Below are 114,964 nucleotides of genomic sequence, written 5' to 3'. Positions count from 1 at the left end.
ACCCGATGTGCAGGCCGAAGGCGTTCGGCCGGTGCTGGGGCCCGTCGCCGTCCTCGTAGGTGGTGCGGTCGAGCGGGCACTCGTCGCCCCACCGGAACAGCGTGCCCGCTCCGGCTCCGCAGGCGTGCTCCCACTCGTCGGGGGTCGGCATCCGCAGGCCGCGCTCCGCGAGCACGGCGGGCATGTCGGCGGGCGGTTCGGTCAGGTTCTCGTCCTCCACCGCCATCAGCACAGCGGCCAGGGTGACCGTCCGGCGCGGCGAGAGCACTTGGGCGAGATGGGCCCGCAGGTCCGGGCCGTGGCCGAAGCCCTGCTCCAGGCTCTCCTGGTAGTCCGCCAGCTGCCCCGGTGTCGGCTGCCAGGCGTCCAGGTCGAACCCCAGGGTGACCGTACCGCCGGGCACCAGGGCGAACTCCTGCCCGTCCCGCTCGATCCGGACCTGGTGCAGCGGGGCACCGAGGTGCTCGACGGTCTCCACCGCGCTCACCCGGCCGCCCACGCGGTCCGCCGCCAGCCGGGCGACGCCGCGGGCGGTGACGAGGTCGGTGGACCGCCATCGGTCGAGGCTCAGATCGGCGAGGTTCATGGGCGGAAGTCTCGCATCGGGGTCCGACACACCCCCGCACGGGCGGCCCCGCCGCCGGCCGGTCGCGGGAGCCCCGGACTAGCCGCTCACATTGGCGATCATGCGGCGGAGCACCTTGAGCGCGAGGACGTACTCCTCGTCCGGGATGCCCTCGTGGATCCGGTCGCGGACGCCGGGGGCGATCGCCAGCAGCCGGGCCCGGCCGGCGTGGCCGGCCTCGGTGAGGGTCAACCGGCCGTCGGGGCCGGGGGTGATCCAGCCACGGTCCACCAGGTCGTCCAGGACCACGCCGTACGTGGACACCTCGCCGATCTGCGGCGTCATGTACGGCCCCAGCGCCTCGGCCAGGCCCTCCCGGGTGAGGCCGCCGTCGACGATCGCCAGCCGGTTCAGGGTCATCCAGTGCCGCTGGGTGACGCCGAGCTTGCCCTGCTCGGCGTTGATGAAGGCGATCACGGCGGCGTGCGCCTCGCCCGTCCAGTACCCGACGGGCTGGCCGGCGAGCTGTTCGTCGGTGAGGTCCATCTGTTCCATGGTGCTGCCCTTCCCCTGCGTTGCCCGGCGGGCTCGTACGGGGATCACGCTAGGAGTTCAAGTCGACTTGAGGTCAAGCCACTTGGCCGACCGCCGGCCCGGCTACGCCACCGCGCGCAGCGTGTGCAGCTCGAACCAGACCCCCTTGCTCGGCAGCCCGGACCGCGAGTCGGTGATCCCCCAGTCGTCGGCCACCGCGTCGACCAGCCCGAGCCCCCGGCCGCCGACCTGGTCGTCCGTGGCGAGGCGGAGCCTCGGACGCTCCGGACTGCTGTCGTAGACCGAGACCCGGACCCGCGTCCGGTCCGCCGTGAACTGGAGATGCACCAGCCCGCCCGCGTACCGGTGGGCGTTGGTCACCAGCTCCGAGGTGCACAGCGCGGCCCGCTCGGCGAGGTACCCGAACCCGATGAGGTCCAGCACGGTGGTGACGAAGTCCCGGCAGATCTTGGGCGCGATGGCGGCGGCCGGCAGCAGGATCGTGCAGGAGTGGGGGAACCAGAAGGGTTCGGGGCGGTCCGAGGCAGCGTCAATCGTCATAAGGGGACCTCCGTACGGGGATGCGGGCATGAGTCGGGCGGTGGCGTTGGCGCCCGGGCGAGCCGGGGCGCTGCACTTCCGACCGACATTGGTTACGCCGGGCGATCGATGCGACACTTACGGTAGGGCACGAGATTTTTACGGCACAACCTTGTGCTCATGATTCACCCGGACGTGTCTGGCCCCGACTACGGCCAGTGCGTCAGACTTCTGACGGGTCGAAGGAAGAGATGCATGCCACCGAGGATCAACCCGTCCGCACGCCATGAGCGCCTGGGCTCAGAGCTGAGAAAGCTCCGCGAGAAGGCAGGACTGACGGCGCGTGCGGCCGCTAACCTGATCGGCTCGGACCAGGCCCAGATGTCCAACCTGGAAGCAGGGCGCGTCGGCGCCAGCGCGGACCGCATCCGGCGCCTGGCCTTCCACTACGCCTGTGACGACACCGCGCTGATCGACGCCCTGGTGGCGATGGCGACAGATCGGACGCGCGGTTGGTGGGAGGAATACCGAGACATCCTGTCCCGCGGGTTCCTCGATCTGGCCGAGGCCGAGTTTCATGCCGTATCGGTGCGTTCGGTCCGCATCGCCGAGATTCCCGGCTTCATGCAGACCGAGGCCCACGCACGTGCCGTGTTCAACTACTACGTACCCGGGATGCTCTCCGCCGACCTGGAAGCCAAGGTGGCCTTCCGCGTTCAGCGACGGGTGCTCCTGCAGCGCACTCCTGCCACCGACGTGCAAGCCGTCATCCACGAAGCGGCGCTCCGGATGAACGTGGGTGGCACCACGGCCGCCCGAGAACAACTGGCTCTGCTGCTGGAACTGTCGGAACGGCCGAACGTGGAGATCCGTGTCATCCCGTTCTCCGCCACCGAATTCGCCGGCGCCAGCGGCTCCATGTACTACCTGGCCGGACCTGTACCTCAGTTGGACACCTTGCACTTCGACTCGCCGGTGCGGGGCACCTTCGTGGACGCGGAAGCCCTGCTCTCCCAGCACCGACGCCTGTTTGCCAAGGTGCAGGACTCGGCTCACAGCCCGCAGGAGTCACGCGACTTCATCGTCCGCATCCTCAAGGAGCGCTGAGCGGTTCCGCCGTCCGACAGAAGTCCACCCCTCGTCCAAGGGGGCACCTTTGTCGAACTGGCCTCCACCGACGGACAGGTTCCGTTCCGCCTGAGGCCGGACGGCGCAGGCCCGCGCCGGCCGTCACATCGCCGCGCGGGCCAGGCGGAGCAGGCCGGCCCGCATCCGCTGTTCGCCGAGTTCCGGCAGGAGCGCCGCGACGTGGTCGGCGGCCAGGGCGGCGAGCAGGGCGTGGGCGGTGTGCTCCGGGTCGGGGGCAGCGGTGAGCATGATCGCCACGTGGCGGTGCCAGAAGCGGTAGGCGCCGATGCGGTACCGGGCTCCGGGGGTGGCGGTCTCCGACATCCGGACCAGGGCCAGATGCTCCAGCAGGTAGTCGAAATAGGCGTCCAGGAAGGCGGCCAGGCGCTCGCCGGCCGGGGCGCCGGGGCCCAGCGGCGGCGGGCCGCTCAGGATCGCCTCCTGGAGCACCCGCTCGCGGGCGTCGAGGAGTGCGGCCGCCAGCCCCGACTTGTCGCCGAAGCGGCGGAACAGCGTCCCCTTGCCGACGCCGGCGGCGGCGGCCACCTGGTCCATCGAGACCGCCTCGACGCCGTGTTCGGCGAACAGCCTGGCCGCCGCCTCCAGCACCGCGACCCGGTTGCGGGCCGCGTCCGCGCGCTCCTTGGGCGGTGGCGTGCGGAGCAGTTCCAGGGGGATTGCCGAAGCGGACTGTGGTCCGTTACTGTCGTGAGCCATAAGAGGACTGTAGTCCGATTCCTTTGGAGGCAGTGGCATGACCGCACTCATCACCCGTGACGAACTGGCGGCGGCGATCGAGGCCGGCACCGTGACCGTGCTCGACACCCTCGGCGGCGCCTACTACGACCAGCAGCACCTGCCGGGCGCCCTCCCGCTGGTCCTGGCCGAGGTCGACACCCACGCGCCCGCCCTGCTCCCCGACCGGGACGCGGCGATCGTCACCTACTGCTCGAACCCGGCGTGCCCCAACAGCGGACAGGTGGCCGACCGGCTCACCGCCCTGGGCTGGAGCAACGTCCGCAAGTACCGCGAGGGCATCCAGGACTGGGCCGAGGCCGGCCTCCCCACCGAATCCGCCTGATCCCCCGACCGGCCCGCCCGCCCGCGCGCCCGAGTCCACGGGCGGCAGCCGCCGGCCGCCGGCCCCCGCATCCAGGGGGGCCGGCGGAGGCGGAGGGCGGCCGTCAGCGCTTGCCGCCCGCCAGGTCGTCGAACATCGTGGACAGGAACTCGCTGCACCAGGTGAGGAGTTCGCGGCCGACCAGCGGCTTGCCGCCGATCCGGCCGGTGGACGGACGGGGCACCAGGATCTGCTGGGCGGTGGCCTTCACCTGGCTGCGCGGGTAGAGGCGGCCCAGGCGCAACTCCTGGGACTCGCGCAGGTCGACCGGGCCGAAGCGGACGTTGGCGCCCTGCAGGGTGATGTCGCTGATGCCGCAGCGCCGTGCGTACAGCCGCAGCGCCGCGACCAGCAGCAGGTTCTCCACCGCCTCGGGCAACTTCCCGTAGCGGTCGGTGAGTTCCTCACGGACGTGGACGATGTCGTCCTCGGAGTTGACCGCCGCGATCGAGCGGTAGGCCTGCAGGCGCAGCCGCTCGCCGGGGGCGTAGTCGTGCGGGACGTGGGCGTCGACGGGCAGCTCGATCTTGACGTCGAGCGGCTCCTCCTCCGGCGCCGCGCCACCGTTGGCCAGCGAGTCGCGGAACTCGGCGACGGCCTCGCCGACCATCCGCATGTAGAGGTCGAAGCCGACTCCGGCGATGTGCCCGGACTGCTCGCCGCCGAGCAGGTTGCCGGCGCCGCGGATCTCCAGGTCCTTCATGGCGACGTACATTCCGGCGCCCATCTCGGTGTGCTGGGCGATGGTGGCGAGCCGCTCGTGCGCGGTCTCGGTGAGCGGCTTCTCCGGCGGGTACAGCATGTAGGCGTAGCCGCGCTCGCGGCCACGGCCGACCCGGCCGCGCAGCTGGTGCAGCTGGGAGAGGCCGAAGGTGTCGCCGCGCTCGACGATCAGGGTGTTGGCGTTGGAGATGTCGATGCCGGACTCGACGATGGTGGTGGCCACCAGGACGTCGAACTCCTTCTCCCAGAAGTCGACGACGACCTTCTCCAGCAGGTTCTCGCCCATCTGGCCGTGGGCGGTGGCGATCCGCGCCTCGGGCACGAGCTCCTTCAGCCGGGCGGCCGCCTTGTCGATCGACTCGACCCGGTTGTGGATGTAGAACACCTGTCCCTCGCGCAGGAGTTCACGCCGGACGGCGGCCGAGATCTGCTTCTCGTCGTACGGGCCGACGAAGGTCAGCACCGGGTGGCGCTCCTCCGGCGGGGTGGTGATGGTGGACATCTCCCGGATGCCGGTGACGGCCATCTCCAGGGTGCGCGGGATCGGCGTGGCCGACATGGTCAGCACGTCCACGTTGGCGCGCAGCTTCTTCAGCTGCTCCTTGTGCTCGACGCCGAAGCGTTGCTCCTCGTCGACGATCACCAGGCCGAGGTCCTTGAACCTGGTCTCGGAGGAGAACAGCCGGTGGGTGCCGATGACCACGTCCACCGAGCCCGCGAACAGGCCTTCCAGGACGGCCTTCGCCTCGGAGTCGCTCTGGAACCGCGACAGCGCCTTCACCGTGACGGGGAAGTTCGCGTAGCGCTCGGCGAAGGTCGAGAAGTGCTGCTGGACCAGCAGGGTGGTGGGCACCAGCACCGCCACCTGCTTGCCGTCCTGGACGGCCTTGAAGGCGGCCCGGACCGCGATCTCGGTCTTGCCGTAGCCGACGTCGCCGCAGATCAGCCGGTCCATCGGGACGGACTTCTCCATGTCCGACTTGACCTCGGCGATGGTGGTCAGCTGGTCGGGCGTCTCCGCGTACGGGAAGGCGTCCTCCAGCTCGCGCTGCCAGGGGGTGTCCGGGCCGAAGGTGTGGCCGGGGGCCGCCATCCGGGCCGAGTAGAGCTTGATCAGGTCGCCGGCGATCTCGCGGACGGCCTTCTTGGCCTTCTGCTTGGTCTTCGCCCAGTCCGCGCCGCCGAGCCGGTGCAGGGTGGGAGCCTCGCCGCCGACGTACTTGGTGACCTGGTCGAGCTGGTCGGTGGGCACGAACAGCCGGTCGCCGGGGTGGCCGCGCTTGGCGGGGGCGTACTCCAGCACCAGGTACTCGCGGGTCGCGCCCTGGACGGTGCGCTGCACCATCTCGACGTACTTGCCGACCCCGTGCGCCTCGTGGACGACGTAGTCGCCGGCGGCCAGGGCCAGCGGGTCGATCGCGTTGCGGCGCCGCGAGGGCATCCGGCGCATGTCCTTGGTGGAGGACTTCTGGCCGGACAGGTCGGTCTCGGTGATGACGGTGAGCTTCAGCGCCTCGTCGACGAAGCCGTGCTCGATCGAGCCGCAGGAGACGTAGACGACGTCCCGGGTGGGCGCCTCCGCGAGGTCGGCGACCAGGCGGGCCGGGATGCCCTCGTTGCCGAGCACCTCGGCGAGCCGGGAGGCCGGGCCGTGACCCTCGGTCACCATGACGACCCGCCAGTCGGCGGCCAGCCGCTCCTTGGCGTCGGCGATCGCGCGGGCGGTGTCGCCCCGGTAGGCCTCCACCGCGTGCATGCCGAGGGTCAGGGTGTTGGTGTCGAACTCGAGGACCGAACTGACCGAGGAGTCGCTGGTGGCGAACGGGCTGACCGACCACCAGGGCAGGCCGATGCCGGCCGCGTGCTCGCGGACGTCGGCCAGCGACCAGAGCGAGGCGGCCGAGACGTCGATCGCCTCGACGTCGATCGGGCGGTCCCCGCCGGAGGCGGCGGCCACCCAGGAGGCGTGCAGGAACTCCTGGCTGGTGGCGACCAGGTCGGCGGCCCGGGTGCGGACCCGCTCGGGGTCGCAGACCACCGTGACGCTGCCGGCCGGCAGGACGTCCAGCAGCAGCTCCATGTCGTCCACCAGGACGGGCGCCAGGGACTCCATGCCCTCGACGGCGATGCCCTGGGCGATCTTGTCGAGGATCTCGCGCAGCTCCGGGTGGGCCTCGGCCAGTTCGGCGGCCCGGGCCCGGACGGCGTCGGTCAGCAGCAGCTCACGGCAGGGCGGCGCCCACAGGCCGTGCTCGGCGATCTCCAGCGAGCGCTGGTCGGCGACCTTGAAGTAGCGGATCTCCTCGATCTCGTCGCCCCAGAACTCCACCCGCAGCGGGTGCTCCTCGGTCGGCGGGAAGACGTCCAGGATGCCGCCGCGGACGGCGAACTCACCGCGCTTCTCGACCAGTTCGACCCGGGAGTAGGCGGCGGCCGCGAGCCCCCGGGCGACCGTCTCCAGATCGTGCGACCGGCCCCGCAGCAGCGCCACCGGCTCCAGCTCGGCCAGGCCCTTCACCTGCGGCTGCAGCACCGAGCGGACGGGTGCCACGATCACCTGGACCGGCCCGGCCGCGAGATCCCCGTCGGCCCGCGGGTGGACGATCCGGCGCAGCACCGCGAGGCGCCGGCCGACGGTGTCCGAACGCGGCGAGAGGCGCTCGTGCGGCAGCGTCTCCCAGGCGGGGAACTCGGCGACGGCGTCGGCGGGCAGCAGCGAGCGCAGCGAGGCGGCGAGGTCCTCGGCCTCCCGGCCGGTCGCGGTGACCGCGAGCACCGGGCGGCCGCGCTCCCCGTCGGCGCGGGCGGCCAGGGCGCGGGCCAGGGCGGCGACGGCGAACGGCCGGGCGGCGGGCGGGCCGACCAGGTCAAGGTGCTGGCGGGCGCCCGCCGAGGCGCCGGTGGCGGTGGCGGCCTCGATCGCCTCCGCGAGGGCGGCGTCCCGCGCGACGACATCGAGCAGTCCGGTCAGGCTCATGTGGAGTCTCTTCTTCGTCCCGTAGCTGGAGTGCCCGGGCGCCGGAGATCCGGCGGGGCAACGCGAACGGCCCGGCGCGCCGAGCGGCCGGGGGTGTCCAGCCTACGCCGAGGCGCGGACGCTGACGCGGCGCACCGGTCGTGCCGCGTCCGGTGCGACCCGGAATGCCGTGAATGAACATCCCGTACGCCGGCGGGCGGACCGCGCGAATGAATGCCACGAAGTGGACATACTCCTGTCACTGGCCGTCCATGGAGATCGCGCAGCATGGTGAATGTGCCCGCCGCACCCAACCGTGGGGGATGGCTGCGGCGGACACGGACGCAGCCCGATGGGGGTCGGGATGCGTGGCCGGGCGACCCTGGGTGGGGGCGCCCGCCCAAGCGCCGGGAACCGTGGCGCCCTTTCCTGGAGGGCGCCACGGGTCTCGGCCTCCTCGCGTTCCGGGCCGGTGCCGCCGTCGGACGAAGCACCGCCGCGCGGCCGGTGGCCCGCCCCGCGCGAACAGCGGAAAGCCCCCGCGGGCCCGGGCCCGCTCCCTACCCTGGTGTCGAGGACGCGACAGCGCCGCGACAGGCAGGGCGCAGCGGCGGGCCGTGACGGAGGGGGTGGTCGTCGTGCGCGTGGTCGTCACGGGCCAGGGCCGGACGGGGCTGCCGCTGGCCGTCCGCGCGGCGGAGGTGGGGCACCGGGTCGTCGGGTACGACGTGGACGAGCACCGGATCAAGCGGCTGACCGCGGGCGAGTCCTACGTCGCGGACGTCCCGGCCGCCCGGCTGCGCCCGCTGCTGCGCGGCGGCGCCTACCGGCCGTCGGCCGACCCGGCCGACGTCGAGGGCTTCGACGTCGCGGTGATCACCGTGCCGGCCCCGCTGCGCGACGGCGCCCCGGACCTCTCCCGCGTCGAGTCCTCCGCGATGCTGCTGGCCCGGCACCTGCGGCCGGGCGCGACGGTGGTGCTGGAGTCGACCGGCTACCCCGGGACGACCGAGGAGCTGCTCGCCCCGCTGCTGGAGGAGGGCTCCGGGCTGATCGCCGGGCCGGACTTCCACCTCGGCTGCAGCCCCGAACGGATCGACCGGGGAGACCCGGCCTGGCGGCTGGAGAACACCCCGAAGGTGGTGTCGGGCCTCGGCCCGGCGGCACTGGCGGCGGTCGACGGCTTCTACCGGCAGCTGGTGGAGCGGACCGTCCCGGTCTCCTCCTGCCGCCAGGCGGAGCTCACCCAGCTGCTGGAGTGCGGGTTCCGGCAGGTGAACACCGCCCTGGTCAACGAGCTGGCGATGTTCGCCCACGACCTCGGGCTGGACCTGCGGGAGGCGATCGACGCGGCCGCCGCCAAACCCTTCGGCCACCCGCGCTTCACCCCGGGGCCCGGGGCGGACGGGCCCTGCCTGCCGATCGACCCCGCCTTTCTGCCCTGGCGGGCACAGCGGGCACTCGGGCAGTCCTTCCGCCTGGTGGAGCTGGCCAACGAGGTCAACGGCCGGATGCCCGAGTACGTGGTGCGCCGGCTCACCGCGGCGCTGGCGGAGCGGCGACGGCCGGTCCGGGGCTCACGCGTCCTGCTGCTCGCCCCGGCGGACGAGGGAGGAGCCGCCGGGGGCTCCGGGAGGACGCCGGCGGCCCGGATCGCCGAGTTGCTCACCCGGGCCGGCGCCGAGGTCAGGGTCGCCTGCCCGCACCCGGTGTCCGGCCCGCACCCGCCGGCCGGCCCGCACCCGCCGGCCGGGCCGTCCCCGGACGGCGGCCCGTCCGCGTCCGCCGCCCGGGCGGGGGCGACGCCCGGGGAGCTGGCCGCGGCGGACGCGGTCGTCCTGCTCACCGACCACGAGGACGTCGACGACCGGGCCGTGACCAGGCACGCCCGGTACCTCCTGGACTGCCGACGGCGCCCGGCCGGGGCCGCGGTGGAGGTGCTGTAGCCGGCCGGCCGCGCGGCCGGCCGTGCTCAGATCCGGCGGGGGTGGACCGTGTGCGGCGTCGCGTAGTCGGATCCGTCGTCGACGATCACGATCTTCGGGATGATCCGGGTCGCGACCTCCTCCCCGCCGGGAGCGCCGGTCGAGGGCGCGCCGGTCGAGGGCGCGGTGGCCGGCTTCGGCGGGACGGCCGGACCGGCCGCCGCGTCGGCGGGGGCGTCGGTGGGGGCGTCGGCGGGGGTCTCGACCGCGGCGGCCGGGGCCACCCGGCCGGGGACGAAGACGGGCGCGGCGGGCGTCACCGGGAGCACCTCGGTGGCGGCGTCGCCCGGAACGGCGGGCGTGGCGCCGGGCTCGGCACCCGCCGCACGGGCGGGGGCTCCGGCCCGGGCGGCCACCGGGAAGCCCGCGGCGGCCCGGGGGTCCTCGGCGGCCGGGGGCGCGTCGACGGTCAGCACGATCTCGCCGGTGTCCGCCTCCGGGTCCACCGGACGGCCCGCCGGGCGGGCCACCGCCCGCAGCTGGACCGTGCCGCCCACCGCGACGGGCCCGGCCACGACCGCGTCCTCGGCGTCGGCGTCGGCCGGCGCCTGCTCGGCCGCGGGCAGCGCCGCGCCCTGCGGGCCGGGCTCCGGCTCGGGCTCGATCGCACCCACCGCCGCGCCGGTCAGCGAGGCCAGGGTGCCCTTGATGTGGTCGAGGTGCTGCTGGACCACCTCGTAGCGGGTCGCGAACTCGCTCTGCTCCTGCTCGCTGATCGCGTTGACCCGCTCCGCCTCCCGGCGGGCCCGGTCGATCAGCTGGTCCGCCTTGGCCTGGGCCTCCGCGTCCGACTGCTTGATCTGGCCGAGCACCGTCTCGCGGTACTGCTCGGCCTCCTTGAGCCGGCGCTCCGCGGTCATGGTGATCTTGGAGTCCTCGGCGTCGGCCTTCACCACGGCGGCGGCGAACATCTCGTCCGCGCTGCGGCGCAGGTCGGCCAGGGCGGCCTCGGCCTGCTCGGAGGCCTCGGCGGCGGCCACCCGGACCTTGGCGGCGTGCGCGGTGGCGGCGTCCCGGACGCCGCGGGCGTCCCGGTCGGCCTCGCCGCGCAGCTGCTCGGCCTCGGCCCGGGTCCGCTCCTCCATGCGCCGGGCGGCCTGGTCGGCCTCGGCACGGACGGCGGTCGCGTACTCCTCGGCGGCCCGGGCCAGTGCCTGGCCGGCCTCGTAGACCTCGTCGCGGGTGTCCTCGGCGAAGCGCTCGGCGGCCTCGCGGACGGCCAGCGCCTCCGCCTCGGCGGTGCGGGCCAGCCCGGCGGCCTGCTCGCTGAGCACGCCGTAGTCGGGCTCCGGGGCGTCCTCGGCGGTCTGCTGGATGTCGGCGAGCCGCTTCTCCATCTCCCGCAGGCCGGCGCCGAGCACGCTCAGTCGCTCCCAGGCGGCGTCCCGCTGGGCGGTCAACGCGACCAGGGACCGGTCGACCTGTTCGGGCGCGTAGCCACGCCGGCCAACGGTGAAGCCGTACTGGGAGACGGCGTCGCTCATGGGCTCTTCCCCTCGTGATCACGGGCTGCGGAGCCCAGGGCCGGATCGAATCGATGCGTGGCGAGGAGCGGGCGGGTACGACCGTCCTCTTGACCTATTTTGCGCAGATCGTGGCGAAACCCCAACGAGGCGCCGCCGTACCGACCCGGACGGGGGGCGTACCCGAGGCCGGTACGCCCCCGTCACCTGCGGCGATCCGCTAGAGCAGACCGTCCCAGAACTGTTCGAGAAGAACGGCCCACCAGGTGTCCGCGGACTGCAGCGCCGCCGGGTCGATCGCGGCCAGCTGGGTCTGGAAGTCCGTGGTCCAACGACCCGCCTGGTCCGGGGTGAGCGAGTACCGCAGCCGCCACATCCGGCCCAGCAGGGCGAGCGAGCGGACGAACTCCGGCACGCCGGTGTTCACGAAGCGCGGCGGCTCGCCGCCGCCCTCCAGGTCCACCGCCACCACGGCCGCGGTGCCGTACTGCACGCACAGCTGGCGCCCGTAGTCGTTGCCGAGGACGAGGTACCCGCCGAAGTCCGGCCCGCCCTGGACGCCGCGCTCGGCGGCCAGCTCGGCCAGCGTCGGGATCGGGCGGCCCTCCTGCGCCTGGGCCCAGAAGAACGGCCCGAAGTCCCGCGGCAGACCGGCCCACATCAGGGTCTGCGCGACCGGCTCCGGCACCCCCTGCCGGGCGACCGCGCGCTGCTCGAAGCGGAACACGGCCGGCCCGAAGGCCTGGCCCAGCTCCGCCGCCAGCTGCTGCGGCGGGAGCGGCGGCAGCGGCGGCACGCTGCCCGGGGCGGGCAGCGGCGCCCGGACGGGGCGCGGGCGCTGCGGGGCGGAGGCCAGCTGGTGCAGCTCGTCCAGATGGTCCAGCAGGTGGGACATCCCCGCCTGCCGGGCCTGCTGGTCCCGCCCGTAGCCGGCGGTGTGGGTCAGCCGCACGTTCGGCCAGGACGCCCGGATCATCCGCGCGCAGTAGCCGCCCGGCAGGTCGCAGGACTCCAGCTCGGTGTAGAGCTCCAGCACCTGCTCCGGCGGGACGTTCAGCCGGCGCAGCTCCTGGAGGATCTTCCACTCCGGGTGCGGTGTGCCCGGCTCGCTGCGCTGCAGCAGCTTCTGCTCCGAGCCGTCGGGGGCCCGGTAGCTGAGCGCGGCGAAGTAGCCGGGACCGACCACCGGGACGCCGGGGGGCACCGGCGGGCCCTGCGGGCCGGGGGCGGGCGGCGGCACCACGGCGGGCGCGACGGCCGGGCCCGGGGCCCCGGGGGCGCCGGCGCCCGGGTAGCCGTAACCGGCCGGCGGCATGGCGGGGTGCGGGGTGCCGGGGCCGCCGGGCAGCTCGACCGCGTGCGCCAGCTGGGTCCGCTCGTACGCGACACCGGCGGCGGCGCCTCCCGCGGCGGCCGGCGCAGCGGCGGGGGCCGGGGCGGGCGGCGCGGCCTGGCCGTCGGCGCCGCGCAGCCCGGGCGGCGGGGGCGGCGGCGGGGCGCTCGAACCGGACCGGCCGAGGCCGCCGGCCGCCGGGGCGGCGCCGGGGGTCTGGCGCAGCCCGCCCGGGGGAGGCGGCGGCGGAGCGCTCGCGCCGCGGCCGCCGGCACCCTGCGCGGGGCCGGCGCCGCCGCGCAGGTCGGCGGGCGGCGGGGGCGGCGGGGCGCTCGAACCGGACCGGCCGAGGCCGGCCGGGCCCGGGGCCGCGGGGGCACCGGGCAGGCCCATCAGGCCGGGCACGCCGTCGGGCGGGGCCAACATGGTCGGCGCGTGGTCGACGGCGGGTCCGCCCGCGGGCGGACCGGGCACGCCGGGGGCGCCGGGCAGGCCGTCCGGGGGCGCCAGCACGGTCGCGGCGTGGTCGACCGGCGGCGGGGTGCCGGGGGCGCCGGGCAGGCCGGCCAGGCCCGGCAGCGCGCCGGGCGGGGCGAGCACGGTCGGCGCGTACCCGTCGGCGGCCGGCTGCTGGGCCGGGAACGGCGGTGTGGCGCCGGGCGGCGGCGGGGGCCCGCCGGGCAGGCCCTCGGGCAGCAGCACGGTGGCGGCGGCGTCGCCGGCCGGTGCCACCGGCGCGTCCGGGCCGGACGGCGGGGCGAGCATGGTCGGCGCGTCCCCGGCCGGGCGGTCGGAGGCGGGCGGCGTGCTGAGGACGGCCGGCCCGGCGCCCTGGCCGTACCCGCCGGCGAACTCCGGCTCGGGAGCGGGCGCGGGCATGGGCGCAGGAGCCGGCGCGGCGGGTGGCTGGGCGGCGGGCGCGGGCTCGCCGAGCCGCGCGGCCTCCGCCGCGATCGCCGCCGCGCCGGCCTCCTGCAGCCACTGCGGCGGGCTGAGCAGGAAGGACGTCGCCTCGACCGGCCCCGGGGCCGGTCGGGCCGCACCCGCCGGATTGGCCCCCACCGGCCGCCCGTAGACCTCCTCGTACTGCCGGACCACCTCGTTCACCGGCAGGGCCGGCCACAGGGTGCTCGCCCCGGTGTCCCGGGCGATCACCAGCCGGACCTCGCCGCCGTCGGCCGCCGGGCCCTCGGCCGGGTCCACCGACCAGCAGACGAAGCCCAGGTCGAACTCCCGGACCCGCACCTCGCGCTGCTGCGAGCGCGGCACCCCGCCATTGATCCAGTCGTCCGCGACCGCCTGCGCCTGCGCGTACGTCACCACGCCCGGTTCACCCCTGTCCGCTCACCATCTGTTGCCTGACCCGCCCGCCGCCCGCCGCGCATCTCAGCGCACCGGGACGGCCCGGGCGAACCCGCCGTCCACCATCAGCTCCGCGACCGTCTCCAGCTCCGGCGGACTGCCGGCCAGCCGGAGCAGGAAGGCGTCGAAGTCGTCCCCGCAGGGCAGCAGCAGCCGCGCCACCCGGTCCTCGGGCGCCTCCGGGCCGCCGGTGTCCCGGGCGTCGTCGTAGAGGCAGGCCCAGACCGAGCCGGTGCCCTCGCCGCGGACCTTGATCGCCAGCAGGCCGCCCTGGACGTACGCGATCCCGAGGTAGTCCTTGGTCAGGTGGTCGCGCAGGCACTTGTTGGCGTAGACGAGGTCGTCGACCCCGTACTCCTCACTGAGCGTCAGGAACGGCTGGTCGAGCAGCAGTCCGTACTCGGTGTCGAGCGCGACGCCGGCCGGCGTGCGGCCACCGGCGACCTTGAGGAAGTTGCGGTAGGCGCCGGGCAGCCGGTACCCCAGCCGCTCCTCGGCCCGCTGGACGAGGTCCTCCGGGACGCTCAGCGGGTCGCCGCCGTCCTTGGCCAGCGAGAAGTGCACCGGGCGGTGCTCCTGGAGCGGGCGGGTGCCGCGCCGGCCGTGGTCGGCCGAGGAACGGGCCAGGCCGCCGTGGTGCCGCAGCAGCGCCTTCACCTCGACCGGGACGAGCTCCATCCGGCGCCAGCCCGGGGCGGCCCGCCCGACGGCGTGGTGCCAGGTCCAGCCGGGCGGGGTGGCGACGGCGGTGTCCTGGTCCGCCCAGAGCTCGTGGCCCTGGGTGAACAGCGCGGCGTTCGCCGAGACGAAGTCGGTCAGTCTCAGCTCGTCGACCCCGAAGCCTTCCGGCGGGTCGGCGACCTCGGCGGCGGCCGCGGCGTACGCGCTGAAGTCCGGGTACCCGTACTCGTCCACCCGGACCCCGGCGGGATGCCTCTGCGCCCGTACCGGGTCCGGGAACTGCACCACCTGGCCCGCGTACGCCCCGTTGGGCGCGGCGGCGGTGCCGGGCCGACCTGTCGTCATCTGGGAGCCCCCACCTACTGAAGCCGATTGCTGGACACCAGGGTAGGGGGTCGGCCCGGAGCGCGGTCGCCCCGCCTGGAGGTTCGTCCGAGCAGGCCGGGGCGGCCGGCGGCGAACGCCGCCCGGCCCGGCAGCGGCACCGCCCCGCGGTCCGGGCGCGCACCGACCGGGCCTCCGGTCCGGCGGCGCGCCAACGCGCGGCGGACCGCCCCAACAGCACCTTCGCGCGCAGGAGTTGCCGACCCCCGGCGACAGGGACGGCACCGGCGGCCGCCCGCCCGGCCAGGGCCGACCAAGGCCCTCCCGGGAGGCGCCGGCGGCCGCCCGCCCCCGGCATCGGCGGACGATTCGTGAGGAACACGTGCAGATCCGGCCCCCGCCACGTGCGCACCGGCCCCGCCTCCCACGATCCGGGCCGCCGATGCCCCATCCTTCTCTCCCCGGCCCAACACCCCGGGTGACCGACTGACAGTGGCGTTTGACAGGCTTGGGCCCCGGGCCGGAGCCGGCCCGAACCGCCACCGGCCCGCGCCCGCGGAACTACCCGCCGGTAGCCCGGGCGGACCGGCCGGCCGACGCCCGGGCCCGGACCCGGGCGGTGACCGGCCCGGGCAGGAACCCCGTCCCACCAGGGGCGACCCGCCCGGACACCACGCAGAAGGAGGAGGCCGTATGACCGTCGAGGAGACCACCCCGGCCGGCGCCCCCCAGCTGCGCCACCTCCGCGACAGCCTGCTGCCCGCCGTCGCGGCCGCCCTCTCGCTGCGCGGCGGCGAGGTGCTCACCCTGGCCGGCGACAAGGCCGAGCACCGCCCCGGCCTGCACCCGCTGATCGGCGACTTCCTGGACGCCCTGCCGATCGAGCACCGCGAGCGGTTCACCGGGCACTGCCCGGAGGCCGTCCTGCTCTCCCAGCACCTCAGCACGGTGGACGCCGGCCGCTCCAAGCGCGCCGCCCGCAAACCGCTGAGCCTGGGCGAGGCCCGCAAGTCCCTCAAGGGCGCCCGGCTGACCACCGTCCGGATCCGGGAGGAGCACGATCCCGCACACGGCACCCACGCACCGCCGTGCCGCTCCTGCGAGCCGCTGCTGGAGCACCTGAACGTCCAGAGCGTCGCCGTCGGGCCCCCCGGCGCCTGAGCCGCCGCCCCGCCGCACGACCCCTGTCCCCGATCGATGGAGCACGCCCTGAACCCGCTCAGTCAGACCCCCTCCCGGCTGCGGCCGCGCTTCCCCGCCGACGTCGCCGCCGAGCTCAAGCAGGCCGGCTGGCACCCCGGCCGCTGGCAGATCCAGCAGGCCGAGGAGTGGGCCGACGCCCTCGCCGGGTACGGCACCCCCGGCGACGCGCACGGCGTACGGCACTCGGTGTTCCCGGCGGCGGTGGAGGCCTGGGCCGAGTTCGGCGGCCTGCACTTCGAACCGTCCGGCGCCGGCCGCGAACTGGCCCGCACCCCGTTCCTGCTCGACCCGCTCTGCGGCCTGCACCAGCCGCGCACCCTGGCCGACCTCGGCCGCGCCCTGGACACCAAACTGGCCCCGCTCGGCGAGGAGATGTACGGCCGGGCACTGCTCGCCATCGACGAGGCCGGCCGGGTCTACAGCCTGGACCACATCGGCGAGTGGTTCCTCGGCGAGGGCGTCGACGAAGCGGTCACCACCCTGCTGCTCGGCACCGTCCCGGAGCGGCTGCGCACCGGCCCGCCGCCGGCCTGACCCGGGACCCGGGCGGCCCGGCACCCGCCCGGCCGGGACACCGCCCGGCCGCCCGCTCAGCCCAGCCGCTCGCTCTGCAGCGCCAGCCGCGAGGGCAGCACCGCCTCCACCCGGAACCCGCCGTCGCACTCCGGCCCGGCCCGGAACGTGCCGCCCAGCGCCACCACCCGCTCGCGCATCCCGACCAGCCCGTTGCCCCCGCTCGGCAGACCCACCCGCTCGACCGCCGCCGGACACCCGTTCACCACCGCCACCCGGACACCGTTCGGCACGTACGCCAGCAGCACCGCCACCAGCGCCCCGCCCGCGTGCTTGTGCGCGTTGGTCAGCCCCTCCTGGACCACCCGGAACGCCGTCCGCTCCGCCTCGGCGCTGAACGGCCGCCGCGCCCCGCTCACCGTGAAGGTGACGGCCATCCCCGCCGCCTTCGACTGGTCCACCAGGCCCGGCAGCCCCGACAGCCCGTCCGGCTGCTCGCCCCCCGCGCCCGGCTCCTCGGCCATCCGCAGCACCCCGAGGATCTCCCGCAGCTCGTCCAGCGCCTGCCGGCCGACCTCCGCCACCAGCTTGGCGCTCTGCGCCGCCTTCTGCGGATCCTTCGCCACGATCCGCTCCAGCGCACCGGCGTGCACCACCATCAGGGACACCCGGTGCGCCACCACGTCGTGCATCTCCCGGGCGATCCGGGTCCGCTCCTCCAGCCGCGCCCGGCGGGCCCGCTCCTGCGCCTGCTCGGCCAGCAGGTCCAGCTCCGTCTCCAGACCGTGCGCGCGGTCCTTCAGCGACTCCACCAGTCGCCGCTTCGCCCCCACGTACAGGCCGGTGACCACCGGAGGAACCGTCAACGCCACCCCCACCAGCACCGCCAGCAGCACCAGCCCCCACAGGGGCGGCCCGCCCACCTCCGGAGAGGGCGCCGAGGTACCGGGCGCGAGCATCGCCGTCAGCACCATCCCCACCGACTCGACGAAGGCCAGCCCCGACAGGGCCACCACCCGCCGGCGCCGCGAGGGCCACTCCCAGGTCGCCGCCAGCGTGTACAGCGACACCATCAGCAGGATCACGCCGAACAGCCCCGGCAGGAACAGCAGCGCCATCAGCGCCGGCACCGCCGGCCAGCGCCGGCGCACCACCAGCGACGCCCCCGCCAGCACCCCGACCACCAGCGCCGGGACCGCCAGCGGCAGACCCATCCCCAGCCGGTTGCCGACGAACTGGTACGCCCCGAAACCGCACTCCAGGCCGGCCAGCGCGGCCAGGCCGATGTCCAGGAACGCACTACGGCGCCGCTTCCACCACCACAGCGGCCGGACCGGCGGCGCTGCCTCCCCAGGCGGGTTACTCATACCCGACAGCCTAGGCGCTGGCGCGATCCGGCCCCATCGGATTCCCCGCCGCCGCGCCCCGGCGCACCCCCGCCGACCCCCGCCAAGTGGTCCAGACCTCTTCGGGTGACCCGGACGGCCGTCACCACGACCGGCCGGACGTGTCCGCGATCCGGCCACCTCTCGGACGCGAGCCACCCACCCACCTATGCTGGTCGCGTCGGACAGCGCGGTCCGCACGCGTCACCGTCATCCAGGTGACAAGAGCCGTTGCCGAACCCCACCACCACAGGGAGCCAGCCGTGACCGCTCCGGTCCCCACCCCGGCGGACAGCCCCAACCCCGCCGCAGGTCCGATCGCAGACAACGCAGCCCTGCGCGCGGACATCCGCCGCCTCGGCGACCTGCTCGGCGAGACGCTCGTCCGTCAGGAGGGCCCGCAGCTGCTGGGCCTGGTCGAGCAGGTCCGCCTGCTCAGCCGCACCGACGGCGAGGCGACCGCCGAGCTCCTCTCCGACATCGACCTGGAGACCGCGGGCAAGCTCGTCCGCGCCTTCTCCACCTACTTCCACCTCGCCAACGTCACCGAGCAGGTGCACCGCGGCCGCGAGTTCGCGACCCGCCGCGCCCGCGAGGGCTCGCTGCTCGCCCAGACCGCCGACCAGCTCGCCGAGGCCGACCCCAAGCACCTTGAGGACACCCTCGCCCACCTGGCCGTACGCCCGGTCTTCACCGCACACCCCACCGAGGCCGCCCGCCGCAGCGTCCTCAACAAGCTCCGCCGGATCGGCGAACTGCTGGAGCGCATCCACCGCGAGCACGTCGCCTCCGGCCTCTCCACCACCGACCCCGCCCGGCACAGCTCCGCCAAGCGCCAGGCCGACCGCCGCCTCGCCGAGGTCATCGACCTGCTCTGGCAGACCGACGAACTGCGCATCGCCCGCCCCGAGCCCACCGACGAGGCCCGCAACGCCGTCTACTACCTGGACGAGCTCTACCGCGACGCCGTCCCCGAGGTCCTGGAGGAGCTGCACGAGGAGCTCGCCCGGGTCGGCCTCACCCTCCCCGAGGGCGTCCGGCCGCTCACCTTCGGCACCTGGATCGGCGGCGACCGCGACGGCAACCCCAACGTCACCCCCCAGGTCACCTGGGACGTCCTCAACCTCCAGCACGAGTACGGCATCAAGGACGCCCTCGCCGCCGTCGACGACCTGCGCAACTCCCTCTCCACCTCCGAGCGGCTCGCCGGTGCCTCCGTCGAACTCCTCGCCTCCCTCAACACCGACCTCCACCTGCTCCCCGAGCTCAGCCCCCGCTACAAGCGGATGAACGCCGAGGAGCCCTACCGGCTCAAGGCCACCTGCGTGCGCCTCAAGCTGGAGAACACCCGCGAGCGCCTCGCCCACGGCACCCCGCACGTCGAAGGCCGCGACTACCGCGGCACCCGCGACCTCGTCGCCGACCTGCGACTCATCCAGGACTCGCTGCGCAGCCACCGCGGCGAACTCATCGCCGACGGCCGCCTCGCCCGCGCCATCCGCACCATCGAGGCCTTCGGCCTCCAGCTCGCCACCATGGACGTCCGCGAACACGCCGAGGCCCACCACCACGCCCTCGGCCAGCTCTTCGACCGGCTCGGCGAGGAAGCCTGGCGCTACGCCGACATGCCCCGCGAGTACCGCCAGAAGCTCCTCGCCAAGGAACTCCGCTCCCGCCGCCCGCTCGCCCCCACCCCCGCCCCCCTCGACGCCGCCGGCACCAAGACCCTCGGCGTCTTCAACACCATCCGGGAGGGCTTCGAGCGCTTCGGCGACGAGATCGTCGAGAGCTACATCATCTCCATGTGCCAGGGCGCCGACGACGTCTTCGCCGCCACCGTCCTCGCCCGCGAAGCCGGCCTCATCGACCTGCACGCCGGCATCGCCAAGATCGGCATCGTCCCGCTGCTGGAGACCACCGACGAACTCCAGGAAGCCGACCGCATCCTGGACGAGATGCTCTCCGACCCCTCCTACCGGCTGCTCGTCTCCCTGCGCGGCGACATCCAGGAGGTCATGCTCGGCTACTCCGACTCCTCCAAGTTCGGCGGCATCACCACCTCCCAGTGGGAGATCCACCGCGCCCAGCGCCGGCTGCGCGACGTCGCCCACCGCTACGGCATCCGGCTGCGCCTCTTCCACGGCCGCGGCGGCACCGTCGGCCGCGGCGGCGGCCCCTCCCACGAGGCCATCCTCGCCCAGCCCTGGGGCACCCTCGAAGGCGAGATCAAGGTCACCGAGCAGGGCGAGGTGATCTCCGACAAGTACCTGCTGCCCTCACTGGCCCGCGAGAACCTCGAACTGACCATCTCCGCCACCCTCGCCGCCTCCGCCCTGCACACCGCACCGCGCCAGGCCCCCGAGGAACTGGCCCGCTGGGACGCCGCCATGGACCAGGTCTCGCAGGCCGCCCACGACGCCTACCGCGCCCTCGTCGAGCAGGAGGACCTCCCGAAGTACTTCTTCGCGGCCACCCCCGTCGACCAGCTCGCCTCCCTCCACCTCGGCTCCCGCCCCTCCCGCCGCCCCGACTCCGGCGCCGGCCTCGACGGCCTGCGCGCCATCCCGTGGGTCTTCGGCTGGACCCAGTCCCGCCAGATCGTCCCCGGCTGGTACGGCGTCGGCTCCGGCCTCGCCGCCGCCCGCGCCGCCGGCCTCGGCGACGTCCTGGACGAGATGCACGGCCAGTGGCACTTCTTCCAGAACTTCCTCTCCAACGTCGCCATGACGCTGGCCAAGACCGACCTGCGGATCGCCCGCCACTACGTCGAACAGCTCGTCCCCGCCGAACTGCACCACATCTTCGACCAGATCGTCGCCGAGCACGAGCTCACCCTCAAGGAGGTCCTGCGCCTCACCGGCGAGAGCGAACTCCTGGAGCACAACGAGGTGCTGAAGCAGACCTTCGCCGTCCGCGACGCCTACCTCGACCCGATCTCCTACCTCCAGGTCGCCCTGCTCCGCCGCCAGCGCGAGCTCGTCGCCCAGGGCCGCCCCGAGGACCCGCTGCGCGCCCGCGCGCTGCTGCTCACCGTCAACGGCATCGCGGCCGGCCTGCGCAACACCGGCTGACCGGCACCCGACCGCACCACCGACGACACACCACCGCGCCCGCCGGAACACCACCGGCGGGCGCGGTGCTGCCCGGGCCCTCCCGGCAGGCCCCGAGCCCCCGCCGGCCCCGGAAAACACTCAGGGCCGGCCCCCGTCATCCGGAAACCGGCCCACGGCCGAACCTCGTCCTCGTCCTCGTCCCACCGCACCCGGCGGCCGCTCCGCACACCGCAGCCGCACACCGGTCGCCTGGACCGGTCACCGGTCACCGGTTCAGTGCTGGTCCAGCACCCCGGAACGGCGCCGCTTCAACCACAGCGCCGCACCCCCGGCCACCACCACCAGACCGCCGCCCACCGCGACCAGCCCCGCGTCCCCGCCCATCGAGTCGCTCAGCACCGGCGCGAACTCCGCCGAGGCCGGCGCCGGGGAGGAAGCCACCCCCGTACCGGGCTCCGATCCCTCCGCGTGCGCCGGGCCGGCCATCGAGATCAGCACCCCCACCGCACCCGCCGTACCGACCCGCCGGCCCAGCCGCGCCAGCCGTACCACCCGCGTGCGACGCACCCGCCGCACCCGCCGCAAACTCCGCATCGAGCACTCCCCAGACCCCATCGCGTACCCGACCGACCGTATCCGATCGGCCGGGCGCACCTCACACCGGATCAGATGAGGACGGGCAAGCGTTGTAACACCGTTGCGTACGGCGCGCACCGTGCCGCACCCGCTCCCACCAAGCCCTCACCGGCCGGTCCGGGCGGTCCGCGGCCGCACCTGACCGGCGGTCAGCCGGCAGGTGGACGGCGGCGGACGGGCCGGCGGAGGTCAGGTGTTGTACGTCGCCTGCGCCCGCTCCAACCCCTCCGACACCAGCGCCTCCACCGCATCGGCGGCCCGGTCCACGAACCAGTCCAGCTCCTTGCGCTCCGCGGACGAGAAGTCCTTCAGCACGAAGTCCGCGACCTCCATCCGACCCGGCGGCCGCCCCACCCCGCACCGCACCCGGTGGTACCCCGGGCCGAGCGCCTTGGTGATCGACTTCAGGCCGTTGTGCCCGTTGTCACCGCCGCCCAGCTTCAGCCGCAAGGTCGCGTAGTCGATGTCCAGCTCGTCGTGGACCGCCACGATCGACGACGTCGGCGCCTTGTAGAAGTCCCGCAGCCCGGTCACCGGACCACCCGACAGGTTCATGAACGTCATCGGCTTGGCCAGCACCACCCGCTGCCCCGCCAGCCGCCCCTCGGCGACCTGCGCGCGGCTCTTGTGCGCCTTGAACTTCGCACCCATCCGCTGCGCCAGCAGGTCCGCCACCATGAACCCGATGTTGTGCCGGTTGCGGGCGTAGCCCTCCCCCGGATTGCCCAGGCCGGCCACCAGCCAGGGCCCTGTGTACTCGTCGTCGCTCATCAACCGCTCCTCAACGTGCCGTCCAGCACATCATCCCGGACGCACCGCTGCCCCGGCCCTCCGAAGGCGGAGGGCCGGGGCAGCGGGCTGTTCAAGCAGTGCGCGAGGCTCAGGCCTCGGCAGCGGCCTCGGCGGCCTCGGCGTCGGCGTCGGCCTGCGAGGCCTGGGCGCCGATGACCTGGAGGACGACGGTGTCGGCCTCGACGGCCAGCGTGGTGCCCTTCGGCAGGGTGATGTCACCGGCGGTGATGGAGGCACCGGCCTCCAGGCCCTCGACCGACACGGTCACGGACTCGGGCAGGTGGGTGGCCTCGGCCTCGACCGGCAGCGCGTTCAGGACGTGCTCCAGCAGGTTGCCACCGGGGGCCAGCTCGCCCTCGGCGATGACCGGGATCTCGACGGTGACCTTCTCGCCGCGCTTCACCAGCAGCAGGTCGACGTGCTCGATGGAGCGCTTGATGGCCTCACGCTGCACGGCCTTCGGGAGGACGAACTCGTCCTTGCCCTCGATCGGCACGACCAGCAGGGCGTTCGGGGTCTTCAGCGCCATCATCAGCGCGTGGCCCGGCAGGTTCAGGTGCACCGGGGCGTGGCCGTGGCCGTAGACGACACCGGGGACGAAGCCGGCGCGACGGGCACGACGGGCGGCACCCTTGCCGAACTCGGTACGGGTCTCGGCGTCAAGGCGGATCTCGGACACGACTGCACTCCTCGTAATAAGAACTGGCGCGGGGGTGCAGGCAAACGCGAAAAAACCGCCGGGACCACACCCACAAGTACGTTCGGGGGTCACTCGGCGGCCTACGACCTCTGCCAGGAACCGGCGAAACCGGCCTGAGCAGCGCGTCGATCACGGAGCGCACACCCGCGGAACGGGCACACGACATCCCTCGCCGAGCAGTCTCACGAGTCTAACCGCACCGGCAGTCAACCGTGAAATCGGCAGCGGCCCCGGCCCACGAGGGGCCGGGACCGCTGCCGGACAGGTCGTCAGTGCACACCCGCGCCCGCCCGACGGCTCACCGCCGGGGCGCCGGCACGCACCCGGAACCCGAGAGCCCCGAGATCCCGAGACCCGAGACCCGAGATCCCGAGGATCAGTGCACGCCCTCGAAGAGGCTCGTCACCGAACCGTCCTCGAACACCTCACGGATCGCGGCCGCGATCGACGGCGCGATCGACAGCGTGGTGATCTTGTCCAGCTGGATCTCACCCGGCGTCGGCAGCGTGTTCGTGAACACGAACTCGCTCACCCGCGAGTTCTTCAGCCGGTCCGCGGCCGGACCCGACAGCACACCGTGCGTCGCCGCCACGATCACGTCCGCCGCGCCGTTCTCGAACAGCGCGTCCGCCGCGGCGCAGATCGTCCCCGCCGTGTCGATCATGTCGTCGACCAGCACGCAGACCCGGCCCTTGACGTCACCGACGACCTCGGCCGACAGGATCGTGTTCGCCTGCGTCATGTCACGACGCTTGTGGATGATCGCCAGCGGCGCACCCAGACGGTCCGACCACTGGTCCGCCACCTTCACCCGGCCCGCGTCCGGCGACACGATGGTCAGCTTCGAGCGGTCCACCTTCTCGCCCACGTAGTCCGCCAGCAGCGGCAGCGCGAACAGATGATCCACCGGCCCCGAGAAGAAGCCCTGGATCTGCGCGGTGTGCAGGTCCACCGCCATGATCCGGTCCGCACCGGCAGCGGCCAGCAGGTCCGCCACCAGACGCGCCGAGATCGGCTCCCGGCCGAGGTGCTTCTTGTCCTGCCGGGCATACCCGTAGAACGGCAGGATCGCGGTGATGCTCCGCGCCGAAGCCCGCTTCAGCGCATCGATCATGATCAACTGCTCCATGATCCACTGATTGATGGGAGCCGTGTGGCTCTGCATCACGAAGCAGTCCGCACCACGCGCCGAATCCAGGAACCGCACGTAGATCTCACCGTTGGCGAAGTCCAGCGCCTTCGTCGGGACGAGCTCGGTGCCCAACGACGCGGCCACCTCCTTCGCCAGCTCAGGGTGGGCACGGCCGGAGAAGAGCTTCAGCTTCTTCTCACCCGACGTCGTGATCCCGCTCACTGCACCGTCTCCTCGTGTTGCTTACGCACATGAACCCGCCGCACCGCGGGCAGGCAGCCGCCTGAAGCGATGAAGGTCGGGGATTGGCGGTACGCCCCAGCACAGCCCGAAAGCCCAATGGCGCACGTATGACCTCCAGGTTACGCGCCCGAGCGATAAGCGTCCGCTCCGGTACCAGCCCTCGGACCCCCCGACCAGCCCCGTCAGGCCTCCACCACCCCGTCAACCCCAGCACCCGCAGCAGCAGCCGCCTGGGCCGACGACGTCCCCGGACGCTTCCGCTCCACCCAACCCGGAATGTTCCGCTGCTGCGCCCGGCTCACCCCCAGCGCACCCGCCGGCACATCGTTCGTGATCACCGAACCCGCCGCCGTGTACGCACCGTCCCCCACCGTCACCGGCGCGATGAACATGTTGTCCGAACCCGTACGGCAATGGGCCCCGATCACCGTCCGGTGCTTGTTCACCCCGTCGTAGTTCACCGTCACCGAAGCCGCACCGATGTTGGTGCCCTCACCGATCGTGGTGTCCCCGATGTACGACAGGTGCGGCACCTTCGCACCCTCACCCAGCTCCGAGTTCTTGATCTCCACGTACGTGCCGACCTTCGCCTTGCGCGCCAGCACCGCCCCCGGACGCAGATACGCGTACGGCCCCACCGACGCCAGCTCGCCCACCACCGCACGATCCGCCGTGGTGTTGCTCACATGCGCCCCCGCACCCACCCGGGTGTCCCGCAACGTCGAGTTCGGACCCACCTCGCAGCCCTCACCCAGATGCGTCGAACCCTGCAGCTGCGTGTTCGGCAGCACCACCGCGTCCGGCTCGTACGACACCTGCACGTCCAGCCAGGTCGACGCCGGATCCACCACCGTCACACCCGCCCGCATCGCCCGCTCCACCAGCCGGTCGTTCAGCAGCCGACGCGCCTGCGCCAACTGCACCCGGTCGTTGATCCCCAGGATGTCCCGGAAATCACCCGCCACCACCGCACCCACCCGGTGACCACCGGTCCGCAGGATCTCCAACGTGTCCGTGAGGTACTCCTCACCCTGCACGTTGTCCGTCGTCACCCGGCCCAGCGCCTCCGCCAGCAGCTTCGCGTCGAACGCGTACACCCCCGAGTTGATCTCCGCGATCGCCCGCTGCGCGTCCGTCGCGTCCTTCTCCTCGACGATCGACGCCACCGCACCGTCCACGTCGTCCCGCAGGATCCGCCCGTAACCGAACGCGTCCGGCACCACCGCCGTCAGCACGGTCACCCCGTTGCCCTGCTCCTCGTGCGCACCCACCAGCGACGACAGCGTCGAACCCGTCAGCAACGGAGCGTCCCCGGTCGTCACCACCACCGTGCCGTCCAGCTCCACACCCGACTCCGCCAGCGACTCCAGCGCCGTCCGCACCGCGTGACCGGTGCCCTTCTGCTCCACCTGCACCACCGAACGCGCCGCCGGGTACCCGGCCGCCAGGTGCGCCTCCACCTTCTCGCGCATGTGCCCCACCACGACGACCAGCTGCTCCGGGCCCAACTCCTGCGCGGCAGCCACCGCATGGCCCACCAGGGACCGTCCGCACACCTCGTGCAGCACCTTCGGCAGGCTGTTCGACTTCATCCTCGTCCCGCCGCCGGCGGCGAGCACGATGACAGCGGCAGGGGAATTGGCACTCACGCTGGAGGCTCCTCGGTCGGTTCGCAGAGAGGGCAGAACAGCCTGAGGCTCAGCGAATCCGCACGTCCGTGCCTCGGCGCTACGAGGATAACCGGGGAGTCGAAACCGAACGCCGAGGCCAGAACCACATGGGTCCTGGCCTCGGGCTTTGCTCCGCCGGATGGACTCGAACCATCACTGCAAGGCTCCAAAGGCCTGCGGGCTGCCAATTACCCCACGGCGGACAGTTGCTCAGACCCTACCGGAGTCCGCCGCGCACTGTGCATCAGCTATGCCGCTCCACCAGCCGTCGATCTTCCAGTAGAGATCTGCGCTGCCGAGAACGGTGATCCTCAGGCAGCCCCGATGGGTCTCACTCACATTCTTCCGGTTCGTCCTGGGGTTGTGCCGCTTCACTGACGGGCTGTTGAAGGACATCGGTCCCGCCCCGACAACCCCTGCCCAAAAACGCTCGGCCCCGAGGATGTCAGCCGTCTCATGGATCTGCACCGAGTAGCGGCGGCGGTCCTTCGTAACACCCACAAGATCGAGCCAGGCCTCGAAGAAGCGGATGACCGAGGGATCGCTGTTCACAAAGATCACTCTCGCGTCCGGCTTGGCCTTCGCGCCCTCTGCCCAGTACAGGGCCGCTCCCACCAAGAACAATTCGCGCTCGCTGAGGGGGCCGATCTCTGCGGCAGCTGCCTTCCTCCGCGCGTTGCGAGCCTCCGTCCGCCGGGCGGCAGCGGCCACCTGCCGTTCTGTCCCGCTGTATGCCCGTGCTTTGCGCGGAGGCTTGGGCAGGTCCCGCACCCACAGCGATATGGAGCTCTTCGAGACCCCCAGCGCAGCCTGGATCTCGTCGTAGGTCCGGCCCTCGGCGCGCAGGCGGCGGGCGGTTTCGCGGTGTTCGGTCTTGGCTCTCATACCGGGGAGTCTGGTGACCCCGCGTGGGGCTACTGGCGGGTTTCGGGGTCGACCATCCGTTCGGGTGAAAACGCTAAAGCCCTGTTGGGATCAGTCGCGGCGCACTTCCCTTGGGGTGCCGCACAACCTACGATGCCGTAGGTTACGCCTTCGTAGGCTCCCCTCCCCCTCCCTCTAGGGATGCTCCATGACTGTCCAGGCAGGCCAGGAACGCACTTCGCCGCCCGATCCCACTCCCCAGCAGCTGGTCTCCGCCACCCGTGGTGGCGAGAAGCAGGGGACCGCCGAGCGGGTCACGCTCGCGCTGTTCATCGGCGTGCCCTTCCTCGCGCTGCTCGCCGCCGTGCCGGTGGCCTGGGGCTGGGGTGTCGGCTGGCTCGATCTCGTGATCGCGACCGTCATGTACTTCGTGGCGTGCCACGGGATCACCATCGGCTTCCACCGCTACTTCACGCACGGTGCCTTCAAGGCGAACCGGGCGCTGCGGCTGACCCTGGCGGTGGCCGGCAGCCTGGCGATCGAGGGGCCGCTGGTGCGCTGGGTGGCGGACCACCGCAAACACCACCGCTTCAGCGACAAGGAGGGCGACCCGCACTCGCCCTGGCGCTACGGCGAGAGCGTCCCGGCCCTGCTGAAGGGCCTGTGGTGGGCGCACATGGGCTGGCTCTTCGACGAGGAGCAGACCCCGCAGCAGAAGTACGCGCCGGACCTCATCGCCGACCCGGCCATAAGGGCGATCTCGCGGCTGTTCTGGGTCTGGACGCTGATCTCGATGATGCTGCCGCCGCTGGTCGGCGGGCTGGTCACGATGTCCTGGCAGGGGGCGCTGACGGCGTTCTTCTGGGGCTCGCTGGTACGGGTCGCGCTCCTGCACCACGTGACCTGGTCGATCAACTCGATCTGCCACGCGATCGGGGAGCGGCCGTTCAAGTCGCGGGACCGCTCCGGCAACGTCTGGTGGCTGGCGGTGCTGTCCTGCGGGGAGTCCTGGCACAACCTGCACCACGCGGACCCGACCTCGGCCCGGCACGGGGTACTGCGCGGGCAGATCGACTCGTCCGCCCGGCTGATCCGGTGGTTCGAGAAGGCGGGCTGGGCGCGTGACGTCCGCTGGCCGGACGCGGAGCGGATCGCCGCCCGCCGCGCCGCATGACCCGTCGGCTGCAGCATGATGTAGGGGTGAACGGGAGCAACGGAGACAGCGCAGACGGCCGGCGGACCTCGCGGACGGGGGCCGCGGCGGGTGCCTCGACCGGCCGGCGCGCCGCTGCCCCGGCGGCCCGGCCGCGCGGCGGCCGGGTCCGGATGACCGGCAAGCAGCGCCGTGAGCAGCTGCTCGACATCGGGCGTTCCGTGTTCGCCGAGCGGGGGTACGACGGGACGTCGGTGGAGGAGATCGCCGAGCGTGCCGGGGTGTCCAAGCCGGTGGTGTACGAGCACTTCGGGGGCAAGGAGGGGCTGTACGCGGTGGTGGTGGACCGCGAGATGCAGCTGTTGCTGGACATGGTGACGGGGGCGTTGACCGGGGGGCATTCTCGGGAGTTGCTGGAGCAGGCGGCGTTCGCGTTGATGGATTACATCGACACGTCGACGGACGGTTTCAAGATCCTGGTGCGGGATTCGCCGGTGGCCCAGTCGACGGGGACGTTCGCGTCGTTGATCAGTGACATCGCGACGCAGGTGGAGGACATTCTGGGGCTGGAGTTCAAGGCCCGGGGGTTCGACGCGCGGTTGGCGCCGATGTATTCGCAGATGTTGGTGGGGATGGTGGCGCTGACGGGTCAGTGGTGGCTGGAGGTGCGCAAGCCGGGGAAGGCCGAGGTGGCGGCGCATCTGGTGAATCTGGCCTGGCACGGCCTGGAGGGGATGGAGCGGCATCCGAAGCTGGTGGGTGACCGGAAGGCCTGAGCGGGGCCGGGCGGGGCGCCGGTGCGGTCGGGCGGCGTGGCTGCCGGCCGCGGGTGGGTCAGCGGCGGACGGCGACGGCGAAGATCCGGCGGAACGGGAAGACGGTGCCGTGCGGTCCGGCGGGGTAGGCCTCGCGCAGGAGGGCGCCGTACTCGGCGAGGAAGGCGGCCTGGTCGGCGGGGTCGGTGAGCCGGCTGAGGACGGGCCGCAGGGCGGTGCCCTTGACCCATTCGAGGACGGGGTCGGGGCCGTCGAGCAGGGTGCTGTAGGTGGTTTCCCAGACGTCGGCGGTGCAGTGGGCGCCGGTGAGGGTGTCGAGGTACCGGGCGGGGGTGTGGACGCCGGCGCGGGTGGCGTCGTCGCCGAGGAGGCGGTGCCAGCGGGGGGTGCGGCGGAGTTCGGCGAGCAGGGTGTGGCTGGGGGCATCGAAGTTGCCGGGGACCTGGAAGGCGAGGGTGCCGCCGGGGCGGAGGGCGGCGGTCCAGGTGGGGAGGAGGGCGAGGTGGCCCCGGGGTTGTGCCGGGTGGCGGGGGTCGGCGTTGAGCCACTGGAGAGTGGCGTTGCTGACGATGAGGTCGGGGTGGTGGGGGGCGGGGTCGTAGGTGCGGGCGTCGGCGAGGAGGTAGTGGGCGTCGGGTTCGCCGTCGGTGCGGGCGGTGGTGAGCATGTCGGGGGAGTTGTCGATGCCGGTGATCCGGGCGTGGGGCCAGCGTCGGCGCAGGACGGCGGTGGAGTTCCCGGGGCCGCAGCCGATGTCGAGGACGGCGGGGGTGCGGGGTTCGGGGAGTGCGGGGACGCGGGCGAGGAGGTCGTGCAGCGGTCTCGTTCGTTCGTCGGCGAACCTGAGGTACTGCGCGGGGTCCCAGTGGGTGGTGGTCATGGCGGCCTCCCAAGTATCTCGACATCAAGATATCCACCGGCAGCATGCGCTTAACATTTCTCGACGTCAAGAGACTTCACATCGACACAACCCCCGATACACTGATCGTCATGGAGGACGAGGTCGACCGCCTGGTCGCAGCATGGCGCCGAGAGCGCCCCGACCTCGACGTGGAACCGCTTGAGGTGCTCAGCCGGGTCAGCCGGCTCGCCCGGCACCTGGACCGCGCCCGCCGCACCGCGTTCGCCGAGCACGGCCTGGAGCCCTGGGAGTTCGACGTCCTGACGGCCCTTCGGCGGGCCGGGTCGCCGTATCAGCTCTCCCCCGGACAGTTGCTCACCCAGACCCTGGTGACCTCCGGGACGATGACCAACCGGATCGACCGCCTCACCGGCAAGGGCCTGGTCAAGCGCCTCCCCGACCCGGACGACCGGCGCGGCGTGCTGGTCCGCCTGACCGACGACGGCCGCGACCGCGCCGACCAGGCCCTGGCCGGCCTGCTGGCGCACGAGCGGGCGCTGCTGGCCGAGCTGTCCGCCGGCCAGCAGGGCGAGCTGGCCGGGCTGCTGCGCCAGCTGGTCGCGCCCTTCGACAACGTGCCCGGCTAGGACCTGCCCGCAGGCCCGCCGACGGTTCGGCACACCGCCCCCACGCCCGGGGATCGTGCTCTCCCCCGCCCTGAGGTCACGGGCGGGGTGTTTCAGCCGGCGCGAGGCCCTTCGGTGGACGCCGGGGCGGCGGTCTGGGCGGCACTCGGGGTCACCGACGGCGGGACCGGTGGGCCGCCCTGTTCCGCAGGGCTGACGCCGGCCCGGCGGGCGACGGCCACCGCGGCGAGGGTGGAGTGGACACCGAGCTTCCCGAGCACGTTCTGCATGTGGGTGCGGACGGTGTGCGGGGAGAGGTAGAGCCGTTCGGCGACGGCCTGCCGCCCGAGCCCGCCGACCATGCAGCGCAGGATCTGCTTCTCCCGGGGCGTGAGGCTGTCGACCAGGCGCTCGCTCTCGGTGCGGTCGCGCCGGGCCGTGGTGAGCTCCCGGATGACCCCGGTGAGCAGGGCGGGCGGGAGGTGGGTCTCGTCGCGCAGGGCGCCCCGGACGACGGCGGTGAGGCGGGCCAGCGAGCTGTCCTTGGCGACCCAGCCGCAGGCGCCGGCGTGCAGGGCCCGGGCGGCGCGGCGGGGGTCGTCGGTCTCGGCGAGGACGACGGCGCGCAGGCTCGGGTGGTTGCGGCGGGCGCGGGCGATCAGCGTGATGCCGTCCGGGGGCGGGGCGCCGCCGCCCTCGGTGGGGCGGAAGGAAGGGTCCGCCGCCGGTGCCTCGGTGGCCCCGGGTGCGGCGGGCGGGTACGTGGTGCTGCCGACGCCCGGGGGCGGGGCGGCGCCGGAGCGGGCGGCGCGGCGGGGCGGGGGTACGCCGGGCAGGACGGGGGCGACCGGCGGCTGTGCCGGGCCCGCCTGCGGGCGGCCGGGCTGTCCGGGGGCCGGGTGCGCCGGGCCGGCGGGGGCGGCGTGTTCGAAGGGGGCCTGGGCCGGCCGGCGGGCGGTCGGGGCCGCGGGCACCGTGCCGAGGTCGGCGTCGACGAGGACGACGTCGAACGGGCGACCCTCGCGGGCCGCGCGTTCCAGCGCTCGTTCGGCCGCGCCCGCGCTCCCCGCCGCGCCCACCTCGATGTCGCTCTCGGCGGCCAGGGCCGCGGCGAGCGCCTCGGCGAAGATGCGGTGGTCGTCGACCACCAGGACGCGGATCCGCCCCACTTGTCACTCCCCCCAGCCAGGGCGCTGCCCCCACCCGGCAGCTGAATCAGCGTACGGGGTGGGGGGCGGCCTGGTGGGGATTTGGTGAAGTTTCGCCAGGGGATGGGGAATTGCGCGTCGGACAGGTCCTGCCGCGCCCCGGCCCCGGCCGCAGCCGGGGCCAGGCGGCACCGGGGTCGGCCCACCGGTCCGCCGGCGGGAGCGGGCCCGGGGCGGGCCGGGGGCGGGCCGGGCGGCGGGGCCGGGCGGCGGGTCAGCCGTCCTGTCGGCCGGCGGCCAGCTCCAGCGTGAAGCGCCAGGCGTCGGCGACGATCTCGTCGAGTTCCGGGCGGCGCGGGGTCCAGCCGAGCGACTCGTGGGCGCGGGCGGCGGAGGCGACCAGCACGGCCGGGTCGCCCGGGCGGCGGCCGGAGGTGACGACCGGGATCTCGCGGCCGGTGACCCGGCGGACGGACTCGATGACCTCGCGGACGGAGAAGCCGCTGCCGTTGCCGAGGTTGCAGATCAGGTGCTCGCCGGAGGTGGCGGCGCCGAGCGCGAGCAGGTGCGCCTCGGCGAGGTCGGCGACGTGGATGTAGTCGCGGATGCAGGTGCCGTCCGGCGTGGGGTAGTCGTCCCCGTAGACGGCGATGTGCGGGCGCCGGCCGAGGGCGGCCTGGAAGACCAGCGGGATGAGGTGCGACTCGGGGTCGTGCCGCTCGCCGTAGCTGCCGTAGGCGCCGGCCACGTTGAAGTAGCGCAGCGAGACGGCGGCCAGGCCGTGGGCGACGGCCTCACTGGTGATCAGGTGGTCGACGGCGAGCTTGGTGGCGCCGTAGGTGCTGGTCGGGGAGGTCCGGGCGGTCTCGGCGATCGGGACGCTCTCGGGCTCGCCGTAGACGGCGGCGGTCGAGGAGAAGACCAGCTTGCCGACACCGGCCTTGCGCATCGCCGAGACCAGCTCCAGCGAGCCCGCCACGTTGTTGCGCCAGTACTTCTCCGGGTCCTGCACGGACTCGCCGACCTGGGAGGAGGCGGCGAAGTGCAGCACGCCCTCGTAGGAGGAGTCGAGCACGTCGGCTGCGTCCTGGATCCGGCCCCGGACGAAGTCGGCGCCGGCGGGGACGCCCTCGCGGAAGCCGGTGGAGAGGTCGTCCAGGACGGTGACCTGGTGGCCCGCCTCCAGCAGGTGGGCGGCCACGACGCTGCCCACGTAGCCGGCGCCACCGGTGACCAGGTACTTGCTCATTGCTTTGACCTCCCGCAGGCGGTCCGTGCTCGGCGCGACGGACCGGTGATGAACGCTTCGCCAGGCCGGATCGCGCCCCGGCGAGGAACTTGGGCCCTACCGTACGACGGATTCCCGGCGGCCCCGGTTGCCCCCGGCGCCGGACCGAGCATCGGCCTACATCAAACATAATGGAACATTTATCATCATCAGACAACATTCAGCGGCCCCGGAAATCCGCCCACCGGACGGGACGGGGGTCGGAGGGTGCGCCAACGGGCGTCATGGGACGCCACGGGACGCCGTCAGGCACCGCCGGCCGCCGACGCGTGCCGCCCCGCACGAAAGGGCGGCAACGGGACGGTTCGCACTCGGGCCCCTCAGCCGCGGGGCATCCGCTCCAGCAGTCCGGTGCGGGCGGCCACCGCGGCCGCCTCCAGCCTGGTCCGCGCGCCGAGCTTCGTGAGCACCCGCTGCACATGGGTCCGGGCGGTGCTGGGCGCGATCCCCATCCCGGTCGCGATGGCCTGGGTGTCCTCGCCCTCCGCGATCCGCACCAGGACCTGGATCTCACGCCGGGTCAGCGAGCGGAGCAGCCGCAGGGCCTCGTCGTCGGGCTCCAAGGCCGGGCGCAGCAGTTGGTCGAAGGCGCCGCGGAGCAGGTCGGCGGTGACGGCGGCTTCGCCGCCGCGGACGCGGGCGACGGCTCGTTCGACGACGTCGATGCGTTCGTCGCTGCGGACGTAGCCGGCGGCGCCGGCGGCGAAGGCGGCGGCGACGCCGCGTAGTTCACCGAGGGGGCCGAGGACGATGACGGCGATCTCGGGGCGTTCGCGGCGGATCCGCCGGACGACGTCGAAGGCGCCGGGTTCGCCGGGGCCGGCGATGCCGAGCAGGCAGACTTCGGGGCGGCGGCCGGCCAGGAGGTCGAAGGCGGCGCCGGCGGGTGAGCCGACGGCGAGCAGGCGGTGTCCGCGCAGTTGCAGGGCGGTGGCCAGTGCTTCGGCCAGCAGTCGGTGGTCGTCGACCACTACGAGCCGAACTCCCACGGCGGCCTCCCTGTCCCGTCCGGCGGTGCCTGTCCGGCCCGTTGCCGCGGCGGGCGGCGCCCGCCCGGGGCCGGGGGCCGCGCGTGACGCACCATCAGAGCGCATTCCGTACGCGATCCGCCAGGGCGCCGTGCGGGTGCTCCACGGTAGCGCCCGGAACACGAAGAAGGACCCTCGCCGTTGGCGAGGGTCCTTCTTTTCCGAGCCCCCATGCGGAATCGAACCGCAGACCTTCTCCTTACCATGGAGACGCTCTACCGACTGAGCTATAGGGGCGAACCGGTCGAACAAGGAAGACAGTACATGGTCGTCGGCCGGAAAGTGAAATCGGTGGGGCCGGTGGTCTCAGCCGGCGTGGTGGGGGTGGTGCGCGGGATCGTGGGCGTCGTCGGAGGCGGGGTCGTGGGCGTCCTCGTGGGTGCTGTCGAAGTCCTCGCGGGCGGCGAGCATCGCGGGGGTGTTGAGCTCGGTCCAGCGGCCGAGCGGTGCGACGAGGTCGGCGAGCTCGCGTCCGCGCGGGAGGAGGCCGTAGACGACGCGGGGCGGGGTCTGGGGGTGGACGGTGCGGCTGATCAGGCCGTGCCGTTCCAGCGTGCGCAGGGACTGGGTGAGCATCTTGCGGCTGACGCCGCCGACGGCGCGCTGAAGTTCGGAGAAGCGCTGTTCGCCGAGTTTGCCGAGGCTCATCAGGATCAGGAGGGACCACTTGTCGGCGAGTTCGGCGAACATGCCGCGGCTGGGGCAGAAGCGGCCGAAGACGTCGAGTTCCTGTTCCTCGGGCTGCCCTTGACCGTTCTCCTGCTCCTGCTCCTGACCCTGTCCCCGCTCCTGGGCCGGCTGCGGCGGACGGGCCGGGCCGGAGTCCTGCGTGCGGCCCGGGCGGGCGGGGGCCGGCTTCCGCTCCTGGATGGTCATGGGACCAGGGTAGCCCTCCGGTCTCCGATCCAGCCTTGGTAACCAATGGAGACCTGGTCTATATTAGAGACCGCTGAGCGGGGGTGACCCCGTCGGCCCCCGTCCTGCCTCCCCTCCGACCCAGGAGTCGCTTCGCCATGACCACCACCAGCCCCGCCGCCGTCCGGCCGACCGTCGCCATCGCCTACCACTCCGGCTACGGCCACACCGCCGTGCTGGCCGAGGCCGTCGCCCGTGGCGCCGACGCCGCCGGCGCCACGGTCCTCACCGTCGCCGTGGACACCATCACCGAGGAGCAGTGGGCGCAGCTGGACGCCGCCGACGCGATCGTCTTCGGCTCGCCGACCTACATGGGCACGGCCTCCGGCGCCTTCCACGTCTTCGGCGAGGCGAGCAGCAAGCGCTGGTTCGCGAGCGCGTGGAACGACAAGGTCGCGGCCGGCTTCACCAACTCGGCGTCCAAGAGCGGCGACAAGGCCGGAACGCTGGGCTTCCTGCAGACGCTGGCCGCCCAGCACGGCATGCACTGGGTCAACCTCGGCCTGAAGCCGGGCTGGAACTCGTCCACCGCGAGCGAGTACGACCTCAACCGGCTCGGCTTCTTCAACGGCGCGGCGGCGTCCACGCCGTCGGACGGCGGGCCGGAGGCGGTGCACAAGGCCGACATCGCCACCGCCGAGCACCTGGGCGAGCGGGTCGCCCGGCACACCGCCGTGGTGCTGGCCGGCCGGGCCGCCCTCGCGGCCTGAAGCCGGCCGGGCACGGCCGCGGCGGAACGGCTTCAGGCCGCGGGGGACGGCGGGCCCGTACCGCCTGCGGTGCCCGTACCGCCCGCCCGGGCCCGTACCGCCCGCCCGGGTCCGTGCCGTCCGCGGGGCCGGGTCCTGGGCGGACGGGCGGTCAGGTCGTCCCCGGACGCCTCGTCACCGGGTCAGGCCCCGGGGGCCGTCACCCGGAGCGCGGCGAGGCCGAACGGGTCGGCCAGCAGCAGGATTCCGTCCGGGGTGATGTCCGCGGCCACCAGCGAGCCCGCCGGCAGGGCGAGGGAGGTCACCGGCTCCTGCGCCGAGCCGCCCCAGACCCGGACCTGGTCCCCGCCCGAGCTGAGCGCGAAGCGGGCCGCCGCGCGCTGCTCCTCCCCCGGCCGGACCAGCCGCTCGGCCTGCGGGACGGGCGTGCCGGTCACCGCGTCGAAGCCGACCAGGGTGCTGCCCTCCGCCGTCGGCAGGGCGGCCACCACGGCGGGCGCTCCCCCCGGGCCGTAGGCGGCGGTCACGGCCGTGATCTCGGGCAGCGGGTGCCACCAGAGCGTGCGCCAGGGCAGGCCGGGGCCGAAGTCCAGCCCCGGCAGCCCGTCCTGGTGGCAGGCGTACTCCAGCAGGCCGGCCCGCTGCGCCGGGTGGAGTTCGGTGCGGGTGAACTGCGGGGCCAGCCGCAACCAGGTCAGGGCCACCGGGGGCAGGTCCGCGCCGGTGCGGGTGAGGTGCTCCACCGCGGCACGCAGCAGCACCTGCGGGGTGTGCACCAGGAATCCCGGGTCGGCGAGCAGTTCGGGCAGCCGGCCGGCCTCCAGCGCGTGCGCGGTCAGTTGCTCCCGGACGTAGAGGGTGACGTGCGCCCAGCGCTCCGGGCCGCCGGCGGGCACGTCCTCCAGCAGGACCCCGGTGATCCGCCGGTGGGCCTCCAGCGCGGTGGTGCCGAGGCGCTCGCGCAGTTCGGCGCCGACGGCGGGGTGCACCAGCCGGACGGCGGGCTGGCCGTCGTCCGGCTCGGTCCGGCCGGGCTGACCCGGCTCGACGAGTTCGAAGAAGGGCGCCAGCAGGGTCTGCCCCTCCAGCAGGGTGCGGGAGAGGTCGCGGCCGGCGACGGCGGAGGCGAGCCGCGCCCAGAGCGGCAGCGGCAGGACGGCTCCGTCGCGGGCCAGCGCGAGCGGCGTCAGCAGCCGCCGGAGCGTCAACTCGTGGGTGCCGCAGCGCTCGGCGTGCAGGTCCAGCGCCTCGCCGACGGTGCCGGGGAGCTTCGGCGGACCGCCCCCGGGGGTGCCCCGCAGGGAGGAGGCCGCCAGCCGGACCACCAGGGCGTTGCCGGCCGTCCGGGCGAGGTCGGCGGCGAGCTGCCCGGCCTCCTGGGCGGACGGCGCGAACGGGAGCCCGCCGCCGAGCGTGTGGGCCGCCTGCAGGGCCAGGCCCGGCGGGTCGGCCCAGGGCGCCTCGTCCAGGTCGATCACCCGGACCTGCTCCGGGGGCAGCTGATCGGCGAGCCAGTGCGCCTGCGCGCGGGGCAGGTCCGCGAGCAGCCGGACGCCCGGGGACTGCGCCAGCGGGCTGAGCAACGCGCGGGTCGCCCGGACGGCCTCGTCGCGCACCCGCAGCACGCCGACCCGGTCCACGTCCGGCACCACGATGGTGACGGGGTGCTCCTCGTCGAGCGCGGCGAGCTGCTCGTAGACCTCCGCGGTGAGCCGGGCACCGGGTGCCAGGACGTCCGCCAGGCGCAGCAGCAGTTGGTCGGGGGCGAGGCCGGCGGCCCCGAACACCAGCGGGCCGGGCCCGGCGGCCGACGGCACGGTGGCGGGGTCGAGGACGGTGAGGTCGATCCGGCGACGGAAGACCGGGTCGCAGAGCATCAGGAACCCGCCGACCAGCCGCGACCGGCCGCTGCCCGGGTCCCCGGTCAGCAGGAGCACCTTGGGCTCCGCCGGACCGCCCGCGTGCCAGGCCGCCAGTGCGCGAAGGGCCTCCGCCCGGCCGCCGAGGTGCGGGTGCGGCTGGTGGCGGGGGGTGGTCGGGCCGGTCATGCGGGCTTCTCCCTCGTCGCGATGGGGGCCATCGCGGCGTGCGGCCGGGCGCGCCCGGGCCATGCGCTGCCGGCCTTCCCGTGGACCCCCGTGGCCAGGCCGCCGCCACGCCCGGCGCGCCCCGCGGAACCGGACCGGCCCTGGGCGCACCTGACGGACCGTGACCTGATCTGTCCGCCGACCAGCGTAGTGGCAGCGGCCCGCCGGGACGGACAGCGGGGCCGGGCAGCGCTCGTCAACTCCGCCGGGAGGGCCGGAGGCCTACCAGTCGCGCCAGGCGTCCGTGATCTCGTGCCGCCCCAGGCCCTGGCGGGCGGCCAGCGCCCCGACCTCCACGCCGGCCGCGATCAGCACCTCGTCGATGTACGCGCAGAGCAGCTCACGCTCGTCTGTCTCGTAGGCGGCACCGTCGTGCTCCTCGTTGACGGCGTTGAGCGCCAGCACCACCCGCTCGACGGAGCCGAGGACGAGCGCGTCCGCCGGAGCCGCGCCCCAGGCCGCCGCCTCCTCCTCGAACGCCGCCAGCACCAGGTCGGTGGCCGCCAGCATCGAGTCGGGAAACAGCTCCGCCATGTACGCCTCCGTGGGATCGAGGGTGCCGGCGGCCAGCTCGGCGGCCTCCTCCGCCCGGTACCTGCGCCAATCGGCGGTCGGGCGGTCGGGCCGTGCTCGGGTGTCGTCCATGCCCCGGAGGCTAACGGCGAGGACCGACAGCGCGGGCTCGCGCTGCCGGTCCTGGTGGCCGTTCGTCCGGTACCCGGCCGCTACCGGGCGTACGGGTTGTTCGCCGGCGGATCGGCCGGCGGCCCGTACTGCGGCGGGGGCGGGGACTGGGTCCCGTACTGCGGCGGGCCGGCCGGCGGGCTGTACTGCGGCGGCGCGGCCTGGCCGTACGGGGCCGCCGGGGCGCCCGGACCGCCGGGGCCGCCCTGCGGCGGCAGCTGGCCGCCGTACGGGGCGCCGGCGGGCGTGGGCTGCGGGGCGGCGGCGGGGGTCGAGCCGGCACGTCGGCGGCGCACCAGCAGCACCACCACGACGGCGATCACGGCCAGGGCGGCCGCGGATCCGCCGATGACCAGCGGCAGGTTGCCGGAGCCGCTGTCGGCGGCCTGGCCGGTGACGGGGAGGTCGACGGGCTCGCTGCCCTCTCCGGGGGCGGCCGCCGAGGCGGACGGGGCGGGGGAGGCCTGCCCCGTCGCGGGCGTGCTGGCAGACGGGGCAGGGGTGGCCTCGCCCTCCATCTGACCGATCAGCGGGCTCACGTTGGCGGGGCCCGGGTCGCCCGGGGTCGCCAGCGCGATCCGGGGCCGGACGGTGCCGTAGCCGATCAGGTCGGTGCGGGCGGAGCCGTCCTGCGGCTTGCCGGCGGTGTTGATCAGGACGCGGAGGATCTGGTTCGCGCTCCAGTCCGGGTGGACCGACCAGAGCAGCGCGGCGGAGGCCGAGACGATGGCGGTGGCGTCGGAGGTTCCGTGTGACTTGCAGTAGCCCGAGGGGCCGGTGCAAGGGCGGTAGATGTCCTTGCCCGGCGCAGCGAGATCGATCTGGCTGCCCCGCTCGGACTCGTCGGTCACCACCCCGTTGCGGTCGGTTGCCGCCGCGGCGACGATCGTGGGCAGCGCCGCCGGATACATCACGGGGTTTCCGTCCTGGGCGCTGTTCCCCGCGCCGGCGATGACCAGGGATCCCTTGGAACTCGCATGGGCCACGGCTGCCTTGAGGCCCGAGATGTCGGCGTCGGAGAAACCGGAGGCTGCGCCGGCCTGAGAGATGTTGATGACCTTGGCGCCTTGGTCCGCCGCATAGACGATGGCCTGGTCGATCTCCTTGAGGAACTCCGCGTTGGTGACAGTTGCGCCCGAGTTACCACTGTTCTGGATCTTCAAGGGCAAGATCTTGACACCGGGAGCCAGTCCGAAGGCACCCTTGCCGCCGAGCCCCTTGCCGGTCCCGGCGATGATTCCGGCGATGCCGGTTCCGTGGCCTTCCCTGTCGTCGCCTACTCCGCCGGGAAGACCGCTGAAGTCCTTGCCCGGCAGGAACTGCCCTACCAGGTCCGGGTGGTCCAGCTTGAAGCCGCTGTCGATCACCGCGACGGTGACGCCCGCGCCCTTCGTGGTCTGCCACATCTCGGGGGCCTTCATGGCGTCCAGGTGCCACTGCTGGTCCCGGATCGAGTCGACCGCGGCGGCCGGGGTGGCCACCAGGCCCACCACCGTGCCCGCAGCCAGCAAGGCCGCGGCGAGCCGCCGCCCCCGCGTTCCCGCGTCCGTCCGCCGCATCACATGCTCCCTCGTCGATCTCCCCGTGGTCCCGGGGCCGGTGGGCCCCGGGACGGATCTGCCCGGCCACGGGAGTCGGTTCCCGTGGCCGGGCAGGTGGTCCGGCCTTACTCAATCACGCCGGGATTGCTCTGCGGGGTTCCGTTGGTCCAGGTCTCTTCGTCCTCGTGCAGGTAGTCGGCACGATTGCGGCGCTCGCGCTCGCTGCGCCCGGCGCCGCCCTGACCGCCCATCATCCCGCCCTGGCCGCCGCGGGTGCCCGAGGCGCCCCCGGCCGCGCCGCCGGCGCCGCCTGCGGCACCCGCGCGGTTGCGCAGGCCGCTGCCGCCGGGGGTGAACTCCCCGCCGGCACCGGGGCCCTTGCGGCCGCCGACCGTGCCGCCGGCCGTCGAGGTGAGGCCACGACCACGGCCACCGGCGGATCCGCCGCCACCCGCACCGCCCATACCGCCGCCCATGCCGCCCATACCGCCGGGGGTTCCGGCGCGTCCGGCCTGTGCCTCCTTGGCGCCGAACACGTTGCCGCCGGTCGACCCGGCGCCGGTCCCGCCACGGCCGACGGTGCCGCCCGCGCCACCGGCGCCGACCGTTCCCGATCCGCCGCGGCCGGGGATGCTGCCCGCGCCGCCGAGCCTGCCGCCACCACCGCCGGCACCGCCCTTGCCCGGGATGAAGCCGCCGCCACCACCCCCGGGGATGCCACCGGGAACCCAGCCGGCCCCGCCACCGGGGATGGTGCCGGTGCCGCCGCCGGGGATCGTTCCGCCGCCGCCACCGGGCAGCGGGGAAACGGGGATCGTCCCACCGGGCTGGCCGGTCCTGGGCGGCCCGGGGATGCTGTTGAGGTCGGTGCCCGGGTCGTTGATCCAGGGGAGCGTGCCGGGCGGACGATCGCCGGGCAACGGCACCGGGACGGGGTCGACGTGTCCGGGGGATGTGGGGCGCGGCGGGGTGCCGGGGACCCAGCCGCCGCCACCGCCGCCACCCCCGCTTCCACCACCGCCGGGGATGCTCCCGCCGCCACCGCCACCGCTGCCGGAGCCCTTGCCGGAACCCGAGCCGGAGCCGGTGCCGGACGAGTCGCCCCGGCCGCTCGGGCCGACCGGAACGTTTTCGACATCGTCGACGCTGCCCGGCGGCTTCGGCGTCTCCGGCATCGACAACGCGTTCAGCTGCGTGGCCGCCATCTGGTACGTCTGCGCCAGCTTCTCCATCTCGTGGATGGCTTCCTGGTGCGCCGCGACGACCCGCTTCTGGGCGGCCTGCGCCTCGGCGTCGGTGACCCAGTCGGAGTCGACCATGTTGGCGGCCTTGTCGGCCGCCGTGGCGCCGAACAGGCTGCCGACGGGGCCGAAGAGACCGCCCGCGGCGGCGCCGGCGCCCTTGACCAGGCCGGTCGGCTGCTCCTTGTGCTTGCTGACGGCCGCCATGTCCGCCTTGGGCACGTCGGGGATGCCGTGCTTGGCGCTGGCGAGCGCCTGCCCGACCTGCTCGACGACCTGGCCGGTGACGCGCGAGGCCTCGCTGATCTCCCCCGCGGTCCGGTGGACCTTGGTGGCGAAGGCCTTGAAGGCGTCCGCGGCCGCGCCCTCCCAGTCCAGCTGGCCGAGGTGCGCCGCGAGCACCTTGCTGATCTCCTCCAGGGCCTTCGCCGCGCTGGAGATCTGGTTGCCCCGCTCGGAGACCTTCGCCGGGTCCGAGTTGGCGATCATGGCCTTGAGTTTGGCGTGATCGATGCTCTCGAAGTTGGTACCGCCTGCCATCACTTGCTCCCCGTGTCAGTGAACCGCCCGGCCATCAGTAACCCCCGGCGCCCGCGCCCGTGGCCGGGGCCGCGGTGCTCGGGGCGGACGGCGCGCTCGGCCGACTGGGCGCCGCGGCGGACACGTTCGGCACGCTCACGCCGGTGTAGGACTCCGCCTGCCGGGCGACCGTGTTGATCGTGTTCGCCTGCTCCTCCTCGGTGGCCCCGTAGTTGGCGGCCGTCTTGGCGAGCGCGGAGGTCATGCCCTCGATCTGGACGGCCAGGCCCTTGACCAGTTCCTGCAGGCCGTTGAACGTCCGGTTGTACGCCGTCATGAGGTCCGCCGACTCGGCGAAGCCCTCTCCGAGGTTCCCCTGGTTCAGCTGGAGCTGGGACAGCTGGGAAGCCGCCGCCGGCGAGGAGCTGAGTGCCTGCAACAGTTCCTCCGCCCGCTTCTTGAACGTGACCAGGGTCTCCAGTTCCATCCGGACGCTCTGCGCCCCGTACGAGGCGACCAGCTGGGCAGCACCCATGGCGGCGGCGGCCACGCCGCCCACCGCCCAACCGATCGCATCGGTCGACGCAGTGCCGCCGCCACCACCGTCTGCAGCAACGCTCACCACAGCAATCCACCTCTCCCCCGCGTGCGGGCAGCCCCTCGGCTGCCACACCGCAACACACCATCACCTACGAAGTCCGGTACAGCTTCTCGGCGTACGACCGGTCGGGCCGGCAGTCGCCACGGTCAATCGTAGCCACCCCCTCCGTCGGTGCGGCAGGGGCCTTGTCGCGGCCGGGCGTGATCGGTACGAACTTGACACGTACAGTTCCGTCGGACCGACGCACCGTCAGCATGCCTCCGCTGTCCGGTGCCCACCGAGGTGGCCGCCTCCGGCCCGCCCCGCCCCGGGTGACCCGGCTCCGCCGACGGACCATCCGGGGCGCACTCCGCCGCGGCCGCACGACGCGGGCCAGGCACCCTCCCGAGGCACCCGCGAGGCACCCCCGACCCGTTCCCGGCCCGTCCCCCCACCCGTCGCCGAAGCAGCCGCGAAGCACTCCCGACCCACCCCCGAAGCACCCCCGAAGCACCCCCGAAACGGCCCCGGCCCCGGCCCCGCGCAGGCCCGGCGCGATAGAGTGGGGCGACCGGTTCAGCCCGGTACGACCTCTTCTGCCGCGCAATGTCGCACAGCAGCGACCCCTGGCCCTCCCGGTGCACCAGGAACGGCCATCGCAGCGGATCGGACGTGATCGCGTGTCAGTCGAACGGCCGGACAGCCGGACCGGACCCCCGGACCCGCACCCCACTCCCCCGGCCGGCGCGCCAGCACCTCCCCGGACGTCCGCCTGGTGGGCCAGGGCGGCCCGGGTCACCTGGCCGCCGCTGCCGCTCGTCCTGATGGTCCGGGCCGCCGTCGGGATGGCCGTGCCCCTGTCCGCGGGGCTGCTGCTGGACCGCCTGGACCTCGGGATCTTCGCGGCCCTCGGCGCGATGCACGCGACCATGAACGACCGGGTGGAGCCGGCCCGGCTGCGCGCACCGCGGATCGCCGGGGCCGTCCTCCTCTCCGCCCTCGGGATGCTGATCGGCTCCGCCCTGAAGGAGAGCGGCAGCGGCCACCTGACGGCCGGCCTGGTGCTCACCGCGGTCGCCTTCGCCTCCGGGGCGCTCAGCGCGACCGGCCCGCGCGGTTCGGCCGCCGGGCTGCTGCTGCTGGTGTCGGCCTCCCTCGGCAGCGGCATGCCGACGGCCGCGCCGTGGTGGGCCGGCGCGCTGATGGTGCTGGCCGGTGGCGCGCTGGTGTTCCTGCTCGGCCTGCCGCACCTGGCTCGGCGCCGCCGCCCGCACGCCGATCCGCGCAACCGCGCGCTGGCCGCCGCCTACGACGCGCTCGGCGCGACCCTGGCCGACCTGGGGACCCCGCGGGGCGCGAAGTCCCGGCAGCTGCTGACGGCCCGGCTGAACCAGGTGCAGGACCTGCTGCCGCCGGCCCGGGGCCGCGAGTCCGCCCGCGGGCTGCGGCTGCGCCGGATGTACGAGGCGGGGCTGGCGGCCACCGAGGCGGCCACCGGCCTGCTCTGGGCCTGGCGCGGGGTGCCGGCGGAGGTGGCCGCGGTGCCGGGGGCGCTGGCCCGGGCCGTGGAGCGCGGCGGCGGCGAGGTGGAGGTGCCCGACTGGCAGCCCGACACGCCGGCCCGGCGGGCCCTGGACGCGGCGCTGCGGTCGGCGGCCGGCACGGTGGCGGGCCGGGACGCGGCGCTGGTCACCGCCCCGGCCCCGCCGCCGGACCCGTGGCGGCTGCGGGTGCGGCTGCTGTCGCGCGGCTCGGTCCGGTACGGCCTGCGGGTGGCGCTGTGCGTCGCGGTGGCGCAGACCGCGACCGCGTGGCTGCCGCTGGACCGGAGCTACTGGGTGCCGATGACGGTCGCCTTCGTCCTGAAGCCTGATCTCGGTTCGGTGTTCCTGCGGGCGGTGAGCCGTTCGGTGGGCACCGTGCTGGGGGTGGCGGTCACGGCGGCGATCCTCTCGCTGACGACGAACGAGTGGTGGCTGACGGTCATCGCGGCGCTCTGCGTGGCGCTGCTGCCGTACGCGACCGCGGCGCACTACGGGCTGAACACCGTGGTGATGACGCCGATGGCGCTGGTGCTGCTGCAGCTGGGCGGCCAGAGCAGTGCCTCGGAGATCTGGCCGCGGGTGCTGGACACCGTGCTGGCCAGCGCGATCGTGCTGGTCTTCGGGTACCTGCTGTGGCCCGAGCGGGCCCGGCACCGGATCGAGCCGCTGCTGGTGGACGCGACCGCGGCGCTGCGCGCCTACCTGGCCTCGGTCGCCGGGTCCGGCCCGGAGCCGGTGGCCGAGGTGTGGCTGCGGCGGAGGGCGTACCGGGCGCTGGCCGACGCCCGGCAGGAGGTCCGGAACGGGCTGGCCGAGCCGCCGCCGACGGGCCGGCTGGCCGAGCAGTGGCTGCCGGCGACGGCGGCCCTGGAGCGGATCGGCGGCGGTCTGGCGGCGTACGCGGCGCAGATCCGGTACGGCGGGCAGGTGCCCGAGCCGGCCGAGGTGGAGCGGGTGCGGCGGGCCCTGGACGACCTGGCCGCGGCGGCCCGGACGCACCGTCCGCCGACCCGGCCGGCCGACCGCCCGACCGGGCCGCACGACCCGGCGCGCAGTGCGCTGGGCCGCGCGGCCGACGAGCTGGAGACGCTGCTGCGCCCCTGAGTGCACCGACCGGGGCGCCCCGGGAACGCGGCGCGGCCGAGCGGAACTGCCCGGCCGGCCGGAACTGCGGGGCCGCCCGAGGCTGCGGGGCCGGTGCGGGGCCGGGCCGGGCCGGGTCAGACCTGCTCGGCCAGCTCCATCCAGGCGAGCTCCAGCTCCTCCTTCTCCTCCCGGACGGCGCGCAGCTTGCCGTCCAGGTCGGCGACCTTGGCGAAGTCCGCGGCGTGCTCGGCGAGCTGGCTGTGCAGCTTGGCCTCCTGCTGGTCGAGCTTGGAGATCTGCCGCTCGATCCGCTGCAGTTCCTTCTTCGCCGCCCGGGTGTCGCCGACGGGCTTGGCGGGGGCGACGCCGGGGACGGCGGCGGCCGCAGTCGCGGCGATCTTCGCCCGGCGCTCCAGGTACTCGTCGACGCCGTTGGGGAGCATCCGGAGCCTCTGGTCGCCGAGCATGGCGTGCACGGTGTCGGTGGTGCGCTCGATGAAGAACCGGTCGTGGCTGATCACGACCATCGAGCCGGGCCAGCCGTCGAGGAGGTCCTCCAGCTGGTTGAGGGTCTCGATGTCGAGGTCGTTGGTGGGCTCGTCGAGGAAGAGCACGTTGGGCTCGTCCATCAGCAGGCGCAGCAGCTGCAGGCGGCGGCGCTCACCGCCGGAGAGGTCGCCGACCGGCGTCCACTGCTTGTCCTTGCCGAAGCCGAACTGCTCGCAGAGCTGGCCGGCGCTCATCTCGCGGCCCTTGCCGAGGTCGACGCGGCTGCGGATCTGCTCGACGGCCTGCAGCACCCGCATCGCCGGGTCGAGTTCGGCGACCTCCTGGGAGAGGTAGGCGAGGCGGACGGTCTTGCCGACCTTGATGACGCCGGAGGCGGGCTGGACGTCGCCCTCGGAGGCGTAGGCGTCGCGCATGGCGCGCAGCAGCGAGGTCTTGCCGGCGCCGTTGACGCCGAGCAGGCCGATCCGCTCGCCGGGGCCGAGCTGCCAGGTGAGGTCCTCCAGCAGCAGCTTGGGGCCGGCCTTGACGGTGACGTTCTCCAGCTCGAAGACGGTGCGGCCGAGGCGGGCGTTGGCGAACTTCATCAGTTCGCTCTTGTCGCGGGGCTCGGGGACGTCGGCGATCAGGGCGTTGGCGGCCTCGATCCGGTAGCGCGGCTTGGAGGTCCGGGCGGGGGCGCCGCGGCGCAGCCAGGCGAGCTCCTTGCGGGCGAGGTTCTGGCGCTTCTGCTCCTCGGTGGCCTCGATCCGGGAGCGTTCGGCGCGGGCGAAGACGTAGTCGGAGTAGCCGCCCTCGTACTCGTGCACGGAGCCGTGCTGGACGTCCCACATCCGGGTGCAGACCTGGTCGAGGAACCAGCGGTCGTGGGTGACGCAGACGAGTGCGGAGCGGCGGTTCTGCAGGTGCTTGGCGAGCCAGGCGATGCCCTCGACGTCGAGGTGGTTGGTGGGCTCGTCGAGGACGATCAGGTCGGGTTCGCCGAGCAGCAGCTTGGCGAGCGCGATGCGGCGGCGCTCACCGCCGGAGAGCGGGCCGATGACGGTGTCGAGGCCCTGGCCGAAGCCGGGCAGGTCGAGGCCGCCGAAGAGGCCTTCGATGATGTCGCGGATGCGGGAGTCGCCGAGCCATTCGTGGTCGGCACGGCCGGCGATCACCTCGTGGCGGATGGTGGCCTCGGGGTCGAGCGAGTCGTGCTGGGTGAGGACAGCCATCTCGACGCCGCCGGCGTGGGTGATCCGGCCGCCGTCGGGCTCCTCCAGCTTGGCGAGCATCCGGATGAGGGTGGTCTTGCCGTCACCGTTGCGGCCGACGACCCCGATGCGGTCCCCCTCGCTGACGCCGAGGCTGACCCCGTCGAGAAGGGCCCGGGTGCCGTAGACCTTCGTGACGGACTCGATGGTGGCGAGGTTGACGGCCACGTGTGCTGCGCTCCTGGGATCGGCTGGGCCGGGGGATGCCCCGGTCTCCCAAGAGTAGTGGGGCCGGGGCGCGCGCCGGTCCGGCGTCCGCCCCGGCGGGCTCAGCGGGTGCGGACGGCCGCGCCGGGGACGGGCCCGTGGGTGGCGCGGGCGGTGCGGCAGGTGCCGGAGGCGGTGAGGGCGGCGGCGACGGCCTCGGCGGCCTCGGCGTCCTTGGTGAGGAAGGCGCAGGTGGGGCCGGAGCCGGAGACCAGGGCGCCGATGGCGCCGGCCTGCGTGCCGGCGGCGAGGGTGGCGGCCAGGGCGGGGCGCAGCGAGAGGGCGGCGCTCTGCAGGTCGTTGGTGAGGGCGGCGGCGAGGGCGGCGGGGTCGCCGTCGGCGAGGGCGGCGAGCAGGGCCGGGTCGGCGTCGGGGGTGGGGACGTCGGTGTCGGTGGAGCCGGTGCCGGCCGCTTCGCGGAGGCGGTCGCACTCGTGGAAGACGGCGGGGGTGGACAGGCCGCCGTCGGCGACGGCGAAGACCCAGTGGAAGGTGCCGGTGACGGGCAGCGCCTCCAGGATCTCGCCGCGGCCGCGGCCCAGGGCGACGCCGCCGAGCAGGGCGAACGGCACGTCGGAGCCGAGTTCGGCGGCGAGGGCGAGCAGGGTCTGCTGCGGGGTGTCGAGGGCCCAGAGGGCGTCGCAGGCGACGAGGGCGGCGGCGCCGTCGGCGCTGCCGCCGGCCATGCCGCCGGCGACCGGGATGTCCTTGGCGATGTGCAGGTGGACGTCCGGCTCGATGCCGTGGTGGGCGGCGAGCAGTCGGGCAGCACGCGCGGCGAGGTTGCTGTCGTCCAGCGGGACCTGGCCGGCGTCGGGGCCGGTGCAGGTGAGGGTGGTGCCGGCGCCGGGTGCGGCCGCGGTGGCGGTGACCTCGTCGCCGAGGGCGACGGCGAAGAAGACGTTGGCGAGGTCGTGGAACCCGTCGCGGCGCAGGCCGCCCACGCCCAGCTGGACGTTGACCTTGGCGGGGACTCGTACGGTGACGCTCACTGGGCTTCCCCTGCGGGCTCGTGCTCTGCGGCGGTGTCGGGCCCGGCGGCGGGCTTGTGCTCGGCGATGGCGGCGAACTGTTCGACGGTGAGCATCTCGCCGCGGAGCTTGTGGTCGATGCCGGCGCCGGCCAGAGCCTGTTCGGCGGCGGCGGGGGAGCCGGCCCAGCCGGCGAGGGCGGCGCGCAGGGTCTTGCGGCGCTGGGCGAACGCGGCGTCGACGACCGCGAACACCTCCTTGCGGGTGGCGGTGGTCCTCGGCGGGTCGCGGCGGATCAGCGAGACCAGGCCGGAGTCGACGTTGGGGGCGGGCCAGAAGACGTTGCGGCCGATGGCGCCGGAGCGCTTGACGTCGGCGTACCAGTTGGCCTTGACCGAGGGGACGCCGTAGACCTTGTTGCCGGGCTTGGCGGCGAGCCGGTCGGCGACCTCGGACTGCACCATGACCAGGGTCCGCTCGATGCTGGGGAAGGTCGCCAGCATGTGCAGCAGGACGGGCACGGCGACGTTGTACGGGAGGTTGGCGACCAGCGCGGTGGGCGGCGGGCCGGGCAGCTCGGTGACGTCCATGGCGTCGCTGAGGACCAGGTCGAAGTCCTTGGCGCGGGCGGGCAGCCGGGAGGCGATGGTGGTCGGCAGGTGCGCGGCCAGCAGCGGGTCGATCTCGACGGCCGTGACGTGGGCGGCGACCTCCAGCAGTGCCAGGGTGAGCGAGCCGAGGCCGGGCCCGACCTCGACCACCGCGTCCTCGCCCGTCACGTCGGCGGCCCGGACGATCCGCCGTACGGTGTTGCCGTCGATGACGAAGTTCTGCCCGCGCTGCTTGGTCGGCTTGACGCCGAGTGCGGCGGCCAGCTCCCGGATGTCGGAGGCGCCGAGGAGGAAGCTGTCAGGGGTGGGGTCGGTGGTGCTCACCCGCCAAGGATACGGGCGGGGCGGGTGAGCACGGTTCGACGGCCCGTCGAGGCCGGTCCCGTCCCGGCCGGCCGGGACGGGACGGGTCTTCGTCCGAGCGGCTCAGTACCCGAAGGCCCGGGCCGTGTTCGCCGCGATGGCGGTGGACAGCTCGTCCTCGTGCAGGCCCAGGGTGTCGGCCATCGACCGCACGGTGACCGGGATCAGGTACGGCGCGTTGGGGCGGCCGCGGTAGGGGTGCGGGGTGAGGAAGGGCGCGTCGGTCTCGACCAGGACGCGCTCCAGCGGGGTGGCGAGCAGGGCGTCCCGCAGCGGCTGGTTGGCCTTGAAGGTGACCGGGCCGGCGAAGGAGAGGTACCAGCCGTGTTCGGCGCAGGTCTTGGCCATCGCGGCGTCGCCGGAGTAGCAGTGGAAGACGGTGCGCTCGGGGGCGCCCTCCTCCAGCAGCACCCGGATGACGTCCTCGTGGGCGTCCCGGTCGTGGATGACCAGGGCCTTGCCGTGCCGCTTGGCGATCTCGATGTGGCGGCGGAAGGACTCCTGCTGGACGTCCACGCCTTCGGGGCCGGTGCGGAAGTAGTCGAGGCCGGTCTCGCCGACCGCCCTGACCTGCGGCAGGGCGGCGAGGGCGTCGATCTCGGCGAGGGCGGCGTCGAGGGCGGCGGCCCCGCCGGCCGGGCGCTGCTGCCCGGACCAGCCGTCCGGGTCCCCGAGGAAGATCCGGGGTGCCTCGTTGGGGTGCAGCGCGACGGCCGCGTGGACCTGCTCGAACTCGGCGGCGAGCTCCGCCGCCCAGCGCGAGCCGGCCACGTCGCAGCCCACCTGGACGACGGTGGCGACCCCGACGGCGGCGGCCTTGGCGATGCCCTCCGCCGGGGTGCCGGACTGCATGTCCAGGTGGGTGTGCGAGTCGGCCACCGCGACCGCCAGCGGGGCGGGCGGGGGCGGCGGGGTCGACCGGTCGTCGTCTTTGCGGGCCATCAGGCTGCGGGCTTCTCTTCCAGGCGGGGGAACAGGATCTCGCCCTTGGTGACGGTGGCGCCGACGGGCAGCCGGCCCCAGTCCGCGGCGGAGGCGATGCTCTGCGCGGCGAGCGCGCCGAGGCCGGCCTCGGCGCCGAGGGAGACCCAGAGCTTCTCGGCGGTGTCGGGCATCACCGGGTTGAGCAGGACGGCGGTGGCGCGCAGCGACTCGGCGGCGGTGTAGAGGATGGTCGCGAGGCGGGCCCGGCCCTCCTGCGAGTCGTCCTTGGCGACCTTCCAGGGCTCCTGGTCGCTGATGTAGCCGTTGACCTGCTTGACGAACTCGAAGATCGCGGCGAGGCCGCCGGCGAAGTCGAGGTCCTCGCCGATCTTCCGGTCGGCGGTCCGCACGGCGGCGGCCAGGCCGTCGGCGACGGCCTGTTCGGCGGGGCCGGCGGCGGTGGCGGCGGGCAGCGCGCCGTCGAAGTACTTGCCGACCATGGCGGCCACCCGGGAGGCGAGGTTGCCGAAGTCGTTGGCCAGCTCGGAGGTGTACCGGGCGGAGAAGTCCTCCCAGGAGAACGAGCCGTCGGTGCCGAACGGGATGGCCCGCAGGAAGTAGTAGCGGTAGGCGTCCACGCCGAAGTGCGAGGTGAGGTCCTGCGGCGCGATGCCGGTGAGGTTGGACTTGCTCATCTTCTCGCCGCCGACCATCAGCCAGCCGTTGGCGACGACCCGCTTGGGCAGCGGCAGCCCGGCGGCCATCAGCATCGCGGGCCAGATCACCGCGTGGAAGCGCAGGATGTCCTTGCCGACCAGGTGGACGGAGGCGGGCCACAACTCGGCGAAGCGCTCGGGGTCGCTGCCGTAGCCGGCGGCGGTGATGTAGTTCTGCAGCGCGTCGACCCAGACGTAGAGGACGTGCTTCTCGTCCCAGGGCAGGGGGACGCCCCAGTTGAAGGTGGAGCGGGAGATGGAGAGGTCCTGCAGGCCCTGCTCGACGAAGCGCAGCACCTCGTTGCGGGCCGTCTCCGGGGCGATGAAGCCGGGGTTCTCGGCGTAGAACTCCAGCAGCTTCGGGCCGTAGGCGGAGAGGCGGAAGAAGTAGTTCTCCTCCTCCAGCCACTCGACCGGCTTCTTGTGGATCGGGCAGAGCTTCTCGTCCTCGGTGGCGCCGTCGAGCAGTTCGGCCTGGAGTTTGTACTCCTCGCAGCCGACGCAGTACGGGCCGGAGTAGCCGCCCTTGTAGATCTCGCCCTTGTCGAAGAGGTCCTGGACGAATTCCTGGACGCGGTCGGTGTGGCGCTGCTGGGTGGTGCGGATGAAGTCGTCGTTGGCGATGTTCAGGTGCTGCCAGAGCGGCTTCCACGCCTCCTCGACCAGCTTGTCGCACCACTCCTGCGGGGTGACGCCGTTGGCGTCGGCCGTCCGCATGATCTTCTGCCCGTGCTCGTCGGTACCGGTGAGGTACCAGACCTTCTCGCCGCGCTGGCGGTGCCAGCGGGTGAGGACGTCGCCCGCCACGGTGGTGTACGCGTGGCCCAGGTGCGGGCGATCGTTGACGTAGTAGATCGGGGTGGAAACGTAGTACGCCGGGGTCTGGGCCCCGGTGGTGCTGTGGTCTGCAGTGGCCGCCATGGTCGGAAAGCTTAGTCGCGTGCCGGGGCCGTCCTCGACCCGATTCCCGGCGGCGGGCCGGTGGTAGCGGCGGTGCGCCGGCCCGCGCCCGTCAGGGGGTCGCGGCTGGCCCCCGCCGCGACGGCCCGGTGCGGCCGCGCGGGCGTGCCGGGGCGGCGGTCAGCCGCGCAGCCAGGCCCAGAAGCCGGCCAGGCGCCCGCGCGGCGTCTCCTTCATGGGGGGACGCTCGGGGCCGGCCGGTTCGGCGTGCGCGCCGTAACCGGGCGCGTGGTGGAAGGACCGCTCGGTGCCGGCCACCCGGCCCGCCCGCATGATCCGCACGGTATGTCCGCCGCAGCCGGGGCAGGTGGGCTTCAGCAGCGGCGACGGCACCCGGACCCCGTTGGCGTGGTACTCGAACGCGATGTGGCCGTCCCGGGCCACGTGGTGCTCGATCTCGTACGCCTGCTCCCAGCCGTACCCGCAGCTCAGGCAGGCGAAGGAGTAGGCCTCCCGGACGGTCTCGACCGGGGTGGGCGGCCGGCTGGTCAGGCCGAGGTCGCTCAGTGCGTTGCCACCGAGGGGGCTGCCGATTGTGTCGCTCATCGCGTCTCCCAGCGCCCGCCGGGCCCTCGCCCGGTTCGGGTCTTTCATACCGGTGGATGCCCCGGACGCCCGGCTCGATGCCCGGCTTGTCGAGACTTGGACCCGTGTTGGGAATCCCTGTACGAAGTCCGGGCCAAAGCTTCAGATCATCAGGCGTTTACCAGGGCCTTTTCTCCAAGGTACGCGCCTGTGGCCCCGGTGGCACCCCCTGTGCTCAGCTGCTCGCGGCAGCCTCGTTCTTCGCCGCGACCACGGCGTCGAAGACCTCCCGCTTGGGCAGTTTCAGCTCCAGCGCGACGGCGGCGATGGCCTCCTTGCGGCGCTCGCCGGCCTCCTCCCGGACGGCCACCCGGCGGGCCAGCTCGGCGGGGGTGAGCTCGGCCGGTCCGGCCGGCGGGGCACCGGCCACCACCACGGTGATCTCGCCGCGGACCCCCTCGGCGGCCCAGCTCGCCAGCTCCCCGATCGGGCCGCGCCTGACCTCCTCGTAGGTCTTGGTCAGCTCGCGGCAGACGGCGGCCGGCCGGTCCGGGCCGAAGGCCTCGGCCATCGCGGTGAGGGCCTCGGCGATCCGGTGCGGGGCCTCGAAGAAGACCATGGTGCGGGGCTCGGCCGCGATCTCGGCGAGCTGGCGGGAGCGGTCGCCGGCCTTGCGGGGCAGGAAGCCCTCGAAGGTGAACCGGTCGACCGGCAGGCCGGAGAGCGCGAGCGCGGTGAGCACGGCGGAGGGGCCGGGCACGGCGGTGACCTTCACCTGGGCCTCGACGGCGGCGGCGACCAGCCGGTAGCCGGGGTCGGAGACCGAGGGCATGCCGGCGTCGGTCACCAGCAGCACGCGGGCGCCGCCGAGCAGCGCCTCGACCAGTTCGGGGGTGCGGCCGACCTCGTTGCCCTCGAAGTAGGAGAGCACCCGCCCGGCCGGGGTGACCCCGAGGGCCTGGGTGAGCCGGCGCAGCCGCCGGGTGTCCTCGGCCGCGATCACGTCCGCCGTGGCGAGCTCGTTGACGAGCCGGGGCGGGGCGTCCGAGACGTCGCCGATGGGGGTGCCTGCCAAAACCAGTACGCCTGTCACGGGCCCCATCCTCGCAGGGTTCGGGGCACCGCGGTGCGGGCGGCCTTTCCGGACGAACCGGGCAGCTTCGGAGGGAGCCGTCGCCCGGGCGGGCACCGCCCCTACGATGTGCGGGTGAACGGCGACACGGCGACTGGCGCGCCTACTGGTACAGACCACACCCCGCCGGGTGGCGTCGACGTGCTGGGCCGGACGGAACAGCCGTCCCCCGCCCTGCCGGCCGTCCCGGCCCCGCGCGAGGGCGCGGACGGCCCCGGCGACGGCCCGCCCGGCGCCGGGCCGTCGCCCTGGCGCCGCACGCTGGAACGTTTCGGCCACCGCCCGCCCGAGCGGACCCCGCTCGCCGAGCGGCTGGTGCCGCCGATGCCGTCGGCCGGCGGCCCGCCGCTGGTGCTGAACCGGCTGGGGATCTTCCCCCCGGCGCGGCTCTGGGCCTGGCTGTGCCGCTGGGCGGGCTGGCTGGGGCCGCTGGCCGTGGCGCTGTTCGGCGGGGTCCTGCGGTTCACCGGTCTCGGCACCCCGCACGCCATCGTCTTCGACGAGACGTACTACGCCAAGGACGCGTACACGCTCTGGCACCTCGGTTACGAGAGCAACTGGGCGGACGGCGCCAACGAGGCGATCATGGCCTCGCCGCAGAGCATCCCGTACCGGCTGGACGCGGCCTACGTGGTCCACCCGCCGGTCGGCAAGTGGCTGATAGGCCTGGGCGAGTACGTCTTCGGGATGAACCCGTTCGGCTGGCGGGCCGCGTTGGCGCTGCTGGGCACGCTGTCGATCCTGATGATCGCCAGGATCGCCCGCCGGCTGTTCCGCTCCACACTGCTGGGCTGCGTGGCCGGGCTGCTGCTGGCCGTGGACGGGCTGCACTTCGTGATGAGCCGGGTCGCCCTGCTGGACCTCGTGGTGATGTTCTGGATCCTGGCGGCCTTCGGCTTCCTGCTGCTGGACCGCGACCGCACCCGCGGCCTGATCGCCCGCCGGCTCGGCGACGCCCCCGACGCCGTGACCGCCCGCCGGATGAACCTCGGCTGGCGCCCGTACCGGATCGCGGCCGGCGTCTGCGTCGGCCTGACCTGCGCCACCAAGTGGAGCGGCCTGTACGTCGCGCTGGCCTTCGGGGTGCTGACCGTCCTGTGGGACGCCGGCTCCCGCCGGCTGGCCGGCGCCGCCCGGCCGTACCTGTGGACGCTGCTGCGGGACGCGGTGCCCGCCTTCTGCTCGATCGTGCTGACCTCGGTGGTCGTCTACGTCTCCTCCTTCGCCGGCTGGTTCGCCAGCAGCAGCGCCCCCGGGCAGGGCGGCTACGGCCGGGACTGGGCGGCCCACCGCGCCGGCCTCTCCCCCGAGTACCTGCCGCTGCCGGTCCTCGGCCAGGTGAAGATGCCCTTCCAGGTCGGCATGACCTGGGTGCCCGACGCGCTGCGCAGCCTGTGGCACTACCACTCGACGGTGTACGACTTCCACACCCACCTGACCAGCCCGCACACCTACCAGTCGAACCCGTGGAGCTGGCTGGTGCTGGGCCGGCCGGTGTCCTACTTCTACGAGTCGCCCAAGCTCGGCCAGAGCGGCTGCGAGGTGAACGAGTGCGCCCGCGAGGTGCTCGGCATCGGCACGCCGCTGCTGTGGTGGGCAGGCGTGGTGGCGCTGGTGTACTGCCTGTACCGCTGGGCGGTGCGGCGGGACTGGCGGGCCGGGGCGCTGCTCTGCGGGCTGGCCGCCGGCTACCTGCCGTGGTTCGCCTACCAGCAGCGGACCATCTTCCTCTTCTACGCGGTGGCCTTCGTGCCGTTCCTGGTGCTCGCGGTGACCATGATGGTCGGGGTGATGATCGGCCCGGCCGGGGCCTCGCAGGACCGGCGGATCATCGGCTCGACGGCGGCCGGCGCGCTCCTTCTCGCCGTCGTGTGGAACTTTTTGTACTTCTATCCCCTCTATACGGGACAGACGATACCGATGGACGACTGGCGTGCCCGGATGTGGTTCACCAGCTGGATCTGACGCGGCGGCACCACCGCCGCGACAGGTACCGGATGCATCACGGGACCCCCACGTTTCGTGAGCGCACGGATCGGACCGGCCTAGGCTGGTCCCCGAACGTGCGTCCGCCACACCCGGACGCCCGCCAGTCGCCAGACCCTTGGGGGACCAGCACCATGCGCAGAGGCGCGAAGATCGGCATTATCACCGGCGTGTCCGTCGCGATGATCGGCGGAGCGGGCTACGGCGCCTACAGCCTCGTGGGCTCCTCCGACGACCCGAAGACCCCCAAGGCCCGTACGGTGGTCGCCGAACCGCCCTCCGCAGAGCTGGCCGCGAACGGGAGCAAGGCGTTCCTGGACGCCTGGGCCTCGGGCGACCTGGAGGCGGCCGGCAAGCTCACCGACGACCCGCAGGCCGCGACCGCCGCACTGACCGCGTTCAAGGACAAGGTCAAGCCGAGCGCGATGACGCTGGCCACCAGCGGGCCGGCCACCGCCGCGGCCGTCGCGGCCGCCACCAGTGCCTCCCCCTCGGCGGCCCCGAAGGCCACGGCCTCGGCGAGCGCCGCTGCCCCGTCCTCCACCGCCACCCCGCCGCCGGCCGGGCAGGTGATGATGGCGTTCAAGGCCAAGGCCGAGTTCGCGGGCACCACCAGCACCTGGAGCTACGACGGCTTCCTCGGCGTGGTCAAGATGAGCGACGGCACGGCCTCCGTGCACTGGGCGCCGTCGGTGATCCACCCGCACCTGGCCGAGGGCGAGACGATCACGGCTCAGCCGATCTTCGCGCCGCCGTCCAACATGACCGACCGCAACGGCAAGTCGCTGGCCTCGTACGCGTCGCTGACCAGCATGCTGGCGGCCATCCCGAAGAACAGCCTGCCGGCCAACGACCCGGCCGACGCGGGCAACGGCGTGGTGATCCTGGACGCCGCCGGCAAGGCCACCCCGGAGAACCTCTTCACCATCACCGCGCCCAAGCCCGGCAAGCCGCTGAAGCTGACCATCGACGGCGCGCTCCAGGCCGCCGCCGAGAAGGCCGTCCTGGACCAGTCCCAGGGCGGCAAGCGGAAGGCCGCGCTGGTCGCGATCGAGCCCACCACGGGCAAGATCCTGGCAGCCGCCAACGCCCCCGCGACCGGCTTCAACACCGCCTTCCTGGGTGCCACCGCGCCCGGCTCCACGATGAAGGTCATCACGGCGGCGGCGCTGCTGGAGGGCGGGCTCAGCCCTGAGTCCCCGATGCCCTGTCCCGCGACCACCTCCGCCGGGCACACCATCAAGAACGACTTCGAGGAGCCGCACCCCGAGTACACCCTCAAGGACGACTTCACGAACTCCTGCAACACCGCGTTCGTGATCGAGGGCAAGGCGAAGCTGAAGTCCGGCGACCTGGCCGACCTCGGCGCCAAGGTCTTCGGCCTCGGCACCACCTGGAAGGTCGGCGTGCCGAACTTCGACGCCGTCATCCCCGGCGCCGGGCAGAACCCGGACGAGACGGCCGACGAGTACTACGGCCAGGGCAAGATCAAGATGAACCCGCTGGCGATGGCCTCGGTCGCGGCCACCGTCAAGGGCGGCGTCTTCAAGCAGCCGATCCTGATCGAGGGGCTCCCGCAGATCGAGGCGCCCGGCAAGCTCTCCCCCGACACCCTGACCAAGCTGCGGGCCCTGATGTCGGCCACCGCGCACAGCGGCACCGCCGCCGGCCCGATGGGCGGCCTGAAGGGTGACATCGGCGGCAAGACCGGCACCGCCGAGCGCGCCGCCGGCCAGGCCACCGACAGCTGGTTCACCGCGTACCGCGACAACCTGGCGGTCGCCGCCATGGTCGAGGGCGGCGGCCACGGCGTCGACGCGGCCGGCCCGGCCTCGGCGGCCGTGCTGGCGGTCGGCAACGGCGGCTGACGACCACGCCGAGGGGGCGGGTACGGGGAGGCTCCCGTACCCGCCCCCTTCGCGTCGGCCGGGCCCCTTCGCATCGGGGCCGCCCCCTTCGCGCCGGGCCGCCCCTTCGCGTTGCCTAGGCCCCGGCCCCGACGCTGTCCGCCGGGGTCACCGGCAGGCTGAGCAGGCAGGGCGGCGGCACCGGCCGGCGGGCCGTCCAGCGGTGGGCGGCCAGCCGGGGCCAGATCACCAGCACCGCCGGCAGCGCCAGGTACCCGAAGCGCCCGGCCGGGGCGAGCGTGAACGCTATCGCCAGGCCCGCCGCCAGCAGGTCGGCGGCGGCGATGGCGGACCCGGGCGGGCGGGCCAGCAGCCAGATGGCGACCGCGGCGCCGCCGAGCGTCAGCAGCGCCAGCGAGACGGTGTGCCCGGTCGGGCCGAAACCCGCCAGTATCTTGCCCGGCAGCGGACTGCCGGCCGGAGTGTGGATCGCGGTCAGCCCCAGCGGGAACCGGACCACCTGCTCGCGCAGGACCGCCGGCTCGGCCAGCGCGACCGGCAGCACCACGGCCAGCGCGGCGCCCACCGCCGTCAGACCGGCCCGGACGGCGGGCCGGCGCCCGTACAGCCGCCAGATCAGCAGCACCGCGACCGGCAGGGCGGGCCAGGCCGTCCACTTCAGGCTGCAGGCGAGGGCCAGCACCAGGCCGGTGGCGAAGGTGCGGTCCCGCTCGGCCAGGGCCATCGCCAGGCAGCAGACCCCGATCAGCGGCAGGTCGACGCCGCCCACCACCAGCGCCAGGGCGATCAGCGGCGAGGCGGTCAGCACGGCCAGCGGCAGCACCGGCCCGCGGTCCCGGCTCGGGCGCAGCAGCCGCCAGCAGGCCAGCAGGCAGCCCAGGAAGGTCAGGGCGAACCAGATCCGGGCGTCGCCGAGCACCTGGGTCAGCGGGTCGGCGCTGCCCAGCAGGGTGCGCGGCAGGCCGAACACCGCCATGGCGGGCAGGTACGGGTTGTAGTCGCTGACGACCACGGGGTGGGGCAGGTAGGGGCTGCCGGTGCTGAGCAGCAGCCGGGCCGAGCGCTCGACCACCATCACCTCGGACTGGTGGCGGCCTTGCAGCGCGAGCAGGGCCAGTGGCAGCAGAACGGCGCCGAGCACCGCGACGGCGGCCGCGGCCCGGGCGGCGAGGTGGCGCGGCAGGGTCGCGCAGAGCAGGGCGGCCACCAGGTAGGCGGGCGCGGCGACGGTGCCCCAGAGCCGCTGGTTGGCGAGGTCGGAGACGACCGGGAAGGCGGCCGCCCAGACCGCGGCGACGGCGCAGCCCAGCACCTGGACCCGGCGCATGGCGGCGAGCCGGGCCGGGCCGGGGAGCTCCGGCCGGCCGGCCGGGCCGGGGCCGTCGCCGCGTTGGCGCGGGAAGGCCCGGGTGCCGCGGCGCGGGCCGGGCCGGCGCGCGGCGCGCGGCTGGCCGCCGGGCGCGGCCGTGGCCGGGGCCGGGTGGGCCTGCGTGCTGCGGCGGCCGGTGAGGCGCCCGCCGCTGCGGGGCTGGCCGGGCGTGCGGGTGCTCACCATGAGGGAAGGTTAGGCGCGGGGGGCGCGCCGTGTCGCGATGTTGGCGTAGGGGCTTCGGGGTGTCTCGGTGCGGCACGCGGGGCCGCCGGCCGTGTCAGGTGGCCGGCGGCCCGGCGCTGACCTGCGCGGACGGGCAGTGCCCGGCCGCCGGAGGTCCGCATCGGCGGGCCGGTCAGCCGACCGTGCTCGGCTCGGGTTCCACGACCTCGTTCAGCCTGGAGTGTCGGGCGCTGTAGCCGAGGTAGACGGCGGCGGCGACGGCGAGGGCCGCACCGGCGAACAGGTAGACCTTCGGGTCGAGGCCGTAGATCAGGTAGGCGCAGAATCCGACGCTGAGCAGCGGGGTGACCGGGTAGCCGGGCACCTTGAAGCCGCGGGCGAGGCCGGGCTGGGTGCGGCGCAGGACGATCACACCGACGGAGACCACCGAGAACGCGACCAGGGTGCCGAGGCTGGTGAGGTCGGTGAGGATGTCCAGCGGCACGAAGGCGGCGAGGGCGGCGACGGCGGTGCCGACCACCAGGGTGTTCCAGACCGGGGTGCCGGTGCGCGGGGAGAGCTCGGCGAACTTCGCGGGCAGCATGCCGTCGCGGCCCATCGAGTAGAGGATCCGGGTCTGGCCGTAGATCACCACGAGGGTGACGCTGAAGATCGAGATGATCGCGCCGAAGGCGAACATCATGGCCGGCCAGCTCTGGCCGGTGATGTCCTGCAGGATCTGGGCGAGGCCGGCCTCCTGGCCGTCGAACCTGCTCCAGTGCTGGGCGCCGAGGGCGGCGATCGCCACGCCGATGTACAGCAGGGTGACCACGACCAGCGAGATGATGATCGCCAGTGGCAGGGTGCGGCGCGGGTTCTTGACCTCCTCGCCGGCGGTGGAGACGGCGTCCAGGCCGATGAAGGAGAAGAAGATGCTGGAGGCGGCCAGCTGGACGCCGCCGGCGCCGAAGGGCATGAAGTCGCTGAGGTTCCCGGAGCGGAATCCGGTGAGGCCGATCACCACGAACAGCAGCAGGATGAAGATCTTGATGCCGACCATGGTGGCGTTGACCTTGGCGGACTCGCTCACCCCGCGCACGAGCAGGAAGCAGACCATCCCCACCAGGATCACCGCGGGGAGGTTGAACCAGCCGCCGTGGCCCGGGGCGGCGGCCAGGGACTCCGGTATCCGCACGCCGAAGGCCAGATCGAGGAACTTGTTCAGGTACTCGCCCCAGCTGACCGCGATCGCCGAGGCGGAGACGCCGTACTCCAGCAGCAGGCAGACGCCGACACCGAAGGCCACGCCCTCGCCGAGGGTGGCGTAGGCGTACGAGTAGGAAGAACCGGAGGCGGGGATGGCGGAGGCCATCTCGGCGTAGCACAGCGCGGTGAGGCCGGCGGTGACCGCCGCCAGGACGAAGGACAGGATGACGGCGGGCCCGGCGTCGGGGACCGCGCTGCTCAGCACGAAGAAGATGCCGGTGCCGACGGTCGCCCCGATGCCGATCGCCGAGAGCTGCCAGAGCCCGATCGACCGCTTCAGGTGGATGCCCGAGCGTCCGCCCGCGGCCGGTGCGCCGGCCGGCAGCGCGTCCCGGCCCTCGCTCTCCGCGATCAGGGTGGCGACGGGCTTCCGCCTGAGAAGTCGTTCGCCGAGGGTGGTGGTGCTGGCCAAAACGTGGATCCTTCTGGGCGGGGTGAGGGTGTTCCTTGCCGCCGGTCACCCGAGGCGCTGTGGGGTGCCATCGGGGACCAACCGAACAAAGATGGGACAGTACCCCGCGAATGCACCAGTGTCGCAAACGAACAGTCCGGGCGGTCGCATTGGACGATTCGTCGAATATGTCCGCACAAACCGGACACTTCGCGGGCGACGCACCGCCGTACCGGGCGGTAGGGGGCGGCGGCCGCCTCAGCCGCCCAGCACCGCCTGCATCACCGCGCGGGCGATCGGGGCGGCCAGGCCGCCGCCGGTGACGTCGGTGGCGTCGCTGTCGGCGATGACCACCGCGACGGCCACCGGGGGCACCTCGCCGGAGCCGGCCGGCTTGGCCCAGGAGATGAACCAGGCGTACGGGGTGCCGCTGTTGTCCACGCCCTGCTGGGCGGTGCCGGTCTTGCCGCCGACGGTGGCGCCGCGGATCCTCGCGTTGGTGCCGGTGCCCTTCTCGACCACGTCGGTCATCAGCCGCTGGACCTGCGCGGCGACGGCCGGGGTGAGCGCCTGCCGGTACGTCCGCGGCTCCATCACCTGCACGGCGGTGCCGTCGCTGCGGGTCAGCCTGTCCACAAGCTGTGGATACATCACCGTGCCGTTGTTGGCGACGCCGGCCGCGACCATCGCCATCACCAGCGGGGTGGCGGCGGTGTCGAACTGCCCGATCGAGGAGAGCGCCAGCTGCGACTCGTTCATCTCGGTGTCGAAGTTGGAGCGGGCCGCCCGGACCGGGATGTCCAGCTTGGCGTCGTTGAAGCCGAAGTCCCGGGCCGTGGAGACCATCGTGTCCAGCCCGGTCCGCACCCCGAGGTAGCCCAGCACGGTGTTGCAGGAGTAGATCATCGCGGTGTCCAGCGAGAGGTTCGGCCGGTTGCACACCGGGGTGTCGTTGACCAGTGGCGTCGTGGTGCCCGGCAGCACGTACGGGTACGGGGCGCCGGTCGGCGCGTCGATGTCGGTCACCGTGCCGGCGGCGAGCGCCGCCGCCGCGGTGACCACCTTGAAGGTGGACCCCGGCGGGTAGATCTGCCGCAGGGCCCGGTTGAGCATCGGCTGGTTGGTGTCGGCCTGCAGCTCGTCCCAGGCCTGCTGGTCGGCGGCGGAGGTGCCGGCGAAGGACCCGGGGTCGTAGCTGGGGGTGCTGGCCAGCGCCAGGATGCGGCCGGTGGCGGGCTCGATCGCGGCGACCGCGCCCTTCTGGCTGCCCAGGCCCTTCATCGCGGCCTGCTGGGCGGCCTTGTCGATCGTGGTGTAGACGTCCCCGCCGGGGTTCTGCTTCCGGGCGATCGCGTCCCAGAGCGCCCAGCCGGCCAGCCGGGGGTCGGTGCCGGAGAGGACGTCGTCCTCGGTGCCCTCCAGCTGGGTGTTGCCGTAGGTCTGCGAGGAGTACCCGGTGACCGCGGCGTACAGCGGGCCGTCGGTGTACGTCCGCCGGTAGTCGTAGCGGCCGCCGGTGGGGACGGAGCCGGTCACCGTGTCGTGGCCGACCAGGATGTTGCCGCGCGGCTGGCTGTAGCGCTCCACGGTCAGGCGCTGGTTGGCGGGGTTGTGGTCGAGTTCCTTCGCCTGGAAGACCTGCACCCGGGTGGCCTGGGCGGCCAGCGCCACGATCAGCAGGACGCAGAAGGTGCCGGCCCGGCGCCCGGTGGTGGAGATGCCCGGCAGGCCCTGCGGGCCGCCCGCCGGGGAGCCGGCACCGCCCCGGCGCGGCATCAGGCCTCCTCCGGTCGCGGCGCGGGACGCCGGGCCACGTCGCTCATCCGCACCAGCAGCGCGACGATGATCCAGTTGGTCACCACCGAGGATCCCCCCTGCGCGATGAAGGGCAGCGTCATCCCGGTCAGCGGGATCAGGTCGAGGACGCCGCCGGCCACCACGAAGACCTGGATGCCGACGATCGCGGCCAGCCCGATCGCCAGCAGCCGGCCGAACGGGTCGGTGAGCGCGATGCCGGTCCGGAAGCCCCGCGAGACCAGCAGCGCGTACAGCAGGAACAGCGCGATCAGGCCGGTCAGGCCGAGCTCCTCGCCCACGGTGGCGAGGATGAAGTCCGACTTGGCGGCGAAGCCGATCAGGATCGAGTGGCCGTTGCCGAGGCCGGTGCCGAGCAGGCCGCCCCAGGCGAAGGCGAACAGCGACTGGGCGATCTGGTTGGCGCCCCGGCCGGCCTCGATCGAGCCGAGCGGGTCGAGCCAGTCGGTGACCCGGCTGTGCACGTGCGGGGAGAGCCAGCCGACGCCGGCCGCGCCCACCGCCGCCAGCAGCAGCCCGATGGCGATCCAGCCGCTGCGGGCGGTGGCCACGTAGAGCATGATCACGAAGAGGCCGAAGAAGAGCAGCGAGGTGCCGAGGTCCGTCTCCAGCACCAGGACGCCGACGAAGGCCGCCCAGATCAGCAGCACCGGCCCGAGCACCCGGCCGACCGGCAGCCGCACCCCCCAGATCCGGCGGCCGGTCAGGGCCAGCGCGTCCCGGTGGACGGCCAGGTAGGCGGCGAAGAACACCGCCAGCAGGATCTTCGCGAACTCCCCCGGCTGGAAGGAGAGCGGCCCGACCGTGATCCAGATCCGCGAGCCGTACACCGGCGGGAACAGCACCGGCAGCACCAGCAGCACCAGCGCCACCAGCGCGCCGCTGTAGGCGTAGCGCTGCAGCCGCTTGTGGTCGCGCAGCGACAGCACCACAGCGATGAACAGGGCCACCCCGAGGGTCGACCAGAGCAGCTGGGTGGGGGCGGCCTCGCTGCGGGGGGTGGCCCGGTCCAGCCGGTAGATGACGACCAGCCCGACCCCGTTGAGCAGGATCGCGATCGGCAGCAGCAGCGGGTCCGCGTACGGCGCCCGCCAGCGGATCACGCCGTGCGCCAGCAGGGCGAGGACGCCGAGCGCAGCGCCGTAGCCGGCGGCGCCGGAGGGCACCGAGCCGTCGATGTTGACGCCGACCTCGTTGTAGCCGAGGACGGCGATCAGGACGGCCGCCAGCACCAGGGCGAGCTCGGTGTTGCGGCGGGTGCGCACCGGCCGGGGCCGGGGGGTCGACCGCGCCACCGCGGATGGGGTCGCCACGGACCGTCCTGTCGGGGGCTCGTCGGGGTGTTCGGGCGGGCGGGGCTCCGGCGCCCGGGCGCGGAGCGCCGGGACGGACGGCCCCGGGGGCGGGCGGGCCGCCGCCCGTCCGCCCCCGGAGTGCCTCGGGAGGAGCCTCAGACGCCCGCGGTGTGCGCCTGCGCGGACTTCATGGCGGTCTTCAGGTGCTCCTCCGCCTCGTCGGACAGCGAGGTCTGGATGATCTCGCCGCCGTACTGGGCCAGCGCCGGGACGACCTTGTCGGCGGTCGCCGTCCGGACCAGCAGGAACAGGGCGGCACTGCCCGGCTGGAGCTTCTCGCCGACGGTGCGCATGAAGTTGTCGTCCACCCCGATGTCGGTGGAGGCGCCGACGGCCGCGCCGGTGGCGCCGCCGATCGCCGCGCCGAGGAAGGGCATGAAGAAGAGCAGGCCGATCACCCCGCCCCAGAGCGCGCCGGAGGCCGCACCCGCACCCGTGGTGCTCACCGCCTGATGGAGCTTGATCTTGCCGTCGCCGCGGCGCTCCACGACGACCACGTCCTCCAGGTCGATCAGCTTCTGCTTCTGCAGGCCGAGGGCTTCACTGCGGACCGCCTGGGCGGTGGCGACATCCGGGTAGGCGATCGCGAACAGGTTGCTCACGGGGGAGGTCCTTCCAACTCGTCGAGCGTGCCGGCCGGCCGGGGACAGCCGGTGAGGCGGCCCCTGACCCTGCGCGTCACCCTAGCGAGCAATAGCCATATTTATTTCACTTGGTGGCGGTGTGTCCCGTTTTTACCCTCGCCGGCATCGGGCTGCCGCCCGGTGCCGCACGCCGGTCCCGGCCCGCTCCCCGCTCACTCCGTCCGTCGCCCGGCCAGCCCGCAGGCCGCCGCCGCGGCCGCCGCCAGCAGCGGCACGGCCACCGCGAGCGCCGCCCACGGGTACCCCACCCGGCCCGAGCGCGAGGCGTCCACCAGCACCCGGACGGCCGCGTTCGCCGGCGACGCCGGCGCCACCAGCACCAGCGTCGCCGCCGCGAGCGCCAGCGGGATCCCGTACTGCGCGCGCAGCAGCACCGGCCGGTTGCAGAGCGCACCGACCGCCACCCCGAGCAGCACGCACACCACGGAGGCGAGGAAGCCGGCCGCCAAGGCCTCCCCCACCGCCGCCGGCGGCGACCCGGGGTTGCCGACCGGCCCGCTCGCCACCAGCAGCGCGACCGTCCCGCCGGCCGCCAGCAGCAGGCCCGCCGAGAGCGCCGTGAGCAGCGCGGCCAGCTGCACCCGGGGGCCGGTGGCCGCCGCGGCCAGGCAGGCCCGCGAGGCGGCCGGCTCCGCCGTCACCACCACCCGGACCAGCCAGGCGGTGACCGGCAGCAGCACCACAGCGCCGACCGCCTGACTGCCGAGCAGCGGGTCACCGATCGAGACGCCGACCACCATCAGCAGCGCGTACGCCAGGAAGGGCGGAAGCCAGCCGTAGGAGCGCAGCAGCAGATCCGCCTGATAGCGGATCAGCGCCCTCACGGGGCCGGCTCCACGGCCGCGGCCCCGAGCCGTTCGGCGGCCGGCGGGGCCTCGGCCGGCGGGTCCGTCAGACGGCGGACGGCCAGCACCCGGACGGCGGGCCGGCCGGTGAGCAGCCGGCGCAGCAGCTCGTCCGAATGCCCGGCCGGCACGGTGAGGCGCACCGCCGTACCGGCCAGCGGGGCGCGGTCCGGGTCGCCGGGCAGCCGGGCGGGCAGCAGTCCGGCCAGCGGCCCGTCCGGGGAGTCCGCGTCGATTTCGACCAGCGGGCCGGACGCCGCACCTGTGGGGGCCGGCAGGCGGTGCAGCGCGCCGTCCCGGCCCACCCGGTAGCCGTCGGTGACCAGGCCGGCGAGCCGGGCGGGGTCGTGGTCGACGAACAGCACGACGCCGCCCAGCGCGGCCCGCTCGGCGGCCGCCTCGTCGAGCAGGGCCCTGGACGCCCGGTCCAGGCCCGTCCACGCCTCGTCCAGCAGCAGCAGGTCGGCCTCGGCGAGCAGGGCCTGCGCCACCGCGACCTTCTGGCAGGTGCCCTTGGAGAGGCGGCTCAGCGGGATGTCCGCCTGGGCGGTGACGCCCAGCCGCTCCAGCCAGGAGTCCGCCCGACGGCGAGCCTCGGCGGCCGGCAGTCCGTGCACCCGGCCGAGCAGCGCCAGGTAGCCGCGGGCGTCGAAGGGCAGCGCGGGCGGGAAGCGCTCCGGCACGTAGGCCCGCCGCCGGGGCGACCGTACCTGTCCCTCGCTGGGCCGTTCGATCCCGGCGGCCAGTTTCAGCAGGGTCGACTTGCCGCTGCCGTTGGGTCCCTCGATCCGCACCAGCGCGCCCGGCTCCAGGGCCAGGTCGGCGCCCCGCAGGACCCACCGCCCGCCCCGGCCGTAGCGCTTGCCGACACCGTTCAGCCGCATTCACCGCTCCCGTCCCATTGCCCGGCAGGGTAGTTCGCGGCGTGTTCGGACGGCGTCAGGGCAGCCCCGCGTTGGCCATCGCGAACTGATGATCCCTAGGATTCGCCGGGTGACTACCGACCGACGACCGACGGCCAGGCTCGGCAGCCTGTTGGCCGCTCTCGCGATAGCGGGCGGTGCGCTGCTCAGCGGCCTGCCCGCCCATGCCGACGAACCATCAGGCGGCGCCACCGCCAAGGCCACCGGGGAGGCCCCCAAGGTCGACCTCGTCCTGGACGTCAGCGGCTCCATGCGGGCCGCCGACATCGAGGGGAAGAGCCGCATCTCGGTGGCCCAGCAGTCGCTGAACGAGGTGATCGACGCCCTGCCCGCGGAGACCGACTTCGGCATCCGCACCCTCGGTGCCAACTACCCCGGCGACGACAAGGCGCAGGGCTGCCTGGACACCAAGCAGCTCTTCCCGGTGGGCAAGACGAACAAGGTGGAGGCGAAGACCGCCGTCGCCACCCTGCGGCCCACCGGCTGGACCCCGATCGGCCTCGCCCTGCGCGGCGCCGCCCAGGACCTCGGCAAGGGCGAGACCACCCGCCGGGTGGTGCTGATCACCGACGGCGAGGACTCCTGCGCCCCGCCGGACCCGTGCGACGTGGCCCGTGAACTCGCCGCCCAGGGCATCCACCTGGTGGTCGACACGCTCGGCCTGGCGCACGACGACAAGACCCGCCAGCAGCTGCTCTGCATCGCCAACGCCACCGGCGGCACCTACACCGACGTCCGGACCCAGGAGCAGCTCACCGACAAGGTGAAGCAGCTGGTCGACCGCTCGGTGGACACCTACACCGTGACCCCGACCAAGACCGCCGGCACCGACACCTGCGCGACCGCGCCGGTGCTGACCCCCGGCGTCTACAGCGACCGGGAGAAGTTCTCCGAGCACCGGGTCTACCGGGTGCCGGTGCAGGCCGGCCAGGAGCTGCGCGCCTCGGTCAGCGTCTCGGTCGACCGGGCGGTGGCCCGCGACTACGGCGTGCTGCTGCAGGCGACCAGCACCACCGGGCAGGAGCTCGTCCGGGGCACCGACGCGGGCAGCGGCCGCACCGACGTGGCCTCCACCGGCCTGCGCTGGTCGGCCGCGATGACCTCCGCCTCGCCGACCGCCTCGGCCTCCGCCTCCCCGAGCGGCCCTGCCCGGACCGACGTCTGCCTGGTGATCAGCAACTCGCTGGCCCCGCAGCCGGGGGTGGCGGCCGAACCCGGGCTGCCGCTGGAGCTGACCGTCGACCTGGCGGCCGCCTCCCCGGCCCCGGACGGCCCGGCGATGGGACTCGGCCACGGCTGGATCCTGCTGCTGGTGCTGACCCTCGCCGGCCTGCTCACCGGCCTGATCTTCGGCTGGATCGCACGCTGGCGCATCGCTGTCTGGCGGGAGAACTGACCATGCGTACCCTTCTCAGGACCTCGCTCGCCGCCCTCGCCCTGGCCCCGGTGCTGGTGCCGCTGGCGGCCCCCGCCGCCTCGGCCGCCTCGCCGTCCCCCTCGCCCTCGGCGAGCAGCACGGCGCCCAGCAGCAAGGTCGGGACCACCTTCCTGACCGCGACCACGCTGGCCCCCGGCCAGGACGCCAAGGTGTCCGCGTCCACCGGTGACTACCTCTACTGGGCGTTCGCCGCGGCGGAGGGCCAGACGCCCACCCTCTCGCTGAACGTCACGCTGGCCCCGGCCGCCGACCGCCACGGCCCGCAGACCTGGAGCGTGGAGGTCTTCGACGGCCTGCGCCGCCGCCAGTCCTGCACCGCCGGCACCCAGAACGCGACCGGCGAGGCCACCGCTGCCTCCCTCTCGCTCGGCTGCACCCTGCGCCAGGTCCGCTCCTGGGCCGAGCCGTGGTCCGGCGACCCGTTGCCGGGCACCTACTACGTCCGGCTCTCGGTGGCCGACGCGCCGCAGCAGGACCTGGGCCTCGCCGCCGCCGTCCAGCTGCGCATCGCCACCAAGGGCGGTCAGGACGACGCCCAGCCCGAGGGCGGCTCGCTGAAGGCGCCGCTGGTGCCGCCGGTCAACGCCGGTGCCACCGTCGCTCCGGGCAGCACCGCCGTGCCGGCCGCCGGCGCCCGCGCGGCCGCCCCGGTGGAGCCCGAGTCGCACTGGTACACCGGCTGGTTCTCCGGCTGGAACAGCCGCTGGTTCTGGACGGTCGCCGGCGGCGCGCTGGCCGCCCTGGCCGGCGTCGCGGGGTACACGCTCACCCGGCACCCGCGCGGGCGCCGCCCGGCCCGGTACGGCGCCGTCCCGCCGCAGGCCCAGCCGCAGGGGCCGAGCCAGGCACCGCAGCCCGGCCAGTACCCGGGCTCCGGGCAGCGCTGACCGCCTCCCCTCACGGGGAGCGGTGGTGGGAGCACGGCAAAGGGCCCGGCCGGAGAGGTTCTCCGGCCGGGCCCTTCCGTCCGTCAGGCCGACCCGTTCAGGCCGGCCCGGCGGACGCTGCCCGCCCGGGAGCCCCGGGCGGGCACGGCGTCAGCTGCGGCGGGCGCGGCGACGGCTGAGGAACACCGCGCCGCCACCGAGGGCGAGCAGCGCGGCGCCACCGGCCGAGATGGCGATGGTCTGCGAGCTGTTGCCACCGGTGCTGGCCAGGTTCTCGGACGGCGTGGTGGAGACCGGCGCGACGGTCGGGTTACCGACCGGGCCCGCGTCGGTGGGCACCGGCGCCGGGGCCGAGGACGACGAGCTCGGGGTCGCCGAGGTGGTCGGCGTGGCCGAGGTGCTCGGGGTCGCCGACGGCGAGACCGAGGCCGACGGGCTGGCGCTGGTGGTCGGGGTGACCGTGGCGGTCGGCGAGACGGTGGCGGTCGGCGACGGCGAGGTCGACGGCTTGACCGTGGCGGTGGGGCTGGGGCTGGTGGTCGGCGTGGGCTTGCACGGCTTGCCGCCGTTCCACGCCGTGATCAGGTCCTTCGGGAAGACCGCGTTCGGGTACTTCGGCAGCGGCGCGCTGACACCGTCGTGCTTCTTGTCGGTGCCGTACAGGTCGATCTGCCCGTAGCAGGTCGGCGCGTACTTGGTGACGTCCAGGGTGGCCTGACGCTTGTCACTGCTGAGCACCGTGGTGTCCCAGCCGAGGAAGGTCTGGGTGCCGGACTTGGCCCAGGTGGGGCCCTCGGTGTTGTACGAGGCCAGCGAGACCTTGTACTCACAGCCCTCGGCGGGCTTGGACTTGGGGTCGAGACGGACCTGGATCTTGGTGGACGGCTCGGACAGCCGGCCGTCCTCCTTCCAGTGCGCGCCGTTGTCCACGGAGTACTGCACGCTGACCGAGTCGCAGCGCGAGCCGTGGGCCTGCGCGGTACCGGCGAGGAGAACGGGGGAGGTCACGGCTATGCCGACAGCGGCCAGCGCCGGCAGCGACCTGCGAAGTGATCGGGTCACGGGGGGATGCTCCTTCAAGCGGTGATCGCCTGGTCCCGGTGCGGGGTAACACGGCCGGGAGCTTAGTGGTGCGAAGGGGTGACAGTACACGAGCGAACCCGGCCGCCAACGGCTGGGTCACCGGCCGCGCGGGCCACCGCAGGTCACCTCAGGTCGGCCGTACACGCAGTGATCTGACGCTGTCACGCCTCCGGGCCGGCGGGCCGCGGGAGGGGCGGCCGGCCGGGCCGGCCGGCGGCCCGTCTGGCGGTCCGGGAGCGGCCCGGACCGGCGGCCCGGTGAGCGGCCCGACGGGCGGCACGCGGACAACCGTCCGGCCCGGGTGCCGGGGCCCGCGGTCAGTACCCGACCGTGAAACGGGCCCGGTGGTGGCGCGGCCGCTCGGCCTCGTCGAGCAGGGCCACCGCGAGGTCCTCCATCGAGATCGCCGACTCGCCCCGGGCGTCGACCAGCAACTCGTCGGCGCCCAGCCGGTAGCCGCCGGTGCGGACACCCGGCTCCAGCAGGGCGGACGGGCTCAGGTAGGCCCAGTCCACCGCCGTGTCCGCCCGGCAGACCGCCAACTGCTCACCGCAGGCCTCGGCGATCGGCCGCCAGTCGGCGGGGAACAACGGGTCGTCGGTCACCAGCGCGCCGCCGCTGCCGGGCACGGTCAGGCTGCCCGCCCCACCGACCACCAGCAGGCGGACGCCGGTCCGGGCGAGGCCGGCCAGCAGTGCGCGGGTGGTGGCGGCGAACTCCCCCTCCCGGCCGGGCGCCGGCCGGGTCGCGCTGATCACGAGGTCCTGATCCTTGCTCAGCCGGACCACGTCCTCGGCCTCCCCCGCGTCACCGGTCCGGGCGAGGGCCGCCGGGTCCAGCTCCGCGAAGCGGGCGGCGTCCCGCACGACGGCGGTCACCTGGTGGCCGCGGGACAGCGCCTCGGCCACCACCCGGCTCCCCACGTTGCCGGCCGCTCCGAACACGGTGATGCGCATGCCTGTCAGCTCCTTCGTACGACATGAGGACTCGACGTTCCGGCCCCGCCGGGACGGCGATGGGGTTGAACGGGTTGAACGGGTTGAACGGTGAGAACGGTGAGAACGGTTGAACGGGGTGGACGGGGTGGACGACCGGGCCGGCCAGGCTCTCGTGGCCGGCCGGGCCCCTCATGGCCACCCCAACCCCCGGGGTCAGCCCGCCCGGCTGCCGGCGCGCGACTGCCCGACCGTCCCGGCGCCGCCGCCGGCCGGGTGCTCCCCCGCGGCACCCGTCCCGGTCGCGGCCGGACCGCCCGCCACCCGCCGCTCCGGCCGCCGGAGCTGGGCCGTGACCAGGGCGCCGAGCACGATCGCGCCACCCAGCCCCTGGGCGGGGGTGAGGTCCTGACCGAGCGCGACCCAGCCGAGCAGGGTGGCGACCACCGGGCTCAGCAGCCCCAGGAAGGTGACGCTGGTGGGCGTCAGGGCGCGGATCCCGCGGAACCAGAGCGCGTAGGCGACGGCGGCGCCCACGATCGTCAGATAGCCGTACCCGAGCAGGTTCCGGGCGGTCAGGTCGGCCGGCGGCGGCCCTTCCACGAACAGGGCGACCGGGAGCAGCAGCAGCCCGCCGGCCACCAGCTGCCAGCCGGTGGTGGCGAGCAGCGGCGCGGGCGACACCCAGCGCTTGCTGAGCACGACCCCGGCGGCCATCACGACGGCGCCGCCGAGCGCGGCCGCGACCCCGAGCCCGTCGAGGCGGGCGCCGGCGCGCAGCACCAGCAGGCTGACCCCGGCGACGCCCGCGAGGGCCGACAGGACGGTCCGCAGGGTGAGCCGTTCGCCGAGCAGGCCGGCCGCGAGCCCGGCGACCAGCAGCGGCTGGACGGCGCCGACGGTCGCGGCGACGCCGCCGGGCAGCCGGTAGGCGGCGACGAACAGCAGGGCGAAGAAGGCCCCGATGTTGAGTGCCCCGAGCACCAGGGCGCGCAGCCACCAGATGCCCTTGGGCAGCCGGCGGGTGAGCAGGACGAGCAGCAGTCCGGCCGGCAGGGCCCGGACCACGCCGGCGAGCAGCGGGCGGCCGGGCGGCAGCAGTTCGGTCGTGACGAGGTAGGTGGTGCCCCAGACGGCGGGCGCCAGCGCGGTCACCAGGATGATTCCGATCCGATTCCTTAGCACTAAGACAAAGTAACTCACCGCTAAGAGATTGACTAGACTGGAGCCGTGACGGATCACGTGGACAAGCTCCTGGAGCAGTGGCGCCGCGAGCGCCCCGACCTCGACGTGTCACCGATGGCGGTGATCGGACGCCTCAAGCGGCTCACCCGGCTGATCGAGGCCGACCTGCGCCGCACCTTCGCCGAGCACGGCCTCGACCCCGCCTCCTTCGACGTGCTCGCCACCCTCCGGCGCAGCGGACCGCCCTACCGGCTGACACCCGCCGAGCTGATGCGGACGTCGATGGTCACCTCCGGCGCCGTCACCCAGCGGCTGGACCGCCTGGAGGCCCGCGGCCTGGTCGCCCGCACCCCCAGCGAGACGGACGGCCGGGTGGTGCACGTGGCCCTCACCGCCGACGGCCGCGCCCTGATCGACCAGGCCCTCCCCGACCACGTCGCCAACGAGCACCGCCTTCTCTCCGGGCTCACCGCCCCCCAGCGCGACGGCCTCGCCGAAACCCTGCGGGACCTGCTGGAGTCCCTCGGCGACGCGTCCGACTGATCCGCCCGCGGGTGCCCGGCCCCGCAGGACTACCGTCCCGGTCCGGGAGGCCCTGTGTCCGACGGCCGGGGCCAGGTGCCCGTGATGCCGGCCCGTCCCGAGGCCGGGCCGGCGCCGCGCCCTCCCGGTGCCGGCGGGTCAGCCCCTCGACCGGGCCGGAGGGCGGGAGAGGCAGCGCGGTCGGCCGGCGGACTCGCTACGCCAGGCGTGGTGCGCCCGGAGGAGATTGGCGCGCTGGTCGGGATCGGTGTCGCGGAGCACCATGCGCAGGGTGATCAGGTCGCGTAGGCCGCGGGCAAGGTCGGCCGTCGCGCGCTGCGGGCGTCGCAGGAGGCGGACGAGCAGCCCGAGGACGAGAGGCGTGGCGATCAGGGCCAGGTGGGGGTTCATCGGTTCGGTACTCCTCGTGGTCCGTTCGGTGTCGGTTCGGGCAAGAGCCGACCGGCCTGTCGAGTACCAGGGATAGCCTGGACGGGCCTTCAAAGGCTTGATGTGAACAAGGTTGAACCGTTGGGTCAGGGGCGGCAGGTGAGCGATGCGGGGGCCGGGGGGCCCAGGGGCGCCCACAGCGAGTTGGTCGCCTGCCTGCGGCAGGCGATGACCGACCGGAAGATGAAGCAGTCCCAACTCGCCAAGGCGGCGGGAGTCTCCGCGGCGACCGTCAGCAACATCCTCAACGAGCGGTCCGTGCCGACCGTCGACAGCCTCGGCCTGCTCGCGGGCGCCTTGGGCTTCACCGAGGCGCGGCTGAGGGAACTGCACAGCCTGCGGGACCAGGCGGACGTGCGTAAGCACCGCCTCGGTGCCTACCTGGCCGCCGCCCGGCGGGCCGCCCGTGAGCACCCCTACCCGGGTGTGCTGCCCGGCGCCTCGCCGCCGCTCGCCACCGTCTACCTGCGTCAGCAGGCCACCCGACAGCGCAGGCATGAATCCCAGTTCAACGGCGACACGGCCGGACCACTGGACATCCGCGCGGGATCGCAGGCCGCCGACGAGATCCTCGCCGGCGGGCAGACCTGCGTGGTCGTCGCAGGGCCGGGCGGCGGCAAGACCAGTCTGCTGCGCACCCGCCTTGCCGACTGCGTCGAGCAGTGGTTGAACGGCCGTGGCGAGGACGTGGTACCGGTGCTCGTCCCGGCGGCGGCCCTGGCCGGGCGCCCCCTGACCCAGGCCCTCGCCGCAGCCGCGACCGCCGATCTCGCCTCGCACGGCCTGGTGGACGAACTCACCCCGGCGTTCTTCGCCACCCCGCCGCAGCCGGGTGTGCGCTGGCTCCTGCTGGTCGACGGCTTGGACGAGATGACCGACCCCGCCGCGAGGCACGAGGTACTGCGCGCCCTGGCCGCTGTCGCCGGGGGCGAGCACGGCGGGTTGTACCGCTTCGTCGTTGCCACCCGCCCCCTGCCCGACGGCGAGCTCGACGTCCTGGGCCTCGGGGTACCGCGCTACGACCTGCAGCCCTTCAGCCCCGACGACCTGCGGCCGGTCGCCATCGGCTGGTTCCGCGCCATCGGCCTGGCAGACCCTGACTCTGCCGCCGAGCGGTTCGTCGACGCCATGCGCCGCACCCGGCTGGCCGACCTGGCCCGCATCCCGCTGATGGCCTCCATGCTCTGCCAACTCCACGCCGCCGCCCCCGGCCGGCCGCTGCCCGCCGGTCGCGGACAGATCTACCGGGACTTCATCCGCCTGCTGCACAGGCAGCAGTACACCCCCGCCCACGCGAGGCTCCGGGTCCAGGACCGCGCCGGCGTCGACCGCTACGGATCCGCCGCCCGCGCCCAGGCAGAGCGCACCCTCGACCACCTCCAAGACCTCATCGCCCTGCTCGCGGCCGAACGCCACCGGGGAAACACCCTCTCCGCGATCACCCTTCTGGAGGCCCGGCCCGAAGCGCAGCGGCCCCCGCGGGTACCGCAGGACGAGTGGCACGCCTTCCTGATCACCAGCCTGTGCCGCAGCGGCCTGCTGACCGTCCGTGCGGGCGAGATCGTCTTCCTCCACCAGACCCTCATGGAACACCTGGCCGCCCGCCATGCCACCCGGGACCACGGGTCCCGCACTCGTACGCTCCATCAGATCTTCCATCGCCCCCGCGGATACGGATGGTTGAACTTGGCGCCGGGCGGGCCACGGAGACAGTGGCCGCACAGGTACTGGGACCCTCCCCTCGAACACTCCTCGTACGTCGGCTTCCTCCTCGACGCCGCTCAGGAAGGCGACCCCTGCGCCGCCACGTCGCACCTGGCCCGCCTGGTTCCCCCGCACGGAGGACTGAGCGGCTGCCGCTTCATCGCGGCACAGGCCCGACTCGGAACCCTCCTCCCCGAGGAGGTCGTCGACGCAGCCGCCGACGTGTTCGCCGGCCTCGCACGTGACTCCACCCTGGACGGGTCCTACCGCCTGAAGTCGGCCGGGACCCTGGCCGAGCTCCGACCCTCCCGTGCCGCCGACGTGTACGCCGGCCTCGCCGACGACACCGCACTCGACGGCAGCACCCGTATGGTGGCGGCCCGAGCCCTCGCCAAGCTCGAAGCCCCGCGCGCCGCCGGCGTCTACGCCGGCCTCGCCCGCGACTCCACCTTCGACGGCTACTACCGCATGGCGGCCGCCCGAGCGGTGGCCGGGCTCGAAGCCGCGCGTGCCGCCGACGTCTACGCCGCACTCGCCGACGACACCACCCTCGACGGGTACGACCGCATGGAATCGGTCGAGACCCTGGCCGGACTCGGCGACGGACGCACCGCCGAGTTGCTCTCCCGCCTCGCCGACGACACCACGCTCCACGATCACTTCCGGGTCAGGGCCGCCGGGAACCTCGCCGAACGCCACGACGACGACGCCGCCGAGCTGCTCTCCCGCCTCGCCCGCGATTCCACCCTGGGCGGGTACTACCGCCTGCGGTCGGCCGAGGCCCTGGCCGGGCTCCGCACCTCCCTGGCCGCCGACATGTACGCCGGCCTGGCCGACGACACCGCACTCGACAGCGGCACCCGCCTCAAGGCGGCACGGGAGCTCGCCGAGCTGGGCGGCCACCGGGCCGAAGGCACCGGGCTGCTCCGCGCCCTCGCCGACGACACCACACTCACCGGCATCAGCCGCGTCCACGCCGCCCGCAGCCTGGCCCAGCTCGACGGCCACCGGGCCGAAGGCACCGCACTGCTGGCCCACCTCGCCGACGACACCGCCCTCAACAGCATCGGCCGCCTCAAGGCGGCACGGGAGCTCGCCGAGCTGGGCGGCCACCGGGCCGAAGGCACCGGGCTGCTCCGCGCCCTCGCCGACGACACCACACTCACCGGCATCAGCCGCGTCCACGCCGCCCGCAGCCTGGCCGAACTCGACGGCCACCGGGCCGAAGGCACCGCACTGCTGGCCCACCTCGCCGACGACACCGCCCTCAACGGCATCGGCCCCCACGGCAGTACCCGCATGCGGGCGGTCCGAGCGCTCGCCGAGCTGGACGCCGCGCGTGCCGCCGACGTGTACGCCGGCCTCGTCGACGACGCCACCCTTGACGGGTACGACCGCCTGGAGGCGGCCGAGACCCTGGCCGGACTCGGCGACCGACGCACCGCCGAACTGCTGGCCGGCCTGGCGAACGACACCACTCTTGACGGGCCCTATCGCCTGAAGGCTGCCCGGGGTCTCGCGGAGCTGGACGGGCACCGGGCCGAGGGCGCCGGGCTGCTGGGCGTCCTCGCCGACGACACCGCACTCACCGATGTCAGCCGCGCCCACGCCGCCCGCAGCCTGGCCGAACTCGACGGACACCGAACAGAAGGCGTCGTTCTGCCTGCCGGCCGGCCTTGAGCAACCGGATGACCGGGTGGCCGGATCCGCAGCACGGGCAGCTCCGAGCCGCCCCGGAGCAACGGGGCTGCGACGGCCTCACCACGCCGCCACTCACCGCTGAAGCTCCCGGGCCCCCGGAGCAGTTGCTGTCCTTCACTGCGCCACAAACGCTCAAAGGCCCTCCCGGATGATCCCGGGAGGGCCTTTGACATTGGGTGGAGCTGAGGGGATTCGAACCCCTGACCCCCTCGATGCGAACGAGGTGCGCTACCGGACTGCGCCACAGCCCCAACGAGAAGAAACTTTAGCACCTTTCGGAGGTGGCTCGTGACCACCTCCGGCCGGAGCGCCCTGGTGGGGCGGGGGCGCTCCGGACGGGGTCATTCGTTGGCGGCCCGGGGGCGGGTGTCGTAGCCGTCCTCCGCGGGTGCGGCGGGCGGCTCGGCGTACTGGTCGAAGAGCGGGGTGCTGCGGGGCTCGGCCGGGCGTCCGGCGGTCCAGGTGCCGGGGGCGCCGAGGTCGAGGTCGCGGGTGACCCGGGGGGCGACCGGTGCGGTGACGTAGGTCGGCAGCGGGACGGGGACGGGCTCCCAGGAGTCGGGTCCCGCCGCGCCGCGCTCGCGGATGCCGTCCACCCACTCCTCGTGGTCGGTCGCCTCGACCAGGGCGGAGGCCGCCGTGGTCGGCCGGACGTCGTGCGGGGCCGGGTCGGCGGCGATCCGCAGGTGCGGGCGGCCGCGGTCGGCGGCGTGCGCCGCGTCGTGCGGGGCCTCCCGGGGGGAGTCCGCCGCACGCTCCGCCCGGGCCTCGTCGGCGCGGGCACCGGCCGGCGGCCGGTGGTCGCGCTGCACCTGCTCCCGCTGTCCGTGTTCCTGGCGCCCCTGCTCGGGACGCCCGATGTCCTGGCGCCCGATGTCCTGCCGTCCGATGTCAGGGTGCCCGGCGTCGGGACGGGTGGAGTCCGCGCGGCCGGCCTCGGCCCGCCGGTTCTCCCGCTGCCGCAGGCGTTCCGCCGCCTGCGCCGCGCGGTCCCGGTCGATCTTGACCTCGAAGCGCTGGCGTTCCAGCTTGCGCAGGTGGCCGATGTAGAGGGTCAGGAGGGCGGCCGGCAGGGCCGGGGCCCAGAGGAAGGCCAGTCCGAGGACCGCCGCGGCGACCGCCCCCAGCGCGAAGGCCAGGAAGAGCACCGTGACCATCCGCCGCCGCCGGGCCAGCAGCCGGGCCCGGCGCTCGGCCCCGAGCCGGCGCTCCGACGGGCGCTCGACGTTCCGGGGGGCGTGCCCCTTGGCCGCCGGTGCCGGGATCCGTCCTGCGGGCATGCCGGGGGCCGCCCGGTCGGCGGGGGCGGGCCGCCCGCCAACCGGGCGGTCGTCTTCGGGCCGGACGTTCCCGGGCCGGTCGCCCTCGGACCGTCCGCCGTCGACCGGTTCGTCGTCGTCGGTCGGCTCGTCGCCGGACCGCCCGTCGGCACCCGGGTCGTCGCCGGTCCGGTCGTCCGTGCTCCGCTCGTCGCGCACGTCGTCGCGCACGTCGTCGCCAAGGACCCGGGATGCCCGCCGCTCCATCGCCGAACGCCCGGCCAGCAGGCGGATGGCGGTACTGAAGCGTTCCGTCGGGCGCGCCTCGTTGAGTTCGTCCTGCCTGCGGAGCCACATCGGCACCAGATAGGCGGCCCAGGCCCCTACGATGACCGCGTAGATAAGGCCGCTACTGCTCACGTTTCACACCGTACGGGCGTCGGGGAAGGCCTGGCAGCAATTTGGCACGGCGTGTCGTGTGATCAAGCTGATTCTCCGACTATTTTGCCGGTATTTGTGCCCGTCCGTGAGGGCAGCGATGCCATATCGATATTATTTTCGAACATATATTCAATTCCCAGCTTCACGGCCGGACCTGATCGCCCGCCAGCGCTCCAGCATGCCCTCCGGCACCTCCTCGGCGGTCAGCGCGTAGACCAGGTGGTCCCGCCAGTCGCCGTCGATGTGGAGATACCGGGGACGCATTCCCTCCGAACGGAACCCCAGCTTTTCCACCACCCGGCGGCTCGGCATGTTCTCCGGCCTGATGCACACCTCGATCCGGTGCAGCCCCAGCACCTCGAAACAGTGCTCCACCGAAAGCGCGACCGCCGTCGGCATGATGCCCCGTCCGGCCACCGCCTCGTCGATCCAGTAGCCGACATTCGCCGAGCACATCGAGCCCCAGGTGATGCCGCCCACGGTCAGCTGGCCGGCCAGCTGACCCTGGTGGAGCACCACGAAGGGCAGCATCCGCCCGGCGGAGGCCTCCCCGCGCAGGTAACGCACCATCTGCCGGTAGGTGGGACGCGGTCCGGCGGGCCGCCCGGCCGGGGACGGCGGGACGGTCGCCTCCCAGCGGCGCAGCCAGTCCCGGTTGCGACGACTGACCTCCTGCCAGTCCCGCTGGTCACGCGCCCTGATCGGGCGCAGCGTGACGTCCCCCTCGTGGAGTTCGACCGGCCAGCCGGCGTTCAGTGCGCGCTCCCGTCCGCGGCGTCGGACGCGCCGGAGGCGGGCCGGGCACCGGCGGCGTCGGGGCGGGGGTGGTCGCCGCCCGCGAGCTGGTCGACGGCGTGCGGGAGCAGCGGTGCCAGGACGGCCAGGCCGTCCTTCACGCCGCCGGTGGAGCCCGGCAGATTGACGATCAGGGTGCGTCCGGCCAGGCCCGCGAGGCCCCGGGACAGCGCCGAGGTGGGGACCTTCTCCCGGCCGTACGCCCGGACGGCCTCGGGGATGCCGGGGATCTGCCGGTCGAGGACCCGGGCGGTCATCTCGGGGGTGAGGTCCATCGGCGAGATGCCGGTACCGCCGGTGGTCAGCACCACGTCGTAGCCGGCCGCGACGGCCTCCCGCAGGACGGCCTCGACCGGGTCGCCGTCGGGCACGACCCGCGGGCCGTCCGCCTCGAAGCCCATCGCCCGCAGGCCGGCCACCAGCAGGGGGCCGCCCTTGTCCTCGTACACGCCGGCCGAGGCGCGGTTGGACACGGTGACGGCGAGCGCCCTCATGAGGTGCTCGCCGGGGCGGGCCGTTCACCGGAGTGCCAGTCGCCGCTCTTGCCGCCGGTCTTGCTGAGCACCCGGACGTGCTCGACGGAGGCACCCTTGTCGACGGCCTTGACCATGTCGATGACGGCGAGCCCGGCGACCGCCACGGCGGTGAGGGCCTCCATCTCGACGCCGGTGCGGTCGGCGGTCCTCACGGTGGCGGTGATCTCGACCGCCTCGTCGGTGACGGTGAGGTCGACCTTGACGCCGGAGATCGCGATCGGGTGGCAGAGCGGGATCAGCTCGGGGGTCTTCTTGGCCCCCATGATGCCGGCGATCCTGGCCACCGCGAGGGCGTCGCCCTTGGGCACGCCCTCGCCGCGCAGCAGTTCGACGACCCGGGGGGAGACCCGTACCCGTCCGGCGGCGACCGCCGTACGCACGGTGGTCGCCTTCTCGGAGACGTCGACCATGCGGGCCGCGCCGCTGTCGTCGACGTGGGTGAGGCGGTCGCCGGGTGGTGTGGTCGTCACGGGTGCTCCAGGAGGACGGGTCGAATACCGCGCTACCGTACCCCCAGGGCCGCCCGCCGGGTGGGACGGGCCGACGGGTGAGCTGTGTTGTCGCCCGGTCGGCGCGGGCGTCGCGGGCGCGGCCCACCGGCCGACGGCCCGCCCGGCCCGGGGACGCCCGGCCCGCCCCCGGGCCGGCCGCGGCCGTCAGGCGGTGAGCAGGACGACGTCGACCTCGGTGCCGGCCGCGAGCACGGTGACCTCCTCGGGGACGGTGATCAGGCAGTTCGCCCTGGCCAGCGCGCCGACCAGGTGCGAGCCCTCGCCGCCGACCGGCTCGACCCGGCCGTCCGGGGTGTACCGGCCGCGCAGGAACTGCCGGCGGCCGGCGGGCGAGCGCAGCTCGACCGGGCAGAGCGCGCGGACCACCGGTCGGTGCACGTCGGGAGCGCCGAGCATGGTCCGGATGACCGGGCGGACGAACAGCTCGAAGGAGATGTAGGAGCTGACCGGGTTGCCGGGCAGGGCCAGCAGGGGGACGCCGGCCGGGCCGCCGATCATGCCGAAGCCCTGCGGCTTGCCGGGCTGCATCCGCAGCTTCCGGAAGTCCACGCTGCCCTCGCCGCCCTGGAGCGCCTCCTTGACCACGTCGTAGGCGCCGACACTGACGCCGCCGCTGGTGACGATGAGGTCGGCCCGGCCGAGCTGGTCCTCCAGCACGGCGCGCAGCACCGCCGCGTCGTCGGGCACGCCGCCGACGCGGTAGGCGATGGCGCCGGCGTCCCGGGCCGCGGCGGTGAGGGTGAAGCTGTTGGAGTCGCAGATCTGCCCGGGGCCGACCGGCTCACCGGGCTGGACCAGCTCGCTGCCGGTGGAGAGGACCACCACGCGCGGGCGCGGGCGGACCCGCACGCTGCCCCGGCCGACCGCCGCGAGCAGGCCGAGCTGGGTGGGGCCGAGCAGGGTTCCGGCGTCGAGGATCCGGTCGCCGGTGGCGATGTCGCTGCCCCGGCGGCGGATGTGGGCGCCGGCCGGGACCGGGCGCAGCACCCGGACCTCCTCGTCCGCGACCGGGGCGGTCATCGCCTCGGCGGGGTGGCCGGTGCCGGTGCCGCCGTCGGTCCACTCGACCGGTGCGACGGCCTCGGCGCCGGGGGGCATCGGTGCGCCGGTCATGATCCGGGCGGCCTGGCCGGGCCCCACCTTCGGCAGGTCCCCGGCGCCGGCCGCGATGTCGCCGACCACGGCCAGCACCGAGGGGTACTCCCCCGTGGCGCCGGCCGTGTCGGCGGTACGGACCGCGTAGCCGTCCATCGAGCTGTTGTCGAAGGGCGGCAGGTCACCGGTGGCGACCACGTCCTCGTCGAGCCGGCAGCCCTGGGCGTCGAGCAGCTGCAGGTCGATCGCGGGCAGCACGGTGACGCCGGACAGGACGTCCGCGAGGTGTTCGTCCACCGTCCACATCCTGGGGGCGGGGACGGGCGATGCCTGGTCCGCGGTGCCGTCGCAGCAGGCTGCGGGGTCGGTGGTGCGCTCCGTGGGCCCGGTCATCGCTCTCTCGCTCTCAGTCGTCGGTTCAGTCCTGCATCTCGTCGCGGACGAACTCCTTCAGCCAGGAACGGAATTCCGGGCCGAGGTCCTCGCGCTCGGACGCCAGTCGGACGATAGCGCGCAGGTAGTCCGCACGGTCGCCGGTGTCGTAGCGGCGGCCCTTGAAGAGCACACCGTGGACCGGGCCGCCGGCCTCCTCCTCATGGCCGGCGAGCACGCGCAGGGCGTCGGTCAGCTGGATCTCGCCGCCGCGGCCGGGCGGGGTGTCGCGCAGGACGTCGAAGACCGCCGGGTCCAGGATGTAGCGGCCGATCACGGCGTAGTTGGAGGGCGCGTCGGCGGTGTCCGGCTTCTCGACCAGGTCGGTCACCCGGAAGACGTCGTCGCCGAACCCGTTGGCCTTGACCGCGGCGCAGCCGTAGAGGTGGATCTGCGAGGGCAGCACCTCCATCAGCGCGACCACGGACCCGCCGAGCTCCTGCTGGACCTCGATCATGCGGGAGAGCAGCGGGTCGCGCGGGTCGATCAGGTCGTCGCCGAGCAGGACGGCGAACGGCTGGCCTGCGACGTGCTGTTCGGCGACCAGAACGGCGTGCCCGAGACCCTTCGGGTCCCCCTGGCGGACGTAGTGCATGTTGGCCAGCTCGACCGACTCGCGGACCCGGCGCAGGCGGTCCTGGTCGCCCTTGCGGACGAGCAGCTCCTCCAGCTCGTAGGCGCGGTCGAAGTGGTCCTCAAGAGCGCGCTTGTTGCGGCCGGTGACCATCAGTATGTCGGAGAGGCCGGCGGCGGAGGCCTCCTCCACGACGTACTGGATGGCCGGCTTGTCCACGACCGGCAGCATCTCCTTCGGCGTGGCCTTGGTGGCGGGCAGGAACCGGGTCCCCAGACCGGCTGCGGGCACCACGGCCTTGGTCACAGGAGTGCGGGAGGTCGTCGTCATTCGTTTACCTTACTAAGGCGTGTTTAGACCGGGCTGTGAGCAGGATGAAGCCGCTATGAACAACGGTCGCGGCCTGCGGCGACAGCACTCGGCGGGGCCGGATCGACGGCGGGGGTGAGGGTCCCCTCTCCGTTACTGGGCGACAGGCTACCCGGATCGGACGACCGGTCGTGCACCGCCTCCGGGCGGGAGTGCCCGGGGCGGTCCGGCGCGGGTTCCCCGGGCGCCGGCCGGCCGCGCCGGTCCGGGCCGTTGCCGTTGCCGTCGGCGGCGGCAGCAGCAGCGGTCCGGGCCGCGGGGGCCCCGGGCACCGGGGGCGCCACCGCGGGGCGCGGCGGGCCGGCCCCGCGCCAGCAGTCGCCGCCGGCCTGCTTGGCCTCGGTGAGCGCCCGGTCGGCGGCCCGCAGCAGCAGGGCGGCGTGGGCGCCGTCCCGGGGGAGGACGGCGATGCCGACGGCGGCGGTCAGGCCGTTGCCGTCGGCGGGGCGCGGCTCGCGGGGGCCCGAGGACCAGTCCAGCAGGCGGTGCCGGCGCACCGACCAGACCAGCCGCTCCGCCACCTGCACGGCGCCCTCGACGCCGGTGTCGGGCAGCAGCACCAGGAACTCCTGGCCGCCGTAGCGGCCGAGGGTGTCCGAGCGGCGGATCTCCATGCCCAGGCGCTGGACGAGGTCGCGGAGCATGGCGTTGCCCCGGCCCCGGCCCTGCTCGGCGATGATCGCGTCGAAGCCGGAGATCTCCAGCATCAGCACGGCCAGCGGGTGCGGTTGGTCCAGCCGGTCGGCCCGCTGGTCGGCGCGGCGGGCCCGCTCGATCTCCCGGCCGAGGGTGAGCTGCAGGTGCCGGTAGTTCCAGGCCCCGGTGAGCGGGTCGCAGGAGGCGGTGCGCTCCAGCTCGGCGCAGCGCTCCTCCAGTTCGGCGATCCGCCCGCGCAGGCCGGCCTCGCGCAGGGCCGTGCCGGAGTCACCCCGGCGCAGCCGGACCCCGAGCAGGGTGGCGCCGGCGAGCGCCGGGACGCTCAGGACGGCCATGGCCTGGACCAGCAGCGCGGTGGACATTCGGGGCGCCTTCCGCATGTCAGGCTCTGTCCGTCACCGGGCACAGAGCTGTGGAGGATCCCTTGCACAACGAGAAGGCGGAACTGAGGACACGGTTGCTCGCCCGACGGCGGGCCGGATCGGCGCGCTCGCGGGAGGAGGCTGCGGCCGCCCTGGCGGGCCACGCGGCGGGGCTGGCCGAGCCGGGGCAGACGGTGGCCGCGTACGTCTCGGTGGGCGCCGAGCCGGGCACGCGCCCGCTGCTGGACGCGCTGGCGGGGCGCGGGGTGCGGGTGCTGCTGCCCGTCCTGCTGGCCGACAACGACCTGGACTGGGCCCGCTACGAGGGCCCGGACGGGCTGGCCCCGGCGGCCCGCGGGCTGCTGGAGCCGACCGGGCCGCGGCTGGGCCCGGAGGCGGTGACCGCGGCATCGGTGGTGCTGCTGCCGGGTCTGGCGGTGGACCGTCGGGGCCTGCGGCTGGGCCGCGGCGGCGGCAGCTACGACCGGGTGCTGGCCCGGCTGGCCCGCGCGGGGGCGCACCCGCTGCTGGCCACCCTGCTGTACGAGGGCGAGCTGCTGGACAGCGTGCCGGCCGAGCCGCACGACCTGCCGGTGGACGCGGCCGTCACCCCCTCGGGCGTGCACCGGCTGGGCCCGCGGGGACGGGCGGACGGTGGCGTCCCGAAGGGGTGACGGGGGCGTCGGCGGTCAGCCGGTGGTGAGCACCAGCTTGTTCCTGGTCGCCTTGGCGACCGCGTCCTTGGAGTAGGCCCAGGGCAGCAGCTGCCCCTTGGCCCAGAGGGCGGTCTGGTCGTTGTAGTTCTGGTGGAAGGCGTGGCCGGAGGCGCCGCCGACGTTGATCCAGTGCGAGGCGTCGAAGTCGCTCAGGTCGACCACCATGCGCATCGAGGGGATCCAGTCGACCTGGTAGCCGGCGGCCGCGTTCCAGCCGGCCGCGTCGACCGCGGCGGTGCCGCCGGAGAGCTCGTACGGGCCGCGGTTGAGCATCTTGTGGACCAGGCCGGAGGCGATCGACGAATCGTCGGTGCCCATCGTCTGCTCGCGCAGGGTCAGCGTGTGCAGACGGCCCCAGCTCCAGGTGGAGATGTCCTTGCTGAGCCGCGAGGTGAGGTCCTGGCGGGCGTCCTTCAGCGCCTCCGCGAGCAGGTTGTTCATGCCCTTCTGCTCGTGGTGGTCGGCGTCGATGTAGGTCCACCAGTCGCTGTCGGGCTGGGTGAGCTGCTGGCGGACGACCTCCATCCAGCGGTCGCCGCCGTCGGGCTGGGCCTTGCCCGGGTCCCGGGTGCCGCACTCGGTGACGATGGTGGTGGTGGTGTCGGGCTTGGTCGGGTCGGTCGGCGCGTGCACGAGCAGGCAGTTGTCCTCGGCCCGCAGGCCGGCCGGGAACTTCTGGCCGAAGGCGAGGCTGAGCAGCTGGCGCCAGACGCTGTTGTAGTAGGCGGCGGCGGCCGAGTCGGCGTCCTGGTGGAAGTTCCAGTCCTTGAGCAGGTCCTGGGCCTCGCGCACGTACGGGTCGTCGATCTGCACCTTGAGCAGCATCGGGACCAGCGTCTGGGCCATCACGCTGGTGTTGTCCAGCTGGACGGACTGCATGTCGTCCGGGGAGATCTTGCCGCCGTTCTTCAGCTTGGACTCGATCTGGTCGGTGATCTCCTTGGCCCGGGTGCCGTACTCCCAGTCCTTGGTCAGCAGGGGCTTGTAGGACGGGTCGACCACGGCCTGGTTGGCGGTGACGATGTAGCCGGCCGCCGGGTTGAAGCTCCAGGGCAGGGTGGCGAAGGGGATCGAGCCCTTCCAGCCGTACGCGGAGTCCCAGCCGAGCGAGGGGTAGCTGCCGTCGCCGGTGCCGCGGACCGGGATGTTGCCCGGCGCCTGGTAGCCGATGTTGTTCTTGGTGTCCGCGTAGATGAGGTTCTGCGCCGGGACGGCGAAGTCCTTGGCCGCGCCGCGGAAGTCGTCCCAGCCGGTGGCGCGGTCCAGCTTGAAGACGGCGTCCATGGTCTTGCCGGGGGTGAGCGCCGTCCACTGCAGGGCGACGCCGTAGCCGGTGGTGCCGCGGTCCGGGGCGGCGTTGCCGTTGGGGGCGTAGGTGCCGACCTTGCGCTGCTCGGAGCTGGCGTCGGAGATCAGCGGCGCGCCGCTCTGGGTGGTGCGGACGGTGATGGTGCGGTCCTCGCCGCCGGCGACCTTGATGGTCTCCTTGCGCAGCTCGAACTTCACCTCCTTGCCGTCCACCTGGTAGCTGTCGGGGGCGGTGACCTTCTCCAGGAAGAGGTCGGTCACGTCGGCGCCGAGGTTGGTGAAGCCCCAGGAGATGTTGGTGTTGTGGCCGATGACCACGCCCGGCATGCCCGCGAAGGTGAACCCGGCGGTGTCGTAGGCGCAGGCGGCCGAGACGGCGCGGCAGTGCAGCCCCATCTGGTACCAGACCGAGGGCATCCCGGGGCCGAGGTGCGGGTCGTTGGCGAGCAGCGGCTTGCCGGTGGTCGTGTGGCTGCCGGCGACCACCCAGGAGTTGGAGCCGATGCCCTGGCCCTGCCGGCCGAGCAGCTGCGGCATGGCGTCGATCCGGTCGGAGACGTCCTTGAGCAGGGCCTGGGTGGCGACCGCGCCCTGTGCGGCGGGGGCGGCCGGGGCGGCGGGCGGCGGCGTGGAGCCGTCGGCCGGCTTGTAGGTGTCGCCGCTGACGGTGCCGGTCTTCACGATGGTGCCGTTGCGGGCGTACGGGTAGTCCGGGTAGAGCTGGGCGATCTTGTCGGCGCTGAAGTCCTGGCTGAGCAGGGAGCGGTCGATCTCCTCCTGCAGGTTGCCGGAGAGGTTCCAGGCCATCGCCTTGAGCCAGGCCACCGAGTCGACCGGCGTCCACTTCTCCGGCTTGTAGTCGCCGTTGGCGACGCCGAGCAGGGCGTACTCCAGGGAGGCGCTCTCGCCGCCCGGGTGCTCGGCGAGCCAGGCGTTCACGCCGTCCGCGTAGGCGTCCAGGTACTTCTTGGTCTCCGGCTCCAGCAGGGTGTCGTACTCCTTCTGCGCGACCTGGCGCCAGCCCATGGTGCGCAGGAAGGTGTCCGTCTCGACCTGGCCGGCGCCGAACATCTCGGAGAGCCGTCCGGAGGTGATGTGCCGTCGGACGTCCATCTCCCAGAACCGGTCCTGGGCCTGCACGTAGCCCTGGGCGCGGAAGAGGTCGACGGGGGTGTCGGCGTAGAGCTGGGGGATGCCGTTGGCGTCCCGTTCGACGTCCACCGGCGCGGAGAGCCCCGGCACCTTGACGCTGCCGTTGACGTCGGGGAAGGACGCGCGGACCGCGGCCACCCCCCGGTAGCCGCCGTAACCGACTCCGGCCACCAGGAGCACGGCCAGCGCGAGCACGATCAGACGGGCGCGCCGGAACTTCTTCGAGCGGGGCATCTGGGTCCTTGGCATCAAACGTTGTCGCCCGGAGGGCGTCCTTGGAGGGTGACGGTGGGTGACGGGCGGGCAGGTCTCGGGTTGCGGCCGTGACAGGTCACCACATTAGGCCGACTCAAGTGGCGGCCGTGCACGGGGGACGCCCACCGTGGGATCCAAGGCCCTCCCGGGGGCTTCCGCAGCGGGTTCGAAGGCAGCTCCGGAGCAGGTCCGGCAGGTTGCCGGGGTGGGCTGCCAGGGTGGTCCCTCGGACGGTGCGGGCCGGCCCGCTCGCGCGGCCCCTCGCCCGGCGCCGGGCCGGGGCAGGGTCCGGGCGACGGGTCCGGTCCCGGTCCCGGGCCCGGGACCGACTCTGAGCTGGAAATTTCAACCTAAAGAGCGGGTAAAATGTTAGACTGAGTAACGATCCTTGTGACGATCCGTCAGCCACCCCGTCCACCCGCTGCCCGAGGTGCCCCTGCGTGACTGTTGACCACCTGAACCACTTCCTGCTCGAATTCTCCGCGATCCTGCTGGTCGCGGTGGTCGCCGTGCGCATCTCCACCCGCTCCGGGCTCCCCAGCCTGCTGATCTACCTGGGCATCGGGGTGGCGCTCGGCCAGAACGGCCTGGGCATCACCTTCAACAACGCCGAGCTCACCCAGGTCCTCGGCTACGCGGCCCTGGTGGTGATCCTCGCCGAGGGCGGCCTCAAGACCAGCTGGCGCGAGGTCAGACCGGTGATGCCGGCCGCCGTCGTGCTGGCCACCTTCGGCGTCGCCGTCAGCGTCTTCGTCACCGCGGCCGGCGCCCACTACCTGGTCGGCCTGGACTGGCGGGCCGCCCTGCTGCTGGGCGCCATCGTCTCCTCGACCGACGCCGCGGCCGTCTTCTCCGTCCTGCGGATGGTCCCGCTCCCGCACCGGCTGACCGGTCTGCTGGAGGCCGAGTCGGGCTTCAACGACGCCCCCGTGGTCATCCTGGTCGTCGCCTTCGCCACCGCCGGCGAGGCGGACTCCTGGTACGTGCTGACCGGCACCATCGTCGCCGAGCTGGCCATCGGCGCCGCGGTCGGCCTCGCGATCGGCAAGCTCGGCGCCTACGCGGTCAAGCACGTCGCCCTGCCGTCCTCCGGCCTCTACCCGATCGCGGTGCTCGCGCTCACCGTGCTCGCGTACGCGGGCGGCGCCCTGCTGCACGGCTCGGGCTTCCTGGCCGTCTACGTCAGCGCGGTCATCCTCGGCAACGCCAAGCTGCCGCACGGGCCCGCCGTCCGGGGCTTCGCGGACGGGCTGGCCTGGATCGGGCAGATCGGCATGTTCGTCCTGCTCGGACTTCTCTGCACCCCCGCCAGCATGGGCTCGGCGGTGGTCCCCGCGCTGGTCATCGGCAGCGTGCTGGTGCTGCTGGCCCGCCCGTTGTCGGTGCTCCTGACGCTCACCCCGTTCCGGCTGCCACTGCGCGAGCAGGCGCTGCTGAGCTGGGCCGGGCTGCGCGGCGCGGTGCCGATCGTGCTGGCCACCATCCCGCTGGTGTCGGGCGCGCCCCGGGCCCAGGAGATCTTCAACATCGTCTTCATCCTGGTCGTGGTCTTCACGCTGATCCAGGGGCCGACCCTGCCGTGGGTGGCCAAGTGGCTGAAGATCTCCGAGGGCGCGATGGGCCAGGACCTCGGCATCGAGTCCGCGCCGCTGGAGAAGCTGCACGGACAGCTGCTGTCGGTGGCCCTGTCGGCCGGCTCGCGGATGTCCGGGGTGGAGGTCGGCGAGCTGCGGCTGCCGGCCGGGGCCGCGGTGACCCTGGTGGTGCGGGAGGGCAGCAGTTTCGTGCCGGACAAGACCACCGTGCTGCGCGGCGGGGACGAGTTGCTGGTGGTCACCACGGACGAGGTCGGCGAGGCCGCCGAGAAGCGGCTGCGGGCCGTCGACAAGGGCGGCAAGCTGGCCGGCTGGCTGAACGGGCGGTAGGCCCGGGCCCGGCACCGGCGGGGCGGGGCCGCAGTGGCGCGGGCACGGCCCCGGCCGACGGGGCAGTGGAATTCCACCGCGTCACCGAGCGTTCACCTTGATTCGACAGGACGAGTTGCCTTGAAGCCTGTACTGTGGAGGAATACGCGTGTCTACGCGCGTATAAGAACGCGAACAACGACTGACACATCCGCAACATCTGCCTGAAGCAGAGTTGGCGCGACCGCTCGGCGGCCGCGGCCCGCAGCACCCATGCCGGGCCCGGTATCTACCCCGGTCGACGCGCGAGAGGACGACTCTCGGCGCCGTCGGGGCCACCCTTGCCCCTGCCGCGCTACCAGGCAGCAGGAAGGACCGACCGTGACGGCCCGCCGAACGGTCGACAACGCCCCCGCACGAGTCGGGTACGGCACGCTGCTGCGCACCCCGGGAGCCCGCGGGTTCCTGGTGCCCGCCTTCGCCGCCCGCCTGCCCTACGCGATGCTCAGCCTGGGCATCGTGCTGCTGGTCCTGGACACCCACGGCTCGTACGGGACGGCCGGCGCCGTCGCGGCGGTCTCCGCCGTCGCCCAGGCCTTCGTCGGCCCGCAGACCGGCCGGCTCGCCGACCGCTTCGGCCAGTCCGCCGTCCTGGTGCCGAGCGTGCTGGTGCACGCGGTATCGGTCGGCGCGCTGATCGCGCTGGCCCTCGGCCACGCCCCGGTCTGGACGCTCTTCCTCGCCGCCGCCCCGGCCGGCGCCAGCGTGCCGCAGATCGGCGCGATGGTCCGGGCCCGCTGGGTCACCAAGCTGGCCGACTCCTCGCCGGGCACCCTCAACACCGCCTTCGCGTTCGAGTCCGTGACGGACGAGTTCACCTTCGTGGTCGGTCCGGTGCTCGCCACCGCCGTCGCCACCGGGGTCACCCCCGCCGCCGGACTCGTCGCCGAGGCCGCCCTGACCGTCGTCGGCGGGCTCGCCTTCGCCGCGCAGCGGAGCACCGCACCGGCCCGTCACCCGCAGGTACCGGGCACCCGTCGGGTCTCCGCGCTCGCCTCCCCCGGGGTCCGGCTGCTGGCCGGCGCGTTCCTCGGCGTCGGCACCGTCTTCGGTGCCATGCAGGTCTCTGTGACCGCCTTCGCCGAGGCGGCCGGACGCCCCGGCGCCAGCGGCATCGTGTACGGCGTCTTCGCCGGCGGCTCGATGCTGGCCGGCGTGCTCTACGGCATGGTCGCCTGGCGCCGCTCGGCCCGCCGGCGGATGCTCGGCAGCTACGCGCTGCTGGTCCTCGGCTGCTCCACCCTCTGGGCGATGCCCAACCTGACCGCGCTGGCGCTGGCCGGGCTGGTCTGCGGGCTCGCCATCGCCCCGACCCTGATCACCGGCTACACCCTGGTCGAGACCCTGGTCGCCGACGGCGCCAAGACCGAGGCCTTCACCTGGCTGACCGGCGCGATCGGCCTCGGCCTCGCCGCCGGCTCGACCGTCGCGGGCCGGCTGATCGACGGCCACGGCCCGTCGGCCGGATTCCTGGTGCCGGTGGCCGGCGCCGGGCTCGGCCTGCTGGCCCTGGCCCTGCTGCGGCGATTGCTCGTCGCGCCGACGGCGGCCCCGGTTGCGGCAGACGCGGCCCCGGCGGGCGCGGTGACCGCCGCACCTGCGGGGATCTCCGAGATCCTGATGCCCCCGACCGTCACCGGTGCGGGTTGCCCGGCCTCCGCCACGCCCGGCCGGACCCTGGCCACCAGCGGCGCCGCGGCGCAGCTGGTGGGGGCCGCGAAGGGCTGAGGCCGGGCCGGCCCCGGCCGGCGGCGCACTGCCGTCGGTGCGGTCGGCCCGCGGCCGTCGGAGCGGTGGGCGAGGCGGGGTCGCGCGAGCGGCCGCCCGGCGCCGCGCAGTCGTCCGTACCCGCCCGTCCGGCCGCCCGGGCCCGCCGGTAGGGGTATCTCACACCTGCGGCGCTGGACTGATCAGGCGGAATGCCGCATCATTGACCGTCGTTAGCACTCATCAGGCGAGAGTGCCAGGGGGAAGTGCAGGAGGAAGTCAAGTGCCCACGTACCAGTACCAGTGCACCGAGTGCGGCAACGGCCTGGAGGCGGTGCAGAAGTTCACCGACGACGCGCTGACCACGTGCCCCGACTGCCAGGGACGGCTCCGCAAGGTCTTCTCGGCCGTGGGCGTGGTCTTCAAGGGCTCCGGCTTCTACCGGACGGACAGCCGCTCGTCCTCCAGCAGCTCGGTCGGCGCGGGCTCTTCGGCCGCCGCAGCCGGGAGCGGTTCCTCCACGGGCGGCTCGTCCACCGGCGGCAGCTCCACCAGCGGCTCCAGCACCTCCGCGAGCCCGGCCCCGGCCGCCGCCAAGTCGACCGGCAGCGCCTCGACGAGCTGAACCGGCCGGCCGGACGCGCCGATCGCGCGCCGGCCAGGACCCGGACGGATCTCGAAGGGCCTGGCCCCACCGCTCACCGCGGTGGGGCCAGGCCCTTTCGCGTGCGTGCGCACACGGTCTCGGCCCTCCGGGCCCCGACTCCGGGCCCCGGCTCCGGACTCTGACGTCGGGCTCCGCACCCGGGCTCCGCGCTGGGGCTCCGAACTCGGGCTCGGTGCCGGACTCCGGGTGCTGGTCCGTTTTCTTCTCCTGTTCCCGGGTCGCCGTCATGATCTTCACCCTTGCGGGTGAACGAAGTTGTCCACAGCCCCGAGTTGTCCACAGGAAATCGGACGGGGATTCCGCCGGTGGCCCGGCGGACACAGGCTGAGCACGCACGACCGGCCCGGCACCGGTGAGCGCGGTACGAGCTCACCGGCGGCAGGTCCGGCCGTGCCGCTGACCAGCTCCCGATCCGAGGCGGTGCCCGTCATGACCCGTTCCCCCCGGCCCCTGCTCCCGTCCGCCGACGTCCGTCCGCCGGCCGCGCCCGCGTGCGGCCAGGCGCAGACGCACCCCGCGTACGCGCGGCCGGTCCCGCCGCCGTCCTGCACCCCGCCGTCCCCTACCCCGTCGCCGGGCCCTCCCGGCGGTTCGCGGCACCGTTCGTCGGCCCGACGCACCGTCCCGGCCTCCGGGCCCGCGGTGCCGCCCGGACGGGACGTGCCGGTGTTCGCGCCGATCCGCCGCGGCGGGAGCGGGCGGCACCGGCTGCAACAGGCCGTACGGCACCGGCCGGGGGTGCTGGTCACCGGGCTGCTCGCGGCGGCCACCGCGCTCGCCGCCGGGCCGCTGCGGCCCGGCCCACCACCTCCGGCCGCCACCTCGACCACGGCGGCCGCCCACGAACCCGCCGCCGCACCCCGGTGCACCCCCGGCGGAGGCGCACCGCAGACCCCGTGAGGCGGGCACGGCCGGGGTGCGGGACAGAGCCGAACAACTCAGGACAATTCACCCGTGACCAGGTCAGCGCTCTGTCGTTCACGCGACATGAAGGGCTTCAAGGAATTCCTGCTCCGCGGCAATGTCGTCGAACTCGCCGTGGCCGTCGTGATCGGCGCCGCGTTCACCAACATCGTCAACGCCTTCGTCAAGGGCGTGATCAACCCCATCGTCGGCGCCTTCGGCGCCAAGGACCTGGCCGCCTACAGTTCCTGCCTCAAGGGGCCGTGCGAGCTCAGCGCGACCGGGGAGGCCACCACCGGCATCCTGATCCTCTGGGGGTCCGTGCTCAGCGCCGCGCTGCAGTTCCTGATCACCGCAGCGGTCGTCTACTTCGTCCTGATCCTCCCGATGAACCGGCTCGCCGCCCGGCGCAAGACCCTGCTGGAGGTCCAGACCGAGGCGGAGGTCAAGGAGGTCGCCCTGCTCACCGAGATCCGCGACGCGCTGCTCAGCCGGTCCTGACGCGGCCCCCGACCGCCCACAGCCCCAGCACCGGCCACGCGCCCCCACCGCCCGGCCTCGACCCACCCATGGCCCACGTCCCCAACCGCCGGCACGCCCGCCGTCCGCGCACCCGACCGCAGCACCTCCGCCCTCTGCGCGCGACCACCCACCCCGACCGTCACTGGTCAGGGCCGCACCACGGCCGGTTCAGCCGCCGTGGTGCGGGGGGCGCTGGCTGAGGTACCAGTCCAGGCCCCGCCCGGCACTCTCGCCGACCCCCGGCCGCTCGCCCCAGCCACGATCGGTGTCGTCCCCGGACTGCTGCTCCAGCGGATCCCCGAAGACCAGCTTGGCCTTGCCCACCGAGGCCGCCCCGGACCCTGCCGCCCGGGACCCTGCTGCCCCATGCCCTGCCGCCCCACGCCCTGCCGCCCCGGCGGCCACCGATCCGTCCGCGGCCCCGGTCGCGTTCTCACGACGAGCCGAGGAGCGGTCCGCCCCACCCTGCTCGCCCCCGCCGGTCCGTCCCGGCTCCTGTTCGCCCATCGTCCTACCTCCAGCCGCTCCGACCGGCCCGACCACTCGGACCGACCCGCCACCAGCCTACGAGCCGTGCCCCCCGGCACGTCCCGTCCCTCTCCCCGCCCGCCCCGAAGGTGCCGCCCCGCCCGGAACCGCACACGCCGAAGCCCCGGCCTGGGCTTCCGCCCTACCGGGGCTCCGTACGGCTGTTCCGCCGCGGGGATCAGGCGGCCACCGTGACGATCAGGCTGCCTCGAAGCCCGCGTGGTCGGCGATCTTCTTCAGCTCGGCCAGCGCGTGCTTCTCGATCTGCCGGATCCGCTCGCGGGTGAGCCCGTGCTGCTTGCCCACCTCGGTGAGGGTGCGCTCGCGGCCGTCCTCCATGCCGTAGCGGGAGCGGATGATCGACGCCGTGCGGTCGTCCAGCCGCCCGATCAGGCCGTCCAGCTCCTCACGGCGGAGCATCACCATCACCGCGTCCTCGGGCGAGGTCGCGCCGGTGTCCTCGACCAGGTCGCCGAACTGGGTCTCGCCCTCGTCGTCGACGGACATGTTGAGACTGACCGGGTCACGGGCCCAGTCGAGCACGTCCTTGATCCGGGTCTCGGTGGTGTCGAGCTCCGCGGCGATCTCGGACGGCTCGGGCTCGCGACCCAGCTCCTTGGCCTTCTCGCGCTGCACCCGGCGGATCCGCCCGAGCTCCTCGACCAGGTGGACGGGCAGCCGGATGGTGCGGGACTGGTCGGCGATCGAGCGGGTGATCGCCTGCCGGATCCACCAGGTCGCATAGGTGGAGAACTTGAATCCCTTGGCGTAGTCGAACTTCTCGACCGCCCTGACCAGGCCGGCGTTGCCCTCCTGGATGAGGTCGAGCAGGGGCAGGCCGCTACGGGGGTACCGCCGGGCCACCGCCACGACCAGCCGAAGGTTGGAGCGGATGAAGACGTCCTTGGCGCGTTCGGCGTCCTCGGCTATCGCCTCCAGCTCCTCGCGCTCGGCGCCCTCGGGGAGCGTGCCCTCCTCCAGCAGGTGCTGGGCGTAGACGCCGGCCTCGATCCGCAGCGACAGCTCGACCTCTTCGGCGGCATCGAGCAGGGGCGTCCTGGCGATCTCGTCGAGGTACATCCCGACCAGGTCACGGTCGGCTTCGAAGTTGGTCGGGCGGGCCGCGCGAGTCCGGTCGGCCCTGTCGCGAACGACGGCACGGGTGGCCATGCTTGCTCCCTTGCTGGTGTTGCCGAGATCTGCCTTCCTGCCCGAAAAGGGCAAGAATGCGGGCCCTCTTCGGGGCTCACACGTAACGATCCAACGCACAGAATCCGGACAACATTCCCAAGTCGCTCAGATTCTTCGTCCGATGCAGTATCCTGCGGCATTTCACCCCGGTTCTGAACGGAGGGTGAGCGGAACAGCACGGCGGGTGTCAGATCCCGGCCGGGCCCGGCGATTCGCCGATCGCCGATGGAACATCCATTCGATCCGCGGTTCGCGCCCACCGCAACATGAACCCCTGGAACACCCCTTCGCGTTCCCGGACACCCGAACTCCCCGAACGGTGGTCCGTACTCGCACCGACGAAAAGCCGCACCCGCCCACGCGGGACCCCACCCAGCTTCTCCGCACAAAAGATGCCGAATCGCTATCCGTCCACCGCCGGATCGGCACGACCCACTGGGAATGTGTCAGCCATGCACCTGACCAAAGGCTCGCCTCCCGCTGCCCCGGACCGCCATCTGCTGCGGTACGGGGTGCTGGCGGCCTGCTGCGCCGCGCTCTTCGCGGTGCTGTTCGCCCTGGTCGAGGCACGCTGGGGCCCACTGGCCCGGCTGGACCGGAGCTGGACCGACGGTGAGCACGGCTACGCCCGCGACCACACCGCCTGGACCGCCGCCGTACAGACCCTCAGCAACATCGGCGGCACCGTCACCATGCGGACCCTGCTCGGGCTGGCCGCCGTCTGGCTCTGGCTGATCGGCGCCCGGGTGCTGGCCGCCTGGGCGGCGGCCCAGGCGCTGGTCGGCTGGGCCGCGCTGTATGCGCTCCGGCTCCTGGTCGGCCGCCCCCGCCCGCACTTCGGTGACCCGGTCGCCTACGCGGCCGGCCCGGCCTTCCCCTCCGGGCACGCGATGGCGTCCGCGATCACCTGCGTGATCCTGGTCTGGCTGATCCGCCCGCACACCAACCGGGCCGGCCGCGTGGCCGCCACCGGTGTGGCGGCCCTGGCGGTCCTGGCGGTCGGCTGGACCAGGATCGTCCTCGGCGTGCACTGGCCGAGCGACGTACTGGCCGGGTGGCTGGCCGCCGGAGTGATCCTGGGCGGTGTGACCGTCGCCGTGGAGATCTGGCGCCCCGGCGACCTCGCCCGCGACGTCCGGCGGGTCAACTGGCGCACCCGCCCCCGGGTGCAGCGCGTGCTGGCGAGCGAGCCGTCCGCCCCGGGCCGGGAGGGCTGACCGGCCAGGAGAGCGGTCCGACCCGCAGCGCGGTCCGCCCGGGAGCGCGGTCAGACCGAGAGCGCGGTCCGCCCGAAGGACCGCGGGCAGCGGGCTCCCTGACCGCACCCGAGCCCCGGCCGGGAGGCCCCGGGCGGCACTCGGTTAGCGTTCAGCCATGCCGTCGACAGCCCCCGCAGACCGTCTCCCGCGCCCTGCCGAGCACCTCCTCCCCCTCCCCGGCGACCTTCCCGGCACCGTGCTGCGGATCGCCACCGTGCAGGCCCCGGTCGTGGCGGGCGACATCCCCGCCAATGCCGCGACGGCCGCCGCCCTGATCCGGGAAGCCGCCGCGGCCGGCGCCCGGGTGGTGCTCTTCGCCGAGAAGTTCCTCTCCGGCTACGAACCCGCCCTGATCGCGGCCGACCCGTCCCGGCACGCCGTCCAACAGCCCGCCGACGCCCGGCTGGCCCCGATCGCGGACGCCTGCCGCGAGAGCGCCGTCACCGCCGTGGTCGGCGCCGCCGTGCGGGACGAAGCGGGCGAGCTGCGCGTCTCCGCCCTGGTCGTCGGCTCCGACGGGGAGCTGGTCACCCGGTACGACAAGCAGTACCTCTTCAAGTCCGAGGCGGAGATCTACCGCCCGGGAACCACCGGGTGCACCCTCGAACTGGACGGCTGGCGGCTCGGCCTGGGCATCTGCTACGACTCCGGCTTCCCCGAGCACGCCCGGGCCGCCGCGCTGGACGGCTGCCACGCGTACCTGGTGGGCGCGCTCTTCAGCGTGGGCCACGGCCACCACGAGTCCCGGACGTGGTTCCCGGCCCGCGCCCTCGACAACACCGTGTACACCGTCCTGTCGAACCACATCGGGCAGACGGGCGGCTGGAACACGTGCGGTGCGAGCGCCGTCTGGGGCCCGGACGGCCGCCTGCTGGCCGAGGCCGGTCCGGACGCGCGCCAACTCGTCCTGGCCGACCTCGACCCGGCGGTCCTGAGCGCCACCCGGCAGTCCGAGCCGCTGCTCCATGACTTCCGTTCCGGCCCCGCCTTCCGTTCCGGCCCCGCCGTCGCCGAACGGCTCCTGCACCGCCTGGGCTGACCCACCCCGGCACCGGGCACCGTGCCCGACCGCCCCGGTCCGACCACCCGGTCCGACCACCCGTTCCGACCGCACCGGCCGTGCGTCGGGGCCTCTTAGCCGCCGGGCCGGGCTACGCTCCGGCCCATGCCCGGTTCCCTGCACGGCGCCCTGGTCACCCTGCGCCCGGCCACGGCCGCCGACATCGCCGTGCTGGCGGCCATCCGCGCCACGCCCGAGGTCCGCCGGTGGTGGCGCGGCGGCCCCGACCTGCCCGCGGAGATCGCCGAGGACCTGGCGGACCCGGGTGCCCACACCTATGTGGTGCTGCACCAGGGCCTGGTGGTCGGCGCGATCCAGTGGTCGGCCGAGGAGGAGCCGGACTACCGGCACGCCAGCATCGACATCTTCCTCGGCCCGGAGGTCCACGGGCGCGGCCTGGGTACCGACGCCGTCCGCACGCTGGCCCGGCACCTCTTCACCGAACACGGGCACCACCGAGTGGTGATCGACCCGGCGGCCGACAACGCGGCGGCCGTCCGGAGCTACACCAAAGCCGGGTTCCGCCCGGTAGGCGTCATGCGGCGCTACGAGCGCGGTCCGGACGGCAGCTGGCACGACAACCTGCTGATGGACCTGCTCGCGGACGAGCTCCCCGGCCCCGGCGGCCCGGCGTCCTGAAGGCCCGGCGCCCTCCGGGGCCCGGTCCGCCCGGCGCCCTCCCGGTAACCTCCCAGCGCCGGAATCCGTTGATGGACCATGAGAGTGATACCTGCGCAATGGCGGCCACCCACCCTCGCCGACGACGAAACGGTTCTGCACCCGGACGAGCCGGACGAGCCGATCTTCGACGAGCTGGTCCACCGGTGGACCAGCGCCGGCCGTGCCGTCCCCGGTCGCCCCGACAACGAGTGGACGACCCTGGTCAGCCGCGCCCCCTGGCCACGCCGCTAGGGGCCCGCCCCGCGCCGAGCCCCGGGCAGGCCCCGGCCCGCCCCGGCCCTGGAGGGCCGCACCGACCACCGGACGCACCGCACGCACCTGGAGACCGCGGGACTGATCCTGTGTCACAACTCCACACCGCCACCCCGCCGGGCCTCCGCCCGCGGCCTCGCCCGGTCACCTGCCCGACCGTGGCCCCGCCCTGCGCGCCCCGCCGCCCCGAGGGCGCGTCCGACGCCTGCGCGCCCGTCCGCCCGTCCGCGCGCCCCCTCGGTGGGCATCCGGACGCCCGCCGGAACGCCCGCACCGCTATGAACGGAACTGGGGCGATCTCCACAGGCACCATCCGCTAGTCTGTCAGGGGTCAGCAGGCCATCCCGCTGCGCACTCGGCCGGGCGCCCTCCACGGCACCACCGAGCGCGACGCCGCGCCGGCCGACCAGGACGTCTGCGGTCCGCGCCGAGCAACCCCCAGGGGTGCGGCGAGGCCCGCTGGACACCCCGCCTCAGTAGCTCAGGGGATAGAGCACGGCTCTCCTAAAGCCGGTGTCGCAGGTTCGAATCCTGCCTGGGGCACAGCGCGCGCGAGCGCGTCGCAGGACCATGGGCCGGCTCAGGGGTATCCCCGGGACCGGCCCTTCGTGGTTCTCGGGCTGTGGGCGGCCGCCCCTCCGACGACCGGTCTCCACCCCGGCCGGGAGCAGCGTCGGCACCAACCCGGTCGTGGAGCCACCCGGCTGACCAATGCTCACCGAGGGTCCGAGCGGCGGCACTCCCCCGCCGTACGCCGAGCCGTGCTGCCCCGGAACCCCGCGGTCGCGCTCGCCCGCTCAGCTGCCGGCCCGACCTCCAGGAGCGCTGCTCCTGCCATCGGCTTCTCGTATGGCGGCCATGCCGGATGGCGATCGGCCCGCCGGACGCCCGCGAGTGCTGCGACCTGCGCGTACGGCGTTGCACCGTCGCGCACGCCCGCCCGGCTTCGGTGCTCCGGGCGTCGGCCGGGCCGCCGGCGCGACGCCCCCGGGCCTATCGTCCCCGAGTCCGGACAGCCACCCCGACGCGCGCCGGGCCACCGCACCCCGGGCGGTACGCCACCCGTCCGCCGGTGGATCCGCCCGCCGATCCACCCGAACAGGAGAGACCGCCGTGAGCCGTTCCATCAGCAGTCCGCCGGCACCGGCACAGCCCATCGACGCGGCGCCCCCTCCGGCCTCGTCACCCGAACCGCCCGGGCCGACCCCACCGTCGGCACCGACGCTGCGGGCCGCAGCGCTGAGCACCCTCACGACCACCGCCGCCCTGCTGGTACTGGTCGCTCTCGGCCGGGCGAGCGGCCTGCTGCTGATGATCGCCCCGCTGGCCGCAACCGCGATGATCGTCTGCGCCTCCCCCGCCCTGCCGCCGGCGCAGCCGCGGAGCGTGCTGCTCGGCCAGTGCCTCTCGGTGCTGGTGGGCCTGACGGCCGGTGCCCTTCTCGGCCGTTCGCTCTGGGTCGCGGCCCTGGCCGCGGGCCTGTCGGCCGGCCTGATGGGGATGCTGCGGGCGGTGCACGCACCGGCCGCGGCCACCGCCGTCCTGGTGGTCGTCCAGCATCCGGCACCGGTGCGGTTCCTCCTGCTGCTGGCGCTGGGCAGCGTGCTGATCGTGCTCGTCGGGACCGCTGCGGCGCGGATCGGCGCGATCGGGAGGTACCCGGCCCGGTGGTGGTGAGGCCCGCCGCCGCCTCGGCTCCCTCCTCGTCCGGTGTCCGGGGCGCAGAGGCTCCCGGGGCCGGGGCGCAGAGGCTCCCGAAGCCGGGGCTGGAGCCGCGGCTACGGCTGCGCTTCGCGTTCGGCGGCCCGGAGCAGCGCGGACGCGACGGCGCGGGCCCGCGGGGCGGCCTCGGTGCCGCCCTCGCGCAGGGCGGTGACGATCGCGCCGTCCGCGAGCAGGGCGAACTGGCGGGCCAGCGTCGCGTGGTCGCGGTACCCGCCGTCGACGAGCAGCCGGTCGAGGTAGGCGATCACCTTCTCCTTGTGCTCGGCGGCGACGTGGTGGGCCGGGCTGCTCCGGTCGGCCTCCTCGATCATGGTGTTGATGAAGGCGCAGCCGCGGAAGTCGGCCGCCTCGAAGCGTTCGGCCAGCCCGTCGAACAGCGCGAGCGGGAGCTGCTCCGGGCCGAGGGTGCTGCTGTCGACCGTCCGGCTGAGCCAGGCGCGCCAGTTGGCGTCGCGGCGCCGGAGCATCTCGACGACCAGGTCGTCCTTGCTCGGGAAGTGACGGTAGAAGGAGGCCCGTCCCACCTCCGACTCGGCCAGGATCCGTTCGACGCCGACGGCGCGGATCCCGTCCTCGTAGAAGAGGCGTTCGGCGGCGATCAGGAGTCGCTCCCTGGCATTGGTCGGCACCCCAAAACGGTACCACTCGGTACTGAACTGCCGACGGGCCGTTGACGCAAGACGGAACCGATCGGTACCGTCCTATTCGGTACCGATCGGTTCCGTCACTGTCTCAGGCCAAGGAGGGACGTCATGTCCCGGATGCCCCAGCTCACCGCCGACACCGCCACCGGGGAGCAGCGCGAGCTGATCGAGGACACCCGCAAGCAGCTGGGCCGGGTGCCCAACCTCTACGCGGCCATGGCGAACGGGCCGGCCGCCCTGCGCGGCTACCTCGCCCTGCGCGACTCGTTGGTCGGCGGCAGCTTCGACACCCGCCGGCGCGAGCAGCTCGCTCTCTTCATCGCCCAGCGCAACGGCTGCACCTACTGCGTGTCGGCGCACAGCCTGCGTGGCGAAAAGGTCGGTCTGTCCCCCGAGGAACTGCTGCTGACCAGGCAGGGCTCCGACACGGACCCGCACATGGCCCAGGTGCTGCGGATCACCGGCGAGGTCATGGCCACCGGCGGCCGGGTCACCGACGAGGCCGTCGCCGAGGCCCGCCGGGCCGGGGTCACCGACGCCGAGCTGGCCGAGATCGTCGCGCACATCGCGCTCAACGTGCTCTCGAACTACTTCAACCACCTGGCCGAGCCGGACCTGGACTTCCCGCTGGTCGACGCGCACGCCGCCTGACCGCCCGGCCGGGCACCGCGACCGCCCGGGGCCGGCCGGCGACCGGCCGGCGACCGGCCAGGATCGGAACGGACGGCACGGAACGGCACGGCACGGCACGGCACAGCACGGCCCACCAGTCGGACAGGGGGACGACGGCATGGACATCGACGCCAGGACCCTGCGCACCTTCTGCGCGGTGGTCCGAAGCGGGTCGTTCACGGCGGCCGCCCGCCGGCTGGGCTACTCGCAGTCCAGCGTCACCGCCCGGATGCGGGCCCTGGAGCGGCAGATCGGCGAGCCGGTCTTCGAGCGGCTCCCGGCCGGGGTGCGGCTCACCCCGGCCGGCGCCACGCTACGCGAGTACGCGCAACAACTCCTCGGCCTGGTGGACGAGATGGAGGAAGCCCTCCGAGGCCCGGCGGCCGCCCCGCCACGGCTGACGCTGGGCCTCACGCCGGCTCTCGCGCATGCCGAACTGGTCGCCCGGACGGCCCGGTTCGCCCGCCTGCTGCTCCCCGGGTGGCGGATCGGACTGCGGACCGTGGGCGGCCGGGAGATCCCGGCCGCCCTGCGGGCCGGCGCCCTGGACGGCGCGCTGCTGCTCCCGGGCACCGTCGCCGGGCCGGGCGAGGGCGACGACCGCCCGGCCCCGGGGGACCTGCGGGCGACCGTCCTGAAGGAGCTGGAGTTCACCGCGGTGACCGGCGCCGGCCTGCGCCGTCCGGCCGGCGTCCGGCCCGGAGCACGACCACGCCCGGGACGGCCGGAGCACCCCGGGCGACCGGACGGGCCGGCCGAGCGGCCCGACGGGCGGGGCCGCCTCCGGCGGACGGGCCGGACCGCCGTGCCGGCCCCGGACCGGGTGCTGGTGACGGATCTCGACTGCCCCTCCCAGCGCTGGCTGCCGGAGTACCTGCGCCTGCGGTACGGCCTGCCTCCGGAGCGCCTGGAGACCGGCTCGGCCGACGGCGCGGCCGCCTGCGTCCGGGCAGGTCTCGGCTGCGCCATGCTCCCGGCGGGCCTGGCCGCCGCCGGGTCCGACGACGGGCTGCTCCCGCTGCCCGACGTGCCCCGGCTGCGCCTGCCGGTGGCGCTGGTCTCCGGGCGGGCGGGCGGCCTGCGGGAGGAGCACCGGGAGGCCCTGGCCGAGGCCCTCCGCCTGGCCTTGGGCGACGCCCCCGTGAGCCTGTACCGGGCCGTGGCCCCGAGCGGTACCGGCTGAGGTCCGGCCACCGGCGGTGACGGGCCACGCCCTCGTCCGGGTGCCCGGTGCCGCCGCCCGGCATCCCCGCGGACCGGCCGGCCACCGGAGGCCGCGACGGCGCCGGTCCGGCCTCCCCGGCCAGGCCGCAGGGCGGACCGGGCACGCGCCTGCGCGGGGGCGGGGAAGCCCGCCGGGTCCGGAACGGGGCGCGGCGAACGCGGCCGCCTGGCGCCGGCCGTCACCGTACGTGACGCCCGTGGGTCGCTCGGCACACGGTCACGGACGGCGTCCGGCAGCGCCCGCGCGGGCGCCGGGGCGGACCGGCCCCGAGGACCGTACCGGGGCGAACATTTTCAGGAAACCGGATGAATCGTCAGCGCTCATCTCCAGTAGCCTGGGAGCCGTTCCGGTCGCCTGTCGGCCCGGTGCTTCCTCATGACGCTCCCTTCCAGCACGAGGCTCCGCTCCATGACGCCATCCGCATCCGCCCGCACCGTTTCCCGGCTGACGGGCAGTGTGTGGATATGGCCCGCGCTGGTCGCGCTCTGCGTCGGCGGCTACCGGATGACCACCCCTGGCCTCTGGCGGGACGAGGTCTCCACCTGGACCGCCTCCACCCGCAGCCTCGGCGACCTGCTGCGGATGCTGGACCACGTGGACGCCAGCAACGGCGTCTACTACGTCCTGATGCACTTCTGGACCTCCGTCGTCGGCGACTCGACCGTCGCCCTGCGGCTACCGTCCGTGCTGGCGATGGCCGGCGCCGCGGCCTTCTCCGCGCTCACCGCCCGACGGATGTTCGACAGCCGGGTGGCGGGCCTCGCCGCCGGGCTGCTCCTGGCGGTCGTCCCCAGCATCTCCCGGTACGCCCAGGAGGCCCGCTCGTACGCGCTGGTCACCTGTGCGGTGGCGGCCGCCACCTTCCTGTTGCTGCGGGCCCTGGACCGGCCCGGCCTCGGCCGGTGGGCCGCGTTCAGCGCCTGCCTGGCGCTGGCGGGCGGCGCCCACCTGATCTCGCTCAGCACGGTGGGCGGCCAGCTGGCCCTGGTGCTGCTGCACCTGTGGCGGACGCGGTCCGCGCCGGACCTCCGGCTGCTCTGGCACTACCCGCTGGCGGTGGCGGCCGCGCTGGCGCCGGTGGTGCCGCTGATGCTGCTGGGCAGCAGCCAGTCGGACCGCCAGCTCGGCTGGATCCCCACCCCGACCGTGTACGCGTTGCGCGGCTTCGGCAAGCAGTTGTTCGCCTCCGCGGACGTCTACCACGTGTTCGGAGCCCTGGCGCTGGCCACCCTGCTGTGGTCCGGGCGGCGGCTGCCCGCGCTCCAGCTGCTGCTGCTCGCCGTGGTGCCGGTGGTCGGGGTCTGGGCCGTCTCGCTCGGCGAGACCTCCTACTTCATCGACCGCTACCTGCTCTTCACCCTGCCCGCCTGGGCCTCGCTGGCCGGCGGCGGGGTGGGCGCGCTCTACGCGACGGCCCGGCGCTGGGCGCCGGCCAGGGTCTGCGCGGTGCTGGCCCTGGCCCTGCTCGCCGTGCCGGCGGTGCTGGCCCTGCCGCAGCAGCGGGCCCTGCGCGGCGCGTTCTCGCACGAGTGGGACGACGACTACCGGAGCGCCGCCGCGGTGATAGCGGCGGGCTTCCGCCCCGGGGACGGCATGGTCGCCCCGTACGGTGAGAAGAACTGGGCGATGATCGGGCCCGGCGTCAACTTCTACCTGCCGCGCAACCTCCACCCGTTCCCGGTGTTCCTGCAGAACACGGCGGCCCAGGCCGAGGACCTCTTCCCGACCGAGTGCCCGGTGGCCAACCAGTGCCTCGGCCGGAGCGGCCGGATCTGGGTGGTGACCTTCGAGGGCGCCGCGGACCCGCTGCACAGCCTGCCGGGCCCCCAGGCGAACGCGCTGCTGGAGCAGTACCGGCCGACCGAGGTCAAGCAGATGCGGGGACTGACGGTGTCGCTGCTGGAGCTCAAGGGCTGACCGGTGCGGCGGCCGGGCGCACCCGCGCACGGCGCGTGAAACGGGACGAGGACGGGGCGAAGGACGGGACCCAGGGGCCAGGACGGGACGGACGGTTGCGACCGTCCGTCCCGTAGCAGTTCCGGCTCGTCCCGGCGGCACGGGTGGGGCACGCCGGAAGGGGCCGGAGGTGCCGGTACGACGAGGGGCGGGGTAAGGACCGGGCACAAAGCGGCCCGCCCGCCCGGCCGCAGAGCGGGCCGGGCGGGCGGGCGGAGCCAGCGGGTCGGAGCAGTCGGGTCAGAGCAAGCGGGTCAGCCGCGCCAGGATCGACGGCGGGGCCAGGTCGGACTTCAGGGCCACCGGGACCTCGACCCTGCCCTCGCCCACGCCGGCCTTGAGCACGCCCACCTGGGTGCCGGCCTTGGCGGTGTGCCCGACCGTGGCCGGTTCCAGCGCCAGGGTGGCGGTGATGCCGTCCCAGCCGGCCACGGTGACGTCCTTGGTGGCCACCACCGGGACCTTGCCGCCGAGGCCGTCGTCCACGAACCCGACGACGTCGCCCTGCTTGGCCAGGGTCTGCCCGGTGAGGGCGCCCTGCGCCGCCGTGATCTGCTTGGCGCTGACCGTCTGGACGGCCTTGAGGATGCCCTCGGTGGCCGTGCCCGGCTGTCCCAGGGTGACCCCGAGGATCATCCGCCGGACGCCGCCGATGTCCTTGACGGCCGCCCACATCAGGCAGCCGCCGGCCGGGGTGCTGGAGCCCGTCTTGACGCCGATGACGCCGTTCTTCGGGGAGAGCAGGATGTTGGTGTTGAACACCTTCTGCCCGTTGAAGTTGGTGTCCGGTTCGGCGACGACCTGGCGGAAGATCTCGTTCTTCATGACCTGCTCGGCGAGCTTCAGCTGGTCCTTCGCGGTGCTCTTGGTGTCCGCGTTGAAGCCGGCCGGGTCGACGTAGCTGGTGTTGGTCATGCCGAAGCCGGCGGCCGCCTCGTTCATCTTCCGGACGAAGGCCTCCTCCGTGCCGGAGTCCCAACGGGCCAGCAGCCGGGCCACGTTGTTGGCCGACGGGAGCATCAGCATCTCCAGCGCCTCGTACTGGGTGAGCTGCTGGCCCTCGGTGAGGGTGACCTTGGACTGGTCGGCGTCGCTGGACTCCTGGGCGGCCTGCTTGTCGACGGTGAGCTTGGGGCCGGTCTCGCCCTTCTTCAGCGGGTGGTCGCGCAGGATCAGGTAGGCGTTCATCACCTTGGTGACACTGGCGATCGGCGCCGGCGTCTCCGGGCCGGAGCTGCCCATGTCGCCCACGCCGACCACCAGGGCCGCCGACTGGCCCTTGGCCGGCCAGGGCATGGCCAGCGGGCTGCCGGTGAAGGAGAAGCTGGTGGCCACGCTCAGCCCGACCGTGGGCCGCGGCAGCGGGCGCAGCAACTGGGCCGCCACCACGACACCGAGCACCAGGGACAGGAAGACCGTCCAGATGGTGATCCGCTTGAGCGCCCGGCGCAGCGGGGAGACCGGACGGGCACTGAGCGCGGCCAGCACCTGCATCGCCTCGGAGGTGGTCTCCGGCTGCGGGAGCGGCTCGGGTGCGGGCAGCGGCTCGGGTGCGGGCAGCGGCTCGGGTGCGGGCAGCGGCTCGGGTGCGGGCAGCGGCCGGGGCCCGGGCTCCGGGAGGGGCTCGGGACCGGGCTCCGGCCGGGGGCCGGGCTTCGGCGCGGGCGGCTCGGGCAGGGGCTCGGGCTGAGGCTCGGGCTGAGGCAGCGGGGCGGGCGCGGGCGGCTCCGGCACCCGGCCGCCGACCGGGGGCTCGGGGCGGGTGGCGCGCAGCGGCTGCGGCTTCTCCAGCTTCTCGGTCCGGACGAGGTCGGGGGAGGGCGCGGCGGCCGGCTCGACGGTCCGTCCGGCGGCGGGCGCCGCATCCGGGTCGGCGGCCGGCTCGGCTACCCGCTCGGCGACCGGCTCGGCGGAATCGGCGGTGCGGTCGGCCGTGCGGTCGGCCGTCCCGGGCTTCGCCGACCGGCCGGGCGGGCGGGTGCCGGGGCCCGCGCCGTCCCGCATCGCGAGACGCGGATCGACCGCGGCCGGCCGCGCCGGGGCCTCGTCCGCGGCGGCGCCGACGACGGCGGGCTCGGCGGCCGGCTCCTCGGCGGCGGGCGCGGCGGGTTCGGCGACGGGCTTCCCACCAGTGCTCTTGTCGGCCTCGACGGCCGAGGCCGGGCGCAGCACCTCGCCGGGGAGGCGCAGCGCGGTGGTCGCGTTGTCCGCCGGCAGGCGCAGGGCGGTGGTCCGGTTGTCCACTTCGCGGACACGCAGCTGCACGGTGGGACCGGCCTTGGCGGCCTTGGCCGACGGGGTTTCCGGGGCCGGGACGGTCAGTTCGAGCGTCAGGTCGGCGGGCACGGCGGGCACGGCGGGCGCGGGCTCCCCGGCGCCGTCCGGGCCGCTGTCCGGGGCGGAGTCCGCGTCGCGGTCCCCGTCCCTGCCCTCGGCCCCGTCCCGGTCCTCGTCCGGGCCCTTGCGCGCGCCCGTCCCGGCGTCCGGCCCGGCCGCCCGGGCGGTGGCCCCGGCAGCGGCGCCGGCGGCCGCGGTGACGGCAGTGGACCCGGCGGCCCGCGGACGCCCCGCAACAGCAGCCGCACCCGCACCCGCAGCACCGGAGGCCACGTCCGCGGGCAGGCGCAGTTGCACGGTCGGGCCGGCCGGCACCGTGGCGCCGGCGGCGTCCGCACCGGCAGTCCCCGCCGCACCACCCGCGCCGTCCGCACCGGCAGCACCGCCCGCGCCCTCAGCGCCGGCAGTGCCGGCCTGCGGCCGGGCCGGCGGGGTCTCCCGCTCCTGGTCCCGCTCCCCGTCGCGCAGCACTCTGTCGGGGGACTCACCCACGTAACCCAGCCTCCTCATACGCCTGGCGGGGCACCGGCCGACCCGAATTCGGGAAGCCGCCACCCCGCCCCATGTACCTGTACAGTCTCCGCCACGCGACGGCCGATCCGGCCACCCACACCCCGTCCGACCGGCGGTTATTGCGGTCGTACGGCCGTTCCCAGGCCCGTCCGGTGTTCAGACGCCCGCCTTGGCGCCGCTGGTTCCCGCCTCGTGGCGCAAGGTCACGATTCGGAGGCGTACTCGACAAGGCCGTGTGAGAGGCGTCACTCTGTCATTCATCCACGCGGGGAGGCTTGGATGGGCAAGAGCCGCAGAACAATTCCCGAGGAACTCTTGTTGCTCGCCCTGGACCCGACCACGGGTACCACGGCGCAGCCGCAGACCCTCGACCTCGGACTCGCCGGGGCACAGCTCGTCGAGCTGTCCCTGGCCGGACGGATAGTCCCGGATGGGGACCGGATCGCCGTGGTGCTGCCACGACCGACCGGCGACCCCACTCTGGACCACGCCCTGGAACTGCTGCGCCGTCGTGGCAGTCCGGTACGTGCGGCGCACTGGATCGGCGGGCCCCGGCTGGGGCTCCGGCAGACCTACCTGGCGCACCTCGAACGGTGCGGCATGGTGACTGCGGTGCCGGGACAGGTGTGCGGGGTCCTTCCGACGACGCGCTACCAGGCGTCGGACGACTGCTCGAACGCCGCCATCAAGCAGCGTCTCGACACGTCGATCCGGACCGGTGTGCCGCCGGACCCGAGGACGGCCGCACTGGCCGCACTGGCCCACGCCGTGGGCCTCGGCAAGCATCTCTACCCGGGCAACGAGGGCAGGTCGTCGCGGTCACGGCTGCGCGACCTGATCCGTTACGACCCGCTCGGTGGGATGGTCGCGCACGCCGTGATGGACGTGCAGAACGGCCTTCCGTCCCAGCAGGGCCGAAACAACAACGCCCAGTCGGCCGCCGCGCCGGTGCCCGGCAGCCGGCAGCCCGGCGGCCGGGCCGTACCCACCCGGGTCGGTGCCCGGTGAGCCGACGGTCCGGACGGCGCGTGGCGAGCGGCGCGCGCCGATAGTCGCGAGTGAGCAACCAGCAGGTATCGAGGGGCGGTCGCCCGGCACGGAAGTCGCCGGGTGGCCGCCCCTCTGCCGTACCCAGCCGTAGTGTCGCTCCTACCACCCAGGGACGGCCGCCGTCTCGCCGAAGCGCTTTTCCGATGATCTGTTCTACTGCGCTCCCGCGATTCCCCGGCGCCGACCCGATCCAAGGTGGCATGCTGCTCCAAGTCAGGGGGGTTGGTACCAATTTCCACACTGTTCCGAGGATTGCCGGTCCAACGAGCACCAGAGGCCCGGCCGGAGGTCGATGTGTCCGCGAGCATCAATCCCACAGTGCGCCGCCGAAGGCTCGGCGCCGAACTGCGGCGCCTGCGCGAGACCCTGGGAATGACGGCCGAGGAGGTGGCCGGCCGGCTGATGGTCTCCCAGTCCAAGATCAGTCGGCTGGAGAACGGCCGCCGCAGCATCAGCCAACGGGACGTCAGGGACCTCTGCGACGTCTACAACGTGGACGACGAGCGGATCCGCGCCGGGCTGATGGAGATGGCCAGGGAGTCCCGGCAGCGCGGCTGGTGGCACGAGTTCAGCGACATCCCCTACAGCGTCTACATCGGCCTGGAGGCGGAGGCCTCCTCGATCCGGGCCTACGAGTCCTCCTTCGTGCCGGGGCTGCTGCAGACCCAGGCGTACGCCGAGGCCGTGGTGCTCGGCACCCAGCCGGACACCGACGCCACGGCCGTGTCGCGGCGGGTGGAGGTGCGCCTCAAGCGGCAGAGCCGGATCTACGGGGAGAACCAGCTGGGCAGCCTCTGGGCGGTGATAGACGAGGCCGTGCTGCGCCGCGAGGTCGGCGGCTCCGAGGTGATGTACCGCCAGCTGAACCAGCTGCTCGAACTGAGCGCCCGCTCCAACATCAATCTGCAGGTGATCCCGTTCTCGCACGGCGCCCACCCCGGCATGACCGGGACATTCTCCCTGATGGAGTTCCCCGAGTCCGCGGATTCGACGGTTGTCTACTTCGAAGGGGTGACAAGCGACCTCTACCTGGAGAAGGACGCCGACGTGCGCCGCTATACCGGACTGTACGACCACCTGAGGGCCGCGGCCCTGAGTGTCGCGGAGAGCCGGTCACTGATAGCCAAGATCGCAGAGGGGTACCAACCATGACCACCACGTCCGAGAACGGCCTCACCTGGCGCAAGAGCAGCCACAGCGGCGGCAACGGCGCCTGTGTGGAGATCGCCGTGCCGAGCGCGGCCGCCGTCGCGGTACGCGACTCCAAGGACCCCCACGGTCCGCAGCTGCACTTCTCCAAGGAGGCCTGGGCCTCGTTCGCCACCGCGGCCGGCTCGGGATCGTTCGGCGAGATCTGACCCGCCCTCACTTGTTGTCACAGTCCGCCCGCACCGGTGCCCGCCGTCGTCCGGCGGAGGGCACCGGTACCACGCCCGCCCCCGGCACGTCCGTCCCGCCGGGTCAGCGGACCACCGGGTAACGCACCGCCCAGGCCGCTCCCTCCCCCGCGTCCTGGCCGTGCAGCTCCGGTCCGTGCATCAGCTCCAGCACGAAGTCGTCCGCCAGTTCCAGGATCGTCCCCCGGCCCTCCAGCGCGGCCAGCAGCTCCGGCGGCAGCGCGGTGTCCCCGTGCAGCGCGCCGAGCAGGTTGCCGCAGATCGCACCGGTGGAGTCGCTGTCCCCCGAGTGGTTGACCGCGAGCAGCAGCCCGGACTTCACGTCGTAGGCCACCAGCGCGCAGTAGACGCCGATCGCCAGCGCCTCCTCCGCGACCCAGCCCTCGCCGAGCGCCTCCACCCGCTCCGCGGACGGCTCCCCGGCCCGGACGGCGTCCAGCGCGCCCCGGAGCGCCGCCGTGGTCTCCTCGTGCGACGGCCGCTCGGAGAGCAGGGCCAGCGCGAGGTGCACGCCCTCCTCCAGGGTGCCGCCGCGGGCCACCGTGTGGACGATCACCGCCAGCGCCCCCGCCGAGAGGTAGCCGGTGGGGTGGCCGTGCGTCAGCACCGAGCACTCCACGGCCAGCTGGAATACCAGGCCCGGCTCCCAGGAGGTGAGCAGCCCGAACGGCGCGGCCCGCATCACCGTGCCGCAGCCCTTGGAGTGCGGGTTCTTGGGGGCGTCCAGGGTGCCCAGGCGGTCCGCCTGCGGACCGGAGAGCCCGGACAGGCAGGCCTGGCCGGGTGCCCGCTGGGCGTACAGCCACTCCTCGCGGCCGAGCCAGCCGAGGTCCGGGCGCCGCTCGTCCGGCCCCCAGTCGCGCTGGGTGGCGGCCCACCGCAGGTAGGCCAGGTGGACGTCGGTGGGCGGGTGCCAGCCGCCGCTGTCCCGGCGGATGTGGGCCCGGATCAGGCCGTCCACGGTGAACAGGGACATCTGGGTGTCGTCGGTTATCGCACCGGTCCGGCCGTAGGCGGGGACGTAGCCGGTCACCCCCTGCGGGCCGTGCGCGGCCTGGATCTTCTCCAGCGACTCGAACTCGATGCCGGCCCCGAGCGCGTCGCCGATCGCCCCGCCGAGCAGGCAGCCGCGCACCCGGCTCCGGAAATCCTGCTGCTGCGCGCGTGACCACAGTGGCATCACGAGTCGGAACCTTTCGTCCAGAGGTCGCGGGAGCACCGCTCCCGGCCCTCGGCCCGGGAGGCACCCCCAAGCCGGAGGTTGGGGCAACCGCGCCCGACGACGGTTCGCGCGCCCCCGCACTGTATTCGAATTGTTCGGCGGGTTGACCGGTTCCCTCGCAGAGCAGCTCTTCAACAAACTGTTGCCACCCCGCCATCCGGCGGCCACGGGCCACCACCCGGCGCTGCCTAGCGTCCCGATCATGACCACCACCCGCACCCGCCTGACCACCGCACTGGCCCTCACCGGCGCGCTGACCCTCGGCTCCCCCGCCCTGGCCCTCGCCGCCGCCCCGGGTCCGCAGGACGCCCCCGCCGCCGCCTCGCGGACGGCCGCCCGGCACGCCGTCCCCTTCACCGCGGCGAGCGCCGTCCAGCAGGCCGACGGCAGCTTCACCCTGACCTGGACCGCGCCCGGCACCCGCCACGTGACCGTCTTCGCCGGCACCGACCAGGAGGACGTCCGCCACCGCCGGCCCGTCGCCGAGGCCGCCGGCTCCGCCACCGTGACGGTCACCGGCCTGGCCGCGGCCGACCGCTGGTTCTTCGAGCTCGTCCCGGACCGCGGCGAGTCGCTGGTCGTCGCCGACCGCTCGCTGCACCTCGCCTCGGCGCCCAACTTCCGGGACGCGGGCGGCTACCGCACCGCCGACGGCCGCTGGGTGCGGTTGGGCGTCGTCTACCGCTCCGGCGACCTCAGCAGGCTCACCGACGCGGACCTCGCCAAGCTGCGCCGCCTCGGCGTCCGGCAGGTCTTCGACCTGCGCACCCCCGCCGAGCGGAAGAGCGCGCCGGACCGCGTCCCGGCCGGCGCCGCCGTGGTCGACGCCAACGTCCTGGGCGCCGCCGGCACCGGCGCGTTCGACGTGACCAGCCCGCAGGCCGCCGTCCAGGTGATGATCGACGCCGAGCGCACCATGGTCTCCGCCGACAGCGCCAAGGCCGCCTACCGCACGGTGCTCGACTCCCTGGTGGAGCGCGACGACCAGGGCGTGCTGTTCCACTGCACCGCTGGCAAGGACCGCACCGGCTGGGCCGCCGCCGCGCTGCTCACCGCCCTCGGCGTGCCGCGCTCCACCGTCGAGGCCGACTACCTGGCCAGCAACACCTACCGGGCGGCCGAGAACGCCGCCACCCTGGCCCAGCTGCCACCCGCCTACCAGGCGGTGTACAAGCCGCTGCTGGACGTCCGGCCGGAGTACCTGAACGCCGGCTTCGACGAGGTGCAGCAGAGGTTCGGCTCCTTCGACAGCTACCTCCGCTCCGGCCTCGGCCTGGACGGCCGCGACCTGCGGGACCTGCGCAGCCGGCTGCTGGTGGGCTGAGAACGGCGGACGGCGAGGGCCGGCCCCGCCCGGCGGTCCGGGTGGGGCCGGCCCTCGCCGTCGGGCGCCGGGGCCGCGGGCCCGGTGGTTCGGCGGGCCCGGTGGTTCGGCTGGCCCGGTGGTTCGGCTGGCCCGGTCGGCCGAGGGGTCAGGCCACGACCTCCTGCAGCTTGCCGGTGGCGACGTCCAGCACGAATCCGCGCACCGCGTCGGTGTACGGGACGAACGGGCTGTTCCTGATCCGCGCGACGGACTGCCGCACATCGGTGTCGAGGTCGGCGAAGGCCTCGGCGGCCCACGGCGGCTTGATGCCGGTCTCCTCCCGGATCGACTCCCGGAAGGCGTCGTCGGAGAAGGTGAGCATGCCGCAGTCGGTGTGGTGGATCAGGATGATCTCGCGGGTCCCGAGGAGCCGCTGACTGATCGCCAGCGAGCGGATCGCGTCGTCGGTCGCGACCCCGCCCGCGTTGCGGATCACGTGCGAGTCGCCCTCGGCCAGGCCGAGGACGCCGTAGACGTTGAGCCGGGCGTCCATGCAGGCGAGGACGGCGGTGCGGCGGGCCGGCGGCAGCGGGAGCGGTCCGGTGAAGGAGGCGGCGTAGTCCGCGTTGTTGGCGAGGTACTGCTCGGTGGCACGGGGGTTCTCGGTCATGACCGACTCCGGATTCGCTGGCTGGAGCACACGGGGGCGGGCGGCCCGCCGGGCGCGCTCCCCCGGCGGGGAGGGCGCGGCGGGTCACCGCGGGGAGGAGGGGCCGCGGCCGTCAGGGGCGGCGGCCCGGGCACGGGCCGGACGGCGTCGGGCGACGCGGCCGGGACCCGGCGGGAATGGACGAACGTGGGGGCGGGCCACCGGCCCGGCCCTGGGCGACCCGGTGGGTCAGCCGCGACAGCCGGTGCTGGACACGCGGCAGAGGTCGACGTGTCGACGCCGCACGAGCACGCTCATGGCGCCAACCTAGCGCGGGCCGTGACGGCGGGTCCACGGCCCGCGGCGGAGCCGGCGGGCGTACGGGCGCGCCGGGCCGGCGCCCGGGGCCGCCCGCGCGCTCCAGCGGCGCCCCCGGTCCGCGGGGCTCCCGGTCCGCGGGGCTCCCGCGCCCCGGCCGCTACTCCAGGACCGGCAGCAGCGCCGGCAGGTGGCCGTCCGAGGCCAGCGCCGCGGCGCGCCGCTCGGCGGGCACCTCGCCGTACGTGGTGGTGCGCTGGCGGTGCGGGCGCCCGGCGGCCTCCGCGATCGCCTCCAGGTCCCGCACGGACTTGTAACTGCCGTACGCCGAGCCGGCCATCCGCGAGATGGTCTCCTCCATCAGCGTGCCGCCCAGGTCGTTGGCGCCCGAGCGGAGCATCTCGGCGGCGCCCTCCGCGCCCAGCTTCACCCAGCTGGTCTGGATGTTGGGGATGTGGGTGTGCAGCAGCAGCCGGGCCATCGCGACCACCACCCGGTTGTCCCGGGCGGTCGGGCCCGGCCGGGCGATGCCGGCCAGGTAGACCGGCGCGTTGGTGTGGATGAACGGCAGCGTCACGAACTCGGTGAAGCCGCCGGTGCGCTGCTGGATCCCGGCCAGCACCCGCAGGTGCCCGAGCCAGTGCGCCGGGGTGTCCACATGGCCGTACATCATCGTGGACGAGGAGCGGATACCCAGCTCGTGCGCGGTGCTGACCACCTCGACCCAGGTGGCGGCGGGCAGCTTGCCCTTGGTCAGCACCCAGCGGACGTCGTCGTCGAGGATCTCGGCGGCCGTCCCGGGGATGCTGTCCAGGCCGGCCTCCTTGGCCTGCTGGAGCCAGTCCCGGACGGACAGGCCGGTGCGGGTGGCGCCGTTGACGACCTCCATCGGGGAGAAGGCGTGCACGTGCATCCCCGGCACCCGGGCCTTCACCGCGCGGGCGATGTCGAAGTAGGCGGTGCCCGGCAGGTCGGGGTGGATGCCGCCCTGCATGCAGACCTCGGTGGCGCCGACGTCCCAGGCCTGCGCGGCCCGGTCGGCGACCTGCTCCAGCGAGAGGGTGTAGGCGTCGGCGTCGGTGCGGCGCTGGGCGAACGCGCAGAACCGGCAGCCGGTGTAGCAGACGTTGGTGAAGTTGATGTTCCGGGTGACGCAGTAGGTGACGGTGTCGCCGACCGCGTCCCTGCGCACGTCGTCGGCGATCCGGCAGAGCGCGTCCAGCGCCGGGCCGTCGGCGTGCAGCAGCGCGAGGGCCTGGTCGTCGGTCAGCCTGGTCGGGTCGTCGGCGGCCACCGCCAGCGCCTCGCGGACGTCGCCGCTCAGTCGCTCCGGGGCCGCGCCGGCGACCTGCTCGCGCAGCGCCTCCCAGTCCCCGTACACGTCCTCGAAGTCGGCCCGGCGGTCGCCGGTGCGGCCCTCGGTGTCGATGGTGCGGTGCAGGTCGGTCCGCCCGTACGAGGCCGGCAGGTCCTCGGGCTCCTGCCAGGGCCGGCCGGCCGGCATCGCGCCCTCGCGGGCCAGGCCGGTGACCGGGTCGGCGAGGGCGTTCACGTGCGGCAGGATCCGCGGGTCCAGCCAGGGCTCGCCGCGCAGCAGGTACTCGGGGTAGACGGTGAGGCGCTCGCGCAGCTCGAAGCCGGACTCCGCGGTGCGGGCGGCGAGGTCCTCGATGTGCGGCCAGGGCCGCTCCGGGTTGACGTGGTCGGGCGTCAGCGGTGAGACGCCGCCCCAGTCGTCGATCCCCGCGCCGATGATCAGCGCCCACTGCGCGTCGACCAGGTTCGGCGGCGCCTGGATCCGCGCCGAGGGGCCGAGCACCAGCCGGGTGACGGCGATGGCGGCGGCCAGCTCCTCCAGTTCGGCGTCCGGCATCGCGCGCATCGCGGTGTCCGGCTTGGCCCGGAAGTTCTGCACGATCACTTCCTGGATCGCGTGGTACTGCCGGGCGGTGCGCCGGATGGCGAACAGCGCGTCGGCCCGCTCCTCGTACGTCTCGCCGATCCCGATCAGCACCCCGGTGGTGAACGGGACGGCGCTGCGCCCGGCGTCCTCCAGCACCCGCAGCCGTACCGCCGGCTCCTTGTCGGGCGAGCCGAAGTGCGGGCCGCCGGGCTCGGACCAGAGCCGGGTGGCGGTGGTCTCCAGCATCATGCCCATCGAGGGGGCGACCGGCTTCAGCCGCTGGAAGTCCGTCCAGGTCAGCACGCCGGGGTTGAGGTGCGGCAGCAGGCCGGTCTCCTCCAGCACCCGGATCGCCATCGCCCGCACGTACGCGAGGGTGTCGTCGTAGCCGTGCGCGTCCAGCCACTCGCGGGCCTCGGGCCAGCGGTCCTCCGGGCGGTCGCCCAGCGTGAAGAGGGCCTCCTTGCAGCCCAGCGCCGCGCCCTGACGGGCGATCTCCAGCACCTCGTCCGGCGAGAGGTACATCCCGTGCCCGGCCCGGCGGAGCTTGCCCGGCACGGTGACGAAGGTGCAGTAGTGGCACTTGTCCCGGCAGAGGCGGGTGAGCGGGATGAAGACCTTCTTCGAGTACGTGACGACCCCCGGGCGGCCCGCCGCCTCCAGCCCCGCGTCGCGGACCCGGGCCGCGCTGGCGCAGAGGTCGCGCAGGTCGTCACCGCGGGCCTGCAGCAGCACCGCGGCCTCGGCCGCGTCGAGGGCCACGCCGTCCCGTGCCCGGCGCAGCGCCCGCCGCATACCGTTGCTGGTCGGGCCGGGTGTGCCGGGGGAGGCCTCGGTTGCGTCCATGCCGCGACGATACGCCAGCATTCGACCTCGGGAGGACCCAACCCTGAGGTGGGATCAGGGTCACGTCCGTCGTCCGATGGTCCGTGAGACGTACGCGGATCTGGCCCTGCAGAGCGATGCCGCGGGGCGGTCCGAAGCGTCTAATGGAGCAGGAAGGGCGATCCGCCACGGGCTACGGAGGGGTTGAACGTGATGACGGACCACACGACGACTGCGAACGGGGAGGGCGGCGCGCCGTACCGCTCCGGGCGGCGCACCGCGGTGCGGATCCTGGTGCCGGTGGTGGTGGCCGGCACGGTCGCCGCCGGCATCGGCCTGGTGCCCGCGCTGGCCGACGGACGCTCGCCGGAGCTGCCGCCCCTGACGGCGGAGCAGCTGGTGGCGAAGGCGCTCGGCACGCAGACGCAGAGCCTCTCCGGGACGGTGCGGGTCAGCGCCGACCTGGGGGCGCCGTCCCAGCTGCTCGGCGCGGTCGGCGGCCTCGGCACCGGCGGCCAGGGCGGCGGCGCGCAGGGCTTCGACCCGTCCGCGCCGGCGCCGGAGTCCAAGCTGGTCGGCCTGCTGGGCGGGGAGCACACGCTGCGGGTCGCGGTGGACGGGCCGGACCGCCAGCGGATCGGGCTGATCGAGC

Annotated in this window: 95 protein-coding genes and 4 tRNA genes (2 of these 99 running past the window's edge); 37 read left to right on the top strand and 62 right to left on the bottom strand. The window is 74.1% G+C overall.

Translation table 11 applies throughout. The features are described 5' to 3' along the window. From J2S46_RS24330 to J2S46_RS24320, 3 genes are all read right to left on the bottom strand, one after another. Positions 1-586, bottom strand: partial view of a formylglycine-generating enzyme family protein gene (locus J2S46_RS24330; protein WP_191291156.1) — the 5' portion only. It extends 212 nt beyond the left edge of the window; the window shows 586 of its 798 coding nt (coding positions 1-586); its start codon is at positions 584-586; the stop codon falls past the left edge of the window. A 78-nt stretch (positions 587-664) separates the two neighbouring features. Beyond that, a complete protein-coding gene (locus tag J2S46_RS24325) occupies positions 665-1,120 on the bottom strand; it encodes a MarR family winged helix-turn-helix transcriptional regulator (RefSeq protein ID WP_191291155.1) in 456 nt (151 codons plus the stop codon). A gap of 102 nt (positions 1,121-1,222) precedes the next feature. After that, a complete protein-coding gene (locus J2S46_RS24320) occupies positions 1,223-1,660 on the bottom strand; it encodes an ATP-binding protein (protein WP_191291154.1) in 438 nt (145 codons plus the stop codon). Positions 1,661-1,894: 234 nt separating this feature from the next. Between J2S46_RS24320 and J2S46_RS24315 the strand changes: the two genes are divergently transcribed. Next, a complete protein-coding gene (locus J2S46_RS24315; RefSeq protein ID WP_191291153.1) occupies positions 1,895-2,746 on the top strand; it encodes a helix-turn-helix domain-containing protein in 852 nt (283 codons plus the stop codon). Between the two features lie 123 nt (positions 2,747-2,869). Here the strand turns inward: J2S46_RS24315 and J2S46_RS24310 are convergent, their stop codons facing one another. After that, on the bottom strand, positions 2,870-3,484 hold the full coding sequence (locus J2S46_RS24310) for a TetR/AcrR family transcriptional regulator (protein ID WP_191291152.1): 615 nt from the start codon (positions 3,482-3,484) through the stop codon (positions 2,870-2,872). 37 nt (positions 3,485-3,521) lie between these two features. On the opposite strand from J2S46_RS24310, the gene J2S46_RS24305 reads away from it, so the two are divergent. Continuing rightward, positions 3,522-3,848 (top strand): rhodanese-like domain-containing protein, encoded by a 327-nt coding sequence (locus J2S46_RS24305; RefSeq protein ID WP_191291151.1) that lies wholly within the window; start codon positions 3,522-3,524, stop codon positions 3,846-3,848. 103 nt (positions 3,849-3,951) lie between these two features. On the opposite strand, the gene mfd is transcribed toward J2S46_RS24305, so the two are convergent. Then, on the bottom strand, positions 3,952-7,587 hold the full coding sequence (gene mfd, locus J2S46_RS24300) for a transcription-repair coupling factor (RefSeq protein ID WP_191291150.1): 3,636 nt from the start codon (positions 7,585-7,587) through the stop codon (positions 3,952-3,954). Between the two features lie 617 nt (positions 7,588-8,204). Here mfd and J2S46_RS24295 point away from each other — a divergent pair. Continuing rightward, complete coding sequence (locus J2S46_RS24295; RefSeq protein WP_229912879.1) at positions 8,205-9,512, top strand: nucleotide sugar dehydrogenase; 1,308 nt, start codon at positions 8,205-8,207, stop codon at positions 9,510-9,512. Positions 9,513-9,538: 26 nt separating this feature from the next. Here the strand turns inward: J2S46_RS24295 and J2S46_RS24290 are convergent, their stop codons facing one another. From J2S46_RS24290 to J2S46_RS24280, 3 genes are all read right to left on the bottom strand, one after another. After that, entirely contained in the window at positions 9,539-11,035 is a 1,497-nt protein-coding gene (locus tag J2S46_RS24290) for a hypothetical protein (protein WP_191291148.1), read from the bottom strand. A gap of 199 nt (positions 11,036-11,234) precedes the next feature. Next, positions 11,235-13,670, bottom strand: coding sequence for an SUKH-4 family immunity protein (locus J2S46_RS24285; RefSeq protein WP_307351120.1), 2,436 nt, complete (start codon positions 13,668-13,670; stop codon positions 11,235-11,237). A 63-nt stretch (positions 13,671-13,733) separates the two neighbouring features. Continuing rightward, positions 13,734-14,735 carry an SMI1/KNR4 family protein gene (locus J2S46_RS24280; protein WP_191291146.1) on the bottom strand — a complete coding sequence of 334 codons (1,002 nt, stop codon included), beginning with the start codon at positions 14,733-14,735 and terminating at the stop codon, positions 13,734-13,736. A gap of 672 nt (positions 14,736-15,407) precedes the next feature. Here J2S46_RS24280 and J2S46_RS24275 point away from each other — a divergent pair. After that, a complete protein-coding gene (locus tag J2S46_RS24275) occupies positions 15,408-15,875 on the top strand; it encodes a YwqJ-related putative deaminase (protein ID WP_191291145.1) in 468 nt (155 codons plus the stop codon). A 36-nt stretch (positions 15,876-15,911) separates the two neighbouring features. Further along, on the top strand, positions 15,912-16,451 hold the full coding sequence (locus tag J2S46_RS24270) for an SUKH-3 domain-containing protein (protein ID WP_191291144.1): 540 nt from the start codon (positions 15,912-15,914) through the stop codon (positions 16,449-16,451). Between the two features lie 56 nt (positions 16,452-16,507). Here the strand turns inward: J2S46_RS24270 and J2S46_RS24265 are convergent, their stop codons facing one another. Then, positions 16,508-17,797, bottom strand: a complete 1,290-nt coding sequence (locus J2S46_RS24265; RefSeq protein ID WP_191291143.1) for a sensor histidine kinase — start codon at positions 17,795-17,797, stop codon at positions 16,508-16,510. Between the two features lie 281 nt (positions 17,798-18,078). Here J2S46_RS24265 and ppc point away from each other — a divergent pair, with 281 nt between their 5' ends. Further along, entirely contained in the window at positions 18,079-20,886 is a 2,808-nt protein-coding gene (gene ppc / locus J2S46_RS24260; RefSeq protein ID WP_370882230.1) for a phosphoenolpyruvate carboxylase, read from the top strand. 255 nt (positions 20,887-21,141) lie between these two features. Here the strand turns inward: ppc and J2S46_RS24255 are convergent, their stop codons facing one another. The 7 genes from J2S46_RS24255 to J2S46_RS24225 all read right to left on the bottom strand — a co-directional run bounded on the left by J2S46_RS24255 (position 21,142) and on the right by J2S46_RS24225 (position 26,926). Then, entirely contained in the window at positions 21,142-21,435 is a 294-nt protein-coding gene (locus J2S46_RS24255; RefSeq protein ID WP_191291142.1) for a hypothetical protein, read from the bottom strand. Positions 21,436-21,693: 258 nt separating this feature from the next. Next, the gene (pth, locus tag J2S46_RS24250; RefSeq protein WP_191291141.1) at positions 21,694-22,275 is read right to left on the bottom strand and encodes an aminoacyl-tRNA hydrolase; all 582 of its coding nucleotides are present in this window, start codon (positions 22,273-22,275) and stop codon (positions 21,694-21,696) included. A 109-nt stretch (positions 22,276-22,384) separates the two neighbouring features. After that, positions 22,385-22,975, bottom strand: a complete 591-nt coding sequence (locus tag J2S46_RS24245; protein WP_191291140.1) for a 50S ribosomal protein L25/general stress protein Ctc — start codon at positions 22,973-22,975, stop codon at positions 22,385-22,387. A gap of 397 nt (positions 22,976-23,372) precedes the next feature. Further along, positions 23,373-24,350 carry a ribose-phosphate diphosphokinase gene (locus J2S46_RS24240; protein WP_073924922.1) on the bottom strand — a complete coding sequence of 326 codons (978 nt, stop codon included), beginning with the start codon at positions 24,348-24,350 and terminating at the stop codon, positions 23,373-23,375. A gap of 203 nt (positions 24,351-24,553) precedes the next feature. Then, on the bottom strand, positions 24,554-26,020 hold the full coding sequence (gene glmU, locus J2S46_RS24235; protein ID WP_191291139.1) for a bifunctional UDP-N-acetylglucosamine diphosphorylase/glucosamine-1-phosphate N-acetyltransferase GlmU: 1,467 nt from the start codon (positions 26,018-26,020) through the stop codon (positions 24,554-24,556). A 151-nt stretch (positions 26,021-26,171) separates the two neighbouring features. Continuing rightward, positions 26,172-26,244 (bottom strand) — tRNA-Gln (locus tag J2S46_RS24230). Between the two features lie 7 nt (positions 26,245-26,251). After that, positions 26,252-26,926 carry a hypothetical protein gene (locus J2S46_RS24225; protein WP_191291138.1) on the bottom strand — a complete coding sequence of 225 codons (675 nt, stop codon included), beginning with the start codon at positions 26,924-26,926 and terminating at the stop codon, positions 26,252-26,254. A gap of 187 nt (positions 26,927-27,113) precedes the next feature. Here J2S46_RS24225 and J2S46_RS24220 point away from each other — a divergent pair, with 187 nt between their 5' ends. Next, on the top strand, positions 27,114-28,079 hold the full coding sequence (locus tag J2S46_RS24220) for an acyl-CoA desaturase (protein WP_191291137.1): 966 nt from the start codon (positions 27,114-27,116) through the stop codon (positions 28,077-28,079). Next, the gene (locus tag J2S46_RS24215) at positions 28,076-28,834 is read left to right on the top strand and encodes a TetR family transcriptional regulator (protein WP_370882229.1); all 759 of its coding nucleotides are present in this window, start codon (positions 28,076-28,078) and stop codon (positions 28,832-28,834) included. Before J2S46_RS24220 ends, J2S46_RS24215 begins: the two co-directional genes overlap by 4 nt. Positions 28,835-28,892: 58 nt before the next feature. Here the strand turns inward: J2S46_RS24215 and J2S46_RS24210 are convergent, their stop codons facing one another. Beyond that, positions 28,893-29,714 carry a methyltransferase domain-containing protein gene (locus J2S46_RS24210; protein ID WP_191291136.1) on the bottom strand — a complete coding sequence of 274 codons (822 nt, stop codon included), beginning with the start codon at positions 29,712-29,714 and terminating at the stop codon, positions 28,893-28,895. 110 nt (positions 29,715-29,824) lie between these two features. Here J2S46_RS24210 and J2S46_RS24205 point away from each other — a divergent pair, with 110 nt between their 5' ends. Next, complete coding sequence (locus J2S46_RS24205) at positions 29,825-30,322, top strand: MarR family winged helix-turn-helix transcriptional regulator (RefSeq protein WP_073924928.1); 498 nt, start codon at positions 29,825-29,827, stop codon at positions 30,320-30,322. A 92-nt stretch (positions 30,323-30,414) separates the two neighbouring features. Here the strand turns inward: J2S46_RS24205 and J2S46_RS24200 are convergent, their stop codons facing one another. The 5 genes from J2S46_RS24200 to J2S46_RS24180 all read right to left on the bottom strand — a co-directional run bounded on the left by J2S46_RS24200 (position 30,415) and on the right by J2S46_RS24180 (position 34,641). After that, positions 30,415-31,470, bottom strand: coding sequence for a response regulator transcription factor (locus tag J2S46_RS24200; RefSeq protein ID WP_191291135.1), 1,056 nt, complete (start codon positions 31,468-31,470; stop codon positions 30,415-30,417). Positions 31,471-31,723: 253 nt separating this feature from the next. After that, positions 31,724-32,698, bottom strand: a complete 975-nt coding sequence (gene galE, locus J2S46_RS24195) for a UDP-glucose 4-epimerase GalE (RefSeq protein WP_191291134.1) — start codon at positions 32,696-32,698, stop codon at positions 31,724-31,726. 359 nt (positions 32,699-33,057) lie between these two features. Continuing rightward, on the bottom strand, positions 33,058-33,726 hold the full coding sequence (locus tag J2S46_RS24190; RefSeq protein WP_191291133.1) for a LuxR C-terminal-related transcriptional regulator: 669 nt from the start codon (positions 33,724-33,726) through the stop codon (positions 33,058-33,060). Positions 33,727-33,929: 203 nt separating this feature from the next. Next, positions 33,930-34,002 (bottom strand) — tRNA-Thr (locus tag J2S46_RS24185). Positions 34,003-34,071: 69 nt separating this feature from the next. Next, a complete protein-coding gene (locus J2S46_RS24180) occupies positions 34,072-34,641 on the bottom strand; it encodes a winged helix-turn-helix transcriptional regulator (RefSeq protein WP_229912878.1) in 570 nt (189 codons plus the stop codon). 137 nt (positions 34,642-34,778) lie between these two features. Here J2S46_RS24180 and J2S46_RS24175 point away from each other — a divergent pair, with 137 nt between their 5' ends. After that, positions 34,779-35,390, top strand: coding sequence for a flavodoxin family protein (locus J2S46_RS24175; protein WP_191291132.1), 612 nt, complete (start codon positions 34,779-34,781; stop codon positions 35,388-35,390). Between the two features lie 182 nt (positions 35,391-35,572). Here the strand turns inward: J2S46_RS24175 and J2S46_RS24170 are convergent, their stop codons facing one another. From J2S46_RS24170 to J2S46_RS24150, 5 genes are all read right to left on the bottom strand, one after another. Beyond that, on the bottom strand, positions 35,573-37,438 hold the full coding sequence (locus J2S46_RS24170) for an ATP-binding protein (protein WP_191291131.1): 1,866 nt from the start codon (positions 37,436-37,438) through the stop codon (positions 35,573-35,575). A gap of 261 nt (positions 37,439-37,699) precedes the next feature. Beyond that, a complete protein-coding gene (locus J2S46_RS24165; protein ID WP_191291130.1) occupies positions 37,700-38,122 on the bottom strand; it encodes a hypothetical protein in 423 nt (140 codons plus the stop codon). Positions 38,123-38,202: 80 nt separating this feature from the next. Further along, positions 38,203-39,720 carry a type VII secretion-associated serine protease mycosin gene (mycP, locus tag J2S46_RS24160; protein WP_191291129.1) on the bottom strand — a complete coding sequence of 506 codons (1,518 nt, stop codon included), beginning with the start codon at positions 39,718-39,720 and terminating at the stop codon, positions 38,203-38,205. A 107-nt stretch (positions 39,721-39,827) separates the two neighbouring features. Continuing rightward, positions 39,828-41,483 carry a WXG100 family type VII secretion target gene (locus J2S46_RS24155; protein ID WP_191291128.1) on the bottom strand — a complete coding sequence of 552 codons (1,656 nt, stop codon included), beginning with the start codon at positions 41,481-41,483 and terminating at the stop codon, positions 39,828-39,830. A 34-nt stretch (positions 41,484-41,517) separates the two neighbouring features. Then, positions 41,518-42,084 (bottom strand): DUF2563 family protein, encoded by a 567-nt coding sequence (locus tag J2S46_RS24150; RefSeq protein ID WP_191291127.1) that lies wholly within the window; start codon positions 42,082-42,084, stop codon positions 41,518-41,520. 638 nt (positions 42,085-42,722) lie between these two features. Here J2S46_RS24150 and J2S46_RS24145 point away from each other — a divergent pair. Continuing rightward, positions 42,723-44,690: an FUSC family protein gene (locus tag J2S46_RS24145; protein ID WP_191291126.1), complete on the top strand. Its 1,968-nt coding sequence runs from the start codon at positions 42,723-42,725 to the stop codon at positions 44,688-44,690. Positions 44,691-44,806: 116 nt separating this feature from the next. Here the strand turns inward: J2S46_RS24145 and J2S46_RS24140 are convergent, their stop codons facing one another. The 7 genes from J2S46_RS24140 to rsmI form a co-directional block, all read right to left on the bottom strand. Then, entirely contained in the window at positions 44,807-46,600 is a 1,794-nt protein-coding gene (locus J2S46_RS24140; protein WP_191291125.1) for an ABC-F family ATP-binding cassette domain-containing protein, read from the bottom strand. Between the two features lie 101 nt (positions 46,601-46,701). Continuing rightward, a complete protein-coding gene (locus J2S46_RS24135) occupies positions 46,702-47,631 on the bottom strand; it encodes a 4-(cytidine 5'-diphospho)-2-C-methyl-D-erythritol kinase (protein ID WP_191291124.1) in 930 nt (309 codons plus the stop codon). After that, on the bottom strand, positions 47,628-48,545 hold the full coding sequence (gene rsmA, locus J2S46_RS24130; RefSeq protein WP_191291123.1) for a 16S rRNA (adenine(1518)-N(6)/adenine(1519)-N(6))-dimethyltransferase RsmA: 918 nt from the start codon (positions 48,543-48,545) through the stop codon (positions 47,628-47,630). Before rsmA ends, J2S46_RS24135 begins: the two co-directional genes overlap by 4 nt. A gap of 102 nt (positions 48,546-48,647) precedes the next feature. Then, positions 48,648-49,526 carry a TatD family hydrolase gene (locus J2S46_RS24125; protein WP_191291122.1) on the bottom strand — a complete coding sequence of 293 codons (879 nt, stop codon included), beginning with the start codon at positions 49,524-49,526 and terminating at the stop codon, positions 48,648-48,650. Further along, the gene (gene metG, locus J2S46_RS24120; protein WP_191291121.1) at positions 49,526-51,145 is read right to left on the bottom strand and encodes a methionine--tRNA ligase; all 1,620 of its coding nucleotides are present in this window, start codon (positions 51,143-51,145) and stop codon (positions 49,526-49,528) included. The genes J2S46_RS24125 and metG overlap by 1 nt, the downstream gene beginning before the upstream one ends. Positions 51,146-51,304: 159 nt before the next feature. Further along, on the bottom strand, positions 51,305-51,730 hold the full coding sequence (locus J2S46_RS24115; protein WP_073924943.1) for a hypothetical protein: 426 nt from the start codon (positions 51,728-51,730) through the stop codon (positions 51,305-51,307). Between the two features lie 214 nt (positions 51,731-51,944). Beyond that, entirely contained in the window at positions 51,945-52,802 is an 858-nt protein-coding gene (rsmI, locus tag J2S46_RS24110) for a 16S rRNA (cytidine(1402)-2'-O)-methyltransferase (protein WP_191291120.1), read from the bottom strand. Positions 52,803-53,015: 213 nt separating this feature from the next. On the opposite strand from rsmI, the gene J2S46_RS24105 reads away from it, so the two are divergent. Together J2S46_RS24105 and J2S46_RS24100 are read left to right on the top strand one after the other, a co-directional pair. After that, positions 53,016-54,806, top strand: coding sequence for a dolichyl-phosphate-mannose--protein mannosyltransferase (locus tag J2S46_RS24105; protein WP_370882328.1), 1,791 nt, complete (start codon positions 53,016-53,018; stop codon positions 54,804-54,806). Positions 54,807-54,961: 155 nt separating this feature from the next. Beyond that, positions 54,962-56,695: a penicillin-binding transpeptidase domain-containing protein gene (locus J2S46_RS24100; protein WP_307351103.1), complete on the top strand. Its 1,734-nt coding sequence runs from the start codon at positions 54,962-54,964 to the stop codon at positions 56,693-56,695. Positions 56,696-56,810: 115 nt separating this feature from the next. Here the strand turns inward: J2S46_RS24100 and J2S46_RS24095 are convergent, their stop codons facing one another. The 7 genes from J2S46_RS24095 to J2S46_RS24065 all read right to left on the bottom strand — a co-directional run bounded on the left by J2S46_RS24095 (position 56,811) and on the right by J2S46_RS24065 (position 65,429). Further along, entirely contained in the window at positions 56,811-58,250 is a 1,440-nt protein-coding gene (locus tag J2S46_RS24095; RefSeq protein WP_191291118.1) for a glycosyltransferase 87 family protein, read from the bottom strand. A 172-nt stretch (positions 58,251-58,422) separates the two neighbouring features. Then, positions 58,423-59,907 carry an amino acid permease gene (locus J2S46_RS24090; protein WP_229912876.1) on the bottom strand — a complete coding sequence of 495 codons (1,485 nt, stop codon included), beginning with the start codon at positions 59,905-59,907 and terminating at the stop codon, positions 58,423-58,425. Positions 59,908-60,144: 237 nt separating this feature from the next. Further along, positions 60,145-61,662, bottom strand: a complete 1,518-nt coding sequence (locus J2S46_RS24085; RefSeq protein ID WP_191291117.1) for a penicillin-binding transpeptidase domain-containing protein — start codon at positions 61,660-61,662, stop codon at positions 60,145-60,147. After that, a complete protein-coding gene (locus tag J2S46_RS24080; RefSeq protein WP_191291116.1) occupies positions 61,662-63,014 on the bottom strand; it encodes an FtsW/RodA/SpoVE family cell cycle protein in 1,353 nt (450 codons plus the stop codon). Before J2S46_RS24080 ends, J2S46_RS24085 begins: the two co-directional genes overlap by 1 nt. A gap of 137 nt (positions 63,015-63,151) precedes the next feature. Beyond that, positions 63,152-63,658 carry a DUF1269 domain-containing protein gene (locus J2S46_RS24075; RefSeq protein WP_073924954.1) on the bottom strand — a complete coding sequence of 169 codons (507 nt, stop codon included), beginning with the start codon at positions 63,656-63,658 and terminating at the stop codon, positions 63,152-63,154. Between the two features lie 194 nt (positions 63,659-63,852). Continuing rightward, the gene (locus J2S46_RS24070; RefSeq protein ID WP_191291115.1) at positions 63,853-64,524 is read right to left on the bottom strand and encodes an ABC transporter; all 672 of its coding nucleotides are present in this window, start codon (positions 64,522-64,524) and stop codon (positions 63,853-63,855) included. After that, a complete protein-coding gene (locus tag J2S46_RS24065) occupies positions 64,521-65,429 on the bottom strand; it encodes an ABC transporter ATP-binding protein (protein WP_191291114.1) in 909 nt (302 codons plus the stop codon). Before J2S46_RS24065 ends, J2S46_RS24070 begins: the two co-directional genes overlap by 4 nt. Before the next feature lie 109 nt (positions 65,430-65,538). On the opposite strand from J2S46_RS24065, the gene J2S46_RS24060 reads away from it, so the two are divergent. Next, entirely contained in the window at positions 65,539-66,864 is a 1,326-nt protein-coding gene (locus J2S46_RS24060; protein WP_229912875.1) for a VWA domain-containing protein, read from the top strand. 2 nt (positions 66,865-66,866) lie between these two features. Continuing rightward, entirely contained in the window at positions 66,867-67,793 is a 927-nt protein-coding gene (locus tag J2S46_RS24055; RefSeq protein ID WP_191291112.1) for a peptidase, read from the top strand. 150 nt (positions 67,794-67,943) lie between these two features. Here J2S46_RS24055 and J2S46_RS24050 read toward each other — a convergent pair whose 3' ends face one another. From J2S46_RS24050 to J2S46_RS24040, 3 genes are all read right to left on the bottom strand, one after another. Beyond that, positions 67,944-68,855, bottom strand: a complete 912-nt coding sequence (locus J2S46_RS24050) for an LAETG motif-containing sortase-dependent surface protein (protein WP_307351099.1) — start codon at positions 68,853-68,855, stop codon at positions 67,944-67,946. Positions 68,856-69,193: 338 nt separating this feature from the next. Next, positions 69,194-69,832 carry an NAD(P)-dependent oxidoreductase gene (locus J2S46_RS24045; protein ID WP_191291110.1) on the bottom strand — a complete coding sequence of 213 codons (639 nt, stop codon included), beginning with the start codon at positions 69,830-69,832 and terminating at the stop codon, positions 69,194-69,196. Positions 69,833-70,027: 195 nt separating this feature from the next. After that, a complete protein-coding gene (locus J2S46_RS24040; protein ID WP_191291109.1) occupies positions 70,028-70,996 on the bottom strand; it encodes an EamA family transporter in 969 nt (322 codons plus the stop codon). A gap of 45 nt (positions 70,997-71,041) precedes the next feature. Between J2S46_RS24040 and J2S46_RS24035 the strand changes: the two genes are divergently transcribed. Beyond that, the gene (locus tag J2S46_RS24035) at positions 71,042-71,539 is read left to right on the top strand and encodes a MarR family winged helix-turn-helix transcriptional regulator (RefSeq protein ID WP_191291108.1); all 498 of its coding nucleotides are present in this window, start codon (positions 71,042-71,044) and stop codon (positions 71,537-71,539) included. 138 nt (positions 71,540-71,677) lie between these two features. Here the strand turns inward: J2S46_RS24035 and J2S46_RS24030 are convergent, their stop codons facing one another. Continuing rightward, the gene (locus J2S46_RS24030; protein ID WP_191291107.1) at positions 71,678-71,929 is read right to left on the bottom strand and encodes a hypothetical protein; all 252 of its coding nucleotides are present in this window, start codon (positions 71,927-71,929) and stop codon (positions 71,678-71,680) included. Between the two features lie 138 nt (positions 71,930-72,067). Here J2S46_RS24030 and J2S46_RS24025 point away from each other — a divergent pair, with 138 nt between their 5' ends. Then, positions 72,068-75,352 carry a helix-turn-helix domain-containing protein gene (locus J2S46_RS24025; RefSeq protein ID WP_307351092.1) on the top strand — a complete coding sequence of 1,095 codons (3,285 nt, stop codon included), beginning with the start codon at positions 72,068-72,070 and terminating at the stop codon, positions 75,350-75,352. Between the two features lie 198 nt (positions 75,353-75,550). Here J2S46_RS24025 and J2S46_RS24020 read toward each other — a convergent pair. The 8 genes from J2S46_RS24020 to J2S46_RS23985 all read right to left on the bottom strand — a co-directional run bounded on the left by J2S46_RS24020 (position 75,551) and on the right by J2S46_RS23985 (position 82,405). After that, positions 75,551-75,624: transfer RNA gene (locus tag J2S46_RS24020), tRNA-Ala, on the bottom strand. A gap of 90 nt (positions 75,625-75,714) precedes the next feature. Continuing rightward, positions 75,715-77,052: a divisome protein SepX/GlpR gene (gene sepX / locus J2S46_RS24015; protein ID WP_191291105.1), complete on the bottom strand. Its 1,338-nt coding sequence runs from the start codon at positions 77,050-77,052 to the stop codon at positions 75,715-75,717. Between the two features lie 150 nt (positions 77,053-77,202). Then, complete coding sequence (locus J2S46_RS24010; RefSeq protein WP_191291207.1) at positions 77,203-77,829, bottom strand: GNAT family N-acetyltransferase; 627 nt, start codon at positions 77,827-77,829, stop codon at positions 77,203-77,205. After that, a complete protein-coding gene (locus J2S46_RS24005; RefSeq protein ID WP_191291104.1) occupies positions 77,826-78,362 on the bottom strand; it encodes a MogA/MoaB family molybdenum cofactor biosynthesis protein in 537 nt (178 codons plus the stop codon). Before J2S46_RS24005 ends, J2S46_RS24010 begins: the two co-directional genes overlap by 4 nt. Then, positions 78,359-78,814: a cyclic pyranopterin monophosphate synthase MoaC gene (gene moaC / locus J2S46_RS24000; protein WP_229912894.1), complete on the bottom strand. Its 456-nt coding sequence runs from the start codon at positions 78,812-78,814 to the stop codon at positions 78,359-78,361. The genes J2S46_RS24005 and moaC overlap by 4 nt, the downstream gene beginning before the upstream one ends. Positions 78,815-79,060: 246 nt before the next feature. Further along, positions 79,061-80,404: a molybdotransferase-like divisome protein Glp gene (glp, locus tag J2S46_RS23995; RefSeq protein ID WP_191291102.1), complete on the bottom strand. Its 1,344-nt coding sequence runs from the start codon at positions 80,402-80,404 to the stop codon at positions 79,061-79,063. Between the two features lie 25 nt (positions 80,405-80,429). Then, positions 80,430-81,347, bottom strand: coding sequence for a UTP--glucose-1-phosphate uridylyltransferase GalU (gene galU, locus J2S46_RS23990; RefSeq protein WP_073924980.1), 918 nt, complete (start codon positions 81,345-81,347; stop codon positions 80,430-80,432). Between the two features lie 53 nt (positions 81,348-81,400). Then, on the bottom strand, positions 81,401-82,405 hold the full coding sequence (locus tag J2S46_RS23985; RefSeq protein ID WP_191291101.1) for a GGDEF domain-containing protein: 1,005 nt from the start codon (positions 82,403-82,405) through the stop codon (positions 81,401-81,403). A gap of 62 nt (positions 82,406-82,467) precedes the next feature. Here J2S46_RS23985 and J2S46_RS23980 point away from each other — a divergent pair, with 62 nt between their 5' ends. Beyond that, on the top strand, positions 82,468-83,079 hold the full coding sequence (locus tag J2S46_RS23980; protein WP_191291100.1) for a 5-formyltetrahydrofolate cyclo-ligase: 612 nt from the start codon (positions 82,468-82,470) through the stop codon (positions 83,077-83,079). 15 nt (positions 83,080-83,094) lie between these two features. Here the strand turns inward: J2S46_RS23980 and J2S46_RS23975 are convergent, their stop codons facing one another. Continuing rightward, positions 83,095-85,815: a penicillin acylase family protein gene (locus J2S46_RS23975; RefSeq protein ID WP_191291099.1), complete on the bottom strand. Its 2,721-nt coding sequence runs from the start codon at positions 85,813-85,815 to the stop codon at positions 83,095-83,097. Positions 85,816-86,276: 461 nt separating this feature from the next. On the opposite strand from J2S46_RS23975, the gene J2S46_RS23970 reads away from it, so the two are divergent. From J2S46_RS23970 to mscL, 5 genes are all read left to right on the top strand, one after another. Then, positions 86,277-87,761: a potassium/proton antiporter gene (locus J2S46_RS23970; protein WP_191291098.1), complete on the top strand. Its 1,485-nt coding sequence runs from the start codon at positions 86,277-86,279 to the stop codon at positions 87,759-87,761. Positions 87,762-88,121: 360 nt separating this feature from the next. Then, the gene (locus J2S46_RS23965) at positions 88,122-89,528 is read left to right on the top strand and encodes an MFS transporter (RefSeq protein ID WP_229912874.1); all 1,407 of its coding nucleotides are present in this window, start codon (positions 88,122-88,124) and stop codon (positions 89,526-89,528) included. 262 nt (positions 89,529-89,790) lie between these two features. After that, a complete protein-coding gene (locus J2S46_RS23960) occupies positions 89,791-90,132 on the top strand; it encodes an FmdB family zinc ribbon protein (RefSeq protein ID WP_191291096.1) in 342 nt (113 codons plus the stop codon). A gap of 708 nt (positions 90,133-90,840) precedes the next feature. Continuing rightward, positions 90,841-91,074: a hypothetical protein gene (locus J2S46_RS23955; RefSeq protein WP_191291095.1), complete on the top strand. Its 234-nt coding sequence runs from the start codon at positions 90,841-90,843 to the stop codon at positions 91,072-91,074. 87 nt (positions 91,075-91,161) lie between these two features. Further along, positions 91,162-91,578, top strand: a complete 417-nt coding sequence (gene mscL, locus J2S46_RS23950; protein ID WP_191291206.1) for a large conductance mechanosensitive channel protein MscL — start codon at positions 91,162-91,164, stop codon at positions 91,576-91,578. Between the two features lie 189 nt (positions 91,579-91,767). Here mscL and J2S46_RS23945 read toward each other — a convergent pair whose 3' ends face one another. Together J2S46_RS23945 and J2S46_RS23940 are read right to left on the bottom strand one after the other, a co-directional pair. Further along, the gene (locus J2S46_RS23945; RefSeq protein ID WP_191291094.1) at positions 91,768-91,923 is read right to left on the bottom strand and encodes a hypothetical protein; all 156 of its coding nucleotides are present in this window, start codon (positions 91,921-91,923) and stop codon (positions 91,768-91,770) included. A 402-nt stretch (positions 91,924-92,325) separates the two neighbouring features. Then, the gene (locus J2S46_RS23940) at positions 92,326-93,297 is read right to left on the bottom strand and encodes a sigma-70 family RNA polymerase sigma factor (RefSeq protein WP_073924986.1); all 972 of its coding nucleotides are present in this window, start codon (positions 93,295-93,297) and stop codon (positions 92,326-92,328) included. A gap of 473 nt (positions 93,298-93,770) precedes the next feature. Between J2S46_RS23940 and J2S46_RS23935 the strand changes: the two genes are divergently transcribed. From J2S46_RS23935 to J2S46_RS23910, 6 genes are all read left to right on the top strand, one after another. Next, a complete protein-coding gene (locus J2S46_RS23935; RefSeq protein ID WP_191291093.1) occupies positions 93,771-94,535 on the top strand; it encodes a phosphatase PAP2 family protein in 765 nt (254 codons plus the stop codon). Between the two features lie 157 nt (positions 94,536-94,692). Continuing rightward, positions 94,693-95,616, top strand: a complete 924-nt coding sequence (locus J2S46_RS23930; protein WP_191291092.1) for a carbon-nitrogen hydrolase family protein — start codon at positions 94,693-94,695, stop codon at positions 95,614-95,616. A gap of 126 nt (positions 95,617-95,742) precedes the next feature. After that, positions 95,743-96,276: a GNAT family N-acetyltransferase gene (locus J2S46_RS23925; protein ID WP_191291091.1), complete on the top strand. Its 534-nt coding sequence runs from the start codon at positions 95,743-95,745 to the stop codon at positions 96,274-96,276. 78 nt (positions 96,277-96,354) lie between these two features. Then, complete coding sequence (locus tag J2S46_RS23920; RefSeq protein WP_191291090.1) at positions 96,355-96,549, top strand: hypothetical protein; 195 nt, start codon at positions 96,355-96,357, stop codon at positions 96,547-96,549. A 491-nt stretch (positions 96,550-97,040) separates the two neighbouring features. Beyond that, positions 97,041-97,113 (top strand) — tRNA-Arg (locus tag J2S46_RS23915). 570 nt (positions 97,114-97,683) lie between these two features. Beyond that, complete coding sequence (locus J2S46_RS23910; protein WP_191291089.1) at positions 97,684-98,247, top strand: HPP family protein; 564 nt, start codon at positions 97,684-97,686, stop codon at positions 98,245-98,247. Between the two features lie 101 nt (positions 98,248-98,348). On the opposite strand, the gene J2S46_RS23905 is transcribed toward J2S46_RS23910, so the two are convergent. After that, positions 98,349-98,924, bottom strand: a complete 576-nt coding sequence (locus J2S46_RS23905) for a TetR/AcrR family transcriptional regulator (RefSeq protein WP_191291088.1) — start codon at positions 98,922-98,924, stop codon at positions 98,349-98,351. A gap of 123 nt (positions 98,925-99,047) precedes the next feature. Between J2S46_RS23905 and J2S46_RS23900 the strand changes: the two genes are divergently transcribed. From J2S46_RS23900 to J2S46_RS23890, 3 genes are all read left to right on the top strand, one after another. Continuing rightward, positions 99,048-99,590, top strand: a complete 543-nt coding sequence (locus tag J2S46_RS23900) for a carboxymuconolactone decarboxylase family protein (protein WP_191291087.1) — start codon at positions 99,048-99,050, stop codon at positions 99,588-99,590. A 139-nt stretch (positions 99,591-99,729) separates the two neighbouring features. Further along, positions 99,730-100,794 (top strand): LysR family transcriptional regulator, encoded by a 1,065-nt coding sequence (locus J2S46_RS23895; RefSeq protein ID WP_191291086.1) that lies wholly within the window; start codon positions 99,730-99,732, stop codon positions 100,792-100,794. A gap of 450 nt (positions 100,795-101,244) precedes the next feature. Beyond that, positions 101,245-102,753, top strand: coding sequence for a glycosyltransferase family 39 protein (locus tag J2S46_RS23890; RefSeq protein WP_191291085.1), 1,509 nt, complete (start codon positions 101,245-101,247; stop codon positions 102,751-102,753). 279 nt (positions 102,754-103,032) lie between these two features. Here J2S46_RS23890 and J2S46_RS23885 read toward each other — a convergent pair whose 3' ends face one another. Beyond that, the gene (locus tag J2S46_RS23885) at positions 103,033-105,621 is read right to left on the bottom strand and encodes a serine hydrolase (protein ID WP_191291084.1); all 2,589 of its coding nucleotides are present in this window, start codon (positions 105,619-105,621) and stop codon (positions 103,033-103,035) included. A gap of 300 nt (positions 105,622-105,921) precedes the next feature. Here J2S46_RS23885 and J2S46_RS23880 point away from each other — a divergent pair, with 300 nt between their 5' ends. The 3 genes from J2S46_RS23880 (at position 105,922) to J2S46_RS23870 (ending at position 108,050) form a co-directional block, all read left to right on the top strand. Continuing rightward, positions 105,922-106,650, top strand: coding sequence for a GOLPH3/VPS74 family protein (locus tag J2S46_RS23880; protein ID WP_073924993.1), 729 nt, complete (start codon positions 105,922-105,924; stop codon positions 106,648-106,650). A gap of 336 nt (positions 106,651-106,986) precedes the next feature. Next, positions 106,987-107,844 (top strand): helix-turn-helix domain-containing protein, encoded by an 858-nt coding sequence (locus J2S46_RS23875; protein ID WP_191291083.1) that lies wholly within the window; start codon positions 106,987-106,989, stop codon positions 107,842-107,844. Further along, positions 107,841-108,050: a DUF397 domain-containing protein gene (locus tag J2S46_RS23870; protein ID WP_073924995.1), complete on the top strand. Its 210-nt coding sequence runs from the start codon at positions 107,841-107,843 to the stop codon at positions 108,048-108,050. Before J2S46_RS23875 ends, J2S46_RS23870 begins: the two co-directional genes overlap by 4 nt. Before the next feature lie 103 nt (positions 108,051-108,153). Here J2S46_RS23870 and J2S46_RS23865 read toward each other — a convergent pair whose 3' ends face one another. After that, positions 108,154-109,269 (bottom strand): ADP-ribosylglycohydrolase family protein, encoded by a 1,116-nt coding sequence (locus J2S46_RS23865; protein WP_191291082.1) that lies wholly within the window; start codon positions 109,267-109,269, stop codon positions 108,154-108,156. A 244-nt stretch (positions 109,270-109,513) separates the two neighbouring features. On the opposite strand from J2S46_RS23865, the gene J2S46_RS23860 reads away from it, so the two are divergent. Next, the gene (locus J2S46_RS23860; protein ID WP_191291081.1) at positions 109,514-110,635 is read left to right on the top strand and encodes a tyrosine-protein phosphatase; all 1,122 of its coding nucleotides are present in this window, start codon (positions 109,514-109,516) and stop codon (positions 110,633-110,635) included. A gap of 148 nt (positions 110,636-110,783) precedes the next feature. On the opposite strand, the gene J2S46_RS23855 is transcribed toward J2S46_RS23860, so the two are convergent. The 3 genes from J2S46_RS23855 to J2S46_RS23850 all read right to left on the bottom strand — a co-directional run bounded on the left by J2S46_RS23855 (position 110,784) and on the right by J2S46_RS23850 (position 114,333). Next, positions 110,784-111,287, bottom strand: a complete 504-nt coding sequence (locus J2S46_RS23855; RefSeq protein ID WP_191291080.1) for a beta-class carbonic anhydrase — start codon at positions 111,285-111,287, stop codon at positions 110,784-110,786. A 228-nt stretch (positions 111,288-111,515) separates the two neighbouring features. Beyond that, the gene (locus J2S46_RS40910; RefSeq protein WP_370882327.1) at positions 111,516-111,584 is read right to left on the bottom strand and encodes a putative leader peptide; all 69 of its coding nucleotides are present in this window, start codon (positions 111,582-111,584) and stop codon (positions 111,516-111,518) included. Between the two features lie 160 nt (positions 111,585-111,744). Beyond that, complete coding sequence (locus tag J2S46_RS23850) at positions 111,745-114,333, bottom strand: bifunctional FO biosynthesis protein CofGH (protein WP_191291079.1); 2,589 nt, start codon at positions 114,331-114,333, stop codon at positions 111,745-111,747. Between the two features lie 192 nt (positions 114,334-114,525). Between J2S46_RS23850 and J2S46_RS23845 the strand changes: the two genes are divergently transcribed. Beyond that, positions 114,526-114,964: the beginning of a LolA family protein gene (locus J2S46_RS23845; RefSeq protein ID WP_191291078.1), read on the top strand. 812 nt of this gene lie beyond the right edge of the window; only the first 439 of its 1,251 coding nucleotides appear in the window; its start codon is at positions 114,526-114,528; its stop codon lies off the right edge, out of view.

Origin of the sequence: Kitasatospora herbaricolor, from assembly GCF_030813695.1 — a bacterium.
In the GTDB taxonomy this organism is placed as follows: Bacteria; Actinomycetota; Actinomycetes; order Streptomycetales; family Streptomycetaceae; genus Kitasatospora; species Kitasatospora herbaricolor.
This window is presented reverse-complemented; position numbering and strand designations above follow the sequence as displayed.

Excerpts from the sequence above, each read along its gene's own strand:
- J2S46_RS24325 (WP_191291155.1), bottom strand. The coding sequence starts at position 1,120 with ATGGAACAGATGGACCTCACCGACGAACAGCTCGCCGGCCAGCCCGTC.
- J2S46_RS24320 (WP_191291154.1), bottom strand. The coding sequence starts at position 1,660 with ATGACGATTGACGCTGCCTCGGACCGCCCCGAACCCTTCTGGTTCCCC.
- J2S46_RS24315 (WP_191291153.1), top strand. The coding sequence starts at position 1,895 with ATGCCACCGAGGATCAACCCGTCCGCACGCCATGAGCGCCTGGGCTCA.
- J2S46_RS24310 (WP_191291152.1), bottom strand. The coding sequence starts at position 3,484 with ATGGCTCACGACAGTAACGGACCACAGTCCGCTTCGGCAATCCCCCTG.
- J2S46_RS24305 (WP_191291151.1), top strand. The coding sequence starts at position 3,522 with ATGACCGCACTCATCACCCGTGACGAACTGGCGGCGGCGATCGAGGCC.
- mfd (WP_191291150.1), bottom strand. The coding sequence starts at position 7,587 with ATGAGCCTGACCGGACTGCTCGATGTCGTCGCGCGGGACGCCGCCCTC.
- J2S46_RS24290 (WP_191291148.1), bottom strand. The coding sequence starts at position 11,035 with ATGAGCGACGCCGTCTCCCAGTACGGCTTCACCGTTGGCCGGCGTGGC.
- J2S46_RS24280 (WP_191291146.1), bottom strand. The coding sequence starts at position 14,735 with ATGACGACAGGTCGGCCCGGCACCGCCGCCGCGCCCAACGGGGCGTAC.
- J2S46_RS24275 (WP_191291145.1), top strand. The coding sequence starts at position 15,408 with ATGACCGTCGAGGAGACCACCCCGGCCGGCGCCCCCCAGCTGCGCCAC.
- J2S46_RS24270 (WP_191291144.1), top strand. The coding sequence starts at position 15,912 with ATGGAGCACGCCCTGAACCCGCTCAGTCAGACCCCCTCCCGGCTGCGG.
- J2S46_RS24265 (WP_191291143.1), bottom strand. The coding sequence starts at position 17,797 with ATGAGTAACCCGCCTGGGGAGGCAGCGCCGCCGGTCCGGCCGCTGTGG.
- pth (WP_191291141.1), bottom strand. The coding sequence starts at position 22,275 with ATGAGCGACGACGAGTACACAGGGCCCTGGCTGGTGGCCGGCCTGGGC.
- J2S46_RS24225 (WP_191291138.1), bottom strand. The coding sequence starts at position 26,926 with ATGAGAGCCAAGACCGAACACCGCGAAACCGCCCGCCGCCTGCGCGCC.
- J2S46_RS24220 (WP_191291137.1), top strand. The coding sequence starts at position 27,114 with ATGACTGTCCAGGCAGGCCAGGAACGCACTTCGCCGCCCGATCCCACT.
- J2S46_RS24215 (WP_370882229.1), top strand. The coding sequence starts at position 28,076 with ATGACCCGTCGGCTGCAGCATGATGTAGGGGTGAACGGGAGCAACGGA.
- J2S46_RS24210 (WP_191291136.1), bottom strand. The coding sequence starts at position 29,714 with ATGACCACCACCCACTGGGACCCCGCGCAGTACCTCAGGTTCGCCGAC.
- J2S46_RS24205 (WP_073924928.1), top strand. The coding sequence starts at position 29,825 with ATGGAGGACGAGGTCGACCGCCTGGTCGCAGCATGGCGCCGAGAGCGC.
- galE (WP_191291134.1), bottom strand. The coding sequence starts at position 32,698 with ATGAGCAAGTACCTGGTCACCGGTGGCGCCGGCTACGTGGGCAGCGTC.
- J2S46_RS24180 (WP_229912878.1), bottom strand. The coding sequence starts at position 34,641 with ATGACCATCCAGGAGCGGAAGCCGGCCCCCGCCCGCCCGGGCCGCACG.
- J2S46_RS24175 (WP_191291132.1), top strand. The coding sequence starts at position 34,779 with ATGACCACCACCAGCCCCGCCGCCGTCCGGCCGACCGTCGCCATCGCC.
- J2S46_RS24170 (WP_191291131.1), bottom strand. The coding sequence starts at position 37,438 with ATGACCGGCCCGACCACCCCCCGCCACCAGCCGCACCCGCACCTCGGC.
- J2S46_RS24165 (WP_191291130.1), bottom strand. The coding sequence starts at position 38,122 with ATGGACGACACCCGAGCACGGCCCGACCGCCCGACCGCCGATTGGCGC.
- mycP (WP_191291129.1), bottom strand. The coding sequence starts at position 39,720 with ATGCGGCGGACGGACGCGGGAACGCGGGGGCGGCGGCTCGCCGCGGCC.
- J2S46_RS24155 (WP_191291128.1), bottom strand. The coding sequence starts at position 41,483 with ATGGCAGGCGGTACCAACTTCGAGAGCATCGATCACGCCAAACTCAAG.
- J2S46_RS24125 (WP_191291122.1), bottom strand. The coding sequence starts at position 49,526 with ATGGCCCGCAAAGACGACGACCGGTCGACCCCGCCGCCCCCGCCCGCC.
- metG (WP_191291121.1), bottom strand. The coding sequence starts at position 51,145 with ATGGCGGCCACTGCAGACCACAGCACCACCGGGGCCCAGACCCCGGCG.
- J2S46_RS24115 (WP_073924943.1), bottom strand. The coding sequence starts at position 51,730 with ATGAGCGACACAATCGGCAGCCCCCTCGGTGGCAACGCACTGAGCGAC.
- J2S46_RS24100 (WP_307351103.1), top strand. The coding sequence starts at position 54,962 with ATGCGCAGAGGCGCGAAGATCGGCATTATCACCGGCGTGTCCGTCGCG.
- J2S46_RS24095 (WP_191291118.1), bottom strand. The coding sequence starts at position 58,250 with ATGGTGAGCACCCGCACGCCCGGCCAGCCCCGCAGCGGCGGGCGCCTC.
- J2S46_RS24085 (WP_191291117.1), bottom strand. The coding sequence starts at position 61,662 with ATGCCGCGCCGGGGCGGTGCCGGCTCCCCGGCGGGCGGCCCGCAGGGC.
- J2S46_RS24065 (WP_191291114.1), bottom strand. The coding sequence starts at position 65,429 with ATGCGGCTGAACGGTGTCGGCAAGCGCTACGGCCGGGGCGGGCGGTGG.
- J2S46_RS24055 (WP_191291112.1), top strand. The coding sequence starts at position 66,867 with ATGCGTACCCTTCTCAGGACCTCGCTCGCCGCCCTCGCCCTGGCCCCG.
- J2S46_RS24045 (WP_191291110.1), bottom strand. The coding sequence starts at position 69,832 with ATGCGCATCACCGTGTTCGGAGCGGCCGGCAACGTGGGGAGCCGGGTG.
- J2S46_RS24030 (WP_191291107.1), bottom strand. The coding sequence starts at position 71,929 with ATGAACCCCCACCTGGCCCTGATCGCCACGCCTCTCGTCCTCGGGCTG.
- J2S46_RS24005 (WP_191291104.1), bottom strand. The coding sequence starts at position 78,362 with ATGAGGGCGCTCGCCGTCACCGTGTCCAACCGCGCCTCGGCCGGCGTG.
- moaC (WP_229912894.1), bottom strand. The coding sequence starts at position 78,814 with ATGGTCGACGTCTCCGAGAAGGCGACCACCGTGCGTACGGCGGTCGCC.
- glp (WP_191291102.1), bottom strand. The coding sequence starts at position 80,404 with ATGACCGGGCCCACGGAGCGCACCACCGACCCCGCAGCCTGCTGCGAC.
- galU (WP_073924980.1), bottom strand. The coding sequence starts at position 81,347 with ATGACGACGACCTCCCGCACTCCTGTGACCAAGGCCGTGGTGCCCGCA.
- J2S46_RS23985 (WP_191291101.1), bottom strand. The coding sequence starts at position 82,405 with ATGTCCACCGCGCTGCTGGTCCAGGCCATGGCCGTCCTGAGCGTCCCG.
- J2S46_RS23975 (WP_191291099.1), bottom strand. The coding sequence starts at position 85,815 with ATGCCCCGCTCGAAGAAGTTCCGGCGCGCCCGTCTGATCGTGCTCGCG.
- mscL (WP_191291206.1), top strand. The coding sequence starts at position 91,162 with ATGAAGGGCTTCAAGGAATTCCTGCTCCGCGGCAATGTCGTCGAACTC.
- J2S46_RS23940 (WP_073924986.1), bottom strand. The coding sequence starts at position 93,297 with ATGGCCACCCGTGCCGTCGTTCGCGACAGGGCCGACCGGACTCGCGCG.
- J2S46_RS23935 (WP_191291093.1), top strand. The coding sequence starts at position 93,771 with ATGCACCTGACCAAAGGCTCGCCTCCCGCTGCCCCGGACCGCCATCTG.
- J2S46_RS23930 (WP_191291092.1), top strand. The coding sequence starts at position 94,693 with ATGCCGTCGACAGCCCCCGCAGACCGTCTCCCGCGCCCTGCCGAGCAC.
- J2S46_RS23925 (WP_191291091.1), top strand. The coding sequence starts at position 95,743 with ATGCCCGGTTCCCTGCACGGCGCCCTGGTCACCCTGCGCCCGGCCACG.
- J2S46_RS23920 (WP_191291090.1), top strand. The coding sequence starts at position 96,355 with ATGAGAGTGATACCTGCGCAATGGCGGCCACCCACCCTCGCCGACGAC.
- J2S46_RS23900 (WP_191291087.1), top strand. The coding sequence starts at position 99,048 with ATGTCCCGGATGCCCCAGCTCACCGCCGACACCGCCACCGGGGAGCAG.
- J2S46_RS23895 (WP_191291086.1), top strand. The coding sequence starts at position 99,730 with ATGGACATCGACGCCAGGACCCTGCGCACCTTCTGCGCGGTGGTCCGA.
- J2S46_RS23890 (WP_191291085.1), top strand. The coding sequence starts at position 101,245 with ATGACGCCATCCGCATCCGCCCGCACCGTTTCCCGGCTGACGGGCAGT.
- J2S46_RS23880 (WP_073924993.1), top strand. The coding sequence starts at position 105,922 with ATGGGCAAGAGCCGCAGAACAATTCCCGAGGAACTCTTGTTGCTCGCC.
- J2S46_RS23870 (WP_073924995.1), top strand. The coding sequence starts at position 107,841 with ATGACCACCACGTCCGAGAACGGCCTCACCTGGCGCAAGAGCAGCCAC.
- J2S46_RS23865 (WP_191291082.1), bottom strand. The coding sequence starts at position 109,269 with ATGCCACTGTGGTCACGCGCGCAGCAGCAGGATTTCCGGAGCCGGGTG.
- J2S46_RS23860 (WP_191291081.1), top strand. The coding sequence starts at position 109,514 with ATGACCACCACCCGCACCCGCCTGACCACCGCACTGGCCCTCACCGGC.
- J2S46_RS23855 (WP_191291080.1), bottom strand. The coding sequence starts at position 111,287 with ATGACCGAGAACCCCCGTGCCACCGAGCAGTACCTCGCCAACAACGCG.
- J2S46_RS23850 (WP_191291079.1), bottom strand. The coding sequence starts at position 114,333 with ATGGACGCAACCGAGGCCTCCCCCGGCACACCCGGCCCGACCAGCAAC.